Source organism: Microbacterium sp. Y832 (assembly GCF_057669765.1).
On sequence record NZ_JBYHFM010000001.1, the window covers coordinates 518,384 to 632,706 of the forward strand.

110 protein-coding genes (2 of these 110 running past the window's edge) are annotated in these 114,323 nt (G+C 69.2%); 87 read left to right on the forward strand and 23 right to left on the reverse strand.

Annotated elements, in window-relative coordinates:
• Positions 1-441, forward strand: partial view of a 1-deoxy-D-xylulose-5-phosphate reductoisomerase gene (dxr, locus tag AC25YV_RS02115; protein WP_488122164.1) — the 3' end only. 642 nt of this gene lie to the left of the window's left edge; the window shows 441 of its 1,083 coding nt (coding positions 643-1,083); the start codon falls outside the window, past its left edge; its stop codon occupies positions 439-441.
• A 13-nt stretch (positions 442-454) separates the two neighbouring features.
• On the opposite strand, the gene AC25YV_RS02120 is transcribed toward dxr, so the two are convergent.
• From AC25YV_RS02120 to AC25YV_RS02130, 3 genes are all read right to left on the reverse strand, one after another.
• Positions 455-2,113: a Mur ligase family protein gene (locus AC25YV_RS02120; RefSeq protein ID WP_488122165.1), complete on the reverse strand. Its 1,659-nt coding sequence runs from the start codon at positions 2,111-2,113 to the stop codon at positions 455-457.
• Positions 2,114-2,183: 70 nt separating this feature from the next.
• Positions 2,184-2,891, reverse strand: a complete 708-nt coding sequence (locus AC25YV_RS02125; protein WP_488122166.1) for a YcnI family copper-binding membrane protein — start codon at positions 2,889-2,891, stop codon at positions 2,184-2,186.
• A gap of 90 nt (positions 2,892-2,981) precedes the next feature.
• A complete protein-coding gene (locus AC25YV_RS02130; protein ID WP_488122167.1) occupies positions 2,982-3,560 on the reverse strand; it encodes a hypothetical protein in 579 nt (192 codons plus the stop codon).
• 79 nt (positions 3,561-3,639) lie between these two features.
• Between AC25YV_RS02130 and AC25YV_RS02135 the strand changes: the two genes are divergently transcribed.
• Positions 3,640-4,959 carry a M50 family metallopeptidase gene (locus AC25YV_RS02135; protein WP_488122168.1) on the forward strand — a complete coding sequence of 440 codons (1,320 nt, stop codon included), beginning with the start codon at positions 3,640-3,642 and terminating at the stop codon, positions 4,957-4,959.
• Positions 4,960-4,995: 36 nt separating this feature from the next.
• On the opposite strand, the gene AC25YV_RS02140 is transcribed toward AC25YV_RS02135, so the two are convergent.
• The gene (locus tag AC25YV_RS02140; RefSeq protein ID WP_488122169.1) at positions 4,996-6,915 is read right to left on the reverse strand and encodes an anthranilate synthase family protein; all 1,920 of its coding nucleotides are present in this window, start codon (positions 6,913-6,915) and stop codon (positions 4,996-4,998) included.
• Positions 6,916-7,107: 192 nt separating this feature from the next.
• Here AC25YV_RS02140 and ispG point away from each other — a divergent pair, with 192 nt between their 5' ends.
• Positions 7,108-8,259: a flavodoxin-dependent (E)-4-hydroxy-3-methylbut-2-enyl-diphosphate synthase gene (ispG, locus tag AC25YV_RS02145; protein ID WP_488122170.1), complete on the forward strand. Its 1,152-nt coding sequence runs from the start codon at positions 7,108-7,110 to the stop codon at positions 8,257-8,259.
• A gap of 28 nt (positions 8,260-8,287) precedes the next feature.
• On the opposite strand, the gene AC25YV_RS02150 is transcribed toward ispG, so the two are convergent.
• The gene (locus AC25YV_RS02150) at positions 8,288-8,941 is read right to left on the reverse strand and encodes a GntR family transcriptional regulator (protein WP_488122171.1); all 654 of its coding nucleotides are present in this window, start codon (positions 8,939-8,941) and stop codon (positions 8,288-8,290) included.
• 122 nt (positions 8,942-9,063) lie between these two features.
• Between AC25YV_RS02150 and AC25YV_RS02155 the strand changes: the two genes are divergently transcribed.
• Positions 9,064-10,071, forward strand: a complete 1,008-nt coding sequence (locus AC25YV_RS02155) for a 1-aminocyclopropane-1-carboxylate deaminase (RefSeq protein ID WP_488122172.1) — start codon at positions 9,064-9,066, stop codon at positions 10,069-10,071.
• Positions 10,072-10,080: 9 nt separating this feature from the next.
• Positions 10,081-12,444, forward strand: a complete 2,364-nt coding sequence (locus tag AC25YV_RS02160; RefSeq protein ID WP_488122173.1) for a transketolase-like TK C-terminal-containing protein — start codon at positions 10,081-10,083, stop codon at positions 12,442-12,444.
• Between the two features lie 45 nt (positions 12,445-12,489).
• Here AC25YV_RS02160 and AC25YV_RS02165 read toward each other — a convergent pair whose 3' ends face one another.
• On the reverse strand, positions 12,490-13,461 hold the full coding sequence (locus AC25YV_RS02165; protein WP_488122174.1) for a squalene cyclase: 972 nt from the start codon (positions 13,459-13,461) through the stop codon (positions 12,490-12,492).
• 102 nt (positions 13,462-13,563) lie between these two features.
• Here AC25YV_RS02165 and AC25YV_RS02170 point away from each other — a divergent pair, with 102 nt between their 5' ends.
• The gene (locus AC25YV_RS02170) at positions 13,564-13,908 is read left to right on the forward strand and encodes a DUF2200 domain-containing protein (protein WP_488122175.1); all 345 of its coding nucleotides are present in this window, start codon (positions 13,564-13,566) and stop codon (positions 13,906-13,908) included.
• A 65-nt stretch (positions 13,909-13,973) separates the two neighbouring features.
• Positions 13,974-15,728: a proline--tRNA ligase gene (locus AC25YV_RS02175; RefSeq protein ID WP_488122176.1), complete on the forward strand. Its 1,755-nt coding sequence runs from the start codon at positions 13,974-13,976 to the stop codon at positions 15,726-15,728.
• A gap of 15 nt (positions 15,729-15,743) precedes the next feature.
• Here AC25YV_RS02175 and AC25YV_RS02180 read toward each other — a convergent pair whose 3' ends face one another.
• Positions 15,744-16,259: a pyridoxamine 5'-phosphate oxidase family protein gene (locus tag AC25YV_RS02180; RefSeq protein ID WP_488122177.1), complete on the reverse strand. Its 516-nt coding sequence runs from the start codon at positions 16,257-16,259 to the stop codon at positions 15,744-15,746.
• A 62-nt stretch (positions 16,260-16,321) separates the two neighbouring features.
• A complete protein-coding gene (locus AC25YV_RS02185; protein WP_488122178.1) occupies positions 16,322-17,152 on the reverse strand; it encodes a DUF1206 domain-containing protein in 831 nt (276 codons plus the stop codon).
• 63 nt (positions 17,153-17,215) lie between these two features.
• Between AC25YV_RS02185 and AC25YV_RS02190 the strand changes: the two genes are divergently transcribed.
• The 6 genes from AC25YV_RS02190 (at position 17,216) to rbfA (ending at position 24,824) form a co-directional block, all read left to right on the forward strand.
• Positions 17,216-18,250, forward strand: a complete 1,035-nt coding sequence (locus AC25YV_RS02190; protein ID WP_488122179.1) for an LOG family protein — start codon at positions 17,216-17,218, stop codon at positions 18,248-18,250.
• A 41-nt stretch (positions 18,251-18,291) separates the two neighbouring features.
• A complete protein-coding gene (locus AC25YV_RS02195; protein ID WP_488122180.1) occupies positions 18,292-20,127 on the forward strand; it encodes a lipase family protein in 1,836 nt (611 codons plus the stop codon).
• An 88-nt stretch (positions 20,128-20,215) separates the two neighbouring features.
• Positions 20,216-21,205, forward strand: a complete 990-nt coding sequence (nusA, locus tag AC25YV_RS02200) for a transcription termination factor NusA (RefSeq protein WP_488122181.1) — start codon at positions 20,216-20,218, stop codon at positions 21,203-21,205.
• A 32-nt stretch (positions 21,206-21,237) separates the two neighbouring features.
• Positions 21,238-21,510 (forward strand): YlxR family protein, encoded by a 273-nt coding sequence (locus AC25YV_RS02205; protein WP_488122182.1) that lies wholly within the window; start codon positions 21,238-21,240, stop codon positions 21,508-21,510.
• A gap of 56 nt (positions 21,511-21,566) precedes the next feature.
• Entirely contained in the window at positions 21,567-24,344 is a 2,778-nt protein-coding gene (infB, locus tag AC25YV_RS02210) for a translation initiation factor IF-2 (protein WP_488122183.1), read from the forward strand.
• A 54-nt stretch (positions 24,345-24,398) separates the two neighbouring features.
• Positions 24,399-24,824, forward strand: coding sequence for a 30S ribosome-binding factor RbfA (gene rbfA / locus AC25YV_RS02215; protein WP_488122184.1), 426 nt, complete (start codon positions 24,399-24,401; stop codon positions 24,822-24,824).
• Positions 24,825-25,078: 254 nt separating this feature from the next.
• On the opposite strand, the gene AC25YV_RS02220 is transcribed toward rbfA, so the two are convergent.
• Complete coding sequence (locus AC25YV_RS02220) at positions 25,079-25,945, reverse strand: HhH-GPD family protein (protein ID WP_488122185.1); 867 nt, start codon at positions 25,943-25,945, stop codon at positions 25,079-25,081.
• An 85-nt stretch (positions 25,946-26,030) separates the two neighbouring features.
• On the opposite strand from AC25YV_RS02220, the gene truB reads away from it, so the two are divergent.
• The 15 genes from truB to AC25YV_RS02295 all read left to right on the forward strand — a co-directional run bounded on the left by truB (position 26,031) and on the right by AC25YV_RS02295 (position 42,381).
• A complete protein-coding gene (gene truB / locus AC25YV_RS02225) occupies positions 26,031-26,933 on the forward strand; it encodes a tRNA pseudouridine(55) synthase TruB (protein WP_488122186.1) in 903 nt (300 codons plus the stop codon).
• Positions 26,930-27,298: a hypothetical protein gene (locus AC25YV_RS02230; protein WP_488122187.1), complete on the forward strand. Its 369-nt coding sequence runs from the start codon at positions 26,930-26,932 to the stop codon at positions 27,296-27,298. Before truB ends, AC25YV_RS02230 begins: the two co-directional genes overlap by 4 nt.
• A 49-nt stretch (positions 27,299-27,347) precedes the next feature.
• Complete coding sequence (locus AC25YV_RS02235; RefSeq protein WP_488122188.1) at positions 27,348-27,785, forward strand: hypothetical protein; 438 nt, start codon at positions 27,348-27,350, stop codon at positions 27,783-27,785.
• Positions 27,782-28,741: a bifunctional riboflavin kinase/FAD synthetase gene (locus tag AC25YV_RS02240; protein WP_488122189.1), complete on the forward strand. Its 960-nt coding sequence runs from the start codon at positions 27,782-27,784 to the stop codon at positions 28,739-28,741. Before AC25YV_RS02235 ends, AC25YV_RS02240 begins: the two co-directional genes overlap by 4 nt.
• Positions 28,742-29,011: 270 nt before the next feature.
• Positions 29,012-30,229, forward strand: a complete 1,218-nt coding sequence (locus AC25YV_RS02245) for a dihydrolipoamide acetyltransferase family protein (RefSeq protein ID WP_488122190.1) — start codon at positions 29,012-29,014, stop codon at positions 30,227-30,229.
• 27 nt (positions 30,230-30,256) lie between these two features.
• Entirely contained in the window at positions 30,257-32,725 is a 2,469-nt protein-coding gene (locus AC25YV_RS02250) for an alpha-ketoacid dehydrogenase subunit alpha/beta (protein WP_488122191.1), read from the forward strand.
• A 1-nt stretch (position 32,726) separates the two neighbouring features.
• On the forward strand, positions 32,727-33,374 hold the full coding sequence (locus AC25YV_RS02255) for a transaldolase family protein (protein WP_488122192.1): 648 nt from the start codon (positions 32,727-32,729) through the stop codon (positions 33,372-33,374).
• A 93-nt stretch (positions 33,375-33,467) separates the two neighbouring features.
• Entirely contained in the window at positions 33,468-34,397 is a 930-nt protein-coding gene (locus AC25YV_RS02260) for a sugar-binding transcriptional regulator (RefSeq protein WP_488122193.1), read from the forward strand.
• Between the two features lie 84 nt (positions 34,398-34,481).
• Positions 34,482-35,927 carry a xylulokinase gene (locus AC25YV_RS02265; protein ID WP_488122194.1) on the forward strand — a complete coding sequence of 482 codons (1,446 nt, stop codon included), beginning with the start codon at positions 34,482-34,484 and terminating at the stop codon, positions 35,925-35,927.
• Positions 35,924-36,694, forward strand: a complete 771-nt coding sequence (locus tag AC25YV_RS02270; RefSeq protein ID WP_488122195.1) for an ATP-binding cassette domain-containing protein — start codon at positions 35,924-35,926, stop codon at positions 36,692-36,694. The genes AC25YV_RS02265 and AC25YV_RS02270 overlap by 4 nt, the downstream gene beginning before the upstream one ends.
• A complete protein-coding gene (locus AC25YV_RS02275) occupies positions 36,691-37,758 on the forward strand; it encodes an ABC transporter permease (RefSeq protein WP_488122196.1) in 1,068 nt (355 codons plus the stop codon). The genes AC25YV_RS02270 and AC25YV_RS02275 overlap by 4 nt, the downstream gene beginning before the upstream one ends.
• 50 nt (positions 37,759-37,808) lie before the next feature.
• Entirely contained in the window at positions 37,809-38,828 is a 1,020-nt protein-coding gene (locus AC25YV_RS02280) for an ABC transporter substrate-binding protein (RefSeq protein ID WP_488122197.1), read from the forward strand.
• Between the two features lie 177 nt (positions 38,829-39,005).
• Entirely contained in the window at positions 39,006-40,022 is a 1,017-nt protein-coding gene (deoC, locus tag AC25YV_RS02285) for a deoxyribose-phosphate aldolase (RefSeq protein ID WP_488122198.1), read from the forward strand.
• Between the two features lie 56 nt (positions 40,023-40,078).
• The gene (locus tag AC25YV_RS02290; RefSeq protein ID WP_488122302.1) at positions 40,079-41,521 is read left to right on the forward strand and encodes an aldehyde dehydrogenase family protein; all 1,443 of its coding nucleotides are present in this window, start codon (positions 40,079-40,081) and stop codon (positions 41,519-41,521) included.
• Entirely contained in the window at positions 41,518-42,381 is an 864-nt protein-coding gene (locus AC25YV_RS02295) for an aldehyde dehydrogenase family protein (RefSeq protein WP_488122199.1), read from the forward strand. Before AC25YV_RS02290 ends, AC25YV_RS02295 begins: the two co-directional genes overlap by 4 nt.
• A gap of 41 nt (positions 42,382-42,422) precedes the next feature.
• Here AC25YV_RS02295 and AC25YV_RS02300 read toward each other — a convergent pair whose 3' ends face one another.
• Entirely contained in the window at positions 42,423-43,163 is a 741-nt protein-coding gene (locus AC25YV_RS02300; protein ID WP_488122200.1) for an NRDE family protein, read from the reverse strand.
• A gap of 44 nt (positions 43,164-43,207) precedes the next feature.
• Here AC25YV_RS02300 and coaBC point away from each other — a divergent pair, with 44 nt between their 5' ends.
• From coaBC to AC25YV_RS02330, 6 genes are all read left to right on the forward strand, one after another.
• The gene (coaBC, locus tag AC25YV_RS02305; protein ID WP_488122201.1) at positions 43,208-44,428 is read left to right on the forward strand and encodes a bifunctional phosphopantothenoylcysteine decarboxylase/phosphopantothenate--cysteine ligase CoaBC; all 1,221 of its coding nucleotides are present in this window, start codon (positions 43,208-43,210) and stop codon (positions 44,426-44,428) included.
• Between the two features lie 68 nt (positions 44,429-44,496).
• The gene (locus AC25YV_RS02310) at positions 44,497-45,396 is read left to right on the forward strand and encodes a glycerophosphodiester phosphodiesterase (RefSeq protein WP_488122202.1); all 900 of its coding nucleotides are present in this window, start codon (positions 44,497-44,499) and stop codon (positions 45,394-45,396) included.
• Between the two features lie 33 nt (positions 45,397-45,429).
• A complete protein-coding gene (locus tag AC25YV_RS02315) occupies positions 45,430-46,065 on the forward strand; it encodes a hypothetical protein (RefSeq protein ID WP_488122203.1) in 636 nt (211 codons plus the stop codon).
• Between the two features lie 196 nt (positions 46,066-46,261).
• The gene (locus AC25YV_RS02320; protein WP_488122204.1) at positions 46,262-48,427 is read left to right on the forward strand and encodes a DEAD/DEAH box helicase; all 2,166 of its coding nucleotides are present in this window, start codon (positions 46,262-46,264) and stop codon (positions 48,425-48,427) included.
• Between the two features lie 235 nt (positions 48,428-48,662).
• Positions 48,663-49,691 carry an ATP-dependent 6-phosphofructokinase gene (locus AC25YV_RS02325; RefSeq protein WP_488122205.1) on the forward strand — a complete coding sequence of 343 codons (1,029 nt, stop codon included), beginning with the start codon at positions 48,663-48,665 and terminating at the stop codon, positions 49,689-49,691.
• Positions 49,692-49,927: 236 nt separating this feature from the next.
• On the forward strand, positions 49,928-50,869 hold the full coding sequence (locus tag AC25YV_RS02330; protein WP_488122206.1) for a type IV toxin-antitoxin system AbiEi family antitoxin: 942 nt from the start codon (positions 49,928-49,930) through the stop codon (positions 50,867-50,869).
• Between the two features lie 106 nt (positions 50,870-50,975).
• On the opposite strand, the gene AC25YV_RS02335 is transcribed toward AC25YV_RS02330, so the two are convergent.
• On the reverse strand, positions 50,976-53,087 hold the full coding sequence (locus AC25YV_RS02335) for a S9 family peptidase (protein WP_488122207.1): 2,112 nt from the start codon (positions 53,085-53,087) through the stop codon (positions 50,976-50,978).
• Between the two features lie 157 nt (positions 53,088-53,244).
• Here AC25YV_RS02335 and AC25YV_RS02340 point away from each other — a divergent pair, with 157 nt between their 5' ends.
• The 5 genes from AC25YV_RS02340 (at position 53,245) to AC25YV_RS02360 (ending at position 57,939) form a co-directional block, all read left to right on the forward strand.
• Positions 53,245-54,528 (forward strand): anion permease, encoded by a 1,284-nt coding sequence (locus tag AC25YV_RS02340; protein WP_488122208.1) that lies wholly within the window; start codon positions 53,245-53,247, stop codon positions 54,526-54,528.
• Positions 54,525-54,857, forward strand: a complete 333-nt coding sequence (locus tag AC25YV_RS02345) for a peptidase (RefSeq protein ID WP_488122209.1) — start codon at positions 54,525-54,527, stop codon at positions 54,855-54,857. The genes AC25YV_RS02340 and AC25YV_RS02345 overlap by 4 nt, the downstream gene beginning before the upstream one ends.
• A gap of 29 nt (positions 54,858-54,886) precedes the next feature.
• Positions 54,887-55,846 (forward strand): phosphodiesterase, encoded by a 960-nt coding sequence (locus AC25YV_RS02350; protein WP_488122210.1) that lies wholly within the window; start codon positions 54,887-54,889, stop codon positions 55,844-55,846.
• A 117-nt stretch (positions 55,847-55,963) separates the two neighbouring features.
• Entirely contained in the window at positions 55,964-57,436 is a 1,473-nt protein-coding gene (locus AC25YV_RS02355; protein ID WP_488122211.1) for an aspartate ammonia-lyase, read from the forward strand.
• A 74-nt stretch (positions 57,437-57,510) separates the two neighbouring features.
• Entirely contained in the window at positions 57,511-57,939 is a 429-nt protein-coding gene (locus AC25YV_RS02360; protein ID WP_488122212.1) for a DUF4190 domain-containing protein, read from the forward strand.
• A gap of 55 nt (positions 57,940-57,994) precedes the next feature.
• Here AC25YV_RS02360 and AC25YV_RS02365 read toward each other — a convergent pair whose 3' ends face one another.
• Entirely contained in the window at positions 57,995-58,861 is an 867-nt protein-coding gene (locus AC25YV_RS02365; RefSeq protein ID WP_488122213.1) for a fumarylacetoacetate hydrolase family protein, read from the reverse strand.
• 64 nt (positions 58,862-58,925) lie between these two features.
• On the opposite strand from AC25YV_RS02365, the gene AC25YV_RS02370 reads away from it, so the two are divergent.
• From AC25YV_RS02370 to AC25YV_RS02380, 3 genes are all read left to right on the forward strand, one after another.
• The gene (locus tag AC25YV_RS02370) at positions 58,926-60,137 is read left to right on the forward strand and encodes a PrsW family intramembrane metalloprotease (RefSeq protein ID WP_488122214.1); all 1,212 of its coding nucleotides are present in this window, start codon (positions 58,926-58,928) and stop codon (positions 60,135-60,137) included.
• A 173-nt stretch (positions 60,138-60,310) separates the two neighbouring features.
• Positions 60,311-60,679: an FKBP-type peptidyl-prolyl cis-trans isomerase gene (locus tag AC25YV_RS02375; RefSeq protein WP_488122215.1), complete on the forward strand. Its 369-nt coding sequence runs from the start codon at positions 60,311-60,313 to the stop codon at positions 60,677-60,679.
• 150 nt (positions 60,680-60,829) lie between these two features.
• Positions 60,830-61,390, forward strand: a complete 561-nt coding sequence (locus AC25YV_RS02380; protein WP_488122216.1) for a YceI family protein — start codon at positions 60,830-60,832, stop codon at positions 61,388-61,390.
• A 63-nt stretch (positions 61,391-61,453) separates the two neighbouring features.
• Here AC25YV_RS02380 and AC25YV_RS02385 read toward each other — a convergent pair whose 3' ends face one another.
• Positions 61,454-62,395: a DMT family transporter gene (locus tag AC25YV_RS02385; RefSeq protein ID WP_488122217.1), complete on the reverse strand. Its 942-nt coding sequence runs from the start codon at positions 62,393-62,395 to the stop codon at positions 61,454-61,456.
• A gap of 187 nt (positions 62,396-62,582) precedes the next feature.
• Here AC25YV_RS02385 and rpsO point away from each other — a divergent pair, with 187 nt between their 5' ends.
• Positions 62,583-62,852, forward strand: coding sequence for a 30S ribosomal protein S15 (gene rpsO / locus AC25YV_RS02390; RefSeq protein ID WP_488122218.1), 270 nt, complete (start codon positions 62,583-62,585; stop codon positions 62,850-62,852).
• A gap of 121 nt (positions 62,853-62,973) precedes the next feature.
• Here rpsO and AC25YV_RS02395 read toward each other — a convergent pair whose 3' ends face one another.
• The gene (locus AC25YV_RS02395) at positions 62,974-63,990 is read right to left on the reverse strand and encodes an isopenicillin N synthase family dioxygenase (protein WP_488122219.1); all 1,017 of its coding nucleotides are present in this window, start codon (positions 63,988-63,990) and stop codon (positions 62,974-62,976) included.
• Between the two features lie 42 nt (positions 63,991-64,032).
• Positions 64,033-65,214 carry an acyltransferase family protein gene (locus AC25YV_RS02400; protein WP_488122220.1) on the reverse strand — a complete coding sequence of 394 codons (1,182 nt, stop codon included), beginning with the start codon at positions 65,212-65,214 and terminating at the stop codon, positions 64,033-64,035.
• A gap of 183 nt (positions 65,215-65,397) precedes the next feature.
• On the opposite strand from AC25YV_RS02400, the gene AC25YV_RS02405 reads away from it, so the two are divergent.
• Both AC25YV_RS02405 and AC25YV_RS02410 read left to right on the forward strand, forming a co-directional pair.
• The gene (locus AC25YV_RS02405; protein WP_488122303.1) at positions 65,398-66,603 is read left to right on the forward strand and encodes an LLM class flavin-dependent oxidoreductase; all 1,206 of its coding nucleotides are present in this window, start codon (positions 65,398-65,400) and stop codon (positions 66,601-66,603) included.
• Position 66,604: 1 nt separating this feature from the next.
• The gene (locus AC25YV_RS02410) at positions 66,605-67,261 is read left to right on the forward strand and encodes a CE1759 family FMN reductase (RefSeq protein ID WP_488122221.1); all 657 of its coding nucleotides are present in this window, start codon (positions 66,605-66,607) and stop codon (positions 67,259-67,261) included.
• Positions 67,262-67,353: 92 nt separating this feature from the next.
• On the opposite strand, the gene AC25YV_RS02415 is transcribed toward AC25YV_RS02410, so the two are convergent.
• Complete coding sequence (locus AC25YV_RS02415) at positions 67,354-67,530, reverse strand: DUF5302 domain-containing protein (protein ID WP_488122222.1); 177 nt, start codon at positions 67,528-67,530, stop codon at positions 67,354-67,356.
• 332 nt (positions 67,531-67,862) lie between these two features.
• Here AC25YV_RS02415 and AC25YV_RS02420 point away from each other — a divergent pair, with 332 nt between their 5' ends.
• The 3 genes from AC25YV_RS02420 to AC25YV_RS02430 all read left to right on the forward strand — a co-directional run bounded on the left by AC25YV_RS02420 (position 67,863) and on the right by AC25YV_RS02430 (position 72,111).
• A complete protein-coding gene (locus AC25YV_RS02420) occupies positions 67,863-70,136 on the forward strand; it encodes a polyribonucleotide nucleotidyltransferase (RefSeq protein ID WP_488122223.1) in 2,274 nt (757 codons plus the stop codon).
• A gap of 232 nt (positions 70,137-70,368) precedes the next feature.
• A complete protein-coding gene (locus AC25YV_RS02425) occupies positions 70,369-71,421 on the forward strand; it encodes an aldo/keto reductase (protein ID WP_488122224.1) in 1,053 nt (350 codons plus the stop codon).
• A gap of 87 nt (positions 71,422-71,508) precedes the next feature.
• Positions 71,509-72,111 carry a histidine phosphatase family protein gene (locus AC25YV_RS02430; RefSeq protein WP_488122225.1) on the forward strand — a complete coding sequence of 201 codons (603 nt, stop codon included), beginning with the start codon at positions 71,509-71,511 and terminating at the stop codon, positions 72,109-72,111.
• Here AC25YV_RS02430 and AC25YV_RS02435 read toward each other — a convergent pair.
• Positions 72,108-72,593, reverse strand: coding sequence for a GNAT family N-acetyltransferase (locus AC25YV_RS02435; RefSeq protein WP_488122226.1), 486 nt, complete (start codon positions 72,591-72,593; stop codon positions 72,108-72,110). The genes AC25YV_RS02430 and AC25YV_RS02435 overlap by 4 nt on opposite strands.
• Positions 72,594-72,638: 45 nt before the next feature.
• Here AC25YV_RS02435 and dapB point away from each other — a divergent pair, with 45 nt between their 5' ends.
• Both dapB and AC25YV_RS02445 read left to right on the forward strand, forming a co-directional pair.
• Positions 72,639-73,379, forward strand: coding sequence for a 4-hydroxy-tetrahydrodipicolinate reductase (gene dapB / locus AC25YV_RS02440; protein ID WP_488122227.1), 741 nt, complete (start codon positions 72,639-72,641; stop codon positions 73,377-73,379).
• A complete protein-coding gene (locus tag AC25YV_RS02445; RefSeq protein WP_488122228.1) occupies positions 73,376-73,816 on the forward strand; it encodes a hypothetical protein in 441 nt (146 codons plus the stop codon). The genes dapB and AC25YV_RS02445 overlap by 4 nt, the downstream gene beginning before the upstream one ends.
• On the opposite strand, the gene AC25YV_RS02450 is transcribed toward AC25YV_RS02445, so the two are convergent.
• On the reverse strand, positions 73,817-74,737 hold the full coding sequence (locus AC25YV_RS02450; RefSeq protein ID WP_488122229.1) for a TIGR01777 family oxidoreductase: 921 nt from the start codon (positions 74,735-74,737) through the stop codon (positions 73,817-73,819).
• A complete protein-coding gene (locus AC25YV_RS02455; protein WP_488122230.1) occupies positions 74,730-75,155 on the reverse strand; it encodes an OsmC family peroxiredoxin in 426 nt (141 codons plus the stop codon). Before AC25YV_RS02455 ends, AC25YV_RS02450 begins: the two co-directional genes overlap by 8 nt.
• 93 nt (positions 75,156-75,248) lie before the next feature.
• On the opposite strand from AC25YV_RS02455, the gene AC25YV_RS02460 reads away from it, so the two are divergent.
• From AC25YV_RS02460 to dapF, 15 genes are all read left to right on the forward strand, one after another.
• Complete coding sequence (locus tag AC25YV_RS02460) at positions 75,249-76,091, forward strand: thymidylate synthase (RefSeq protein WP_488122231.1); 843 nt, start codon at positions 75,249-75,251, stop codon at positions 76,089-76,091.
• Positions 76,088-76,588 carry a dihydrofolate reductase gene (locus tag AC25YV_RS02465; protein ID WP_488122232.1) on the forward strand — a complete coding sequence of 167 codons (501 nt, stop codon included), beginning with the start codon at positions 76,088-76,090 and terminating at the stop codon, positions 76,586-76,588. The genes AC25YV_RS02460 and AC25YV_RS02465 overlap by 4 nt, the downstream gene beginning before the upstream one ends.
• A 9-nt stretch (positions 76,589-76,597) precedes the next feature.
• Entirely contained in the window at positions 76,598-77,359 is a 762-nt protein-coding gene (locus AC25YV_RS02470; protein WP_488122233.1) for an SDR family NAD(P)-dependent oxidoreductase, read from the forward strand.
• Positions 77,360-77,407: 48 nt separating this feature from the next.
• Positions 77,408-78,385 carry a 4-hydroxy-tetrahydrodipicolinate synthase gene (gene dapA, locus AC25YV_RS02475; RefSeq protein ID WP_488122234.1) on the forward strand — a complete coding sequence of 326 codons (978 nt, stop codon included), beginning with the start codon at positions 77,408-77,410 and terminating at the stop codon, positions 78,383-78,385.
• A gap of 91 nt (positions 78,386-78,476) precedes the next feature.
• Positions 78,477-80,153: a ribonuclease J gene (locus tag AC25YV_RS02480; RefSeq protein WP_488122235.1), complete on the forward strand. Its 1,677-nt coding sequence runs from the start codon at positions 78,477-78,479 to the stop codon at positions 80,151-80,153.
• Between the two features lie 106 nt (positions 80,154-80,259).
• The gene (locus AC25YV_RS02485) at positions 80,260-82,932 is read left to right on the forward strand and encodes a DNA translocase FtsK (RefSeq protein WP_488122236.1); all 2,673 of its coding nucleotides are present in this window, start codon (positions 80,260-80,262) and stop codon (positions 82,930-82,932) included.
• A 29-nt stretch (positions 82,933-82,961) separates the two neighbouring features.
• Positions 82,962-83,528, forward strand: coding sequence for a CDP-diacylglycerol--glycerol-3-phosphate 3-phosphatidyltransferase (gene pgsA, locus AC25YV_RS02490; protein ID WP_488122237.1), 567 nt, complete (start codon positions 82,962-82,964; stop codon positions 83,526-83,528).
• Positions 83,525-83,992 (forward strand): CinA family protein, encoded by a 468-nt coding sequence (locus AC25YV_RS02495; protein ID WP_488122238.1) that lies wholly within the window; start codon positions 83,525-83,527, stop codon positions 83,990-83,992. The genes pgsA and AC25YV_RS02495 overlap by 4 nt, the downstream gene beginning before the upstream one ends.
• Positions 83,993-84,130: 138 nt before the next feature.
• Positions 84,131-84,439 carry a helix-turn-helix domain-containing protein gene (locus AC25YV_RS02500; RefSeq protein ID WP_488122239.1) on the forward strand — a complete coding sequence of 103 codons (309 nt, stop codon included), beginning with the start codon at positions 84,131-84,133 and terminating at the stop codon, positions 84,437-84,439.
• Positions 84,440-84,460: 21 nt separating this feature from the next.
• The gene (locus tag AC25YV_RS02505; RefSeq protein ID WP_488122240.1) at positions 84,461-84,685 is read left to right on the forward strand and encodes a DUF3046 domain-containing protein; all 225 of its coding nucleotides are present in this window, start codon (positions 84,461-84,463) and stop codon (positions 84,683-84,685) included.
• A gap of 239 nt (positions 84,686-84,924) precedes the next feature.
• Positions 84,925-85,977 (forward strand): recombinase RecA, encoded by a 1,053-nt coding sequence (gene recA, locus AC25YV_RS02510; protein ID WP_488122241.1) that lies wholly within the window; start codon positions 84,925-84,927, stop codon positions 85,975-85,977.
• Positions 85,978-86,123: 146 nt separating this feature from the next.
• Positions 86,124-86,696: a regulatory protein RecX gene (locus tag AC25YV_RS02515; RefSeq protein WP_488122242.1), complete on the forward strand. Its 573-nt coding sequence runs from the start codon at positions 86,124-86,126 to the stop codon at positions 86,694-86,696.
• A gap of 54 nt (positions 86,697-86,750) precedes the next feature.
• Positions 86,751-88,295 carry a tRNA (N6-isopentenyl adenosine(37)-C2)-methylthiotransferase MiaB gene (gene miaB / locus AC25YV_RS02520; protein WP_488122243.1) on the forward strand — a complete coding sequence of 515 codons (1,545 nt, stop codon included), beginning with the start codon at positions 86,751-86,753 and terminating at the stop codon, positions 88,293-88,295.
• Between the two features lie 119 nt (positions 88,296-88,414).
• Positions 88,415-89,335 carry a tRNA (adenosine(37)-N6)-dimethylallyltransferase MiaA gene (miaA, locus tag AC25YV_RS02525; RefSeq protein WP_488122244.1) on the forward strand — a complete coding sequence of 307 codons (921 nt, stop codon included), beginning with the start codon at positions 88,415-88,417 and terminating at the stop codon, positions 89,333-89,335.
• A gap of 9 nt (positions 89,336-89,344) precedes the next feature.
• Positions 89,345-90,199, forward strand: coding sequence for a diaminopimelate epimerase (gene dapF / locus AC25YV_RS02530; protein ID WP_488122245.1), 855 nt, complete (start codon positions 89,345-89,347; stop codon positions 90,197-90,199).
• 6 nt (positions 90,200-90,205) lie between these two features.
• Here dapF and AC25YV_RS02535 read toward each other — a convergent pair whose 3' ends face one another.
• Positions 90,206-90,847 (reverse strand): class I SAM-dependent methyltransferase, encoded by a 642-nt coding sequence (locus tag AC25YV_RS02535; protein ID WP_488122246.1) that lies wholly within the window; start codon positions 90,845-90,847, stop codon positions 90,206-90,208.
• Positions 90,848-90,965: 118 nt separating this feature from the next.
• Here AC25YV_RS02535 and hflX point away from each other — a divergent pair, with 118 nt between their 5' ends.
• A complete protein-coding gene (gene hflX, locus AC25YV_RS02540) occupies positions 90,966-92,492 on the forward strand; it encodes a GTPase HflX (protein WP_488122247.1) in 1,527 nt (508 codons plus the stop codon).
• A gap of 6 nt (positions 92,493-92,498) precedes the next feature.
• Here hflX and AC25YV_RS02545 read toward each other — a convergent pair whose 3' ends face one another.
• Both AC25YV_RS02545 and lexA read right to left on the reverse strand, forming a co-directional pair.
• Positions 92,499-94,412: a S9 family peptidase gene (locus AC25YV_RS02545; protein ID WP_488122248.1), complete on the reverse strand. Its 1,914-nt coding sequence runs from the start codon at positions 94,410-94,412 to the stop codon at positions 92,499-92,501.
• Positions 94,413-94,446: 34 nt separating this feature from the next.
• A complete protein-coding gene (lexA, locus tag AC25YV_RS02550) occupies positions 94,447-95,127 on the reverse strand; it encodes a transcriptional repressor LexA (protein WP_488122249.1) in 681 nt (226 codons plus the stop codon).
• A 231-nt stretch (positions 95,128-95,358) separates the two neighbouring features.
• On the opposite strand from lexA, the gene AC25YV_RS02555 reads away from it, so the two are divergent.
• The 6 genes from AC25YV_RS02555 to AC25YV_RS02580 are packed head-to-tail and all read left to right on the forward strand — an operon-like array spanning position 95,359 to position 99,704.
• Positions 95,359-95,733, forward strand: coding sequence for a LysM peptidoglycan-binding domain-containing protein (locus tag AC25YV_RS02555; RefSeq protein ID WP_488122250.1), 375 nt, complete (start codon positions 95,359-95,361; stop codon positions 95,731-95,733).
• Positions 95,734-95,756: 23 nt separating this feature from the next.
• The gene (locus AC25YV_RS02560) at positions 95,757-96,863 is read left to right on the forward strand and encodes a histidinol-phosphate transaminase (protein ID WP_488122251.1); all 1,107 of its coding nucleotides are present in this window, start codon (positions 95,757-95,759) and stop codon (positions 96,861-96,863) included.
• Positions 96,860-97,474, forward strand: a complete 615-nt coding sequence (gene hisB / locus AC25YV_RS02565) for an imidazoleglycerol-phosphate dehydratase HisB (RefSeq protein WP_488122252.1) — start codon at positions 96,860-96,862, stop codon at positions 97,472-97,474. The genes AC25YV_RS02560 and hisB overlap by 4 nt, the downstream gene beginning before the upstream one ends.
• Complete coding sequence (hisH, locus tag AC25YV_RS02570; RefSeq protein ID WP_488122253.1) at positions 97,471-98,115, forward strand: imidazole glycerol phosphate synthase subunit HisH; 645 nt, start codon at positions 97,471-97,473, stop codon at positions 98,113-98,115. Before hisB ends, hisH begins: the two co-directional genes overlap by 4 nt.
• Positions 98,116-98,173: 58 nt before the next feature.
• Entirely contained in the window at positions 98,174-98,920 is a 747-nt protein-coding gene (gene priA, locus AC25YV_RS02575) for a bifunctional 1-(5-phosphoribosyl)-5-((5-phosphoribosylamino)methylideneamino)imidazole-4-carboxamide isomerase/phosphoribosylanthranilate isomerase PriA (RefSeq protein ID WP_488122254.1), read from the forward strand.
• On the forward strand, positions 98,904-99,704 hold the full coding sequence (locus AC25YV_RS02580; protein ID WP_488122255.1) for an SseB family protein: 801 nt from the start codon (positions 98,904-98,906) through the stop codon (positions 99,702-99,704). The genes priA and AC25YV_RS02580 overlap by 17 nt, the downstream gene beginning before the upstream one ends.
• Positions 99,705-99,707: 3 nt before the next feature.
• On the opposite strand, the gene AC25YV_RS02585 is transcribed toward AC25YV_RS02580, so the two are convergent.
• Positions 99,708-100,118, reverse strand: coding sequence for a DUF1844 domain-containing protein (locus AC25YV_RS02585; protein ID WP_488122256.1), 411 nt, complete (start codon positions 100,116-100,118; stop codon positions 99,708-99,710).
• Positions 100,119-100,363: 245 nt separating this feature from the next.
• Between AC25YV_RS02585 and infC the strand changes: the two genes are divergently transcribed.
• The 15 genes from infC to AC25YV_RS02660 all read left to right on the forward strand — a co-directional run.
• The gene (infC, locus tag AC25YV_RS02590; protein ID WP_488122304.1) at positions 100,364-100,996 is read left to right on the forward strand and encodes a translation initiation factor IF-3; all 633 of its coding nucleotides are present in this window, start codon (positions 100,364-100,366) and stop codon (positions 100,994-100,996) included.
• Between the two features lie 68 nt (positions 100,997-101,064).
• A complete protein-coding gene (rpmI, locus tag AC25YV_RS02595; RefSeq protein WP_488122257.1) occupies positions 101,065-101,259 on the forward strand; it encodes a 50S ribosomal protein L35 in 195 nt (64 codons plus the stop codon).
• A gap of 30 nt (positions 101,260-101,289) precedes the next feature.
• Entirely contained in the window at positions 101,290-101,673 is a 384-nt protein-coding gene (gene rplT, locus AC25YV_RS02600; protein ID WP_488122258.1) for a 50S ribosomal protein L20, read from the forward strand.
• A 107-nt stretch (positions 101,674-101,780) separates the two neighbouring features.
• Positions 101,781-102,575, forward strand: coding sequence for a TrmH family RNA methyltransferase (locus AC25YV_RS02605; RefSeq protein ID WP_488122259.1), 795 nt, complete (start codon positions 101,781-101,783; stop codon positions 102,573-102,575).
• A gap of 73 nt (positions 102,576-102,648) precedes the next feature.
• A complete protein-coding gene (locus tag AC25YV_RS02610; protein WP_488122260.1) occupies positions 102,649-103,437 on the forward strand; it encodes an amino acid ABC transporter ATP-binding protein in 789 nt (262 codons plus the stop codon).
• Between the two features lie 61 nt (positions 103,438-103,498).
• Entirely contained in the window at positions 103,499-104,401 is a 903-nt protein-coding gene (locus tag AC25YV_RS02615; protein ID WP_488122261.1) for a glutamate ABC transporter substrate-binding protein, read from the forward strand.
• Positions 104,402-104,467: 66 nt separating this feature from the next.
• A complete protein-coding gene (locus AC25YV_RS02620; RefSeq protein ID WP_488122262.1) occupies positions 104,468-105,124 on the forward strand; it encodes an amino acid ABC transporter permease in 657 nt (218 codons plus the stop codon).
• Entirely contained in the window at positions 105,121-106,044 is a 924-nt protein-coding gene (locus AC25YV_RS02625) for an amino acid ABC transporter permease (RefSeq protein ID WP_488122263.1), read from the forward strand. Before AC25YV_RS02620 ends, AC25YV_RS02625 begins: the two co-directional genes overlap by 4 nt.
• Before the next feature lie 45 nt (positions 106,045-106,089).
• A complete protein-coding gene (gene pheS / locus AC25YV_RS02630) occupies positions 106,090-107,139 on the forward strand; it encodes a phenylalanine--tRNA ligase subunit alpha (protein ID WP_488122264.1) in 1,050 nt (349 codons plus the stop codon).
• Positions 107,139-109,649, forward strand: a complete 2,511-nt coding sequence (gene pheT / locus AC25YV_RS02635; RefSeq protein WP_488122265.1) for a phenylalanine--tRNA ligase subunit beta — start codon at positions 107,139-107,141, stop codon at positions 109,647-109,649. Before pheS ends, pheT begins: the two co-directional genes overlap by 1 nt.
• A gap of 66 nt (positions 109,650-109,715) precedes the next feature.
• A complete protein-coding gene (locus AC25YV_RS02640) occupies positions 109,716-110,153 on the forward strand; it encodes a hypothetical protein (protein ID WP_488122266.1) in 438 nt (145 codons plus the stop codon).
• Between the two features lie 266 nt (positions 110,154-110,419).
• A complete protein-coding gene (gene argC / locus AC25YV_RS02645) occupies positions 110,420-111,496 on the forward strand; it encodes an N-acetyl-gamma-glutamyl-phosphate reductase (RefSeq protein ID WP_488122267.1) in 1,077 nt (358 codons plus the stop codon).
• Positions 111,493-112,650 (forward strand): bifunctional glutamate N-acetyltransferase/amino-acid acetyltransferase ArgJ, encoded by a 1,158-nt coding sequence (gene argJ / locus AC25YV_RS02650; protein WP_488122268.1) that lies wholly within the window; start codon positions 111,493-111,495, stop codon positions 112,648-112,650. The genes argC and argJ overlap by 4 nt, the downstream gene beginning before the upstream one ends.
• Complete coding sequence (argB, locus tag AC25YV_RS02655; protein ID WP_488122269.1) at positions 112,647-113,546, forward strand: acetylglutamate kinase; 900 nt, start codon at positions 112,647-112,649, stop codon at positions 113,544-113,546. Before argJ ends, argB begins: the two co-directional genes overlap by 4 nt.
• Positions 113,543-114,323, forward strand: partial view of an acetylornithine transaminase gene (locus tag AC25YV_RS02660; protein ID WP_488122270.1) — the 5' portion only. Its footprint extends 416 nt past the window's final position; the window shows 781 of its 1,197 coding nt (coding positions 1-781); the start codon lies at positions 113,543-113,545; its stop codon lies off the right edge, out of view. The genes argB and AC25YV_RS02660 overlap by 4 nt, the downstream gene beginning before the upstream one ends.

Consider the following 114,323-nt stretch of genomic DNA (forward strand, 5'->3'; position numbering starts at 1 on the left):
CATCCGCAGTCGATCGTGCACTCGATGGTGGAGTTCACCGACGGGTCTACGATCCTGCAGGCCTCCCCGCCGGACATGCGGCTGCCGATCTCGCTGGGTCTGGACTGGCCGCACCGGATCGCGGGCGTGGGTGCGCCGCTGGACTGGACGGCCGCGACATCCTGGGCCTTCGAGCCGCTCGACGCCGAGGCGTTCCCCGCTGTTTCGCTCGCGAAGCGCGTCGGACGCGCCGGAGGAACCTACCCCGCCGTCTTCAACGCCGCCAACGAGCAGGCCGTCGACGCCTTCCACGAGAAACGACTCTCGTTCCCCGGAATCGTCGAGACCATCGAGCGTGTCGTCGACATGCACGAAGCGCCGACCGAGTTGACGCGCGAAAGCCTCGCCGAGGCCGAGACGTGGGCGCGCGCCACCGCCGACCGCATCATGGCGAGCGCATAGCCGCGTCGCCGCGTCAGAACGCTGGGCGCAGCGGGTCGGACGGCGGCGTCTCGTCGCCGGCGTACGGCACAGGCCAGCGCGAGTCGGGCACCGGCCAGCCGGCGGCGCGCAGCGCGCGACGGGCCAGCTCACGCGCCGAGTAGGGTGCGCGGTTGCCGCGGATGTCCCGGTAATCCTGATGACCCGGCCCAGCCCACAGGATCGCGTCGCCCTCACCCACGAGCGAGATCGCCTCGATGATCGCGCGCTCGGGCGGCGTGTACTCGTGGATCTCGGCGTCGGGCCGAGCACGGCGCGCGCCCTCGATGAGAGTCGCGCGGATGGACTCAGGATCCTCGAACCGCGGGTGGTGGTCGGTGATGACGAGGATGTCGCTGCCTTCGGCCGCCGTGCGCCCCATATCGAGGCGCTTCGTCGCGTCGCGGTCGCCGTCGGCGCCGACGAGCATGACCACCTTGCCGGGGGTCACCCGGCGGACGGCCGCGAGGGTCTTCTCGAAGGCATCCGGAGTGTGTCCGAAGTCGACGTACACGGCGGGTCCGCGGTCGCCTGAGACGAGCTCGGTGCGGCCGGGCAGATAGGCCGTGATGCGTCCCCCGTCGAGGGCGTCGCGCACGCGCTCCCACGCGTATCCGGCCTCGAGGATCATGACGATCGCGAGCGCGGCGTTGGCGGCCATGTGCGTGCCGATGACGGGCACGACGGTCGTGAGGGTGCGGCCTTCTGGCCCCGTGAGGCGGAAGCGGGTGCCGTCCTGTCGCTCATCGAGCACCTCGACGACCCAGTCGGCCGCGCGTGCGGCATCGGGATCGACAGCCACGGCAGGCATGCCGACCGTGAGCGCGGGGATCTCGCTGCGGGCGAGGATCTCGGCGCCGGAGGGGTGGTCGATGCTGATGACGGCACGTCGGGCCCGATCGGGGCGGAACAGCGGCATCTTCGCCTCGAAGTACTCGCGCATGTCGGCGTAATCGTCGAGGTGGTCGTGCGTGAGGTTCGTGAAGCCCGCGACATCGAACACGAGACCGTCGACGCGGCGGCGGCTCAGCGCCTGAGCGCTCACCTCGACGGCTACCGCTTCGACGCCGCGCTCGCGCATGAGGGCGAGCAGTGAGTGCATCTCGTACGCTTCGGGCGTCGTCAGGCGCGACACGATGATCTGACCCGCGATGTGCCGCTCGGCCGTCGATGACAGGCCCGTCACCACCCCGAGCTGGCCCAGGATGCCCTCGAGCAGGTGCGAGACGCTCGTCTTGCCGTTGGTCCCGGTCGTGCCGAACAGAATCGGCAGGTCATCGTCGCGCCCCGTGCCGTAGACCCACGCCGACAGGTCGCCGAGCAGCCCCCGCGGGTCGTCGACGACGAGCACGGGAAGACCGGATGCCTCGGCGAGGTCGGCTCCGGCGGCATCCGTCACGACCGCCACAGCGCCCTTGGCGGCGGCGGTCTGGGCGAACTCGGCGCCGTGGCGCGTGCCGCCCTGCGCGGCGACGAAGAGGTCGCCGGGGCGAAGATCCGCCGTTGCGAGGGTCAATCCGCTCAGCTGGACGCCGGCGGTGGAGCCGCGCACGTCGGCGTTGAAGCGGGCGGCGAGATCATCGAGCGCGTGGACGGGCGGAGCATCCGGCCGGAGAACAGGCGGGAGGTTCGAGAGGGGGGAGTCGCTGGGCATGGCCAGTCCATCTAATCACCCGCGCGGGGTGTCCTGGGAAGGCCGAGGATGCGGCCTTCCCAGGATCGCCTCAGCGCTTGGCTGAACGGCCTCGCACGAGCGCGACGCCGAGGGCCGCGAGCGCCGCGACGAGGGCGCCACCGGCCAGCCAGCGAGCGGTTGTGTCGTCACCCGCGACGGATGCCGATACGGCCTCGCCGTCATGTCCGGACGCCGAGCCCTCTTCGGCCTCCGCAGCATCGCCCGCGTCGCCGTGTCCGTCACCGGCCGCGACCGCTTCGCCGACCTCGACGAGCGGTGCCGGTGCGGCGAGGTCGTGCGGATCCTGGCCGTCCTCGGCGATCTCGCTCCAGTCGTTCGAGCCCTCGGCGCACTCCTGCAGCACGGGGAAGGCGAGGGTCTGGCCTGCGGTTCCCTCTTCGAACATCGCGTCGATCGAGACCGTGGCCTTCAGCCCGTCGTCGATCGCCTTGTCGGCGGTGAACGTCACCGTCTCGGGCACACCGTCGGCGCCGTCTTCGCGCGTGACGGTCCAGCCGCCCTGCACGATGGGTGTCGCGTTGCCGACCCCGTCGGGGATCGTGATGACGATCGCGGTCGTCGGCGAGCCGTCGCAGCCGTGCGAGAACGAGAAGGTCAGCGTCTCGGTCGTGCCCGCCGAGACCGCTCCGGGGTCGACGTGCACGTGCGCCGATGCGGCGACGGGGATCGCCACGGCGAGGGCGACGCCGCCGATGATTCCGGCGGTGAGCAGGCGGGAGAAGCGGGAAGTGGTCATGAGTGTCTCTTTCGTCGTCGGTGGGCGCCGCCCGGATCCGGGCGTGCGCGAGGTTCCCCCGCCGTGGCGCGGCAGGGGCGGGTGCAGCCCTCAGGCTGCGGCGACGACGACGGGAGGACCCCGCCGGGCGAGGTCATCGGCGAGACGCGCCCGCAGGGGCGCGAGGCGAGGGGAGACCGCACGCGTCAGCACGACGGGCCACGGCAGCACGACGACATCCGGCGTGAGTGCGAACAGGCGTGCGATGCCACGGCCGAGCGCCCGCAGCATCCGCTCGCCCCGGTGCAGCAGAGCGACCGTGATGACGGCGGCGGCCATGTGCGCGACGAACATTCCGAGGTCGGGGTGGACGGATGCCGTGCTCGCGCCGCCCGTCAGGAGGGGGCGGCCGTGCACGTGACCGCGCACCGTTCCGCCCGCGCCCGCCGTCGCGGCGAACGCCACGTGGAAGAGCACCTGTGCGCTGAGAACGGTGAGGGCCAGACGCGCGAGCCCGAGTCGCCGGCCCGCGAGGACGACGGCGAAGGGTGCGGCCAGCACGGCGACGACCCCGATCAGCAGGGGAGCGGGCGCCTCGCCCCCTCCGACCGTGTGCGACACAGCGGCTGTCCACGTCGCGACCGCGGCGGCGGCAGCGCCGCGCAGCGTCCGGGTGTGGCGCGTGTGCATGGGATCCTCTCCGATCGTCACAGTAGAGCACGCGCGGGCTCCGAGCCAACGCAAAGCCGCGCGCAGGTACCGTGTGCGTGTGGAGTTTCTCGCATTCGTGATCGGCGTCGTGCTGCTCGTCGTCGGTCTCGCCGTGTCGATCGCCCTCCACGAGATCGGTCACCTCGTTCCTGCCAAGCGATTCGGCGTGCGCGTCGGCCAGTACATGGTCGGGTTCGGGCCCACCCTGTGGTCGCGCCGCGTCGGTGAGACCGAGTACGGCGTCAAGGCGATCCCGGTCGGCGGCTACATCTCGATGGCGGGCATGTATCCGCCCTCGCCCGCAGAGCGCGGCGGTCGCGCCGGAGGCGGCTTCTTCGCGACGATGGTGCAGGATGCCCGCGCCGCGAACGACGAGACGCTCGAGGCGGGCGCCGAGGACGGCGTCTTCTACCGCCTGCCGGTGTGGAAGCGCGTCGTCATCATGCTCGGCGGGCCGCTCATGAACTTCCTCTTCGCGATCGTGCTCTTCGCGATCCTGCTGAGCGGCATCGGCGTGCAGAGCGCGACGACCTCGGTCGCCCGGGTGAGCGAGTGCGCCATCCCCGCATCTGCCGAGCGCACGCAGTGCGAGCCGTCGGATCCGCGCGCGCCGGCCGCTGAGGCCGGGATCCTGCCCGGTGATGTCGTGCTCGCCGTCGACGGAACGCCCGTGACGACCTTCGCCGAGGCATCCGACATCATCCGCGCCTCGGCACGCGACACGATCCCCATCCTCATCGAACGCGACGGTGTCGAGCAGACGCTGCGGGTGACGCCGGTGCCGGTCGAGCAGCCCGTGACCGATGACCGCGGCTATCCGATCCTCGATGCCGACGGCGATGTGCAGTACGCAGACGTCGGGTTCGTCGGCATCGGTCCGACCGTCGCCTACGTGCGCCAGCCCATCTGGTCGGGCCCGCAGGCCGCCGTCGAGAACGTCGCGGCCGTCGCCGGCATCATCTGGCAGCTGCCGGTGAAGATCTGGGAGACCGGCGTCGCGCTCGTGACGGGCGATGAGCGCGATCCGAACGGTCCGCTCAGCATCGTCGGGGCCGGGCGCCTGGCCGGAGAGGTCGCCGCGTCGGAGTCTCCGATCCTCAACCGCACGGCGGGGTTCCTGGGGCTCCTCGCCTCGCTCAACATCGCGCTGTTCGTGTTCAACCTCATTCCGCTGCTGCCCCTCGACGGCGGGCACGTCGTCGTGGCGCTCTGGGACGGCATCAAGCGCGCGTGGGCGAAGCTGTTCCGACGTCCGCCGCCCAAACCCGTCGATGCGACGAGACTCGTGCCCGTTACGCTCGCCGTCTTCATCGCGCTGCTCGTGATGGGTGGCGTGCTCATCCTCGCCGACCTGTTCAACCCGATCTCGCTGTTCTGACGCCGGGCAGCGCCCGCGGTCAGGGCGCGAATCGGGTCAGCGCAGGGCGTGAGCGACGAGTCGTTCCAACGTGGCGATGCCGTCGCGGGACAGGATCGACTCGAGGTGGCCCTGGACCGACGCGAATCCGGGGCCGCGCAGCGCGTACACGTCGCCCGTGGCATCCGCCGAGATCTCCGCTTCGCCCACGTGCGTCGTCCCCGCGGGGACGCGCGCCGTGAACGTGTTGTAGAAGCCGATGGAGGCGGGTTCGCCGAAGATGTCGACCGTCTTCTGCAGTCCCTGATGGGGGGACGCCAGGGGGGCCAGCTCGATGCCGAGCGAGTCGGAGAGGATCTGGTGGCTGAGGCAGACCGCGAGGAGCGGCCGCTCGCTCGCGCGACGTCGGGCGACGACATCGCGCATGCGCGCCATGCGGGGGCTGTTCGCATCGCGTGGGTCGCCGGGACCCGGGCCCGCGACGACGAGCTCGGCCGTCTCGATCTGGGCGTCGGTGACGGCGTGCCACGGCGCGATCTCGACGACGAGGCCGAGTCGGCGCAACTGGTGGGCGAGCATCGTGGTGAAGCGGTCCTCGGCGTCGACGACGAGCGCTGTGCGCCCCGCGAACGGTCCGTCGCCCTCCGGGTCCTGCGGGTTGAGCCAGAACTGCGCGAGACGGGCGTTGCGCGACTGCAGGAGGGCGCTGATCTCGGGGTCGTCGGCCAGGCGGCGCGGCTCGGCGGCGGGCTCGTCTTCGTCGATGGTCGCCACGGGGGCGGCGCTGTCGCGCGGGATCGCGCCGATCGCGCCGAGAACTCCGGCGGCCTTGCCGTGCGTCTCGCCGACCTCGCCGTCGGGGTCGGAGTGGCGCACGAGGGTCGCGCCGACGGGCACCCGCAGGCGGCCGCCTGCGAGGTAAGCAGTGCGGATCAGGATCGGCGCGTCGAGATCGTGCGTCGCCCCTCCCGCAGCGGGTGTCCGACCCCGCCCGCCGATCGGCGTGAACAGTGCGGCCACGCCCGAGTAGTAGCCGCGAGGTGTGGGCTCATGCCGCTCGATGACCGCGCAGGCGTTCTGCATGGGCGATCCGGTGACCGTCGGCGCGAACATCGTCTCGCGCAGGATGTCGCGGGGATCCATCGTGCTGCGCCCGCGCAGGACGTACTCGGTGTGCGTGAGGCGCGACATCTCCTTGAGATGCGGTCCGGTGATCCGCCCACCGTCCGAGCAGACGGCGCTCATCATCTTGAGTTCTTCGTCGACGACCATGAAGAGCTCTTCGGTCTCTTTCGTCGATCGCAGGAACTCGGTCAGCGACTCGGTTGTCGCGCCCCCCTCGGGGTGGCGGAACGTGCCCGAGATCGGGTTCATCGTGACCACTCCGTCGTGCGCGCTCACGTGCGCCTCCGGGCTCGCGCCGACGGCGATGTGGTCGGGGGTGACGACGACGAACGTCCAGTACGCACCGCGTTCGTGCTCGAGCAGCGCACGGAACCACGTCAGCGCTGCGACGGTGGCATCCGTCCCGACATCCGCGGTGAAGTCGCGGCGGATCACGAAGTTCGCGCCCTCGCCCCGACCGATCTCATCTGCGATGACGCGACGCACGATGTCGGCGTAGTCGTCGTCGGAGATGTCGAAGCCGGCATCGTCGAGGGGGACCGGCTGCGACGGGAGAGCTGCGATGACCTCGTCGCGTGCCAGGTGCTCGTGCGTCGTCACGACGAGGCAGCGCAGCGGCGCGTTGTCGTCGTGGCACGTGAAGCCGCGTTCGCGCACTTGGCGGTAGGGCACGAGCGCGAGGACTTCGCGCGGCGTGCCGTCGGCGTCTTCGAGGGGGATGTCCGCGAGCAGATCGACGTCGACGACGTCGCCTCGCAGCAGCTCGACGGTCTCACCGTTGCGCGCGATGAGGGCGAAGGGGATGCCGCGCGCAGCGAGCTCCCCGATGGTGGAGGAATCGGACCCGGTCATCGTCGGTCTTTCGTCGGGCGGGCAGTCGCCTTACACGAAGAAGACCGCCCGAAGGCGGTCTGTCGTCGTGCGAACACCCGCCTAAGAGACGGGCCACCAGGTGAGGTTCGCGGGCATGCGCCGAAACTACCACAGGCGCCTCTCTCGGCGCCCTGCCAGGCCCCCCCTGCCCCCGCGCCGTAGGCTGGGGGCGTGCCAGCAGTGAACCTCGGAATCCCGCGCGTGCCGGAAGTCCTCTCCCCGCGTCGGAAGAGCCGCCAGATCAAGGTCGGCAAGGTGCTCGTCGGCGGCAATGCGCCGGTGAGCGTCCAGTCCATGACGACGACCCCGACGACGAACATCAACGCGACGTTGCAGCAGATCGCCGAGCTCACGGCGTCGGGCTGCGAGATCGTGCGCGTTGCGGTGCCGTCGCAGGACGATGCCGATGTGCTGCACATCATCGCGGCGAAGAGTCAGATCCCCGTCATCGCCGACATTCACTTCCAGCCGAAGTACGTCTTCCAGGCGATCGACGCCGGTTGCGCGGCCGTGCGGGTCAATCCCGGCAACATCCGCCAGTTCGACGACAAGGTGGGCGACATCGCCGCCGCGGCGAAGGCCGCAGGAGTATCGCTGCGCATCGGCGTCAACGCCGGATCGCTCGACAGGCGCCTGCTCGAGAAGTACGGCAAAGCCACTCCCGAAGCCCTCATGGAGAGCGCCGTGTGGGAGGCCTCGCTGTTCGAGGAGCACGACTTCCACGACTTCAAGATCTCGGTCAAGCACAACGACCCGATCGTGATGGTGAAGGCGTACCGCCTGCTCGCCGAGCGCGGCGACTGGCCGTTGCACCTCGGGGTGACCGAGGCCGGTCCCGCCTTCCAAGGCACGATCAAGTCCGCCACGGCGTTCGGCATTCTGCTCGCCGAGGGCATCGGCGACACGATCCGGGTGTCGCTGTCGGCCCCGCCGGCAGAAGAGGTCAAGGTCGGACACCAGATCCTGCAGTCGCTCAACCTGCGCGAGCGCAAGCTCGAGATCGTCTCGTGCCCGTCCTGCGGGCGGGCTCAGGTCGACGTCTATACGCTGGCCGACAACGTCACCGAGGGCCTGAAGGACATGACCGTGCCGCTGCGCGTGGCCGTGATGGGCTGCGTCGTGAACGGCCCGGGTGAGGCACGCGAGGCCGATCTGGGTGTGGCATCCGGAAACGGAAAGGGCCAGATCTTCGTCAAGGGTCAGGTCATCAAGACCGTGCCCGAAGCCGAGATCGTGCAGACGCTCATCGAAGAGGCGAACCGCATCGCGGCCGAAATGGGTCCGGATGCCGCCGTGGGAACGGCCCAGGTCGTCACCAGCTGACGATCACGCTGCTCGCGGGCGCGTCGAGTCACGGCTCCGCGGCGTAGCGCAGCGACAGCCAATTCTCGCGACACAGGCGCGCTGTGCCCTCGGCGTCGCGTGCGCGAGCCGCGGCGATGATCTCGGCGTGCTGATCGACCGAGTCGCGCCCCGAGTGAGAGCCGAATCTCAGTCGTTCGACGCGGCGCAGCAGGGGAGTCGCGATCTCGAGCACCTCGGTGACGAGGGGGTTGCCGCACGCATGCACGAACGCGCCGTGGAAGCGGTCGTCCTCAGCGAGTGCCGCGTCGGTGTCGCCGGCCTCGATCGCCGCTGCGAACGCGTCGTTGGCCGCCGCGAGGTCATCCAGCTCGGCGTCTGTCATGGCGGGGACGGCAAGTCGCGCGGCCAGCTCGTGCATGGATGCCGCGACCTGCTGCGCGCTGCGTGTCGAATCCGCGTCGAGCGGCGCGATGATCGTTGCGCGTCCCGGCTGCGAGACGACGAGTCCGGCCCGCTCGAGGCGCAGCAGCGCTTCGCGGATCGGGGTGCGGCTGACCCCGAGCCATGCTTCGATCTCGGTGTCGCGCAGGCGCTCGCCGGGAGCGAGCGTGCCGTCGACGATGGCGTCCCGCAACGCGGTGTACACGTTGTCGCGCAGGAGTTCGCGTGCCGGCACGGGGCTGGCAGAGGGGACAGGCATGGAGCTCCTCGCGAGGATGGGTCTTCCGGCATTCTACGGCCGAATCTGACATCCGAAATGCGATATCCAAAATATTGCGGTAGGTTTGCGGCACTTCTTCCCCACGACCTGACGAGGACGACATGGCTATCACCGACTTCGAGCGCTACCCCCTCACCTTCGGGCCGAGCCCGATCCAGCATCTGCCGCGCCTGACGCAGCACCTCGGCGGTGCTCAGATCTGGGCCAAGCGGGAAGACGTCAACAGCGGCCTCGCCTTCGGCGGCAACAAGACCCGAAAGCTCGAATACCTCGTGCCCGAGGCGCTCGCGCAGGGTGCCGACACGCTCGTCTCGATCGGCGGCTACCAGTCCAACCACACCCGTCAGGTCGCCGCGGTGGCCGCGAAGCTCGGGCTCAAGGCCCGCCTCGTGCAGGAGAACTGGGTCGAGTGGCCCGACCCGCTGAGCGACCGGGTCGGCAACATCCAGCTGTCGCGCATCATGGGGGCGAAGGTCACACTCGACTCCGCCGGCTTCGACATCGGCATCCGATCGAGCTGGCAGCAGGCGATCGACGAGGTCGTCGCCGAGGGCGGCAAGCCCTACGCGATCCCCGCCGGTGCTTCGGATCACCCGCTCGGCGGCCTCGGCTTCGCGAACTGGGCCTACGAGGTCGAGCAGCAGGAGCGCGAACTGGGCGTCTTCTTCGACACGATCATCGTCTGCACCGTGACGGGCTCGACTCACGCCGGCATGATCGCCGGCTTCGCGGGACAGGACCGCCCCCGCCGCGTCATCGGTATCGACGCGTCGGCGACGATCGACAAGACCCGCGCTCAGGTCGAGCGCATCGCGCGCAACACCGCCGAGCTCATCGGTCTCGGTCGCGACCTGCGCGATGACGAGATCACGATCCTCGAAGGGTGGGCGGGTGACCTTTACGGCATCCCCGTCGAATCCACGCTCGAAGCCATCCGGCTCGGGGGCTCACTCGAGGCGATGATCACCGACACCGTGTACGAGGGCAAGTCGCTCGCGGGACTCATCGATCTCGTGGCATCGAAGGAGATCCCCGCGACGAGCAACGTGCTCTACGCGCACCTGGGCGGCCAGCTGGCGCTCAACGCATACAGCGGACTGTTTCGTTAGTCTTCCGTGGTGACTGACATAGACGAGGCCGTCGCCCCTTCCGTCAACGACCGCCCCCTCTCGGCCGCTGCGTCGCTCGGCGACGACGTGCTTGATCGGATCGCGCAGCGCGTGCTGTGGCTGTCGACCGCCATCGTCGACGGTGCGAACCGCGGACGCCCGAATCCGTCGGGCGTCAAGGTCGGCGGGCACCAGGCATCGAGTGCGTCGATGGTCGGGATCATGACGTCGTTGTGGTTCTCTGAGCTCACCGCCGACGATCGGGTGTCGGTCAAGCCGCACGCGTCGCCCGCACTGCACGCCATCAACTACCTGCTCGGTGGGCTCGATGCGTCGTATCTGCCGCGCCTGCGCGAAAAGGGCGGCCTGCAGAGCTACCCGAGTCGCACGAAGGACCCCGACACCGTCGACTTCTCGACCGGCAGCGTCGGCATCGGTGCGACGGCGCCGATCTGGGCGGCCCTGTCGCACCGCTATCTGCGTGACCAGTTTCCCGAGACGCCGCGATCGGGGCGCTTCATCTCGCTGCTCGGCGACGCCGAGCTCGACGAGGGTGCCGTGTGGGAGGCCATCTGCGACCCGCAGGTGTCGCGCATGGGCGAGCTGCTGTGGATCGTCGACCTCAACCGGCAGTCGCTGGATCGGGTCATCCCCGACATCCAGATCCAACGGCTGCAGGGGATGTTCGCTGCGGCGGGCTGGCAGGTCCTGACGGTCAAATGGGGGCGGCGCATCCGCGCGATCTTCGAGCGTCCCGGCGGCGACGAGCTGCGGAAACGCCTCGAGTCCATGCCGAACGAGGAATATCAGCGCCTGCTGCGTTCGCATCCGTCCGAGCTGGCGGCGCGCGTCGCCGGCCCCGCGCCGTCCGACGGGTTGCGTGCCTGCGTCGATTCCCTTGAGGAGCAGGAGCTGGCCGCCGCCATCCGCGACCTCGGCGGACACGACATCCGGATGCTGCTGGACACGTACGAGCAGATCGATCCGACCCGCCCGTCGGTGCTCTTCGCCTATACCGTGAAGGGCCGCGGTCTCGCGACCGAGGGGCACCCGAACAACCACTCCGCGCAGCTGAACGCCGCACAGCTCGACGAGCTCGCCGTGCTGTCGGGGACGTCGTTGGATGACCCGTGGCGGGCCTTCGACGACGGCACCGACGAGCAGGCGGTCATCGCAGCCGCGGCCGAACGCCTTCGCCGTCCCGACATCCCGCTCGCGGAACCCACCGCCGTGCCGGCGTCGCTGCCGTGGGGGTACCGGGCGGTCATCTCGACACAGGCGGCGCTGGGCCGTTTCCTCTCGGACCTCACCCGCGCGGCTCCCGACGCCGCGCGCCGCGTCGTGACGCTGAGCCCCGACGTCGCCTCGTCGACGAACCTGGGCGGCTGGATCAATAAGACCGGCGTGTGGGCGGTCGGGGAGCGCCGCGACTGGTTCGCCGACGACGCGGACCGGCTGCTGAAGTGGTCGGAGACATCGAGCGGTCAGCACATCGAACTGGGCATCGCCGAGGTCAACCTCGTGAGCCTCGCCGGCGAACTCGGCGCGACGTGGAGCAGGTGGGGGCAGCCGATCATCCCGATCGCGACGATCTACGATCCGTTCGTCACTCGCGCGCTCGAGCCCTGGTCGTACGGCATCTACGCGGGCGGTCAGTCGATCCTCGTCGGCACGCCCTCGGGGGTGACGCTCGCCCCCGAGGGTGGCGCGCACCAGTCGATCACGACTCCGTCGATCGGGCTCGAGCAGCCCGGTTGCATCGCGTGGGAGCCGGCGTTCGCTCAGGACCTCGAGTGGACGATGCTCGAGGCGATGAGCCGGATCGGCACGCCGGACGGCACGTCGGCGTATTTCCGACTGACCACGCGACCGATCGATCAGGCGCTCGCCCGCCTTCCCGAGGATCCGGCGATGCTCGAGCGTCGCCGGCGGCAGGTCGTGGCGGGTGGGTATCGACTCGTCGACGCGGGCGCGGATGAGGAGGTCACCCTCGTCGGCGTCGGCGCGATCATGCCCGAGGTGCTGTCCGCCGCGGAGCGGCTCGAGAGCCTCGGCGTCGCCGCCGGTGTCGTGTGCCTCACGAGCCCCGACCTCGTCTTCCGCTCACTGCAGAGCCGAGATCGACTCGACGAGTCCTCGCGCAGCGCCATCGTCGACCAGCTCTTTCCTGCATCGCGCACCGTGCCGATCGTCACCGTTGCCGACGGGCATCCGCACACGCTGTCGTTCCTCGCCGCGGTTCGGGGAGACCGCCTCCGCAGCCTCGGCGTCTCGCAGTTCGGCCAGTCGTCGAGCCTCGAGGACGCCTACGCGCTGCACGGCATCGACGTGGTCAGCATCGTCGACGCCGCGCTGGATCTGCTCGGACGCTGAGGCGCAGCCACCGTCACGGTGCTGCGCGCGGCGTGAGAAGCGGGCTCACCGCCCGGCGCCGTCCCACCACTCCAGCACGCGCGTGCCGATGAGTGTCAGCCAGCGCGACGGCTCGCCCGGTGGCACGTCGATGTCGAACCACGTGCGTCCGTCCAGCCGACCTTCCTGCAGCCAGGTGCCGTCGGGCCGCCGCGCCGCGCGCACCGTCTCGATCGCGTCGGCGAGGCGAGGATCGGGAGCGGTTCCCTCGAGGAGCGCTGCCGCGCGGAAATGGTCCAGCGCGGCAAGTGTGCTGTAGCGATACCGGTTCGGATAGAGGAACTGCGTCGCGAACTCTCCTACGACCTCACCCGTCGACAGTCGATGCAGCAGTCGACGCTCGAGCAGGTACTCCTGGCCGGCGTGGCGGGCGGCGCGCAGGGCGGGGTCGGGCGTCACCTGCTCGTACGACAGGATGCCGCGGACCGCGTTGAGGGTGGAGTGGAAGGAGGAGCGCACCGAATCGCCCTCTTCCGCTTCGCAGTTCCAGCCTCCGTCTGCGAGGCGATGCTCGGGGAACCATGCAACCAGCCGCGACACATCTGCGCCGAGCCAGACGCCGTTGGCGAGAGTGAAGGAGTTGATGCAGACATCGACCTCGCCGCCCCAGTAGGGGAGATCGTCATACTCCCACCGGCTGTGGGCAGCGAGACGCTCCGCCGTATCGCCCAGTGACTCGGCGTCGAGGCCCCACTCCCGCAGGTCCTTCAGTGCCCAGGTCGTCCCGACCCACGGCTGGCCCGGCTCGTCACGCTCGGCGCTGTCGAAGTAACCGCGCGGGAAGTATGCGCCCCCGGCCCACTGGCCGTCGGCGTCCTGCTGGGCCAGCAGCGCGGCGCCGAACCCCTCGGTCGCGACGCGTCGCCGGGTCGCCTGCCAGACCTCTTCCGGAGCGCCACTCAGATCGCGCTCAACCTGCCAGCGCAGGGCCGGGTCCGAATCCAGAAGCCACGCCGTCACCGGCGCTTCGAGAGCCATGTCAGCACGGTACGCCCGGTCGTCGACACGGTAAAGACCCGGGCGCTCGCTGCGGCGAGGGTGCAGCGAGTGCCGTGCACGGGTCGGGCGTAGGGTGGCGGCGTGCACAAGATCTTCGGAATGAGCTTCGGGCGGATCTATCCGCTCTACGTCGCCAAGGTCGAGCGGAAGGGACGCACGAAGGAGGAGCTCGACGCGGTGCTCCGCTGGCTCACCGGCTTCGACGACGCGGCTCTCGCACGCCACATCGAGGAGGAGACAGACCTGACCTCGTTCTTCGAGGACGCGGCTCTGAACCCCGCGGCCGAGCAGATCACGGGGGTCATCTGCGGCGTGCGGGTCGAGGAGATCGAGGACCCCCTGATGCAGAAGATTCGCTACATGGACAAGCTCGTCGACGAGCTCGCACGAGGCAAGACCATAGAGAAGGTGCTCCGCGCGGGCTGACCGCTGCACACGCTTCCGGGGTTCAGGGAACCCGCGACGCGACCCGCGCCCTAGACTTGTCGCTCGTGGTCACCCGTCTCTCGCACTTCTTCCTCCGCACGCTCCGCGAAGACCCCGCCGATGCCGAGGTCACCAGTCATCGACTGCTCGTGCGCGCGGGCTACATCCGCCGCCAGGCGCCCGGCGTCTTCGCCTGGCTGCCGCTCGGCCTGCGGGTCAAGGGCAAGATCGAGCAGATCGTCCGCGACGAGATGGCGGCGGCGGGTGCCTACGAAGTGCACTTCCCGGCGCTGCTGCCGCGCGATCCGTACGAGCAGACCGGCCGGTGGGAGGAGTACGGCGATGCGCTGTTCCGCCTGCAGGACCGCAAGGGAGCCGACTACCTGCTCGCGCCCACACACGAAGAGGTCTTCACTCTGCTCGTGAAGGACATGTACTCGTCGTACAAGGACCTGCCGCTGACGATCTACCAGATCCAGGACAAGTACCGCGATGAGGCGCGTCCCCGCGCCGGCCTCCTGCGCGGGCGAGAGTTCACGATGAAGGACGCCTACTCGTTCGACGCGAGTGACGCGGGCCTCGAGGCGAGCTACCAGGCGCAGCGCGACGCGTACGAGCGCATCTTCCAGCGTCTGGGCCTCGAGTACGTCATCGTGCAGGCGGATGCGGGCGCCATGGGCGGATCGCGCTCCGAGGAGTTCCTGCACCCGACGCCGGTGGGCGAGGACACCTTCGTGCGCTCGGCCGGCGGCTATGCCGCCAATGTCGAGGCGTTCACGACGGTCGTACCCGAGCCGATCCCGTTCGACGGCCTGCCCGCTCCCGTCATCTTCGACTCGCCGGACACACCGACGATCGACACGCTCGTCGCACACTCGAACGCCGTGCTGGACGGCGAATACACCGCGGCCGACACGCTCAAGAACGTCGTGCTCGCCCTCACGCACCTCGATGGCACGCGCGAGCTCGTCATCATCGGGCTGCCGGGTGATCGCGACGTCGACGACAAGCGGGTCGAGGTCGCCTTCGCCCCGGCCGAGGTCGAACCGGCGACGCCCGAGGACTTCGAGCGCCACCCGCTGCTGGTCAAGGGCTACATCGGCCCCTGGTCCGAGATGGGACCGATCCTCGGCGAAGAGTCGGCGACCGGCATCCGGTATCTGCTGGATCCGCGGGTCGTCGACGGCACGGCGTGGATCACGGGCGCGAACATCGACCAGAAGCACGTGCACTCGCTCGTCGCGGGTCGTGACTTCACCGCCGATGGTTTCATCGAGGTCGCCACGGTGCGCGCGGGAGACCCCGCACCCGACGGCTCGGGCCCCGTCGAACTCGCCCGCGGCATGGAGATCGGCCACGTGTTCCAGCTCGGACGCAAGTACGCCGAGGCGCTCGGGCTCAAGGTGCTCGACGAGAACGGCAAGCTCGTGACCGTCACGATGGGTTCGTACGGCATCGGCATCACCCGCATCCTCGCGATCATCGCCGAGCTCAACAACGACGACAAGGGCCTCGTGTGGCCCGAATCCGTCGCCCCGTTCGACGTGCACGTGGTCGCGACAGGACGCGATGCCGCAGCCTTCGAGCTTGCCGAAGCGGTGTCCGCCGAGCTCGAGGCCGCGGGCTTCGACGTGCTCTACGACGACCGCCCGAAGGTTTCGCCCGGCGTCAAGTTCGGTGACGCCGAGCTCGTCGGCGTCCCGCACATCGTCATCGTCGGACGCGGCGCCGCGGCCGGCGAGGTCGAGCTGTGGGATCGCCGCACCGGCCAGCGCGACGTCGTCCCCGCCGCCGAGGCGGTCAGCCGCCTCCGCCGCTGAGGCGGGCCCGGTCGCTCAGAACCGGACTCGTCCGTGGCGCATCGTGTCATCGGGGGAGTCGCGAGTGACGAGCGCCTTGAGCATGCCCGCCGCCGTGACGAGCCTGCCGCTCTTGGGCTCCCAGAACTCGCACTCCACGGGCGTGACCCGCAGCAGGGTGATGCCGGGGGTCTGGAGCCCGTCTTCGAACCAGATGTCCAGCGACGAGGTGTACAGCTCCTCCATCTTGGAACGGTCGTCGACGACGCTCGCCTTGCCTGCTATCGACACGTAGCGGTGCCCTTTGGGGTCGATGTAGGACAGTCCGACGTCACGCTCGGCCTGGGCCTCGTCGATCTTCTTGGTGTCTTCGAGGGTGAAGAACCAGATCGCCGCGTCGTCGTCCATCTGCCTCGTGCTCATCGGCCGGGCGACGAGGTGACCCTCGGGGTCCTGGGTGGTCAGCATCGTCAGATCGATGTCCTCGACGAGCTCCTTCACCCGGGCGATCGCCTCGGGCCCGGTCACTTCCTGCGCCTCGCTGTCTGTCATGGCTCCAGCCTCGGCGGATGGCATGGCCGCCGCGAGGGGATTGACAGCCGGGGCGGCGACGTCTAACCGTCCAGCTTCGCGTAGCGGGCGCGGAACACGGTGAAGACGCCGTATATGACGAACCCGCCACCGACGAGCCCTGCCAGAAGGTGACCGAGGAAGAGTTCCAGAAGGGCGTCGATGGCGCCGTCGAGCCCACCCGCGGCCGCGGCGTCCTTCTGCACCGCGGCGGCGACCACGAGGACGCCGACGACCCCGAGTGAGATGCCCTTCGCGATGAAGCCGACGCTCCCGGCCACCGTGAGCCCATGACCTCGTTTGCCGTCGGGGAGGTCCATCCGTTTCCGGAAGCTGCGCAGCACGCCCATCACGATGAAGGAGACGCCTCCGATCGCGATCCCCAGCCCCGTCAGGCCGAGAACGAAAGGGCCTCCCGGAAGCTGCAGCACGCCGCGACTCGCGGATTCCGCCGTCTCCTCGGCGTCGGGGCGGGCTCCCAGCGCGACGGCGGCAGTGATGATCCCGAGCGCGAGGAAGACCGCCGCCTGGCCCCATTCCGACGCGCGCCGTCCCCATTTCTTCGCCGCTCCCTTGACATCGTCGCGCGCCGCGCGGGCGATGATGCCCGCGAACGCGTGCCAGAGACCCAGGGCCATGAGTGCGACGGCGAGGACCCACAGCAGCAGGAATCCGAGCGGCGCCGAGGCGACCGCTTTCAGCGCTCCGGCCTGATCGCCCTCGCCAGGCGCTCCGAAGGCGATCGCGAGCACGATGGCACCGATGAGCACGTGCACGATTCCGTTGGCGACATACCCCGCACGGGCGAGCAGGCGCAGCACGGGGTTGGATGCCGCTTCTCGGGCGGCGGACTTCACAGCGGGCGCGGAGGGCACGGGGCCAGCATAGATCGACGTTCAGGCGCACCCTGCGACGGTGGTTCATGCGACGCTGGAGTCATGACCGAGAGCGTTGTCCCTCCCGAAGTCACCCACCGCATCCGCGAGGCGATCGAGGATGCCGGCATCCACGAGAACAAAGATCTCATCGCACGCATCCTCGCGACCGGCGTCGGCATGGGGCTCGACGAGTCCGACCGGCTCAACCTCAAGATCACATCGGCCGCGCTCACCGAGATGCGTGCGGCGTTCCGGCTCTTCGCCCCCTATGAGGACGTCCCCAAAGTGACGATCTTCGGCTCGGCGCGCACCCGCCCAGAGGACGCGCTCTACCGCCAGGCATCCGAGGTCGCTGCGGCGCTCGCTGAGCGCGGCTGGATGATCGTCACGGGCGCCGGCCCCGGAATCATGCAGGCGGGGGCCGAGGGTGCGGGCGCCGAGCGCTCCCTGGGGGTGTCGATCCGTCTGCCTTTCGAAGAGAAGCCGAACGCCGTCATCTCGTCGGCGGCGAACAACGTGACGATGAAGTACTTCTTCACCCGCAAGCTCATGCTCGTGAAAGAGTCCCGCGGGTTCGTCTGCGTGCCGGGCGGGTTCGGCACGCTCGACGAGATGTTCGAGCTGCTGACGCTGCAGCAGACGGGAAAGGCCGACCCGACACCCATCGTGCTGCTGGATGCGCCGGGGGGCACGTTCTGGGCCGGCTTGCGGCACTTCGTCGACGAGCAGCTGGTGGCGTCGGGCGTCATCTCGCCTGACGACTTCGACCGCGTGCTGGTCACCGACTCCGTCGAGGTCGCCGCATCCGAGATCACCGGATTCTGGCGAAATTACGACTCCCTGCGCTGGGTCGGTCGACGGCTCGTGCTGCGGTTGCGCCACGAGCCCACGGATGCCGAGATCGACGAGCTCAACGAACGCTTCGGGTTCCTCGCGGCCGAGGGCCGCATCGAGCGGTCCGAGGCGCTCCGGCCCGAACGTGAAGACGACGACCGCGTCGACCTGCCGCGGCTCGCGGTGGTGTTCGACCAGTTCCAGGTCGGGTCGCTGTACCGGCTGATCCGCGCCGTGAACGGCCTCGGCACCGCGAGCTGACGCATCCTCGCAAGCCCGCGAGCCGATCTACAATCAAAACGGTGAGTCAGGAGCGCAAGGCGGGGGTCGCCCCACGGTGGAGCGCACTGCCGCGCCTCGTCGCGAAAGCCCCGCCGCTCGTGCTGCTGCTCGTCGGTGCCCTCGCCCTGCTGTTGGGGCTGCTCATCATCACGCGGCCGCTCACATCGCTTGTCATCCTGACGATCTACATCGGGCTGAGCGCCGTCGTCTCCGGCGTCGCCGACCTCGCCGGTCGCCGGGCGGCGACCTGGCCACGGCGGATCTTCGCGGGCGCGTGGATCGTTCTCGGGCTCGCCGTGCTCGTCGGCTTCGGACGCACCCTCGAGTTCCTCCCCGTGCTCCTGGCGTACCTGCTCATCCTCGGCGGCCTCGGTTCGCTCTTCGACGCGTTCACACGAGGCAGTGTCAGTCGTCGCGTCCTCGCGTTCGCGTGGGCGGGAGCGCAGATCGCCTTCGGTGTGCTCGCGCTGACCTGGCCCGACGTCACGGTGCTCGTCGTCGCGATCGTGTTCGGTGTGCGCACCACCGTCTTCGGCATCACGACGCTCGTGCGCGCTGTGCGCGGGTTCCGCCACGGAACGTCCGAGCCTGCGCCGGCGGGTGAGACGGGGCAGCGCCGCAGTGCGCGCGTGCGTGCATGGGCGGCCGCCGGCCGATACGCGCTCGCCGCGCTGCTGGTCGTGACGGCATCCGGCGGCTGGTGGCTCAATGACTGGCTGCAGGAGGGCGCCAAGGTCGTCGACGCGTTCTACGACCCGCCCGACCTCGTGCCCTATGAGCACGGTCGCCTGATCCGCTCCGACGACTTCGTGGGGCAGCATCCGCCCGGTGCCGAGGTGACCCGCATCCTGTACACGACGAGCGACGCCCTGGGGCGTGCGGCCGTCGCGAGCGCGCTCGTCATCGTCCCCGATGAGCGCCCGCCCGGTGCGCGCCCGGTCATCGCATGGAACCACGGCACGACAGGCGTGGCGCGCGGCTGCGCACCGAGCCTGCGCGATGCGTCCGCCACGCGCTGGGCGATCCCCGGGCTCGACCGCGCGCTCGCCAACGGATGGATCGTGGTGGCGTCGGACTATTCCGGTCAGGGGGCGCCGGGGGTCTTCCCCTACCTCATCGGCCAGGGCGAGGCCCGTTCGTCGCTTGATGCCGTGCTGGCCGCGCGCGAACTCGAGGGGTCGATCCTGTCGCCGCGCACGGTCGCATGGGGGCACTCGCAGGGTGGGCACGCGGCGCTGTGGATGTCGGAGATCGCCGAGGAGTACGCGCCCGAACTCGACATCCGCGGAACGGCGGTGCTCGCGCCCGTCGCCGAGCCACTCGCGCTCGCCGAAGAGATGCTGCAGAGCGACAGCAACGCGCTGCTGACGATCCTCACGTCGTGGGTGCTCGTGCCGTACGCCGATACGTATGCCGACGTCGACTTGACGCGCTACGTCGCCACGGGGGCCGAGACGATCGTGCGCGAGATGACCCAGCGCTGCCCCGAGGAGCCCGGCGTCATCGTCTCGGTGGCCACCGCCCTGGGCGTCTCCGAGGATCGGCCACTGTACATCGGCGACCTGACCGCCGGCGCCCTCGGCGAACGGCTCGCCGAGAATGCCGCGACGGGGCCGTGGGGCACGCCGATCCTCGTCACGTGGGGTGATCAGGACGAAGTCATCCCCCCGCGGCTGCAGCAGGAGTTCGTGCAGCGACTGTGCGCCGACGGCGAGCAGGTGCGCTGGGCCGTCTACAGCGGCTACGACCATCTGGGCACCCTGCTGCCCCGCTCACGCTTCCTGCCGCTGCTCATCTCGTGGACGGATGCCGTGCTGGGTGGGCGCGACCTGCCGCTGGACGACTGCCTCCGCTGAGAGGTCGGTGACCGCGGCGGCATCCGGTAAAGTCATATGGTTCCGGCGCGCTCGACGCGCCGGTGAGAGCTGAATACGGAGGCCCATCGTGGACATCGATCTCGGACTGCTGAGGACCGTCGAACGCGAGAAGGAGATTCCCTTCGACGAACTCGTTCGCATCATCGAGCAGGCGATCCTGACCGCCTACGCCAAGCACACATCGCCTGACGGCGAACTCCCCGCCGGTGCGCGGGCTGAGCTCAACCGCAAGACGGGCCACGTCTCGGTCTTCATCCCGCTGCGCGATGAGGAAGACGTCGTCATCGGCGAAGAGGAGTCCACGCCCGAGGACTTCGGCCGCATCGCCGCGTTCGCCGCGAAGCAGGTCATCAGCCAGCGTCTGCGTGACATCGCCGACGACGCCGTGCTGGGTGAGTTCCGCGGGCGCGAGGGCGACATCGTCGCCGGTGTCGTGCAGCAGGGTCCGAACCCCCGCATGGTGCACATCGACCTCGGCACGGTCGAGGCGATCCTGCCGCCCGAAGAACAGGTACCGGGCGAGGAGTACACCCACGGCCTGCGCCTGCGCGTCTACGTCACCTCGGTGTCGCGGGGCACGAAGGGGCCGCAGATCACCGTCTCGCGCACTCACCCCGGACTCGTGCGCAAGCTGTTCGCTCTCGAGGTGCCCGAGATCGCGTCGGGCCTGGTCGAGATCGTCTCGCTCGCCCGCGAAGCCGGACACCGCACGAAGCTCGCCGTCAAGGCGAACGACCCCACGATCAACGCCAAGGGCGCCTGCATCGGCGAGCTCGGCCGCCGCGTGCGGGCCGTCACCGAAGAGCTGAGCGGCGAGAAGATCGACATCGTCGACTATGACCCCGAGCTGCCCAAGTTCGTCGCCAATGCGCTCTCGCCCGCCAAGGTCACCTCGAGCTTCGTGCTCGACGCCTCGAGCAAGGCCGTGCGGGCGCTCGTACCCGACTATCAGCTGTCGCTGGCGATCGGAAAAGAAGGGCAGAATGCTCGCCTCGCGGCCAAGCTCACGGGCGCGAAGATCGACATCCAGCCCGACTCCATTCTGGAAGAGGGCTGACGCGCGCCGGGCGTTCAGCGTCGAGGTGTACCATGGACCCCGTACGAACGTGTGTCGGTTGCCGCATGCGCGCGCCACGGTCCGCCCTTCTGAGGGTGGTCTCCATCGAATCGACCCTCGTCCCCGACGAGCGGGCGATTCTGCCGGGGCGGGGCGCGTGGGTCCACGACACACATGAGTGCATGGCCGCCGCCCTTCGGCGCCATGCCTTCGTGCGTGCACTCCGTGTGTCAGGGCAGCCTGACACGCAGACCATCGAGAAACGGCTGAATGGCTATGGAAACAAAGTGAACGGCTCGAAATGAGACCCGTCCGCGACTAATGGTCTGTCCTGTCTGGGCAGACCCCAGACAGGAGAACTGTGGCAAACGCCAAACCCCGCGTCCACGAGATCGCATCGGAACTCGGTGTCGACAGCAAGGTGGCCCTCGCCAAGCTGAAGGAGCTCGGCGAATTCGTCAAGAGCCCCTCGTCGACGATCGAGCCGCCCGTGGCTCGCAAACTTCGCGCCGCCCTCGAGGCAGATGGCGCCAAGAAGCCCGCTGAAGGCGGCGAGAGCAAGCCCGCTCCCGCGCGCCCCGCGGGCCGTCCCGGTCCCGCGCGCCCTGCGGCACCGACCCCCGCACCTGCTCCCGCAGCGCCGAAGCCCGCTCCGGCCGCGCCCGCTCCGGCCGCGCCCGCTCCGGCGGCGCCCGCTCCGGCCACGCCGGCTCCGGCGGCTCCCGCGCCTGCCGCGCCCGCTGCTGAGGCCCCCGCGGCTCCGGTCGCACAGACCGACGCCGGCGCAGGCACCCCCGGTGCAGCGACGCCGCAGCCGCCCCGTCCGGGTGGTACCCCGCGTCCCGGTAACAACCCGTTCGCTTCTGCGCAGGGCATGGGCCAGCGGCCCGCCGGCCCGCGTCCGGGCAACAACCCGTTCGCTTCGGCGCAGGGCATGGGCCAGCGGCCCAACCCCGGCAACATCCCGCGCCCGCAGGCTCCGCGTCCCGGAGCTCCCCGTCCGGGCGCCCCGCGTCAGGGCGCCCGCCCCGGTGGCGGCGGTCGTCCCGGTGCACCGTTCCAGCAGCGTCCCGGCGGTCCCGGCCGTCCCGGCGGTGCCGCTGGTGGCTTCCAGCGTCCCGGTGGTCCGACCGGCGGCTTCGCCGGTCGCCCCGGTGGTGGTGGCGGTCGCGGTCGTGGCCCCGGCGGTGGCACTGCAGGTGCCTTCGGTAAGGGTGGCGGCAAGTCGAAGCAGCGCAAGTCGCGTAGGGCGAAGCGTCAAGAGTTCGAGATGCGGTCGGCGCCGGTCGTCGGCGGCGTCAACGTCTCGAAGGGCAACGGCGAGATCATCCGCCTTCGCCGCGGTGCATCCATCGCCGACTTCGCCGACAAGCTCGAGGCGCTGCGCGGCTACACCGTGCAGCCCGGCACGCTCGTGACGATCCTGTTCAACCTCGGTGAGATGGCCACGGCCACCGAGTCGCTCGATGAGGCGACGTTCGAGGTTCTCGGTGCTGAGCTCGGCTACAAGATTCAGATGGTGTCGCCCGAGGACGAAGACAAGGAGCTCCTCGAGGGCTTCGGTCTCGATCTCGAGGCCGAACTCGAGGCGGAGAGCGAGGACGACCTCGAGATCCGTCCGCCCGTCGTCACCGTCATGGGTCACGTCGACCACGGTAAGACCCGCACGTTGGACGCCATCCGCCAGACCAATGTGGTCGCGGGCGAGGCCGGTGGCATCACGCAGCACATCGGTGCGTACCAGGTCTGGACCGAGCACGATGGCATCGAGCGCGCGCTGACCTTCATCGACACCCCCGGTCACGAGGCGTTCACCGCCATGCGTGCCCGTGGTGCGCAGGTCACCGACATCGCGGTCCTCGTGGTCGCCGCCGACGACGGCATCATGCCGCAGACGGTCGAGGCGCTCAACCACGCACAGGCTGCAGGTGTGCCGGTCGTGGTCGCGGTCAACAAGATCGACAAGCCCGATGCGAACCCCGCGCGCGTGCGTCAGCAGCTCACCGAGTACGGCCTGGTCGCAGAGGAGTATGGCGGCGACGTCATGTTCGTCGACATCTCGGCGCGCAACGGAACCGGCATCCAGGAGCTTCTGGACGCCGTGCTGCTGACCGCCGATGCGGGACTCGACCTCACGGCGAACCCGAACAAGGCGGCGCGCGGCATCGCGATCGAAGCGAAGCTCGACAAGGGCCGCGGTTCGGTTGCCACCGTGCTCATCCAGTCCGGAACGCTGCGCGTCGGCGATGCGATCGTCGCGGGCACGGCCTATGGCCGCGTGCGCGCCATGATCGACGAGAACGGCGACGCCGTCCACGAGGCCTACCCCTCGCGTCCGGTCCAGGTGCAGGGTCTGAACTCCGTGCCCCGCGCCGGTGACGTGTTCATCGTCACCGACGAGGACCGCATGGCACGCCAGATCGCCGAGAAGCGCGAAGCCGCCGAGCGCAACGCGCAGCTTGCGAAGGCTCGCAAGCGCATCTCGCTCGAGGACTTCACGCGTGCTCTCGAAGAGGGCAAGGTCGAGTCGCTCAACCTCATCATCAAGGGCGACGTGTCCGGTGCCGTCGAGGCGCTGGAGGAGTCGCTCCTCAAGATCGAGGTCGACGATTCCGTGCAGCTTCGGATCATCCACCGCGGTGTCGGTGCGATCACCGAGTCGGACATCAACCTCGCGACGATCGACAACGCGATCGTCATCGGGTTCAACGTCCGTCCCGACACGAAGGCGCGCGAGCGCGCTGCCCGTGAGGGTGTGGACGTCCGGTTCTACTCGGTCATCTACAACGCGATCGACGATGTCGAGCAGTCGCTCAAGGGCCTGCTCAAGCCGGAGTTCGAAGAGGTCCGCTCCGGTGTCGCCGAGATCCGCGAGGTGTTCCGCTCCTCGAAGTACGGCAACATCGCCGGTGTCATCGTCCGCTCGGGCACCATCACGCGCAACGCCAAGGCGCGCGTCATCCGCGACGGCGTCGTGATCGCCGATGGCCTGGCCATCGACTCGCTGCGCCGCTTCAAGGACGACGTCACCGAGGTGCGCACCGACTTCGAAGCCGGTATCGGCCTCGGAAAGTACAACGACATCCAGGTGGGCGACGAGATCGAGACCACCGAAATGGTCGAGAAGCCTCGTACGTGATCGTCGACGTGGGGGATGCCGTCGGGCGTCCCCCACGTTTCGAAAGGAGTCATCATGGCATCGGAACGCCAAGCACGTGTCGCCGACCGCATCAAGGTCGTGCTGGCCGAGCGGCTTGAGAAGGGTCTGCGCGACCCCCGTCTCGGGTTCGTCACGATCACCGACGTGCGCGTCACGGGCGACCTGCAGCACGCGTCGGTGTTCTACACCGTCCTCGGCACAGATGAGGAGCGCGCGGCAAGCGCCCAGGCGCTCACGTCCGCGACCGGGTTGCTGCGCAGCGAGGTCGGACGCCAGCTCAACGTGCGGCTCACCCCGACGCTGGAGTTCATCCCCGACGCGATCCCCGAGAACGCGGGCCACATCGAGCACCTGCTGCGCGAGGCACGCGAGCGGGATGCGGCTGTGGCCGGACTCGCGGCATCCGCGGATTACGCGGGCGACGCCGACCCGTACGAAAAGAGTGACGACGCGGAGTGATCCACGTCGATGAAGAGAGCGGGTGCCACGCGGCATCCGCTTTCTTCGTTTCCGGGATTCGGATGTGCGTCGTCCGTCGACGCTCCGGTCGCTCGTTTGCCTGATTCGGCTGACCTCCCCGCCGTCAGTCTGCGACAAGTGAACGGAACGCCCCTCGCTCATGTGCCTCACTGTGCTGTCGAGTGCAGCCGCGCGGCGCACTCGGCGACATATGAACGGAACGCCGTCTGTCGGACGAAGGGCGGGCGCCGTGGTCAGCGGGGGAGTGCGAGGACACCGTCCGTCGCCTCGGCGAGGCCGTCGGCGATGAGGGAGTCGATCGCGCGATCACGCTGGCGGGCATCTGCCCAGTCGGGGATGACCTCGGTCAGCGGCGCGCGGTGGTCGGTGGCATCCCGCAACGTCTTCAGCACCGCACCGCGGGCCTGTCGGTCGCTGCCTTCGTAGCGCGCCTGCCTGCGGCGCTTGTCGCCCGTGTCGGGGTACCCCGCCGCACGCCATGCGCAGCGGTCGGCCAGGGGGCATTCACCGCAGCGGGGAGTCCGGGCCGTGCACACGAGGGCGCCCAACTCCATCGCGGCGGCGTTGACGACGGCGGCATCGGCGTCGTCACCGGGCAGGAGGGCCGCCATCGCCGCGAGGTCGCGCGTGGCGGGCGGGCCGGGCTGGCTGCGCCCGTCGACCGCGCGGGCGAGCACGCGTCGGGTGTTCGTGTCGACGACCGGGTGCCGGTCCCCGTACGCGAAGACGGCGACGGCGCGTGCCGTGTAGTCGCCGATGCCGGTGAGGGCGAGCAGTTCGCCGACGTCGCGCGGCACGGTGTCGTCGTGACGGTCGCGGATCTCGGTCGCGGCGCGGTGCAGCCACAGCGCGCGCCGGGGGTAACCGAGGTTCGCCCACTCGCGCACGGCGTCGGCCGGAGTGGCCGCGGCGAGGGCCGAGGGGGTCGGCCAGCGCTCGAGCCAGGAGGCCAGCAGCGGAATGACGCGGGCCACCGGCGTCTGCTGCAGCATGAACTCACTGACGAGGATGCCCCATGCGCCGTACCCGGCGCGGCGCCACGGCAGGTCGCGCGCGTTCCGCCGATACCACGCGATGAGCGGCGTCGTGAGGTCGGGCACGCCCGCCAGCCTAAGCCTCGATCCGCCCCGCCGCGCGCCCGCGAGGCCGTCTTCCGGCCGGAGGGCGCGCCGTAAGCTGGAGGGTATGCCCGCGCCCTGCATCGTCCTCGTCGACAAGCCCCAGGGCATCACGAGTCACGACGTCGTCGCGCGCGCGCGCCGCGCCTTGGGTACCCGCAAGGTCGGCCACGCCGGCACGCTCGACCCGATGGCGACGGGGCTACTCGTGCTGGGTGTCGAGGGGGCCACGCGCCTGCTCACCTACATCGTCGGCCTCGACAAGACCTACGAGGCGACGATCCGCCTCGGAGTCACGACCGACACAGACGACGCCGAGGGCGAGACCACGGCCACGACGGATGCCGCCGGCCTCGACGATGCCGCCATCGCCCACGAGATCGCCCGGATCACGGGCCGGATCTCGCAGGTGCCGAGCACGTATTCCGCGATCAAGGTCGACGGACGTCGCGCGTACGACCTCGCGCGCTCGGGTGAAGCCGTAGAACTCAAGCCGCGCGAGGTCACCGTGTCGCGGTTCGAGGTGCTGGACATCCGCCGGCCCGAAGCGACCTCGGAGCCGGGCGTCCTCGACCTCGACGTCGCCGTGGACTGCTCGAGCGGCACGTACATCCGCGCTCTCGCGCGAGACCTCGGCTCCGCGCTCGGCGTCGGCGGGCACCTCACGGCGCTGCGGCGCACACGCATCGGGCCGTTCCCCCTCGCCGAGGCGGCATCCATCGACGACCTGGCCGATGCCGACCACCTGAGCCCGGCCGCCGCGGCGGTGGCCGTTCTCGGCCGCCTCGACGTGACCCAGGACGAAGCGCGCGACCTGCGACACGGCAAGCGCCTCATCGATGCCGCATCCCGTCTGCCGCACTCGCCGACCGCCGTCATCGCACCCGACGGCGCCCTCGTCGGCATCGTCGAGCGGCGCGGCGCCGACATCAAGAGCGCCATGAACATGCCTGAGGAGGCACCCCGATGATCCTGTGGTTCACGATCGCCCAGCTGGTGGTCGCCGTTTCGGCAGGAGTGCTGTGCGTCGTCCTGGGGCTCATGGGGCGCCGCCCGAGTGACCTGACGGTGGGCTCCCTCGCGCTCATCGAGCTGCTGCTCATCGCCCAGGTCGTCATCGCGATCGTCTCGCCGCTCGCGGGAAATCCGCCGACGGGCAGCCTTCTCGAACTGTGGGTGTACCTCGTCTCGGCCGTCATCCTGCCTCCCGCCGCGGCGCTGTGGGCTCTGGTCGAACGCAGCCGCTGGAGCACTGTCATCATGGGCATCGCGGCGCTGTCGGTCGCCGTCATGGTGTGGCGCATGCAGGTCATCTGGACCGTGCAGGTCGCATGACCGGGCGCGCGGCGCGGACAAGCGGCATCCGTCCTAGGATTGACAGGTCATGACGTCGCCTGCTCGCCCCCGCATGACCGGCATCGGCCGTGTGCTCGTGATCGTCTACGCGGTCATGGCGCTCGCCGCCACCGGTCGGTCCTTCGTCCAGATCGTCCGCGAATTCGACGAGGCTCCGCTGGCGTACTCGCTGTCGGCCCTCGCCGCCGTCGTCTACATCCTCGCGACGCTCGCGCTCGTCTTCTCGAGCTCTCGTGCGTGGTACCGCATCGCCTGGGCGGCGATCGCCTTCGAACTTGTCGGCGTGCTGGTCGTCGGCACGCTGTCGCTCGTCGTGCCCCAGATCTTCGGCCACCCGACGGTGTGGTCCTGGTTCGGGCTCGATTATGTCTTCGTGCCGCTCGTGCTGCCATTCCTGGGGCTGTGGTGGCTCATCACCCACCGCACGCGTGACGCGACCGCAGCTGCTCCCACGGTGGCCTCGTGATCGTCTTTCGCGACCCCGCCGAGGTGCCCTCGGGCTTCGGCCCGTCGATCGTCGCGATCGGCAAGTTCGACGGCGTGCACTCGGGTCACCGTGCCGTCATCGGCCGGGCGATGGTGGATGCCGCGGCCAGCGGCGCTCGCGTGGTGGCCGTGACGTTCGACCGCAACCCGCTCGCCCTGCTGCGGCCCGACCTCTGCCCGCCCACCCTGGTCGGGGTGAATCAGAAGCTGCAGCTCCTCGCTCAGACGGGCGTCGACGCGACGCTCATGCTGACCTTCGATCAGGCGCTGGCCGACCAGAGCCCGCGCGAGTTCGTTAAGCGCGTGCTCGTCGATGCGCTGGGCGCGAGCGTCGTGCTCGTGGGCGGGGATTTCCGCTTCGGCAGTCGAGGATCCGGCACCGTCGAAGTGCTGCGCGACCTCGGACGCGAGTTCGGTTTCGACGTGCAGGTCGTCGACGATGTCCGAGCCGTCGAGGGAGATCGCCGGGTGTCCTCGACCTGGGTGCGCGAGCTCCTCGCCGAGGGCGAGGTCGCGACCGCGGCGAAGCTGCTGGGTCGCCCCCACGCCGTGTGGGGAGAGGTCGTCCACGGTCTCAAGCGAGGTCGCGAGATGGGCTTTCCCACCGCCAATCTCAGCCCCGATCTCGAAGGCTTCGTGCCTGCCGACGGTGTCTACGCGGGCTGGCTCGTCGATGAGACCTCCGCCGACGGACTGCGTCCCGGCATCCGTCATCCCGCAGCGATCAGCGTCGGCACGAATCCGACGTTCGACGATGTCCCCGTGCGGCAGGTCGAAGCCCACGTGCTCGATGAGACCGAGCTCGACCTGTACGGTCACCGCGTCGAGGTGCAGTTCATCGATCGGGTGCGCGGCATGGTGGCGTTCGAGGGTATCGACGCCCTCATCGAGCAGATGGCCGACGATGTCGAGCGGGTGCGCCGCACCCTGAGCTGACCGTCGAGGCGCGCACGAACCGCGTCGACTCCGTCGGCGCTCGGTCCGCGTCGGCGGCGTCTTCTGCTCGCTGCCGCTGTGGCCGCCGGCTGCGGCATGCCGGTGCTTCCGGCGACTGCCGTCGAGCGCAGCGCACCCCGGTCGTCGTGCGACCCCGCGCGGCCGAATCGGTGTCGTGACGTTCGCGCTGCTTGTTTCCGGCGTCGATGGCGGCTAGCGTAGCGACGGAATGCTCATTCGAGAGCATCGTGCACATACGAGCGGAGCGACGTGGCGACCGAAGTGAGAGTGCCGACGACGGGGAACGCGGGTGAGCCTGCGGTCGTGCAGGAGTGGAGAGTCGCGGTGGGCGACGCCGTGGCCGAAGGCGACATCGTCGCGACGCTGGAGACCGCGAAGGCGGCCGTCGACATCGACGCGCCGACGTCGGGCATCGTGCTCGACATCCGCTTCGCGGAGGGAGACGAGGCGACCGAGCACGAGGTTCTGCTCGTTCTCGGCCAGCCCGGTGAGTCGGCGCCGCCCGCATCCGCTGCGCCGGCCGCGGCCGAGGATGAGGAGCCAGAGGCCGCGCCCGTCCCCGAGATGTCGCCGACACCGGCCCCGCGCGCGCGCATCAGCATCTCGCCGCGCGCGCGCAGAGTCGCCGAGGCTTCCGGCGTGGACATCGCCGCCGTCACAGGCACCGGGCCGTTCGGGCGCATCCTCGTCTCGGACATCGAAGAGGCCGGGCGGAGCGCCGCGCCCGTCACAGCTCCCGCCCCCGTCTCAGTCCCCGCACCCGGCGTCGCCGAGCCGCCTGCAGGGGAGCGCGTCGTCCGCCGTCTGGCCGTCCGCGGCGCGCGAAAGATCACGGCGCAGCGCATGCACGCCTCCCTCCAAGGATCCGCGCAGGTCACGCTCACGAGGTACGCCCCTGCGGATGCGATGCTCGCCTATCTCGAGCGGCTGCGTCTCGCATCGGACGCCCAGGGCGCCCAGCGCATCGGTGTCAACGATCTGCTCCTGTTCGCGACGGCGCGGACGGTGCTGAAGCATCCGGCAGCGAACGCGTGGTTCGACTGGGACACCATCACCGAGTTCGATCACGTCGACCTCGGCTTCGCGGTCGACACGGGGCGTGCGCTGCTCGTGCCGGTCATCCGCAATGCCCAGGACCTGTCGCTCGCGGAACTCGCGCGAGAGGCTCAGTCCGCGATCGGCCGCGCGCGCGAAGGGCGCACGGCCCCGCCCGAGCTGGAGGGCGGGACGTTCACGGTGTCCAACCTCGGCGGTGCGGGAATCCACTGGTTCACGCCCGTCATCAACCCGCCGCAGGCCTGCATCCTCGGCATCGGCGCGGTCCATCGCGCGGTGCCCGACGCGCCCGCGCAGGTACCCCTCTCGCTGACCTTCGACCACCGAGCGCTCGACGGCAGGGCCGCCGCGGCGCTGCTGGCCGATCTCGCCCTCGCGATCGAGCACGTCGACACGCTCGCCGCTTTCTGACATCTCCCATCCCACGGAAAGACGACCATGGCCAAAGAGCTCCTCATCGATCCCGCCGAGACACGGCGCCCCGGCAGCATCGCCATCGCCCCGATCGAGGTCAACGCCTATGTTCCCGACGTGCGGCGGGAGGAGGCGATCCACGGAGCCGGGGCCCTGCGCCGCATCGGTCGCGACATGATCCTCGTGCGTGAGTTCGAACTCATGCTCAACGCGATCAAGCGCGAGGGCGCCTACTCCGGTGTGTCGTACACGCACGCCGGTCCTGCCCATCTGTCGATCGGGCAGGAGGCCGCGGCCGTCGGCCAGGCGTTCACCCTCGGCGCCGTCGACAAGGTGTTCGGCAGCCACCGCAGCCACGGCGAGGTGATAGCGAAGGGCCTCTCGGCGATCTCGAAGGCCGAGCCGAGAGAGCTCGACGACGCTCTGCGCTCGTGGTCGGACGGCGCGATCTGGGACGCCGTTGAGAAGGCGATGCCCTCATCGGACGACGAGCAGCGGGCGATCAACTACCTCATGTACGGGATGGCCGCGGAGACCTTCGGTCGTCGGACGGGGTTCAACCGGGGTCTGGGCGGCAGCATGCACGCCTTCTTCCCGCCCCTGGGCATCTATCCCAATAACGCGATCGTCGGAGGTTCCGCGCCCCTGGCCACGGGGGCCGCGCTGTACAACCGACTGCGCGTCCAGGAAGGCATCGTCGTCGCGAGCATCGGTGACGCGTCGACGGGCACGGGACCCGTCTGGGAGTCGTTCAACTTCGCAGGCATGGCGCAGTTCACGGGGCTCATGGACGACGCGCACCGAGGCGGCCTGCCCGTCGTCTTCTTCATCGTCAACAACTTCTACGGCATGGGCGGACAGACGATCGGCGAGACGATGGCCTTCGACCGACTCGCGCGGATCGGCGCGGGGGTCAACCGGCACAGCATGCACGCGCGCACGATCGATGGGAACGACCCGCTCGCCGTGATCGATGCCATGACTTACGCGCGAGAGATCCTCGACAGCGGCGAGGGGCCCGTCCTCATCGACTGCCAGACGTACCGGCAGTCCGGTCACTCGCCCAGCGACGCCTCGTCGTATCGGACGAAGGACGAAGTCGACAAGTGGTCGGCGATCGACCCTATTCGCACCTACTTCGACAGGATGGTCGACGGTGGCGTCTTTTCGGCAGCCCTGCATGACGACTACAAGGACTGGGCTGAGCAGGTCGTCCGATCCTCGCTCGAAGCGGCCATCGATCCGGAGCTGTCACCCCGCCTGCGCCTGCGAGACGACCCCGCGGTCATGGCGGGCATCACGTTCAACAGCACCACCGTGAACGGAACGGATCTGCCACCCGGTGAGATCCTGGTGGACCTGGACGGCCTTCCCCAGCGGAAGGCGATCAGTCGCAAGGCCCGTTCGGGGCGATCCGAGGGACGCGTGCTCAGCGGCGCGAAGGCTGTCACTTTCCGCGACGCGCTGTTCGAGTCGATCTCGTCTGCCGTTGCGGCGGATGACCGGATCACACTGTGGGGTGAGGAGAATCGCGACTGGGGCGGCTCGTTCGGTGTCTACCGCGGTCTGACCGAACTCCTCCCGCGTCACCGCCTCTTCAACTCGCCGATCTCCGAGGCTGTGATCGTCGGTGCAGGCGTCGGTTACGCGCTGAGTGGCGGGCGGCCCCTTGTCGAGCTCATGTACGCAGACTTCATCGGGCGCGCGGGCGACGAGCTGTTCAACCAGATGGCCAAATGGCAGGCGATGTCCGGCGGACTCGTCCAGATACCCATGGTTCTGCGGGTCTCGGTCGGCGCCAAGTACGGTGCGCAGCATTCGCAGGACTGGAGCTCGATGGTTGCGGGCGTGCCGGGGCTCAAGGTCGTCTTCCCCGCCACGGCACAGGATGCGAAGGGACTGCTCACGAGCGCGTTGCGCGGCAACGACCCCGTCGTTTTCTTCGAGAGCCAGCGACTGTACGACCTTCCGGAGACGGTCTATGCCGAGGGCGTCCCTGCAGGCGACTACGAAACGCCGATCGGGGTGCCCCGCGTGGCGCGAAAGGGTTCCGACCTCACGGTGCTGACCGTCGGTGCGGCTCTCTACCGCGCGCTCGAGGCTGCCGACATGCTCGAGGAGCAGCACGGCATGAGCGTCGAAGTGATCGACGCGCGCTCGCTCGTGCCGTTCGAGTACGAGCTGCTGCTCGAGTCGGTGGCCAAGACGGGCCGGCTCGTCTGCGTGTCCGACGCGAGTCTTCGGGGGAGCTGGTGCAACACCGTCGCCGCCAAGGTCTCGGAAGAGGCATTCGACGACCTCGATGCCCCCGTCGTGGTGCTGGGTGCGCGCAACTGGATCGCGCCGCCGGCAGAGCTCGAGTGGGAGTACTTCGTGACGGCGGCGGACATCCTCGATGCGGTGCACGAGCGCATCGTGCCGCTCGCGGGGCACGTCGTGCAGCCCGGGCCCGGAGCGGACGGCACGCTCGACGAGTCGGCCCGGGGCATCTGACGTGCGGTTCTTCATCGACAGCGCGGATCGCGGGGCTGTGGGCGAACTGCTCGCAACGGGCCTGTTCGCCGGCGTCACGACGAATCCGGCGATTCTGGCCCGTGCGGGTCTTGGCGCTCGCGATGTGCCGGACTTCGTCGCATGGGCGCTCGATCAGGGTGCGCTCAGCGTCTTCGCCCAGGCCTGGGGCGACTCGGCCGCCGCGCTGGAGGACCGCGGTGAAAGCCTGCGTGCGCTGTCTGACAGGGTCGTGGTCAAGGTCCCGTACTCGCTGCATGGACTCGTCGCGGCACGACGACTCTCGTGCGGCGGGGATGTGCTCGTCACGGCGCTCCACAGCGGGGCGCAGGCGACTGCGGTGGCCACGACGGATGCCGCATACCTGGCGCTGTTCGTGGCGCGCATCGATGCCGTGGGCCGCGACGGGATCGACGAGACGATCGCGGCGCACCGTGCGCTGCGCGCCGTCGGGGCGCCCACGCGGGTCATGGCGGGCAGTCTTCGCACGCCGGACCAGGTGCTCAGCCTGGCCGCCGCGGGGGTTGGCGATGTCACGATGGGGCCCGCCGTATGGGCAGCGTTCTTCGACGACCCGCACACGAACAAGGCCGTGCACGATTTCGAGCGGCTCGCGGCAGAAGCGGCCTGACTCGCGGCAGAGCGCGGCGAACGCATCGATACACTCGACCAGACAGCGCTGTACCCAGTTCGCTCGGAGGACGTCTTGGCATCGAATCGCCCGATGGGTCCTGGTTCGTCGTCCCTGCTCGAGGCGGCGTTGATCGCCCGACGCTACTACCTCGACGGCAAGCAGAAGAACGAGATCGCGCAAGAACTGGGCATCTCGCGGTTCAAGGTCGCGCGCCTGCTCGATGATGCGAGGGATGCGGGGATCGTCGACATCCGCATCACGGTTCCCACCGACGTCGACCTCGAGCTCGGCGAGCAGCTGGCGTCCGAGTATGGCCTGCGCCGTGCAATCGTCGTGCGCACGGCGCCCGACGACGCGGCGATGGCTGCGGGAATAGGCCAAGCCGGCGCCGATCACCTCTCGGGCCTGCTCACCGCCGACGACATCCTCGGTCTCGCGTGGGGGCGCAGCCTCACCGCGATGGCCGAGTCTCTGCAGGCCCGGTCCGGAGCAGACGTCGTGCAGATGGTCGGCGGCCTGCGGGCGGGCGGGCGGGCGATCAGCGGCGTCGAGCTTGCCCGGCGGGTGGCGGAGCGCACCGGTGGTGTCGCCTATCCGCTGAACGCGCCGCTCGTCGTGGGCTCGGCTGAGATGTCGCGCGAGCTGCTCGCCGACAGTGCGCTCGCCGAGACGCGCGAACGCTTCTCTCGCCTGACGGTATGCGCATTCGGCGTCGGCTCGTGGGACCCGCCGCACTCTGCACTCCTCGACGAGCTTCCGAGCGACGCACGCGCCGAGCTGAGACGCGCGGGCGCGGTCGCCGACATGTGCGGCATCCCGATCGACGCGGAAGGACATCCCGTCGACGTGGATGCCGCGCGTCGCGTCGTCGGCGTGCAGCTCGATGAGCTGCGGCGCGTGCCCGAGGTCGTGGTCCTCGCCGGCGGCGAGTCGCGCGCTGCCGCGATCGCGGCGGCCCTGCGCACGGGTGTCGTGACGACGCTCGTGACGGATACGGGAGCGGCGTCCTTGCTCATCTGAGCGTCTACTTGACATTTGAGCACGCGGTCGAAAGTATTGGCCAACGCGCGGGCAACGGTTGCTCGATGCGCGACGGGAGTGCTGATGTCTAGCGCGTGGCTTGGAATCGATCTCGGTACATCGAGCACCAAGTGCGTCATCATCGACGAGCGAGGCGACCTTCTCGCGTCGTCGCAGCGCAGCTATCCGATTCAGCGCCCGCACGCCGGGTGGGCGGAGCAGGACCCGCAGTCGTGGTGGGCGGCGGTCGTCGCCGCGGTCATCGCGGTCCTGCGCGAGACCCCTCAGGGCGTCCGACTGCAGGGCATCGGGCTGGCGGGGCAGATGCACGGCCTCGTGCTCGTCGACGCGGCGGGGCGCCCCGTGCGGCCCGCCATCATCTGGTCCGACGGACGATCGGGCGACGACGTCGACCGGTGGCGTGACGAGATCGGCGACGACGAGGTGGAGCGGCTCTCGGGATTCCGCAGTGCCACAGGCATGGCCGGACTCAGCCTGTCCTGGCTGTCGCGCCACGATCCGCGCGCGATCGAGTCCGCCCGGTACGCGATGCAGCCCAAGGACTACATCAGGCTCCGCCTCACGGGTGAAGCCGGCGTCGAGCTCTCGGATGCGGGAGCCTCCCTGCTTTTCGATCTCGATGCCGCCCGCCCCTCCCGCACTCTTCTCGAGGCCGCGGGGCTTCCCCTTGCGAAGGTGCCGCCGCTGCGGTCGACGCTGGGCCCTGCCGGCGCCGTGACGGCCGCCGCAGCGGCCGAGACGGGTCTCCCCGAGGGAACCGTCGTCGCCGGTGGCGGCGGCGACCAGGCCATGGCGGCGCTCGCGCTGGGAATCGACTCTCCGGGTCGGGCGGCGGTGACGCTCAGTTCGGGGGGCACGGTTCTCGTGCCGACGACGGGGCCCGTGCCGCGGGGCTACCACCGGCTGGCCGCCGCTGACGGAACGCTCGCGATGGGCGTGGTGCTCGCGGCGGGGCTCAGCACTGCCTGGCTCGCCGAGACGACGGGCCGCGATCAGCAGACGCTGCTCGAGGCGGCGGCGACTGCCCGCATGGACCGTCTGCGCGCCGTCGCAGACTTGGGCGGCACCCGCACACCACGAGCGGATGCCGCGCCGCAGGGCCGCTTCGAAGGACTCGGATTCCACCACACTCCGGAGCACCTCATGCGTGCTGTCGTCGAAGGCGTCGCGACGTCTCTCGCGGACTCCCTCGCGCAGTTGAGCGGGGGCGGCCGCGTTCCCGCCGACACCACGGTCGTCCTCTCCGGCGGCGGGTCCCGCTACGCAGTGTGGCGTCAGGCCGTCGCTGATGCTGCGGGCGTTCCCGTCGTGGTCAGCTCTGATCTCGAGCACCCCGCCATCGGCGCGGCCCTCGCGGGCGCGGCAGCGAGCGACGGCGAGATCTCCTTCGACGCGCGCCATCGAGTGCAGTCGATCGTGGAACCCGATTCGGAGGCGGTCGAGCGACTCGCATCCGGCGGGCAAACAGAGCATCCGGCATCGGCCGGCGAGAGGGGGAACCCGGCGTGAGCAGTTCCGATCATGTTGTGCTGAAAGTCGCAGGCGTCACGAAGCACTATGGACACGTCCAGGCGCTTCGCGGCGTCGATTTCGAGATTCGAAGCGGAGAAGTCGTCGGACTCGTCGGCGACAACGGCGCCGGCAAATCCACGCTCGTCGGCGTTCTTTCGGGGGCTTCGGCACCCACCTCCGGCACCGTCGAGTTCGAGGGCGAGAGCATCGCGGTCGCAGGTCCGTCACACGCCCGCGACCTCGGCATCGAGACCGTGTATCAGGACCTCGCGCTCGCTCTCGACGTTCCGATCTGGGCCAACCTGTTCCTGGGTCGTGAGCGCCGTGCGCGCGGGCTGCTCGGATGGCTCGGATGGCTCGACCGGCGCGGCATGATCGCCGAGGCGGAACAAGAGCTCCTCGAGACACGCATCCGCATCGGATCGGTGCGAGCGCGTACGTCGGCGCTTTCGGGCGGGCAGCGGCAGGCCATCGCGGTCGCGCGCGCCGTCTCGCAGGGCTCGCGGCTGGTGCTCATGGACGAGCCCACTGCGGCGCTGGGCGTCGAGCAGCAGCACCGCGTCGGCGAGCTCGTCCGCTCGGTGGCGGATCGAGGCGTACCGGTGCTCCTGATCAGCCACAACCTGCCGCAGGTGCAGCAGCTGTGCGATCGAGTCCTGGTCATGTATCGGGGCCGGATCGTCGCTGATCTCGACCCGAAGTCGACATCCATCGAGACGATGATCGCCTGGATCACGGGAGCGGCATTGGAGAGGCAGCAATGAGCAAGACTTCGTCGTACGCGGGGGAGACCACCACGATCGACACGCCGGTCTCCGCATCCGAACGTGCCCGTACGCCGCTCGCGCGAATCGGTGCGTTCCTGGGCAAGGGCGACGGCGACGTCGCGCGTGTCCTGATCCTGGTGTTGATCGTCGTGATCATCGGGGTCGTTGCTCCGAGCTTCATCACGCAGGCGAGCTGGCTGGCCCTGTCGCAGACGACCACTCTGGTGGCCCTGCTCGCGATCGGTCAGACGTTCGTCATCATCACGGGAGGCATCGACCTCTCGGTGGGGGCGGTCATGGCCTGCTCCGCTGTCATCGGGTCGACCGTCATGCGCGGGATGTACGCGGACGGAGCGGACATCACGCTCACGGTCCTCACGGGGCTCGGCACGATGCTCGCCGTCGGCATCGTCGCCGGCCTGATCAACGGCCTCGTGATCACGAAACTCAAGATCACCCCGTTCATCGTGACTCTCGGGATGCTGAGTGTCGCGACCGGGACGATGAACCTCATCAGCGGTGGGGCAGAGGTCATCGGGCTTCCCCCCGTGCTCGGAACCATCGGCAACAAGGCGATCGGCGGCTGGGTCACGATCCCGGTCATCGTGACGATCGTCGCGGCGGTGATCGCGGTGCTCGTGCTCAACCGGACGCGCTTTGGCCTGCGGTCCTTCGTCATCGGAAGCAACCCGGGTGCCGCACGCCGTTCCGGCATCAACGTCGACGGTCACCTCATTCGGATCTACATCGTGTCCGGCGTGTTCGCGGCCATCGCGGGGTTCCTGCTCACGAGCCGATTCGTGAGCGCCAGCCCGATGGCGGCCCAGGGGATGGAGCTGCTCTCGATCGCGGCGGCCGTCATCGGTGGTGCGAGCCTCGTCGGCGGACGCGGCTCGGTCATCGGGACCATCGTCGGCGCGCTCATCATGTCCTCGCTCCAGATCGGCTTGATCATCGCCGGCGTGCAGTCGTTCTGGCAGACCATCGCGATCGGCATCATCACGGTTGCGGCCGTCTTCGGTGACCAACTGCGCATCAAGTACTCGGGCGAACGCTCGTGACTCACTCCGGTACCAGGAGAAGGAGCGATGAGGCTCCGGAAAGGAAGAAGATGCACACACAGCTCTCGACATTCAGGAAGGCCGGCATCGCCGTCACGGCGGTGGCACTGCTGGCGATCACCGGATGCGCCTCCGGGGGAGACCCGGATCCAGGCGCCGACGGAGACACCGGCACGAGCGAGTCCTATCGCATCGCGCTCGTCCCCGGCATGACGACGCACTCCGCGTATCAGACGATGCACTGCGGAGCGCTGGAGGCCGCCGAGGAGCTCGGTGTCGAGGTCGACTTCCAGGGCGCCAACGCCTGGGATCCGGCTCAGCAGCTCCCCGTTGTGCAGGCCATGCTCGCGACGTCACCGGACGCACTGCTCATCGTTCCCGCCGACTCGTCGGCGCTGCGGCCCGCAGTCGACCAGTTCCTTGCGGCGGACATCCCGGTCATCTCGATCGACACGGGCTTCGAGGATACGTCGGGCCTGTCGGCCGTCATCACCTCGGACAACCTCCAGGGCGGCGGCGCTGCGGCTGAGGCCCTCGGTGAAGCGATCGGCGGGCAGGGCACCGTGGCGATCATCTCCGGTGTGCCCGGAGCCACGACCGACGTCGATCGCGTCGACGGCTTCCGCGCCGTGATGGAGGAGAAGTTCCCGGACGTCACGGTCCTGGAGCCGGAGTTCTCGCGGTCGGTCGTTGCGACGGCAGAGAGCCAGGTCCAGGCGCTCATGCTCGCTCACCCCGACCTCACCGGAGTGTTCGGCGTCAACGGCAACTCGGCGACGGGCGCGGCGAACGCCGTGGTCAACGCGGGCCGTCAGGGTGAGATCGTCGTGGCCGGCTACGACGCCGAGCCCGGGACCGTGGAGCAGCTCCGCGCCGGCAACATCAACATCCTCGTCGTCCAGGACTTCATCCAGGAGGGACGCCTCGGTGTCGAGTACGCCTACGCGCAGCTGACCGGCGACACGGCATCGATCGAGTCGCCGAAGGTGCTCGAGAACATCATCGCGACGACGGAGAACGCTGACGACCCGGAGATCTCGAAGTACTTCTACATCGAGAGCTGCCTCTGATCGTCTGCCGTGGGGCGGGCGCACGCTCGCCCCACGGCAAACCCTCGACTCGACCGTCGAGGTCGTCCGGGCCCCGATCACCGACGCGTCCCACGCAGCGGCGCGGAGAACATAGCATCGGAGGCGAACGGCTTCACGAGGCCATCGCGGATGCACGACCAGACAGGACCACCAGACATGACTTCACACGAACTCGCGGCTGCGAGAGACCGTGGTCAGATCACTCGCAGCGTCCTCGGCGGCGAACCGGACGACACGACGCTGCGACGGTATCTGCACGGCCTCCCGGGGGTCGACGCGGTGGGCCTCGAGCAGCGCGCCGCAGCGCTCGGCACCCGCTCGATCAAGACGTCCTCGAAGGCGTGGGCGCTCGACAAGATCATCCAGCTCATCGACCTCACGACGCTCGAGGGTGCCGACACCCCGGGCAAAGTGCGCTCGCTGGTCGCGAAGGCCCTGAATCCGGATGCCTCGGATCCCACCTGCCCGCGCGTCGCCGCGGTCTGCGTCTACGGCGACATGGTGCCCGACGCCGTCGCAGCCCTCGGCGCGGCTCACGGTGACCCCGACGACGGCGGCGTGAGCGTCGCGGCCGTCGCGACGGCGTTCCCGTCGGGACGGGCGTCGTTGGCGATCAAGCTCGCGGACACCGCCGAGGCAGTCGCGAACGGCGCCGACGAGATCGACATGGTCATCGACCGCGGTGCGTTCCTCTCGGGGCGGTACGGCCTCGTCTTCGACCAGATCGCGCAGGTCAAGCAGGCATGCCGCCGCGAGGACGGCACCTACGCCTCGCTGAAGGTCATCCTCGAGACGGGTGAGCTCAACACCTACGACAACATCAAACGCGCGTCGTGGCTCGCGATCCTCGCGGGCGGAGACTTCATCAAGACCTCGACGGGCAAGGTGCAGCCTGCGGCGACGCTGCCGACGACGCTCCTCATGCTCGAGGTCGTCCGAGACTGGCACCGGGCGACGGGCGAGAAGATCGGCGTGAAGCCTGCCGGGGGCATCCGCACCTCGAAGGACGCCATCAAGTACCTCGTGACGGTCGCCGAGACGGTGGGCGAGGAGTGGCTGCAGCCGCACCTGTTCCGCTACGGGGCCTCCAGCCTGCTCAATGATGTGCTGCTGCAGCGTCAGAAGCTCCGGACCGGTCACTACTCCGGCGCCGACTACGTGACGATCGACTGATGGGTGCCGCACGGGCGGTCCCTGAGCCTGCCGAAGGGCAGCAGCTGGGAGAGAAGATGACATTCCTCGATTACGCACCCGCGCCGGAGTCTCGCGCGGTGCTGAACCTGCGCGACAGCTACGGGCTCTTCATCGACGGAGATTTCCGGGACGGCTCGGGGGAGTCGTTCGCGACGATCTCACCCGCCGACGAATCGCACATCGCGACGATCGCCTCGGCGTCGGAAGCCGACGTGGATGCCGCGGTCGCGGCCGCCCGCCGCGCGTATGACAAGACGTGGTCGAAGATGAGCGGACGCGACCGCGGCAAGTACCTCTTCCGCATCGCCCGCCTCGTGCAGGAGCGCGCGCGCGAGCTCGCCGTGGCCGAGAGCCTCGACAACGGCAAGCCCATCAAAGAGAGTCGCGACGTCGACGTGCCGCTGGTCGCCGCCTGGTTCTTCTACTACGCGGGCTGGGCCGACAAGCTCGATCACACGGGACTCGGCGCCAAGCCCCAGGCACTCGGGGTCGCCGGTCAGGTCGTGCCGTGGAACTTTCCGCTGCTCATGCTGGCGTGGAAGATCGCGCCCGCCCTCGCGGCGGGCAACACCGTCGTCATCAAGCCCGCAGAGACGACCCCCCTCTCGGCGCTGATCTTCGCCGAGATCCTGCAGCAGGCGGATCTGCCGCCCGGTGTGGTCAATATCGTGACGGGGGCCGGAGCGACCGGTGCGGCACTGGTGCGGCATCCCGATGTCAACAAAGTCGCGTTCACGGGCTCGACGGCCGTCGGGCGCGAGATCGCGAAGGCCGTCGCCGGCACCGACAAGAAGCTCACGCTCGAACTCGGCGGCAAAGCGGCGAACATCGTGTTCGACGACGCCCCCGTCGATCAGGCGATCGAGGGCATCGTCAACGGCATCTTCTTCAATCAGGGCCACGTCTGCTGCGCCGGCAGCCGCCTGCTCGTCCAGGAGTCGATCCATGACGAGGTGGTCGACCGTCTCAAGGCGCGCGTGTCGACGCTTCGCCTCGGCGACCCCCTCGACAAGAACACCGACATCGGAGCGATCAACTCGCGCGCGCAGCTCGACCGCATCCACGAGCTCAGCCGGATCGGCGAAGACGAGGGCGCCGTCCGCTGGAGCCCCGACTGCGACATCCCCGACAGCGGGTTCTGGTTCGCCCCGACGATCTTCACCAATGTGCAGGCCTCGCACCGCATCGCCCGTGACGAGATCTTCGGGCCGGTGCTGTCGGTGCTCACTTTCCGCACGCCCGCCGAGGCGATCGAGAAGGCGAACAACACCCCTTACGGCCTGTCTGCCGGCATCTGGAGCGACAAGGGGTCGCGCATCCTCGCCGTCGCCGACCGGCTGCGCGCGGGGGTGGTGTGGGCGAACACGTTCAACCGATTCGACCCATCCTCGCCGTTCGGCGGATACAAGGAATCCGGCTACGGCCGCGAGGGCGGCCGACACGGCCTCCTCGCCTACCTGAAGGGGGGCGTCAAGTGAGCAAGCGACTGACCGTGCCGAAGACGTACAAGCTCTACATCGGCGGAAAGTTCCCGCGCAGCGAATCCGGACGCACCTACGAAGTGGCATCCCCCAAGGGGGCCTTCCTCGCGAACGCGTCGCTCGCTTCGCGCAAGGATGCCCGCGACGCCGTCACCGCCGCGCGTGGCGCGGTGAAGGGCTGGTCCGGGGCGACGCCCTACAACCGGGGACAGGTGCTGTACCGCGTCGCGGAGATCCTCGAGGGGCGCCGCGGGCAGTTCGCCGACGAGATCGTCGCCCAGACGGGCGCGTCGACGAACGCCGCGCTCGCCGAGGTCGATGAGGCGATCGACCGCTGGGTCTGGTACGCCGGGTGGTGCGACAAGTTCGCTCAGGTCGCCGGCAACGGCAACCCCGTCGCGGGGCCGTACTTCAACATCTCGGTGCCCGAGCCGACGGGCGTGGTCGGGGTCATCGCGCCACAGGACACCGCCCTTCTCGGCCTCGTCTCGGCGATCGCGCCGGCACTCGTGACGGGCAACGCCGTCGTCGTGGTCGCTTCGGAGCGCTTCCCGCTGTCGGCGATCTCGCTCGCCGAGGTGCTCGCGACCTCGGACGTGCCCGCGGGCGTCGTCAACGTGCTGACCGGCTCCCCGGCCGAGATCGCACCGTGGCTCGCGTCGCACCCCGACGTGCACGGCCTCGACCTCGTGGGCGCGGGCGACATCGACTGGGTCGACCTGCAGATAGCGGCCGCCGAGACGCTGACGCGCGTGCTCCCTCCCGAGAACGGGCCGGATGCCGCGGGGCCTTCGCTCGCCCGCATGTCGGCCTTCACCGAGATCAAGACGGTCTGGCACACGAAGTCGCTGGTCTGACCGCCGGCGGCTCACGTCGCTCGGCGACGCTCCGGCTCAGGTCAGGAGCCGCCGTTCGTCGGCCGTCCGTCGATGTCGAGGCCGCCCCAGTGCCCCGGCACGTCGAGTTCGCCGTAGCGTACATCGATGCCGCCGGCGCCGGCCGACGCGATGCAGGCGAGCAGCGAGAGGGTCGGGTAGCCGAGCGGGCGATTGTCGCGGATGATCGCGCGGTCGTCGGTGCTCTCGAGCCGCGTCGACTCTTCGAGGACGGCGAGCCACGGATGCCACCACGCGGCGTCGTCGTCGGGTTCGGCGGCGCGGAAAGCGTCGAGCCAGTGGGCGATGCGCGGTGTCGTCGGGTCGTCGACGTCATCGTGCGCGATCATGTGCGTGCCCGGGGCGAGTGTCGTCGTGCGCAGCCGATCGCCGTCCCACGATGACACCCGGGCGCTCTGCGCGTCGACCTCGACGAGGTTGAATCCGTGCGTCGCGGGCGACCCCGCGGGGGAGCGCCCCGCGACCGAGTCCAACACGATGCCGCCGCGCGAGACGAGCTCGGACTCCGGCCGGGTGGACACATCGACGCGGTTGAGCAGCACGGCGAGCCGTCGCGTGTCGGAGTCGGCGGCGAGCCACGCGCCGCCCGCGCGGACGTCGCGCACGCCGATGACGCCCTCGTGCGGCTCGGGCCACCAGCGCCCGAGCGGGTTCCACGGGCGCGCGGGGTCCTCGTCGCGGATCGCGAGCAGCCGGATGGCCTCACTCGCCGTCTCGGGAACGCGGATGACGACGGTGCACATGCGGTCTCCTGTCTCGTCGGGCGCGGTCGTGCCAAGATCGGATGATGTTCGTCGTGGTCGGAGTCACCGGTGGGATCGCCGCCTACAAGTCGGTGCACCTCGTGCGCCTCCTGGTTCTGGAGGGACACGACGTGCACGTCGTGCCGACGGCCGATGCCGTGCGGTTCGTCGGCTTGCCGACCTGGGAGTCGATCAGCCGCAACCCCGTGACGACCTCTGTCCACGACGATGTCGCCCGCGTGCGTCACGTGTCGCTCGGCCAGTCGGCCGATCTCGTCATCGTGGCGCCTGCGACGGCGAACAGCCTCGCGAAGATGGCCACGGGACTCGCGGACGATCTCCTCGGGACGACCCTACTCGCCACGACGGCACCCGTCGTCGTCGCGCCCGCCATGCACACCGAGATGTGGCGGCATCCCGCAACGGCCGCCAACATCGAGACGCTGCTCAGCCGGGGCGTCACGATCGTGGGTCCCGACGACGGCGCGCTCACGGGCGGCGACAGCGGCCCGGGGCGGATGTCGGATCCCGAAGTCATCGTCGCCGCGGCGCTCGCCGCAGTGGCGCCGAGCACGCGCGACCTCGCCGGCTGGCGCGTCGCCGTGAGCACGGGCGGCACGCGTGAGCCGATCGATCCCGTGCGTTTCCTCGGCAATCGCTCGAGCGGCCGGCAGGGCGCCGCGGTCGCCCTGGCCGCCGCCGACCGCGGCGCCGACGTCGATCTCGTCGCAGCCCACGTCGATGACGGCGTACTGGCGGCGGCATCCGCTCATCCGCGCGTGCGGATCGTGCGCGTCGGAACGGCGGGCGAGTTGCACGAAGCCATGGAATCCGCCGCTGAGATCGCGGACGTCGTCGTCATGGCGGCCGCCGTCTCGGATTACCGCGTCGCCCACGTCTCAGCGCGGAAGCTCGCGAAGGAAGACGCCGCCGGAGGGCTGACCCTCGAGCTCGTCGAGAACGCCGACATCCTCGCGGGGCTCGTCCGCGCTCGCCGCCTCGGTCAGACCATCGTCGGCTTCGCCGCCGAGACACCTGCCGAGGGCGAGTCGCTCGTCGACCGGGGACGCCGCAAGGCTGCGCGCAAGGGCGTGGACCTGCTCGTCGTCAACGAAGTGGGCTGGGCGAAGGGCTTCGAGGCCGAAAGCAACGAGGTCGTGGTGCTGGATGCCGCAGGGCGCATCGCCGCCCGCGCAGACGGGACGAAACGGGCTGTCGCCGACGCCCTGTGGGACGCCGTCCGCGACGCTCGCGAAAAACAATAACGAAAGGGTAACGGAGGGGTTAGGGTTGGTCCCACGGCGTCGACGACGACGCCGTGGAAGGACACCCGATGCCCGTCGACACCGTCACCGCCCGTCAGGGCGACCGGATGCAGGCGCTCGCGGTGGTCGGTGTCCTCACGGTCGTGAGCATCCTGATCGCACTCGTCGGGGCGACGCCCGCGCGGGTGGGGACGAGCGAACTGCTCGGCGACCCGCGCACCCCCGGTGAGGCCGCGTTCATCGCGAGTCACCGCGGCGGTGGGGCGACGGCCCCCGAGAACACGCTTCCCGCGATCTCGGCGGCCCTCGCCGCCGGCTTCGACTACGTCGAGGTCGACGTCGCCCTGACGCTCGACGGCCACGCCGTGCTGATGCACGATGCCACGGTCGATCGCACGACCGACGGGCAGGGCCGGGTCGACGCCCTGACGCTCGCGCAGATTCGCGCACTCGACGCCGGGGCGTGGTTCCATCCGGACTACGCCGGCACGCGAGTGCCGACCGTCGCGGAGTTCCTCGACGTGCTCGCCGGGACCGAGCAGCGGGCGCTCGTCGAGTTGAAGGGGGAGTGGGATGCGGCATCCCTCGCGCGTGTCGTCGACGAACTGGAAGCGCGCGACCTCGAACGCCGGGTGGCGCTGTCGAGCTTCGACGCCCGCACGCTCGCGCTCGCCGCGGACGCCTCCGATCTGGCGCCGCGGATGCTCATCCTGCGCCATCTTCCGCCCGATGCCGTGCGGGCGGCCGCCGATGCCGGAGCGCGCGGCATCGTCGTGAGCCGCAGTGCCGTGCTGGAGCGACCCGGCATCGTCGACGAGGCGCACGCCGCGGGCCTTCGCGTCGTCGTCTACACGCTCAATTCCGACAGGCACTGGGGTGAAGTCACGGCGCTGGGGGTCGACGGCATCGTGACCGATGATCCCGGCACGCTATCCGAGTGGCAGCAGGCGGTCGCGCGCGGGAGGTAGGGTCGGGGCGTCGCATCCGCTCCGGGAGGTCCCATGTCATCGCGTCGTCATCCGCTCACGCGCGCCGGGGCCGTCGCCTCGGCGCTCGCTCTTGCGATCCTGACGACGGGGTGCCAGCCCGAGCCCGTTCCGACGGCCACCCCGACGACCTCGCCGTCGCCCTCGGTCAGTGCGACGCCCTCGGCCGCGCCGTCGGCGACGGGCGACCCCGTCGATGACCTGGTGCTCCCGACCGCGTGCGAGCAGATCTACTCGCCCGAGATGCTCGTGGTGCTTCAGGCCGAGGTGCCGCCGCTCAACGATCCCGGCGTCACGATGCTCTCGTCGCAGAACGTCGAGGCGATCGAGATGCTGTCCGCGGCGACCGAGACCCTGCGCTGCACGTGGGGACCGCCATCCGAACGCGGCATCGCGACGAACGTGACGATCGTGACGCCCGAGCAGCGCGATGCGCTCTTCCGGGCGTTCGAGCAGGAGGGCTTCCTCTCCGAGGACTACCACGAGGGCTCGATCCACCGCATCGAGCAGGAGATGATCACGCAGGACGATGAGCTCGTCACGCTCGGCGAGACGCACTACCTCGGTGGCTCAGGGTGGGTCTCGACGCGGTGGGTCAACGTCTCGCCCGAGGGCTACACCGAAGACATCGTCGAGACTCTGTGGGGCTGAGCTTGCCGACGCGCTAGGATGGTCGCTGGGCAAGCCCGCCCCCGATGTCGCAGCTCGCAGAAGCGAGTGCCCGCGGCCGGAGGCGGCGAGATCCCATCCGTGTCAGTGACGGCTGCCAAGCCGCCCGCGGGACCACCAGCATCGCCGGTTTCGACCGGTTCCGCCGGAGTATCCGGCGCATATCCTCAGGAGGAGCATGCCGACCACGGCATCGACCACCGGCAAGTCGCCGTCGCAGCGGCGGCGCAAGCCCGTTTCGTCAGCCCGTCGCGATGACGAAGCCCCAATCATCCCGATCCTCGCGCGCAAGGTGCGTGAGGTCGAGGCCAAGTCGCAGCGTGGCAAGCTCGGCCCGACGAACCGCGTGAAGTTCCAGGTCATCGCGTTCCTCGTGCGCGAAGAGCGTGCGCGCGTCAAGGCCGACACGACGCTCGGCGACGGACCGCGCGCCGAGCTGCTCAAGCGCCTCGACGGCGTCGCGACGATCCTCGCCAAGACCGCGGCCCGCGACACATCGCTCATTCAGCTGCTCGAGGTCGACCAGGCAACGTCGCCGGTCGCCAAGCGCATGCGCCGTGACTGGCTGCTCGAATCGGGTGCTGAACTCGCCCCCGACGAACTCATCATCACCGACGCCGCACCCGCCGCAGCCCCCGTGGTCTCGGCCGCTCTGGCCGAGCGCCAGGTGTTCCCGCCGCAGGTCGAGGCCCGCCGCGAGGCGAACCCCTTCCTCGAGCCCGACCTGGCTCTGCGGGCTCCGAAAGAGACGCCGCGCCGTCGACTCGACGGCTGGGAGCTCATGGGGCCCCTGTACAAGGCCTTCGAGACCGGCGCCGGCGGAGGATCAGCCTCGATGCCGCTACCGCCCGTGCCCGAGTTCGACCGGATCTCGCCCAAGGGGCTCGAGGTCATGGTGCACCAGTCTCGGTTCCTCGAGTCCGTGCGCCACGGGCACCGCACTTTCCTCCTCGCCGACGAGCCGGGCCTGGGCAAGACGGCGGAGTCGGTGCTCGCCGCATCCGTCGCCGGTGCCTATCCGCTGCTGGTCGTGGTGCCGAACGTCGTGAAGATGAACTGGGCCCGCGAAGTCGAGCGGTGGACGCCGCAGCGCCGGGCGACGGTCATCTCGGGCGACGGCGAAGACATCGACGCGTTCGCCGACGTCTTCATCGTCAACTACGAGATCCTCGACAGGCACCTGTCGTGGCTCTCGTCGATCGGGCTCAAGGGCATGGTCGTCGACGAGGCGCACTTCATCAAGAACCTGTCGTCGCAGCGCTCGCGCAACGTGCTCGCCCTCGCGGCGCTCATCCGCGAGCAGGTGCGCGACCCGCTGCTGATGGCACTCACCGGTACGCCGCTCATCAACGACGTCGAGGACTTCGACGCGATCTGGCGGTTCCTCGGGTGGACGAACGGCGAGAAGCCGGGCCCGCTCCTGATGGAGCGGCTCGATGACACGGGACTCACGCCGGCAGACAAAGCCTTCTACCCCGAAGCGCGCGACGCCGTCATCTCGATGGGGATCGTGCGCCGCCGCAAGAAGGACGTCGCGGCGGATCTGCCCGACAAGCTCGTCGCCGACCTTCCGGTCGAGCTCGACGACGACTTCGGCCGCTCGATCCGCGCCGCCGAGCGCGAGCTGGGCGAGCGCCTCGCGGCGAAGTACCGCCGCATCATCGAGGCTCGCGGCGACCGGGGCCTGATGCCGGGCGAGATCGACGACGACATCGTGCGTCTCGTCGCCCACAGCGAGCTCGAAGAGTCCAAGGCTGCGGGCTCCGGCTCGGAGAACGTCTTCACGATGGTGCGTCGGATCGGCCAGGCCAAGGCTGTCCTCGCAGCGGACTACGCCGTGCAGCTGCAGCGCTCGGTCGGCAAGGTCGTCTTCTTCGCGAAGCACATCGATGTGATGGATGCCGCCGAGGCGCACTTCGCCGCGGCGGGGCTGAAGACCGTGTCGCTGCGCGGAGACCAGACGACGACGGCGCGCCAGCAGGCGATCGACGACTTCAACAACGACCCCGAGGTCGGGATCGCGGTGTGCTCGCTCACGGCCGCCGGCGTCGGCGTGAACATGCAGGCGTCGTCGAACGTCGTGCTCGCCGAGCTGTCGTGGACGGCTGCCGAGCAGACACAGGCGATCGACCGGGTGCACCGGATCGGACAGGACGAGCCCGTCACGGCGTGGCGGATCATCGCGGCGCACACCATCGACACGAAGATCGCCGAGCTCATCGATTCGAAGCAGGGTCTCGCCGCGCGTGCCCTCGACGGTGAGGCGCTGGATCCGCAGTCGAGCGACTCCGTTCAGCTGTCGGCGCTCATGCACCTGCTGCGTCAGGCGCTCGGCGGGGAGTGACCTCGGGCCACTGAGGTGGCTGTCACGCATCTCGACGCGGTCCCGCTTCCGGCGGGCCGCGCGGGCGCGCGCCTGTACGAGTTCCTGCGAGCCGGTTCATCTGCCGAGTGGCGACGGATGGCATCGCGTGTGCGGGCGTGTCGGTGCCGTGCGTCTGGCAGGGGCGCGGCCCGCGGCGATAGTGTCGGAGCGGCACCGTCGCCGTACCCTCCGTACCGACAGCAAGGACCACAGCATGAAGATCGGCATCCTGACCAGCGGCGGAGACTGCCCCGGGCTCAATGCGGTCATCCGCGGCATCGTGCTCAAGGGCACGACGGCGCACGATCTCGAGTTCGTCGGCATCCGCGACGGATGGCGCGGGGTGGTCGACGCCGACTTCTTCCCGCTTACGCGTCACGAGGTCAAGGGCCTGTCGAAGGTCGGCGGCACGATCCTCGGCACGTCGCGGACGAACCCGTACGAGGGCCCGCGCGGCGGCGCCGAGAACATCGCCAAGACGCTCTACGGCCACCGCATCGACGGCATCATCGCGATCGGCGGCGAAGGCACGCTCGCCGGGGCGGACCAGCTCTCGAAGGACGGCATCAACGTCATGGGGGTGCCGAAGACGATCGACAACGACCTGCGTGCGACCGACTACTCCTTCGGCTTCGACACCGCCGTCAACATCGCCACCGATGCCATGGACCGGCTGCGTACGACGGGCGATTCGCATCAGCGCTGCATGGTCGCCGAGGTCATGGGTCGCCACGTCGGCTGGATCGCGCTGCACGCCGGCATCGCCGCGGGTGCGCACGTCATCTGCATCCCCGAGGTGCCGCTGTCGCTCGAAGAGATCTCGGCCCAGGTGATGCGCGCCCACGCCCGCGGTCGTGCGCCGCTCGTCGTCGTGTCGGAAGGGTTCACGCTCAAGGGCATGGACCGGGCCTACAGCGACAAGGGCCTCGACGCCTTCAACCGCCCCCGGCTCGGCGGGATCGGCGAGATCCTGGCGCCCGAGATCGAGCGGATCACCGGCATCGAGACCCGCTCGACGGTGCTCGGCCACATCCAGCGCGGCGGTTCGCCGTCGGGCTTCGACCGCGTCCTCGCGACGCGGCTGGGCCTGCACAGCGCCGACGCCATCGTCGACGAGGCGTGGGGCCAGATGGTGGCCCTGCGCGGCACCGACATCGTGCGCGTCCCGTTCGCCGAGGCCCTCGGCGAACTCAACACCGTGCCGCTCTACCGCTACGAAGAGGCCGCCGCCCTGTTCGGTTGACCCCCCGCGCATCCGCTCGCCCCGCTCGCCCGCTCGCCCCGCCCCGCCCCACCCCACCCCACCCGCCGAACCGGACGATTCCCGTCGAAACCGACGTCGCCGAGGTGCGGTTCGACGCGGATGGTCCGGTTCGGTGGCGTTGCGAGGGTTCCTCCCCAGGGGGCGTGTGCGGAGCGGGCGAGCAACAACCGGGGGAGCGGGCGGAGGAGCGCAGCGAGGCGAGGGATGCTGGCGGGATGCTGCTTCCGGCACCGGCGACGCTGATCCTCGCGAGAGAGCACCCCGCGCTTGTCCGGCGGGGCGCGCTTCGCCGGGTGAGACCGGGCGTCTACGTCGCGCCCGACGTGTGGCAGGCGCTCAAACCGTGGGATCGGTATCTGCTGCGTGTGCACGCCGTGCTGATGACCTGGACCGAGCCGGTCCTCTGCCTCGAGTCCGCCGCCGCGCTTCAGGGGCTGCCGATCTTCGGTGAGCCGCGCCACATCCACCTGCTCAGTCCGGATGCCGCAACCTGGCGCCGTGGCGATGTCATCGTCCACGGGGCTCGGGACGGGCGGCGGATCGATGTCGTCGAGGGCGTGCGCACGACCGCGCCGGCGGACACCGCGGTCGACCTCGCCCGGGTGCTTCCTCCCGCGTTCGCACTCGCCGTCGCCGATGCCGTACTGCGCAGGTTGGGGTCGCACGGCGCCACCGACTTCAGCGCCCGGGGCCGTGCCCAGGAGAATCGCCGGGGCGTTCTCCAACTCGACTGGGTTCAGGAGCGCGCCACCGGCGCGGCCGAGTCAGCCGGCGAGTCGGTCAGCCGCGCCGTCATCGAGTGGCTGGGGTACGAGCCGCCCGAGCTGCAAGTCGAATTCGACCACGAGCACGGCACGGATCGGGTGGACTTCTTCTTCCGGAGAGCCCGTGTCATCGGCGAGTCTGACGGATACGGCAAGTACGACGCGTCCAACCACGACGTGATGAAGGCGACCTTCGTGCGCGAGAAGAGGCGCGAGGACCGGCTGCGGGCGCGCGTGCGGGGTTTCGCTCGCTGGGATTGGGCGGATGCGATCCGCGGCGGCCCGCTCGACGCCGCGCTGCGCAGGTCTGGTCTGACGCCCGTCCGTCCGCCGCAGCGGGCTCAGCTCTCCACGCTGGGTGCGACCTCCCGATCACTGCCCACCGAGCGCTGAACCACACCGATCCCGCCGAACCAGACGGCGTCGTCGTCCGGTTTGGCGGGATCGGTCCGGTTCGGCGGCAATCGCGCGGCCCGCGCGCGCGCAGCGGGCGGCGGTGTCAGGCAGCGTCGACCACGTCGAGGAGCCAGGCGAGCTCGAATGCACGCTCGCGCCAGGCGTTGTAGCGACCGCTCACGCCGCCGTGGCCCGCGACCATCTCGCACTTCAGCAGCGCGTCGGCGCCGACCTCGCGCAGGCGTGCGACCCACTTCGCCGGCTCGACGTACATGACGCGCGTGTCGTTGAGCGACGTGACCGCGAGGATGCGGGGATACGCGACGCCGTCTCGCACGTTCTCGTACGGCGAGTACGTCTTCATGTACGCGTACACATCGGGATCGTGCAGGGGATCGCCCCACTCGTCCCACTCGATGACCGTGAGGGGGAGCGACGGGTCGAGGATCGTCGTGAGCGCGTCCACGAACGGGACGTCGGCGAGGATGCCCGCGAAGAGCTCGGGTGCGAGGTTGGCGACCGCGCCCATCAGCAGTCCGCCGGCGGAGCCGCCCTCGCCGACCAACTGCGCCGGCGTCGTGTAGCCCTCGTCGATGAGGTGGCGCGCGCAGTCCACGAAGTCGGTGAACGAGTTGCGCTTTTTCAGCAGCTTGCCGTCCTCGTACCACTGACGGCCCATCTCGCCGCCCCCGCGCACGTGGGCGACGGCGAACACGACGCCGCGGTCGAGCTCGGACAGGCGAGCCACGGAGAAGCCGGGCTCGATCGAGTGCTCGTACGAGCCGTACCCGTAGAGGTGCAGGGGGCGCGGCGCGGCGCCGGCTTCGCCGAACGAACGCTTCCACACGAGCGAGACGGGGATGCGGGTGCCGTCAGCCGCCGGAGCCCACACGCGTGCCTGCGCGTAGTCTGCGGGCTCGTAGCCGCCGAGCACCGGCTGCCGCTTGCGCAGGTGCATCCGCTTCGACACGACGTCGTAGTCGTAGACCGTGCCGGGCGTGACGAACGACGCGAAGCCGATGCGCACGAGCGGCGGCGCCCACTCCGGGTTGCCCGAGGCCCCCACAGCGTAGAGCGGCTCGTCGAACGTGATCTCATCGACGTCGCCGGTCGCGTAGTCGAGCAGCCCGAGCCGCGCGAGCCCGCCGCGGCGATAGCCGAGCACACCCCAGTCGCGGAACGTCGACAGGCCCAGCAGGCGCTCACCCGGGCGGTGGGGCACGACGACCGTGCGCTCACCGGCGGGGTCGGATGCCGCGACGCGGACGAGCTCGAAATCGAGGGCGCCGGCGTTGTGCAGGATGAACAGCACATCCTCGCCGTCGATCACGGCGTGGTCGGAGTCGTACTCGACCCCTTCGGTGCGAGGCCAGACGACGCGGGGTTCGCCGCGCAGGTCGTCGGCGTCCAGCAGCCATTCCTCGCTCGTGATCGAGGACCCGAGCCCGATGACGAGGTAGCGGTCGCTGCGCGTGAAGCCCGCCCCGACCCAGTACCGCTCGTCGGGCTCGTGGAAGAGCTTCTGGTCGGAGGAGATGTCCGTGCCGAGCTCGTGCAGCCACACCGTGTCCGGTCGCCACGCGTCGTCGATCGTCGTGTAGACGATGAAGCGGCCGTCGGGCGAGAACGTCGCGCCGGCGAACGTGTCGGGGATCTCGTCGGGCAGCTGCTCGCCCGTCTCGAGGTCGCGCACGCGGAGGGTGTAGCGTTCGTCGCCGGCCAGGTCGATGCCGTACAGCAGGCGCGTGCCGTCGCCGGTGACCTCGAAGCTGCCGAGTGAGAAGAACTCGTGGCCCTCGGCCTCGGCGTTGCCGTCGAGCACGATCTGCTCGCCCGGAACCTCGACGTCGGGGGCGAGCGAAGGGGGAGTCCAGTCGTCGACGGAGGCAAGGGGGGCGCGGCACTGGATGCCGTACTGCTTGCCCTCGACGGTGCGGCCGTAGTACCACCACTGTCCGCGGCGCACGGGCACGGAGAGGTCGGTCTCGAGGGTGCGGCTCTTGATCTCGTCGAAGATCCGCCCGCGCAGATCCGCGAGGTGGGCGGTGCGTGCGTCGGTGTAGGCGTTCTCGGCCTCGAGATGGGCGATGACGTCGGCGTCTTCCTTGTCGCGGAGCCATTCGTAGCGGTCCTCGACGTCGTCTCCGTGGTGCGAGCGCACCGAGACACGGGGTGAGGCGACGGGGGCAGGAGGAGCGGAATCGTGAGCGGTCACGGCACAACGTTAGCCGCCGCGAGGTGGCCGGAGTTGACCGCGGGCTGGCCCGGTGTAAGGATTCTCTCTGGCCGGTTGCCGGTTGCTGAACTCTGGGTGAACTGTTCGTTCGTCACGCCGACATCGTCGGCCCCGCATCCTCATTACGAAAGCGAACGTGGAAGCCGCAACCCTCATCATTGTGCTGGTCATCGCACTGGCGCTCTTCTTCGACTTCACCAACGGGTTTCACGACACCGCGAACGCGATGGCGACGCCCATTGCGACGGGCGCACTCAAGCCCCGCACCGCCGTGCTGCTCGCCGCCATCCTGAACCTCGTCGGCGCGTTCTTGTCGACCGAGGTCGCGCGGACCATCTCGGGCGGCATGATCCGCGAAGACGAGATATCGGCGACCGTCTTTCCCTCGATCATCTTCGCGGGACTCATCGGCGCCATCACGTGGAACATGCTGACGTGGCTGCTCGGGCTTCCGTCGTCGTCGTCGCACGCGCTGTTCGGCGGACTCATCGGAGCCACGCTCGTCGGCGCGAGCGCCATGGCGATCGACTTCGGTGTCGTCATGAGCAAGGTGATCCTGCCCGCGCTCATCGCACCGCTGACGGCCGGCGTCATCGCGTTCACGGTGACGAAGATCGCGTACGCCATCACCCGCCGGTACGACACCAAGCCCGACGGACGCGACGGCTTCCGGTGGGGGCAGATCTTCACATCGTCGCTCGTGGCCCTCGCGCACGGCACCAATGACGCACAGAAGACGATGGGAGTCATCACGCTCGCCCTCATCACCGTCGGCTGGCAGTCAACGGCCAACCCCGATCCGCAGTTCTGGGTGATCGTCGCGTGCGCCGTCACGATCGCGCTCGGCACCTACATGGGCGGATGGCGCATCATCCGCACCCTGGGCAAGGGGCTCACCGATGTGAAACCCGCGCAGGGCTTCGCCGCCGAGACGTCGACGGCGGCGACGATCCTCGCTTCGAGCGCCCTCGGCTTCGCCCTGTCGACGACGCAGGTCGCGTCGGGCTCGGTCATCGGCTCGGGACTCGGCAGGCGCGGATCCAAGGTGCGCTGGGGCACCGTCGGCCGCATCATGGTCGGCTGGCTGCTGACGCTCCCCGCCTCCGGAGCAGTGGGCGCGCTCGCGGCTCTCGTCGTGGTGTGGCTGGGCACGTGGGGCGTCCTGATCGACGCCGTGATCGCGCTCGCCATCATCCTCGGCCTGTTCTGGCGCTCGCGCCGCAACGTGGTCGACTCGGCCAACGCGATGAGCGACGTGGCCGAGTCCGGTCGCGCGGTCAAGGTCAAGCGCAACCCGCCGCCCACCCGCCGCCAGCGTGCGGCCGCGCGCGAAGAGGCCCGCCGCGTCGCCGCCGTCGAGCACGCCGAGCGCAGGGCGCAGCGCGCGGCGGCGAAGAAGCAGAAGGAGCAGAACCGGTGATCACCATCGACTGGATCGCGTTCCTGCAGGTCTTCGCCGCGAGCCTCGTCGCAGGGGTGTTCGTCGTGACGTCGTACGCCGTCGGGCTCCGCCTTCTCGTGCGCGCCGGCAAGGCACCGGTCGTCGCCCCGGCCGAGTTCACCGACGCGATCACGGTGATCACCGAGAAAGAGGCACGCCGGGCAGAGAAGGCCGCGCTGAAGGCCGCCCGGAAGAGCCCGCTCACCGAGGGGCAGAAGCGCCTCGCGCTCGTGGGCGCCTACGGATGTTTCGGGCTCTGCGCGCTGGCTGTGCTCGGCGGCATCCTGCTCATCGTCTTCAACCACTGAGCGTCGCAGGGTCGCCGTACGCTGTCGTCATGGTCACCACGCGCTCTCCCACATCGCCCCCGGACAGCGGGCAGGCGGATGCCGCAGGGCCCGAGCAGTTCGGCCAGTACCCGCCCGCGCGGCGGACGATCCTGCACCTGAGCGATACGCACCTGCTCGCCGGCAACGCGCCGCTCGCGGGGCGGATCGACACCGAGGCCAATCTCGTGCGCACACTCGAAGCGGTAGAGCGCATGCAGCTGCGTCCGGACGCGATCGTGTTCACGGGCGATCTCACCGACCTCGGCGAACCCGAGGCCTACCGCGCGCTGCGCACCGCGGTCGAGCCTGTCGCCGAGCGACTCGGCGCACCCGTGATCTGGGTAGCCGGCAACCACGATGAGCGTCCCGCGCTTCGCGAGGGGCTCCTCGATCTCGAACCGACTCAAGCCGCCGTCACGAGCGTGTCCGACCTCGGCGGCCTGCGTCTGATCGGGCTGGACACGAGTGTGCCCGGGTGGCACCACGGCGAACTCGACGACGCGCAGCTCACGTGGCTGGGCGACGTCCTCGCCGAGCCGGCGCCCCTCGGCACGATCCTCGCGCTGCATCATCCACCGCTGCCCTCGCACGTGCGGCTGTTCGACATCCTCGAACTGCGCGATCAGCACCGCCTTGCCGAGGTCATCGCGGGAACCGACGTGCGGGCGATCCTCGGAGGCCACCTGCACTATTCGACGAGCGGCACCTTCGCCGGCGTTCCCGTCAGCGTTGCGGCGGCCACGTGCTACACGATGAACCTCACAAGGCCCGCGGCCGAGGTCAACGGCACCGACGCGGGGCAGTCCTTCCACCTCGTGCACGTGTACGACGAGACGATCACGCATGCCGTGGTTCCCGTGCTCGATTCCCCGACGGCCGACGGCTTCTCTCAGGAGTGGCTCGACAAGATGGCGGCGCTGTCCCCGGCCGAACGGCTCGAAGCGTTCTCCCGAAAGCCCGCACGGTAGGCCTCGGCGTACAGCAGAGGCCGACGACCCGCCGCGGGGGACAAGGTGCCGATCCGTGCGCGCGGGTAGGCTCGGGGCATCCCCTCCCACAGAGTCGTGACCTCCAAGGACGCCCGAATGACTGCCGACGCGACGTCGCTCACCCGCACAGAAACCGATTCGCTGGGATCCCTCGAGATCCCCGCCGACGCGTACTGGGGGGTGCACACGGCGCGGGCGCTGGCGAACTTCCCGATCTCGAAGCGCCCCATCTCGGTGTACCGCGACCTCGTGGTCGCGCTCGCGATGGTCAAGCAGGCGTCGGCGCGGGCGAACCGCGAGATCGGCGTGCTCGACCTCGAACGGGCCGACCTCATCGACAGGGCCGCGCAACTCGTCATCGACGGGAAGTACCACGACCAGTTCGTCGTGGGCGTCATCCAGGGTGGCGCGGGCACCTCGACCAACATGAACGCGAACGAGGTCATCACCAACGTCGCGCTCGAGCTCGCCGGCCGCGAGAAGGGCGACTACGCGTTCCTGTCGCCGATCGACCACACCAACCGCAGCCAGTCGACCAACGACGTCTACCCGACCGCCATCAAGGTCGGGCTCAGCCTCGACCTCAAGACGCTTCTCGAAGAGCTCGACCTGCTGCGCGGGGCGTTCCTGTCCAAGGCCGTCGAGTTCCACGACATCCTCAAGGTCGGGCGCACGCAGCTGCAGGATGCCGTCCCGATGACGCTCGGGCAGGAGTTCCACGGCTTCGCCACGACCCTCGCCGAGGACCACAGCCGGCTCACCGAGAACGCCAAGCTGCTGCACGAGATCAACCTCGGTGCGACCGCCATCGGCACCGGCATCACGACGCACCCCGACTACAGCCAGACGGTGCTACGCCACCTGCGCGAGATCAGCGGACTCGACATCGAGCTCGCGACCGACCTCGTGGAGTCCACCAGCGACACCGGCGCCTTCATGTCGTTCTCGTCGTCGCTCAAGCGCAACGCGATCAAGCTGTCGAAGATCTGCAACGACCTGCGGCTGCTGTCGTCGGGTCCGCAGGCCGGTTTCGGCGAGATCAACCTGCCCGCCCAGCAGGCCGGCTCGAGCATCATGCCGGGCAAGGTGAACCCGGTCATCCCCGAGGTCGTCAACCAGGTCGCCTTCGCGGTCGCCGGCGCCGACCTCACCGTCACGATGGCGGCCGAGGGCGGCCAGCTTCAGCTCAACGCCTTCGAGCCCGTCATGGCGCACTCGATCTTCCAGTCGATCACCTGGATGCGCCGCGCGATGTGGACGCTGCGCGTCAACTGCGTCGACGGCATCACGGCGAACCGTGCGCGCCTGGGCGCGATGGTGGGCTCGTCGGTCGGCGTCGTGACGGCACTCACTCCGTTCATCGGCTACGCCGCGTCGGCGGCGCTCGCCAAGACCGCGCTGCTCACGGGTCGCAACGTCGGCGACCTCGTCGTCGAAGCCGGTCTGATGTCGGCCGAAGAAGTCGCCAAGCAGCTTTCGCCCGCGCGGCTGTCGGGCCTGGAGACGATCACGGCGGCGATCCCGATCGTGCAGAGCGCCGAGGACATCGTCGCGTCCGAAGACTCCTGAACCGGCCGCATCCCACACAGCGTGGGTCGCGCTCGGTACGCTGGGACGACGTCAGATACGACCAGGGGGACCGCATGACTGATCCGAACACACCTGAAACCACACCGCCGCCGGCAAGCGGAGCACCGCAGTACGCGTCCGCTCCTCCGCCGGCGAGCGGAGCGCCGCAGTACGCTCCCGCTCCTCCGCCCGGGGCCGCTCCGCCCGCGCAGCCGACCGTCCCGGGAAAGACCCTCGGCATCGTCGCCTTCGCCGTGTCGTTCTTCGTGCAGATCGTCGGAATCATCCTCGGCATCATCGCCCTCGTGCAGAGCAAGAAGGCCGGCTACAAGAACGGGTGGGCTCTGGCGGCGATCATCGTCGGGGCGGTGCTGCTGGTGGTCTCGGTCATCATCATCGTCGCGCTGATCATGTTCTCGCTGGATGCCGTCGCTGATCTGTGCGACGGCATGGCGCCCGGCGTCTACGAGCTCTCGACGGGTGGCACGATCACCTGCGAGTGATTCGCATTCCAGAAAGGGCGATCCGCGTGCGGGTCGCCCTTTCTCGTTCTCGCCGTCAGTCGAGGATGCGGCAGTGCGTCGTCAGCTCGCCGATGCCGTCGATGCCGACCGTGACGGTCGAGCGGTCCCGCAGGAACACCTGCGGGTCGCGGCTGTACCCCGCGCCGCCGGGGCTTCCCGTCGAGATGAGCGTGCCCGGCAGCAGCGTCGCCGACTTCGACAGGTGCGCGACGAGAGCAGACACGGGCCGAACCATCTGACCCGTCGTGGCGTCCTGCATCGTGTGGCCGTCGAGCACCGTCCAGATCCGCAGGTCCTGCGGGTCGGGGATTTCGTCCGCCGTCACGACGAACGGGCCCGTCGGGGTGAATCCGTCGAAGGACTTGCAGCGGGACCACTGGGCTTCGGAGTACTGGATGTCTCGCGCCGTGATGTCGTTGACGACGGTGTATCCCCACACGTGGTCGAGCGCGTCCTCGGGCGAGACGTCCTTCGCCGGACGGCCGATGATGACACCGAGCTCTGCCTCGTAGTCGACGGATTCGCTGAGCGAACGGGGCCACGCCGCGGTGTCGTCGTGCCCCGCGAGCGAGTTCGGCCAGAGCACGAACACGGTCGGCGTCGAGTCGGTCTTCAGCCCCAGCTCGCTCGAGTGCGCCGCGTAGTTGAGACCCACCGCCAGCACGACGGGCGGGGTGAGCACCGCCGAGGCGAAGCCGACGTCGGCGAGCGGATGCCGTGCCGCCGCGTCGCGATCGGTCTCCCGCACGCGGGCGAGCAGTTCGTCACCGCCGGCGATGAGCTCTTCGAGCACGCGAGGGGCTCCGGGGAAGAGGTTCTCGACGATGACGGCTTGCGCGTCTTCCACGATGGCGAGCTGGGGTGAAGTGGCGCCGGGAGCGACCACGTGGGCAAAACGCATCCTTCTAAACTACCTGTCGCTCTGGCGCAGCGGCCGCGCGCGACGGGCCCATAGGCTGGTGCGCATGACGATGGACTCCGCCCGTCCGCGCCCCTCACTGACGCCGCCCGAGTTCGCGTCGCCCTTCGCTCAGCCGCCCCACGCGGCGCCCGCCGCGATCCCTCCGGTCGGTGCGGTCCCCGCCGTGCTGCCGGTGCGGCCGCGCAAGGGAAGGTCAGCGCCCATCTGGGCGATCGGTCTGCTGGTCCTCGTGTTCGTCGTACTCGTCGCGTACTTCCTCAACGCCCTCGGGCCGGGTGCATCGATCGTCGGCATGGTGCTCGCGGTCATCCCGCTCGCGGGCGTGCTCGTCGCGATACGCCTCATCGACCGCTGGGAGCCCGAGCCGATGGGCCTCGTCGTCTTCGCGATCGCGTGGGGGGCGATCGCCGCCGTCGGCATCGCCCTCGGTGTCGACCTGCTGCTCGTGATGGGGTTCGGTGCGGGACGCGGCTTCGACTCGGACTTCATCTCCGGGGTCATCCAGGCGCCTATCGTCGAGGAGGTCGCGAAGGGGCTCGGCGTGTTCCTCATCTTCGCCTCGGCGCGCCGTGCGTTCGACGGCCCCGTCGACGGTGTCGTCTACGGCGCGCTCGTGGGAGCGGGCTTCGCCTTCACCGAGAACATCCAGTACTTCGCCGTCAGCGTGATCGAGGGCGGAGCCGCCGACACCTCCGTCACGTTCTTCGTGCGCGGCATCCTCTCCCCGTTCGCCCACGTCATGTTCACGGCCGTGACAGGCTTCGCGCTCGGCCTCGCCGCGCGCCGCGGAGTACCGCCGCGCGCCGCCCTCGGAGCGCTGCTGCTGGGCCTCGCGGGTGCGATCGTGCTGCACGCGCTGTGGAACGGCTCGGCCATGCTCGGAGACTTCTTCGCGCTCTACTGGACGCTGCAGGTGCCGTTGTTCGTCGTGTTCATCCTCGGAATCGTCGCACTGCGGCGAGAGGAGGCACGGCTGACCCGCGCGCGTCTGGGGGACTACGCGGCCGCGGGATGGTTCACACCGCAAGAGGCTGACATGCTCGCGACGTCGGCCGGCCGTAGAGCAGCGCTCGCGTGGGCGAGCACGCTACGGGGCGACCGGCGCCCCCTCATGCGCGAGTTCATCGCCGATGCGACGGCTCTCGCGGCAGCCCGACAGCGGGCGATCTCGGGTCGGGACGCGCACGCCCGCGGCGACGAGCACGTACTGCTCGCGCGCACGAGCGCCGCGCGCGCCGCGCTCTTCGCTCCCTGACCTCGCTCGGCGAGCCCGCGGCGGGGTATTGACACGGCGCGGATGCCTGGGCATGCTGAGGGCAGATCAAGCTCAGCGCTCGGTTGGCTCGTAGGCATTGCCGCGACCCCGGGCGCTGAGTTTTGCCCGCGGCCCACATTGACCGCCGCGTGCTCGCAGGGTTGGATGGATGCATGACTGACGACCGCACCAAGCCCGAGATCGACGCACCCGAGGGACCGGCGCCCACCGACCTCGTCATCCGCGACATCATCGTGGGTGACGGCGCCGAGGCGAAGCCCGGCGACACCGTGACCGTCCACTACGCCGGAGTCGAGTACGAATCCGGTGAGGAGTTCGACTCCTCCTGGGGGCGTGGCGAGAGCATCCAGTTCCCGCTGCGCGGCCTCATCCAGGGGTGGCAGGACGGCATTCCCGGCATGAAGGTCGGGGGCCGCCGCGAACTCATCGTGCCGCCGCACCTGGCCTATGGCCCCGCGGGCGGACACTTCCTCGGTGGAAAGACCCTCATCTTCGTCATCGACCTCATCGACGTCGCCTGACGAACACCATCAGACGAAGGCGGGTGCCCCTGGGGTATCCGCCTTCGTCGTCTTCAGAGAAGAAAAATTCCATGCAGTGGAATAGATCGGCTCTGGCCGCGTGTTGAACCCCACATGCCGCACCGTCGGCCGAATCCCTGGAGGAGAAGTATGACCGTCACGATCGCCGACATCCCCGGTTACAAGGCCGGAACCTGGGTGCTTGACCCCTCGCACAGCGAGGTGGCGTTCAGCGTCCGCCACATGATGATCTCGAAGGTGCGTGGCGCGTTCGGTGTGAAGAGCGCCACGATCGTCGCGGGTGAGAACCCGCTGGAGACGACCGTCACCGCCCAGGTCGACGCGGCGTCGCTGTCGACGAAGGATGACGGGCGTGACCAGCACTTGCGCTCCGCCGACTTCTTCGACGTCGAGAACCACCCGACGATCGACTTCGTCTCGACGGGTGTCCGCGTGGAAGACGGCGACTTCCTCGTTGATGGCGACCTCACGATCCGCGGCACGACCAAGCCCGTCACGTTCGCGTTCGAGTTCGGCGGCTTCGGATCCGACCCGTGGGGCAACTACAAGGCCGGTGCGACGGCGAAGACCGTCATCAACCGCGAAGACTTCGGCCTCACCTGGAACGCCGCGCTCGAGACCGGTGGCGTGCTCGTGGGCAAGGACATCACGGTCACCCTCGACCTGCAGGGCGCGCTCGAGACCGAGTGACCCGATCGAAGGGCGGATGCCGCACCGTGCCGCACGGCACTCGGGTGCGGCATCCGCCCTTCGTCATGCCCGGGCGCGCGGGGCGAGCGTCAGGCGATTCTGCGCCAGCAGGATGCCCGCGAAGACGATGACGGCGCCGATCGGCTCGTTCCAGCTGAGGGATTCGCCCAGCACGATGATGCCGAGGATGACCCCGACGACGGGGGACATGTAGGTCACGGTCGACGCGCGCGTTGGCCCCCACGCGCGCAGGGTGTTCTGGTTCCACACGTAGGCCACGCCCGTGCCGACGCAGCCGAGGATCAGGACGCTCGCGACGATCCAGGCATCGAGTGCGACGGGGGTGAGCACGAGGGCAGGCGTGAGCAGCGCCATGATCGCGGCGGCGATGCCGATGTTGAGGAAAGAGAACACGAGCGGGCTCATGCCGGTGTTCGAGACGAACCGGCGCATGTAGGCGAGGCTGAAGCCGTAGCACGCCGTCGCGCCGAGGATCGCAAGCTGCGCGATGACGCTCTGCGACAGGTCGAGACCTTGCCACGGGGCGATGATCACCATGATTCCGAGCATGCCCAGAACGATGCCGGCGATCTGCCCCGGTCGCAGCTTCTCGACGCGGAAGACGAGCCAGGCCATGATCGCCGTCATGAGCGGCGTCGTGGCGTTGAAGATGCTCGCGATACCGCTGGTGACGTGCTGCTGGGCCCACGAGAAGAGCATGAACGGCACGACGCAGAACGACACGGCGAGCACCGTCATGTGCAGCCAGACATGGATGCGCCGGGGGAGCCGGTCGCGCCGCACGAGCACGATCAGCCCGAGCGTCAGACCGCCGAGGATGAGGCGCGACCACACCACCTGCGCGGGGGACATCCCCTCGAGGGCGACCTTCATGAACAGGAAGCTCGATCCCCAGACGACGCCGCACAGCACGAACTGCACGGCGATCCACGCGTTCGAGCTCGTCGTCGGCGCGTCGGGGAGGGGCGAGAGGGTGGTGGTCACGAAGTGACTCTAGGCCCACGGGGGACACTCCGGACGACCGCCGGATGCGTCGACTGAGATCCGCCGGCATCCGCTCGTCGTCAACGCTGGTAGACTCTGGAGGTTGCCGTTTGATCGGCCGCGGATAAAGAGAGCTCGCACATCAGGTGCCGGGCGCCGCGCAGTGAACAGAAAGGGGATCCCATCTATGGCACTCGAAGCAGACGTCAAGAAGGCGATCATCGAACAGTACGCGACGCACCCCGGTGACACCGGATCCCCCGAGGTGCAGGTCGCGATGCTGACGCAGCGCATCAAGGACCTCACCGAGCACCTGAAGCAGCACAAGCACGACCACCACTCGCGTCGTGGGCTGTTCCTGCTCGTCGGTCAGCGCCGCCGTCTCCTGGGCTACCTCCAGGACATCGACATCAACCGTTACCGCTCGCTCATCGAGCGTCTCGGTCTTCGTCGCTAAGACGACACACGTCGAGAGCACGCGACCAGCGTTCAATCGCGCAGAACATTCTTGGAAGGCCTCCCCACGGTGTGGGGAGGCCTTCGTTCGTTTCTGACGCCCGGGATGCCCCGGGCCGGGGTCAGGACGAGGCCCGGGCGGCGACGAGGTCGGCGTGGTGGATGGCCGCGACGTCGGGGTGGGCGCGCAGGCGCCACTTGAGGGCGTTCTCGCCGTAGAGGTCGTGGATCGGGTTGCTCGGGTCCTGCGAGACCCCACGGGCATCGGCGGCGAGCTCAGCCGGCAGCTGGATGATCGGCAACTGCGCGTCCAGGCCCGGGTTGAAGAAGAACGGCACCGAGATGCGGTGGTCGGGTGCCTGCGGCGAGACGACCCGATGGTTCGTCGCCGTCAAGTAGCCCTGCGTCGCATACTCGAGCATCTCGCCGATGTTCACGACGAACGCACCGGGCACGGGCGGCGCATCGACCCACTCGCCGTCGCGCTCGACCTGAAGTCCGCCCTTGCCGGGCTCGACCCACAGCAGCGTCAGCACGCCGGCGTCCTTGTGTGCGCCGACTCCCTGCTGCGGCGTCGGGTCATCCTTGCCGGGGTAGCGGACGATCTTCATGAGGGTCGCGGGGTCGCCGAAATGCTGGTCGAAGTGCCCCTCGTCCGCGCCGAGAGCGAGCGACCACGCGCGAAGCAGCTTGCGGGCGACGCCGCTCAGGTGCTCCTGCCACTCCTCGACGACGGTGCGCAGCTCGGGCTGCGCCTCCGGCCAGAGGTTCGGTCCGATGAGGCGGGCGAAGTCGGGCGCCTCGGGGTCGGTGACCGCTTCGCGCTCGGGGCCGATGTCGATCTGCTCGCGCCAGTCGATCCGGCCCTGCGTCAGCTCGCCGCCGACGCGCGTGTACCCGCGGAAGTGCGGGCTCTTGAGGTTCTCGATCGCGAGCTTGTCCTCGTCATCCAGTGCGAAGAAGTCGATCGCCGCCTGGTGCAGGCGAGCTTCGAGATCGGCCGGGATGCCCGTGCCGACCAGGTAGAAGAACCCGACCTCGTGCGCCGCAGCCCTCAAGTCGTCGCGGAAGCAGGCGGCGGCTTCGGGCCCCTTGTCGAGCTCGGAGAGGTCGAGTACGGGCAGGTTCAGGTCGCTCATACGACGAGCGTAAAGGGATTCCGCACCGTGTGGGCGAATGTTTCATCGATCAGAATGCGGCGCGGGCTGCGTCCCCCGGGGTCGGCGCGCGCCGGTCGGGTCGGCATTGCGGCCTTCGCGCAGCGCGAGCGACCGATCGGCGAAGAGCCACGCGGGCCGCGGTTCGATGAGCGGGCGGAAGACAAGGCGCACGGGCTTGGTCGCCAGGCCCAGCGCGATGAGCACCGACGCGACGATCACGATCGGCAGCCACAGCCACGTGGGCTCGAGGTCGCGGAGCACGCCCGACTCGCGGAAGGGATAGAGCACGAACGAGTGCAGCAGGTAGACGTACATCGTGTACTGGCCGAACTGCGTCCAGAAGTGGGCGCCGCGGGGGAGCAGTGCGAAGAACGCCGTGCACAGCACGAGCGCCACGGCGATCAGCGCGAGGCGCACGCCGCCGGCCCACCACTCGGTGCTGCCGAGGGTGGCGTAGTCGGCGTTGTAGAAGAGCCATCCGCGCAGGTTCATGTCGCGCCATGTGTCGATCAGCAGCCACGCGGTCAGCCCTGCGCCGAGGAACACGGCGATCGAGGCGGCGATCGTCCACCACGGGCGCCGGCGCAGCAGCCCGAGCCGCTCGACGATGCCGCGCTCGCGCAGCCACCAGCCCAGCGCGAAGAACGGCAGCAGGCCCAGCGTGCGCGACAGTGAGAAGGTCGAATCGACGTTGGGCAGGTATCCCGCGCCGATCGAGATCGCGACGGTCCACGCGAGCGGCCACCGCAGCAGTGCCAGGTAGGGCAGCACGAGCCGGAAGATGCCGAGCGCCAGCAAGAACCACAGAGTCCATGAGGGCTGGGTCGGGTTGGGGTTCGCCTGCCCCTCGACGAGCCACTTGGTCAGAGTCCACAGCGTCTCGAAGATGACGTACGGCACCAGGATGTCGGTGATGACTCGCGCCATCTGCCGAGAGCCCGGCGAGTCGGACTTCGAGAAGTAGCCCGAGATGATCGCGAACGCCGGCATGTGGAAGGCGTACACGACGAGGTAGAGTCCCAGCGCGATGTCGGATTCGTATGTCAGCTGCTGGACCGCGTGGCCGAGCACGACGAGAACGATGCACGCGAAGCGGGCGTTGTCCCAGAACGGGGTGCGCTGCTTCGGGCGCGGAGAGTCGGTCGTCCCCGTCGCGGGGGAGCGCGATTGCGCGGCGTCGGCCGCTCTCGAAGGATCCGTCATGAGGCGTCGTCAGTTTATCCTCGGGTCCCGGCGTCTCGCGGATGCGGGAGATCGCGGTATCGGCCGGGAATAACCTTCGCCCCACGGTGTTTTTTAACTTACATTCACGTGCATAGATAATGAGTGTCGAGGGCACTCGGAGACGGAAGAAGGATCGTGAGCGACAACATCACCCGGTCGGGCATCCAGTTCGGCATCTTCTCGGTCAGCGACATCACGCAGGACCCGACGACGGGAAAGACCCCGAGCGAGGCGGAGAAGATCCGCGACGCCGTCACGATCGCGCGTCACGCGGAAGCCGTCGGACTCGATGTCTTTGCGCTCGGCGAGCACCACAATCCGCCGTTCTGGTCGTCGAGCCCCACGACGACGCTGGCATACATCGCGGCGCAGACCGAGCGGCTCGTCCTGTCCACGGCCACGACCCTCATCACGACGAACGACCCCGTGAAGATCGCCGAAGACTACGCGATGCTGCAGCACCTCTCGGGCGGGCGCATGGACCTCATGCTCGGGCGTGGCAACACCGGCCCCGTCTACCCGTGGTTCGGCAAGGACATCCGACAGGGCCTTCCACTCGCGATCGAGAGCTACAACCTGCTGCACCGGCTGTGGCACGAAGACGTCGTCGATTGGGAAGGTAAGTTCCGCACGCCGTTGCAGGGGTTCACGGCGACCCCGCGGCCGCTGGACGGCATCGCGCCGTTCGTCTGGCACGGCTCGATCCGCACGCCCGAGATCGCCGAGCAGGCGGCCTATTACGGCGACGGCTTCTTCGCGAACAACATCTTCTGGCCCGCTGAGCACTACCAGCGCCTCATCGCGCTCTATCGCCAGCGCTACGCGCACTACGGCCACGGCACGCCCGAGCAGGCGATCGTGGGTCTGGGCGGTCAGGTGTTCATGGCGAAGAACTCCCAGGATGCCGTGCGCGCATTCCGCCCCTACTTCGACAACGCGCCCGTGTATGGACACGGCCCGAGCCTCGAAGACTTCAGCGAGATGACCCCGCTCACCGTCGGCTCGCCTCAGCAGGTCATCGACCGGTACGCCGGCATGCGCGACCTGTACGGCGACTTCCAGCGGCAGCTGTTCCTCATGGACCACGCGGGCCTGCCTCTCAAGACGGTGCTCGAGCAGCTCGACCTGCTCGGCGGAGAAGTCGTGCCGGTGCTGCGTCGCGAGCTGCAGAAGGACCGCCCGGCCGATGTTCCGGACGCACCCACCCACGCGGCGCGCGTCCGCGCGGCGTACGGCGACGAACCGGCGCGCGAGGCGCGGCCCGCCGCGAACCGCGGGGACAACCTGACAGCCGGGTCGCCGTACCAGGACGTCGCGGCACAGGTCGGTTCGGCATTCGGTGCGGCCGCGACTCGACAGGGGACCTGACATGACCAGCAGCACACCCCGACGCGTGGCCGTCGTTTCGGCAGGACTGTCCAATCCCTCATCGACGCGAATGCTCGCCGACCGGCTCGTCGCTGCTACGGCGACGGCGCTGCGTGACGAGCAGCAGATCGAGGCGACGTTCGACACGTTCGAGCTTCGCGATCATGCGCACGACGTCACGAACAACCTGCTCACCGGGTTCGCGCCGGCCGCGCTCGAATCGATGATCAACACCGTCGTCTCGGCCGACGCGCTCATCGTCGTGACGCCGATCTTCTCGACGAGCTACTCGGGCCTGTTCAAGTCGTTCATCGACGTGCTCGACCCCGATGCTCTGACCGGCAAGCCCGTGCTCATCGGGGCGAACGCGGGCACGGCCCGGCATTCGCTCGCGATCGACTACGCGATCCGGCCCCTGTTCACCTATCTGCACGCCGAACCTGTCTCGACGGGCGTGTTCGCCGCCTCGAGCGACTGGGGTGCAGGCGCAGACGATGTCGCGCCGCTGGCCGCCCGCATCGAGCGCGGTGCCCGCGAGCTCGCCGAAGCGATCGCACGGAAGGCCCCCGCCACATCGAACGACCCGTTCGACCCGGCGAATTACCTCGGAGAAGGCCGCTCGTTCGGGCACCTGCTGGGCGGTCTCGCGGGGGAGTGACCTCGCCTGCGGCAGAGCGAGGCCCCCGCGGAACTCCGCCGCGGGGGCCTCGCGCCGTCGGCTCTACGTTGCGAGCCGGTGGAGGTGAGTGCTCAGCCGCTCTTGCGCCGGAACTCGCGCTTGGTCTTGGCGGAGTGCGTGCCGTGGACCGCGGAGTCGCCGTCGAGATGCGCTTCGCCTTCGCGGTGATGCGCATTCTTCTTCTCGAGCGCGTCCTTGAACTTGCGCTTCATCTCCTCGGAGGGCGTGGTCGCGTCATCGGTGCTCATGCTCCCAGCTTCCCATGGCCCGCATCCCGACGCCACAATGCGCCCGCTCCCAGCCTTCGCAGGCACGTGTCCATGCGGCACTGATAGGCTCAGCAAGGTTGCCTATGCGGCATCCGCTCAATTCAACATGAGCTCATGGAGCAGGCCGGCAGCAAGCTGGTCCCCTGTGGTGGCTTCCTCGTCGCGTCTCGTGCCGGGTGATCTTCTACTGGTGGCCAGTGCAGGCGGTCCCGCGGATTCCCGCGCGCGCCGATAATCTGCCTGTTCCTGCTCCTTCGCGAAGCTCGCGTGTCATACGGACACGCGAGCCTAAACAAAGAAGGAGTGACCTCTTGGAAGGTCCTGAAATCACCGCTTCCGAAGCCGTCCTCGACAACGGACGCTTCGGCACCCGCACGATCCGATTCGAGGCCGGTCGCCTCGCACAGCAGGCACAGGGCGCGGTTGCCGCGTACCTCGATGAGGAGACGATGCTCCTCTCGGCCACGAGCGCCGGAAAGCACCCGCGCGAGGGCTTCGATTTCTTCCCGCTGACCGTCGACGTCGAAGAACGCTCGTACGCCGCCGGAAAGATCCCCGGCTCGTTCTTCCGCCGCGAAGGACGCCCGTCCACCGAGGCGATCCTCGTCTGCCGTCTGATCGACCGGCCGCTGCGCCCGTCGTTCGTCGATGGTCTTCGCAACGAGGTCCAGATCGTCATCACGGTGCTCTCGATCGCACCGGGCGAGTACTACGACGCCCTCGCGATCAACGCCGCGTCGATGTCGACACAGATCTCGGGTCTGCCGTTCTCGGGCCCCATCGCCGGTGTGCGCCTCGCGCTCATCCCGGGTCAGGGCGAGCACGCCGACCAGTGGGTCGCATTCCCCAACGCCGCTCAGGTCGAGCAGGCCGTCTTCGACCTCATGGTCGCGGGCCGTGTCCGCCCCGATGGCGAGGTCGCGATCATGATGGTCGAGGCCGAAGCGACCGAGAACAGCTGGAACCTCATCCAGGGCGGCGCCACCAAGCCGAGCGAAGAGGTTGTTGCCCAGGGCCTCGAGGCAGCGAAGCCGTTCATCACCGAGCTCGTCGCGGCGCAGAACGCGCTCGCCAGCTCGACGGCCAAGGAGATCCAGCCTTACCCCGTCTTCCCGCCGTACAGCTCCGAGGTCTACGACTTCGTCGAGAGCCGTGCGCACGACGAGCTGGCCGGCATCTACCAGATCGCCGATAAGACCGAGCGCACCTCGGCTGACGACGCGCTCAAGGACCGCGTCAAGGCCGAGCTGATCGCGGCGACCGAAGCCGGCGAGCTTCCCGCAGGGGCTCCGCTGGAGTTCTCGGCGGCGTACAAGTCCGTCACGAAGAAGATCGTGCGCGGCCGCATCCTCACCGAGGGTGCCCGCATCGATGGTCGCGGTCTCGCGGACATCCGCGCGCTCGACGCCGAGGTGCAGGTCATCCCTCGCGTTCACGGCTCGGCGATCTTCCAGCGCGGCGAGACGCAGATCCTCGGCGTCACGACGCTCAACATGCTCAAGATGGAGCAGCAGATCGACTCGCTGTCGCCCACGACGAGCAAGCGTTACATGCACCACTACAACTTCCCGCCCTACTCGACCGGTGAGACCGGCCGGGTCGGCAGCCCCAAGCGTCGCGAGATCGGGCACGGCTTCCTCGCCGAGCGCGCCCTCATGCCGGTGCTGCCGTCGCGCGAGGAGTTCCCCTACGCGATCCGTCAGGTCTCCGAGGCGCTGAGCTCGAACGGCTCCACCTCGATGGGTGCTGTCTGCGCCTCGACCCTGTCGCTGCTCAACGCGGGTGTTCCGCTGCGCGCTGCCGTCGCCGGTATCGCCATGGGCCTCGTCTCGGATGAGGTCGACGGTCAGACGCGCTATGCGGCCCTGACCGACATCCTCGGCGCCGAAGATGCCCTCGGCGACATGGACTTCAAGGTCGCCGGCACGAGCGAGTTCGTCACGGCGATCCAGCTCGACACGAAGCTGGACGGTATCCCCTCGTCGGTGCTCTCGGCGGCGCTCACGCAGGCCAAGGAAGCGCGTCTGACGATCCTCGGTGTGCTCAACGCGGCGATCGACGGACCCGACGAGATGGCTCCGACGGCTCCGCGCGTCATCAGCGTGCAGATCCCCGTCGACAAGATCGGTGAGCTCATCGGGCCCAAGGGCAAGACGATCAACGCGATCCAGGACGAGACCGGCGCGCAGATCTCGATCGAGGAGGACGGCACCGTCTACATCGGTGCGACCGACGGTCCCGCCGCCGAGGCCGCCCGTGCGCAGATCAACGCGATCGCGAACCCGACGAACCCCGAGATCGGCGAGCAGTTCCTCGGAACCGTCGTCAAGATCGCGACGTTCGGCGCGTTCATCTCGCTGCTCCCGGGCAAGGACGGACTGCTGCACGTCAGCGAGGTCCGCAAGCTCGCCGGCGGCAAGCGGGTCGAGAACGTCGATGACGTGCTCTCGGTCGGCCAGAAGGTGCTCGTGCGCATCACCAAGATCGATGACCGCGGCAAGCTCTCCCTCGAGCCTGTCGTCGAAGAGTCGGTCGAGGAGATCGTCGTCGTCGAGGCACCCGTCGAGGTGCCCGCCGAGGACTGAGTTCTTCCGCTGTTCGACCGGATGCCCGCTCCCCACATCGGGGGCGGGCATCCGTCGTCCCAGGGCGGGCGTCGAGACGACGGCACGAACGTTATGAAATGTTTACCGACCGCCTGCCCGTCTTGGCGGTCGTGTCCGTGGTCTGGCTTACCCTCTAAGTACGCGCCGGGGGGTGCAGCGGGGCGAACGCCACGCCGGTTCCTCGACGGTACAGCGGGTGCGGGGGTAGAAGATGAGTACGTTCAGCAGCGGCGCGGACGTCTCGTCGCCGAGCGCCAGCGCCAGCACTGAGACCACGGCCTCGGGATCACCGTTCGTGCATCCCTCCGCTCCGATTCCCGTGCAAGGCCCGCCCGTCGGGCGCGGCGTGCGGGTACCGCTCGGCGAGTCGGGGATCGATGTCTTCCCGCTGATCCTCGGCGGCGCCGAGTTCGGTTGGAACGTCGATCTCGAGTCGAGCCACGAGATCCTCGACGCGTACATCGATCGGGGCGGCAACGTCGTGCACACCGCCGACACGTTCTCGGCGGGGCGCAGCGAGCACATCATCGGCCAGTGGACCCACTCGCGGGGTCTGCGCGACGACATCGTTCTCGCCGTGCGCGTCGGCGGACATCCCGACAACCCGGGTCTGGGCGCCGTGAGTCTCGTGCGCTCGGTCGAAGCCTCGCTCACGCGGCTGCGGACGGATCGCATCGACGTGCTCTACCTCGACTCCACGACCGATTCGACCGCGGCGCTCGACGACACGCTCGCGACGGCGGAGTGGCTGATCGGCACGGGCAAGGTCCGCGCGATCGGCGCCGTCGGCTACACGGCCGCGCAGCTCGTCGAAGCGCGTATCTTCGCCTCCGCCGGGTTCCCCCGCGTCACGGTGCTCGACGTGCCGTTCAACATCGTGCGCCGGCATGAGTTCGATCACGACCTACGGCTCGTCGCCGGCGCGCAGAACATCGCCGTGACTCCGTCGCACGCGCTCGAGCACGGTTTTCTCGCGGGGCGGCAGCGCACGCGCAGCCGCGGCGATCTGTCGGTGCGCGGCGCGCAGATCGCGGCGAACCTGAACAGGCGAGGCAACCGCACCCTGCGCGCGCTCGACGTCGTCGGCGCCGAGCTGGGTGTGCCCGACGCGGCCGTCGCCGTCGCGTGGCTGCTCGCGCAGAAGCTCGTCACGGCGCCGATCGTCAATGCCTACGCGCCCCACCATGTCGAAGAGCTCGTGCACGGTGTGGGTGTGCACCTGACCCGCGCGCAGCTGGCGTACATCGCCCGGGCGTCCGAGTAGCGCACGAACGGCCGAGGCCGGCAAACGGGTGACGTAGGGTGGAAAGAGCGCCCTGCAGGGGCCCCAAACCCTCAACGGAGTGATCAGGTGACGCACTACATCTATCTTGTGCGGCATGGCGAGCACCAGGACGCGGAGCACGGCCTCACCGACGGGCCGCTGTCGCCGCGCGGTCGCCGTCAGGCGGCTCTGCTCGCGGACCGTCTATCGGGCGTCCCGTTCGACGCCGTGTGGCATTCCCCGCTGATGCGGGCGGCCGAGACGGCGAGCGTCGTCGCCGAACGCATGCCGGCGCTCTCGCCTGCGCCGTCGGCACTGCTGTTCGACTGTGTCCCGACGGGTATGACCGAAGACACACCCGCGGGGTACGAGCCGTTCTTCGGTGCCGTCACCGAGGCTGAGATCGAGGCAGGGCGCGCGCAGATGGGCGACGCCGTTGCAGAGTTCCTCGTGCGCAAGAGCGGCGAGGTGCACGAGTTGCTCATCACCCACAACTTCGTCATCGCCTGGTTCGTGCGCGAAGTGCTGCAGGCGCCCGAATGGCGCTGGATGACGCTGAATCAGGCCAACTGCGGCGTCACTGTGCTCGCACAGAAGCAGGGCCGCCCGTGGACGATGCTCTCGCACAACGACCTCGAGCACCTGCCCTTCGAACTTCGCACGGGCCTGCCCGAGACCCCGCCGATCTAGTCTGCGGGCTCGAGTACGCGGCCGTACCAGCGGGTCGCGTTGGGGTTGTCGTTGTAGGGCTCGATCGCGGTGAAGCCGGTGCTCGCGTAGAGCGCAGCGGCCGCCGTGAGGGAGTGGTGCGTGTCGAGCACGAGCTCGCGCGCTCCGAGGTCGCGGGCCCGCCGCTCCAGGTCGTCCATGAGAAGCCGTCCCCAGCCTCGGCCGCGCGTCTGGGGGCGCAGGTAAAGGTGCTTGACCTCGTACCGCCGACCGTGTGGACCGTCGGGAATGCGTCGGATGCCGCCGCACCCGACCGGTGCGCCGTCGTCGTCTTCGACGATGACGAAGACGCCGGCGGGCGGGACGAAGACTGCCGGATCAGGGAACGTCGTCGCATAGACGACGTCCTGCTCGGCGAACCCGCTCGTGCGGGCCACGAAATACTCCGCGAGAAGCTCGTGCGCAGCGGGGGAGTCGACGGGTTCGGGGCGCAGGCGGACCATGGCGCTCAGCCTAGACCGTGCTGCCCGAAGCCTAGGATGGGACGCATGACGACGCGTGTGGCCATTGTGGGAGGAACCGGCAAGCTCGGTGCCATCATTCGCGAGGTGGTCGACTCCGAAGACGAGTTCGAGGTCACCGCCGTGCTGTCGTCGACGTCGTCGCTCGACGAGATCGACAATGCCGACCTCGTGATCGATGCCTCGATCCCGGCCGTCTCGATCGAGGTGGTGCGCGCGGCGATCGACCGGGGCCTCAACGTCCTCGTGGGCACGTCGGGCTGGTCGGCAGAGCGCATCGCGCTCGTGCGGCCCCTCGTCGACGCCGCCGGAACGGGCGCGGTCTTCATTCCGAACTTCTCCATCGGCTCCGTGCTGGGTTCGGCGCTCGCCGCCGCCGCGGCGCCGTTCTTCCCGTCCGCCGAAATCGTCGAGGCGCACCGCGACACCAAGATCGATTCGCCGAGCGGCACGGCTGTGCGCACGGCCGAACTCATCGCCGCAGCGCGCTCCGAGGTCGGCCCCGTCGAAGCGCCCCACGTCGATCAACGGGCCCGCGGCCAGCAGGTGGCCAGCATCCCGGTGCACTCGCTGCGACGCCCCGGCGTGATCGCCCGGCAAGAGACCATCCTGTCGGGACCGGGTGAGACGCTCACGATCACGCACGACACGATCGACTCCGCCCAGGCCTATGCCCCCGGCATCCGGATCGCTCTGGCCGCCGCCCGCGACGTGACCGGAGTGGTCGTGGGTCTGGACTCGTTCCTGAACCTTCAGGTCGGCGGATGAGCGTGCGCCTGGGCGTCGCCGTCATGGCGGTGCTCCTCGCGCTGTACATCGTCATCGCGGGATACCGCGGAGTGCAGCTGATGTTCAGCGGCAACCCCCTCGGGATCGCGATGGGCGTCGCCCTCGTCGTCGTCCCACTCGTGGCGATGTGGGCACTGGGCCGCGAACTGTGGTTCGGCGTCCGTGCGCAACAGCTCGGTTCCCGCCTCGAGCAGGAAGACGCATTACCCACCGAGCAGGTCGCCGTGCGCCCGAGCGGGCGCGTGCTGCGCGATGAAGCGGATGCACTCTTCCCGGCCTACCGGGCCGACGTCGAGGCGCACCCCGAAGACTGGCGGGCGTGGTACCGCCTCGGGCTCGCCTACGACGCCTCGGGCGATCGCCGGCGCGCGCGCGAAGCTGTGCGCAGCGCGATCCGGCTCGAACGCCGAGCCTGATCAGCTCGCGGCCGGCACCGCCGCCGCGACGGCCTCTTCGACGGTCGTATGCCCGAAACGGAATCCGCTGCGCAGCAATGCCTCGGGGACGACGTTCATGTCGGAGGTGAGGAGCGCCTCGGTGGCATCCGCACCGAGGACGAGTTTGAGGGCAGGCACGGGCGCGCGCAGCAGATAGGGACGGTTCATCCGCATCGCCAGGGAGAAGCCGAGATCGTTCGCGGTCGCCCGGGTTGGACCGGAGAGGTTGACGGGCCCCGTCAAGCCCGTGTCGATGATGTGCCGGATCGCGCGGACCTCGTCATCGAGAGAGATCCACGGCCACGCCTGTGTGCCACGCCCCATGGGCCCGCTGATCCCGAGCTTCGTCAGCACCAGCAGGGGGGCGAGCACGCCGCGGGCGTGGACGATCGGCGCCGTCCGCAGCGTCGTGACGGGCGCGTGCGCGCCCGCGGCGTGTGCCGCGGCCTCCCATTCCCCGCACAGATCGGCCAGGAAGGACTCGCCGCGCGGGGCATCCTCGGTGAGGGCGACCCCGGGGGCGGAGCCGTACCAACCGACAGCCGACGCTGAGACGAACGCGGGGGCGTCGGTGCCCAGCTCGCGTATGGCTCTGGCCAGCGCGCGAGTCGGCGTGATGCGCGACCACAGCAGCGTGCTCTTGTACCGGTTCGTCCACGGAAAGCGGCCGATGCTCGCTCCGTTGAGCCCGACGACGGCCGCAGCGCCCTCGAGCACTGCGGGGTCGAGGGGTGCGGCCTCTGTGAGCCATTCGACCTCGTCGGCGGCGGTGGGCGGGCGACGCACGAGACGCGTGACCTCTACGCCGTCATCGCGCAGACTCTCGACGAGTGCCGCGCCGATGAGCCCGGACGAACCCGCGACGACGACGCGCCCCGGCTTCGTCGGGGAATCAGGCAAGCGTCGCCTCAAGGGTGATCTCGATGCCCGCGAGAGCCTGCGACACGGGGCAGCCGGTCTTCGCCTCCTGGGCGAGGCGCTCGAAGTCCTCGGCCGAGAGCCCGGGGACGACGGCGTTGACGTTGAGGTGGCTTCCCGTGATGCCCGTGCCCGGCTTGAACGTGACGGATGCCGTCGTGGAGACCGAGTCGGGAGGGGTGCCGTTGCCGGCCAGTGCGTGCGAGAGCGCCATGCTGAAGCACGACGCGTGAGCGGCGGCGATGAGCTCTTCCGGCGTCGTGACCGACGATGATCCCTCGCTGCGGGCCTTCCAATCGAGGTCGAAGGTGCCCAGACCCGACGAGACGAAGGTGACCTGGCCCGATCCGTCGGTCAGGCCGCCCTTCCATTCGGTGGTCGCTTCGCTCGTGACGGTCATCAGAACCTCCGTAATCGGGGCCTCCGCGCTCCGGACGCCGCATCGCCAGCCTAACCATCCGTGTGCGGCCGCGCGACGGCGTTCGGTAGACCCATGTGCTGCCGCGGCGCAGGTATCGTGGCAGCCGTGACAACGGCGATCCCCACTGCTTACGAAGACCTGCTCCGCGACGTGCTCGAGAACGGCACGCACAAGGACGACCGCACGGGAACGGGCACGACGAGCGTCTTCGGGCGTCAGCTGCGCTACGACCTTTCGCAGGGGTTCCCCCTCATCACGACGAAGCGCGTGCATTTCAAGTCGATCGCTTATGAGCTGCTGTGGTTCTTGCGCGGCGAGTCGAATGTCGGATGGCTGCAGCGCAACGGCGTCACCATCTGGGACGAGTGGGCCGATGCCGCGGGTGAACTCGGGCCGGTGTACGGCGTGCAGTGGCGGTCCTGGCCCACACCGGACGGCGGGCAGATCGACCAGATCTCCGAGGTCATCGACCAGATCCGCACGAACCCCGACTCGCGTCGCCTCATCGTCTCGGCGTGGAACCCCGCCGACATCCCCGACATGGCCCTGGCGCCGTGCCACGCCCTCTTCCAGTTCTACGTCGCCGACGGGCGGCTGTCGTGCCAGCTGTATCAGCGCAGCGCCGACATGTTCCTCGGGGTGCCGTTCAACATCGCCTCGTACGCCCTGCTGACGATCATGATCGCGCAGCAGACGGGCCTCGAGCCGGGCGATTTCGTCTGGACGGGCGGTGACTGCCACATCTACGACAACCACGTCGCGCAGGTGCGCGAGCAGCTCAGCCGTGAGCCGTACCCGCTTCCGAGGCTGCGCCTCACGCGCACGCCCGCGTCGATCTTCGACTACACGTATGAAGACTTCGCCGTCGAGGACTACCAGCACCACCCGGCCATCCGTGCCGCGGTGGCGGTATGACCGCGCGCATCGGACTCGTCTGGGCCGAGGCGGCCGAACGGGTGATCGGCGCCGACGGCGGCATGCCGTGGCACGTGCCCGAGGATCTCGCCCACTTCAAGGCGGTCACGATGGGGGCGCCCGTCATCATGGGCCGGCGCACATGGGAATCCTTCCCCGACCGGTTCCGGCCGCTGCCGGGGCGCCGGAACATCGTCGTCACCCGCAACGGCCGATGGCACGCCGACGGCGCCGAGCGTGCGGCATCCCTCGATGAGGCGCTCGCGCTCGCCGGGTCTGAACGGGTGTGGGTCATCGGAGGAGGAGCGCTCTTTCACGAAGCGATGCCGCGGGCGGATCTGCTCGAGGTCACCGAACTCGATCTCGAAGTCGACGGTGACACGTGCGCGCCCGACCGTGAAGGGTGGCGGATCGCCGAGGTCGAGCCGGTCGAAGGCTGGCACACGTCGCGCACTGGCATCCGCTATCGCTTCCTCACACTGCACCCCGGCTCTTAGGCTGTCGGCATGACGACTGCCCTCATCACCGGTGCGAGCTCGGGGCTCGGCGCCGAATACGCCCGTCAGCTGGCTGCGCGCGGGGCTGACCTCGTGCTCGTGGCCCGCGACCGCGAGGCACTCGAGTTCCTCGCCGCCGAGCAGCGCCGCGTCAACCGCGTCGCCGTCGAGGTGATCGTCGCCGATCTGCTGAAGCCGCGCCAGCGGGAGAAGGTCGAGGCGAGGCTGCTCGATGCGACACGACCGGTCAAGCTGCTCGTCAACAACGCGGGATTCGGGCTGCCGCTGGCGTTCGAGCGCAACGACATCGAAGACGAAGTCCGGCACCTGCGGCTGCACACCGAGGTGACGATGCGGCTGACGCACGCCGCGCTCAAGCCGATGCTCGCGCGCGGCAACGGGCGCATCATCAACATCGCGTCGGTCGCGGCGTTCATCCCGCGCTCGACGTACGGCGCCGCGAAGGCGTGGGTCGTGAGCTTCAGCCGCTGGGCGAACGCCGCGTACGCGCCGCGCGGCGTGACCGTGACGGCGGTCTGCCCGGGCTTCACGCACACCAATTTCCACGAGCGCGCGGGCCTGCCGCCCGGGCGGGAGGGCGTGCCGGAGTGGATGTGGCTCGACGCCCCGCGGGTCGTCTCGGAGTCGCTGCGCGACGCGGCACGAGGCAAGGCCGTGTCGGTGCCGTCCCTGAGGTACAAGCTCTTGGCCGGACTGGCGAGGTTCGTCCCCGCCGATCTCGCCGCGAGAGCCGGCAGCGCGGGACGCTGAGGCCGCGACGCGTCGCCGCGCGGCGCGCGCTCCCGCTAGCCTGAATACATGACGCAATCCGCCAACCCGTTCGGTCAGGTGCTCGTCGCGCTCGTCACTCCCATGACGGCCGACGGTGAAGTCGATTGGCCTGCCGTTGAGAAGCACATGGACGACGTCATCACCGCCGGCGCAGACGGCATCGTCGTCACCGGCACGACCGGCGAGACCAGCACTCTCACGGATGCCGAGAAGATCCGCCTCGTCGAGGTCGGCAAAGACGTCTCGGCGGGACGAGCCAAGGTCATCACGGGCGGCGGCTCGAACGAGACCGCGCACGCGATCGAGCTGTACAAGGCGAGCGAGCGCGCCGGAGCCGACGGCATCATGATCGTCACGCCGTACTACAACAAGCCGACGCAGGCGGGTATCCTGACGCACTTCCGCCTCGTCGCGGACGCGACCGACCTGCCGGTCATCCTCTACGACATCCCCGGCCGCACGGGTGTGCCGATCAAGTACGAGACGATCCTGCGCCTCGCGAAGCACCCCAACATCATCGCGATCAAAGACGCCAAGGGTGACTTCAGCGAGGTGAGTCGTGTGCTCAACCAGACCGACCTGATGTACTTCTCGGGCGACGACGCCAACGTGCTGCCGCACCTCGCGATCGGCGCGACCGGCCTCATCGGCGTGACGGCCAACGTCGCAGCCGCGCCGTATCGTGTGATCGTCGACGCGGTCAACGCGGGTGACCTGCACAAGGCGACGGCGGCGCACAAGCAGCTCGAGCCGCTCGTGCGTGCGGTCATGACGCACGTGCCGGGCACCGTCTCGGCGAAGTACATCCTGCACGGACTCGGCCGCATCTCGAGTCCGCGTGTCCGGCTCCCGCTCGTGGGGCCCGAGGAGTGGGAGGCGGCCAAGATCGAAGACGAGCTCGCACTCGTGTCCGATGTGCCCGGCATCGACTTCTCCAACTTCCGACCCGACCGCAACGCCGCCGCCGGCGGCGCACTGCCCAAGGTGTCCGGAACGACCAGATGATTCAACCGCGTCGGCGGTGACAGACATTCCCGGATGCCGCGGCATCCGGCTCGTCGGCCTGAAGAGGTCGTCGACAACCGAGGAGGTACACATGCCCAACAGTCCGTTCGACCCGCCCGCTCTCGAGAAGGGCACCCTGCGGATCACCCCGATCGGCGGCCTCGGCGAAGTGGGTCGCAACATGACGGTCTTCGAGTACGAGGGCAAGCTCCTCATCGTCGACTGCGGAGTGCTGTTTCCCGAAGAGCACCAGCCGGGCGTCGACCTGATCCTGCCCGACTTCGAGCCGATCAAGGATCGACTCGACGACGTCGTGGGGATCGTGCTCACGCACGGCCACGAGGACCACATCGGCGCCGTCCCGTACCTGCTGCGACTCAAGCGCGACATTCCCGTGATCGGGTCGGGGCTCACGCTCGCCCTCACTGAGGCAAAGCTCAAAGAGCACCGGATCAAGCCGTTCACCCTCACGGTGAAAGAGGGCGACCGCGAGCAGCTCGGGCCGTTCGACCTCGAGTTCATCGCCGTGAACCACTCGATCCCCGATGCGCTCGCCGTCGCGATCCGCACTCCCGCGGGCATGGCGCTGGCCACCGGTGACTTCAAGATGGACCAGCTGCCGCTCGACGGCCGGCTGACAGACCTGCGGGCGTTCTCGCGGCTCGGCGAAGAAGGCATCGACCTCTTCCTCGTCGACTCGACGAACGCCGACGTGCCGGGCTTCACTCCGCTCGAGCGTGAGATCGGCCCCGTTCTGGACCAGGTCATCGGCCGAGCCCCGCGACGCGTCGTCGTCGCGAGCTTCTCGAGCCACATCCACCGCGTGCAGCAGGTTCTGGATGCCGCCGCGGCGCACGGTCGCCGCGTGGCGCTTCTGGGCCGCAGCATGGTGCGCAACATGACGATCGCCGAGGACCTCGGCTACCTCAAGGTGCCCGAGGGTGTGCTGATCGACTACAAGAAGGCGCGCAACCTGCCCGACAACGAGATCGTCTACATGTCGACGGGCTCACAGGGCGAGCCGATGGCCGTGCTCAGCCGCATGGCGAACCTCGACCATGAGATCGAGCCGGGCGAGGGAGACACCGTCATCCTCGCGTCGAGCCTCATCCCCGGCAACGAGAACGCGATCTACCGCGTCATCGACGGACTGACCAAGCTCGGCGCCAACGTCGTGCACAAGGGCAACGCCAAGGTGCACGTGTCCGGTCACGCCGCTGCCGGTGAGCTGCTGTACTGCTACAACATCCTCCAGCCCCGCAACGTCCTGCCCGTGCACGGCGAGTACCGCCACCTGATGGCCAACGCCCGCCTGGCGCAAGAGACGGGTATCGCCCCCGAGCGCACGATCATCGCCGAGAACGGCACCGTGATGGATCTGCGCGACGGCGACGTCAAGGTCGTCGGCCAGCTCGACCTCGGGTTCGTCTACGTCGACGGCTCGAGCGTCGGCGAGATCACCGACGCCGATCTCAAGGACCGCCGCATCCTGGGCGAAGAGGGCTTCATCTCGGTCATCGTCGTCGTCGATGCCTCGACGGGCAAGGTGATCTCGGGACCCGACATCCACGCGCGCGGCTTCGCCGAGGACGACGCCGTGTTCGACAGTGTCAAGCCCAAGATCGCAGCGGCGCTCGCCGAGGCCGCGCAGTCGGGCGTCCGCGACCAGCACGCGCTCGCGCAGATCGTGCGCCGCACGATCGGGCGCTGGGTGAACCAGTCGCTGCGCCGGCGCCCCATGATCGTTCCTCTCGTCATCGAGGCGTGAGGATGCCGCGCGGTCGGTGCACCGGCACCTGATCCGCCGGCTCCCGACCGCCCCGAAGGGTCGCGTCGCTCCCGGAATTGTCCGGGGCGGCGCGTACCGTGGGGGAATGGCCAGGAGCTCAAGCCCGACCAAGAATGGTCGCGCGCCCGCACGCGGGTCGTCGTCGCGCGCACGCAAACCCGAGCCGGCGCCCAAGAAGTACGTCGGCGACGACGAACGACCGTCCGGATTCGTTCGCGCCTGGCTCGCAGTCGCGCATGCGACGGGCGGGCTGTTCCGCGCATTCGGCCCCGAGACGCTCGAGAAAGACCAGCGGCGCGACGGCTTCCCGTTCCTGCTGGTGCTGCTGGCCATCGCCGGTGCCGTCAACGAGTGGTTCTTCATCGGCAACGATGTCGCCGCCACGATCAGCGCGTACACCGTGGGCGGACTGCTCGGCCGCGAGGCGTTCGTGCTGCCCGTTCTGCTGCTCGTGCTCGCCGGCTGGCTCTTCCGTCATCCATCGTCCGTCCACGACAACGGCCGCATCGGCATCGGCTTCGGGCTGCTCGTGTGGACCGTGGCCGGCTTCTGTCACGTGGCGGGCAATCGTCCGCAGCCGAATTCGGGACTGCCCGCCCTCAGTGAGGCGGGTGGCCTGTTCGGCTGGATGATCGGCGAGCCTCTCGCACTGCTGCTGACCGGCATCGGGGCGTACATCGTGCTGTCGCTGCTGGCCGCGCTCAGCATCCTGATCATCACGAAGACTCCGCCGAACCGGATCGGTCACCGCCTCGGCGAGCTCTACGCCTGGATGTTCGGCACCGAACCGCGTGCCCCCAAGTCGGCCGTCGAGTTCAGCGAGACTCCCGAGAGCGACGACGAAGACACGTCGCTGCCGTGGTGGCGTCGCAACAAGACGGGCCGCGAGAAAGACCCCGAAGACGGTCTCGGGTCGCAGGACCTCACTGAACTCCTTCCGGTCGGATCGCCTCAGGGCGGGTTCGAGCAGGCCATCGCGCCGCCCACCCCGCCGCCGCCGGTCCCGACGACCGGTGCCCTCACCGAGGTCATCGACCCGGCCGTGCTGTCTGCAGCCAAGGCCGCCAAGCGGTCGGGCACGGGCCTGCGCGACAACGAGACCCATGACCAGGTCGATGACGGCCTGCTGCCGGGCCTCGACGGTGTCGGCACCGACGGTCCGCAGTCTTCGGCCGATTATCGGCTTCCCTCGGTCGACGCACTCGCCGCCGGCACGCCGCACAAGGCGCGTTCCGAGGCCAACGACACGGTCGTCCGCGCCATCACGGACGTCTTCGAGCAGTTCTCCGTCGACGCGCGGGTGACGGGCTTCTCACGCGGCCCGACGGTGACGCAGTACGAGATCGAGGTCGGCCCCGGCGTCAAGGTCGAGCGCATCACGGCGCTCACGAACAACATCGCCTATGCCGTCGCATCGAACGAGGTCCGCATTCTCGCGCCGATTCCCGGCAAGAGCGCGATCGGCGTCGAGATCCCCAACGCCGACCGCGAGATCGTGACGCTGGGCGACGTGCTGCGTTCGCAGAACGCCAAGCGCTCGACGCACCCCATGACGATCGGCGTCGGAAAGGACGTCGGGGGCGGCTACGTCGTGGCCAACCTCGCCAAGATGCCTCACCTGCTCGTCGCGGGATCGACCGGATCGGGCAAGTCGAGCTTCGTGAACTCGATGATCACGAGCCTGCTCATGTGCGCCAAGCCGACCGATGTGCGGATGGTCCTGATCGACCCGAAGCGGGTCGAGCTGACGTCGTACGCGGGCGTGCCGCACCTCATCACCCCCATCATCACGAACCCCAAGAAGGCCGCCGAGGCGCTGCAGTGGGTCGTGAAAGAGATGGACATGCGCTACGACGACCTCGCGTCGTTCGGCTTCCGGCACATCGACGACTTCAACAGGGCCGTCGTCGCCGACGAGATCCAGCTTCCCGTCGGCAGTGAGCGCGTGCTCAAGCCCTACCCCTACCTGCTCGTCGTCGTCGACGAGCTCGCCGACCTCATGATGGTCGCCCCGCGCGATGTCGAAGACTCGATCGTGCGCATCACGCAGCTCGCTCGCGCGAGCGGCATCCATCTCGTGCTCGCGACGCAGCGCCCTTCCGTCGACGTCGTCACGGGGCTCATCAAGGCCAACGTGCCCTCGCGCCTCGCCTTCGCCGTCACGAGCGTCACCGACTCCCGCGTCATCCTCGATCAGCCCGGTGCCGACCGGCTCATCGGGCAGGGCGACGGGCTGTTCCTGCCGATGGGCACCTCCAAGGCGCTGCGCGTGCAGGGCGCCTGGGTCAGCGAAGCCGAGATCGAGAAGGTCGTCAAACACGTCACGAACCAGGCCCGGCCCGAGTATCGCTCCGATGTCGCCGCCGTCGTCGAGAAGAAAGAGGTCGACGCCGACATCGGTGATGATCTCGAACTGCTGTTGGCGGCGGCCGAGCTCATCGTCTCGACGCAGTTCGGGTCGACATCGATGCTGCAGCGCAAGCTGCGCGTCGGCTTCGCGAAGGCCGGGCGCCTCATGGACCTGCTCGAGTCGCGCGAGATCGTCGGCCCGTCCGAGGGCTCCAAGGCCCGCGACGTGCTCGTGACGAACGAGCAGCTGCCGGGCGTGCTGGCGAAGCTCCGCGGTGAGGATGTGCCCGAGCAGGCGGCATCCGACCCCTACGGGCCCGACGCCGCCGAGGCTCAGTTCGACGGGTACGAGGTCGTCGAGAACGACGAGGGCTCCGAAGACGCGTGGGGACTCACGGGACGCGACTGACCGTGCACCGCGGCCGGTAGGCTCAGCGCATGGCGATCCCGAGGCAACTGCCCAATGCGATCACGATCGTTCGGATCCTGTGCGCTCCGGTCTTCCTGTGGATGCTGCTGGCCGATGGTGGAGCAGACGGCGCTCTGCGCTGGTGGGCGGCGGCGCTGTTCATCGTTGCGATCGCGACCGACGGCATCGACGGGTACCTCGCGCGCAAGCACGACATCGTCTCGGATCTCGGCAAGCTGCTCGATCCCATCGCCGACAAGGTCCTCACGGGGCTGGCATTCGTCGGGCTGTCGATCCTGGGCGAGCTGCCGTGGTGGGTCACGATCGTCGTGCTCGCGCGCGAGATCGGCATCACGGTGTACCGCTTCGCCGTCGTGAGTGATCACGTGCTCGCCGCGGCGTGGATGGGCAAGCTCAAGACCGTCGCGCAGGCGGTCGCGCTGTCGCTCGCACTGCTGCCCCTGTGGACGCTCGTGGGGGAGTGGATCTTCTGGGTCAACGGCATCACGATGGCGATCGCCGTCGTGCTCACGATCGCGAGCGGGATCGACTACATCGCGTCCGAAGCGCGCGGCGCGCGCGCCCGACGACGATGACGGATGCCCCTGCAGCCGAGCTCCTACGGCGTCTGGCCGCGCATGGGTGGACCATCGCGGTGGCTGAATCCCTGACCGGCGGCCTCGTCGCCTCGGCGCTCGTCGACGTGCCCGGCGCCTCGGCGGCGATGCGCGGCGGCGTCGTCGCGTATGCCACCGACATCAAGCGCGATGTGCTGGGGGTCGACGGCGCGCTCCTGGCGGAACAGGGCGCCGTGCACGCCGAGGTCGCCCGGCAGATGGCCGGGGGAGTGCGACGGCTCCTCGAAGCCGATGTCGGCATCGCGACGACGGGCGTCGCCGGACCCGCGCCGCAGGACGGACGGCCCGTCGGCACCGTGTGCATCGCGGTCATCACACCGGAGGGCGCTGCGTCGCTTGAGACGCACGTAACCGGGGACCGTGCGGCGATCCGCAGCGCTGCCGTCGCTGCGGCGCTGGCAGCCTGTCTGCAGCACCTGTGACGGCGTCCGGATCGGCTCCGTCATGTTCGGCGATTCCCACCCATTCCACAGCACCCGGGATTAGATTGGGATCTGCCGATGTTGTACCGTTATCCATCCGGAGATCGAGCGACAAACGGGAAAGGGAGGGGGCCTGAGATGATCCTGGTTCGCCAAGAGATCGGCGAAGTCCTGCGTGACTTCCGCCAGCAGAAGGGCCGCACCCTCCGTCAGGTTGCGAGTCGTGCCAGTGTTGCGCTCGGTTACCTCAGCGAAGTCGAGCGCGGCCAGAAGGAAGCATCGAGCGAGATCCTCGCCTCGGTCGCCGAGGCCCTCGATGTGCCCATCTCGGCTGTCATGCGCGAGGTCGGCGATCGCATCTCGGTGCTCGAAGGCCTGCACGGCTTCCCCGACGTCGTTCCTGCAGACCTCGTCGCCGAAGTCGGTCCCGAGCTCTCGTTGCGCTGACGTACGGAATCGACGGCGCACGTGCGACGCAGTGAGTTCTTGCGCGCCGTCGCCGACGAGTTCGGCCCGCGCGGCGAGTCGCTACTCTCCGACCTGTCGCTCAGCGGGGCCGGAGGGCGTACCGCCATCGATGCACTCGCCGCGGGCGTGCCGCCGCGGGAGATCTGGCTGGCGCTATGCGCCGAGATGGACGTGCCCGTCGCGAGGCGGCACGGCGTAGGTCGACTCGAACCGAAGCGCGACTGATCAGCGGCGTGTCGTCGAAGATTCGTTCGATGGCGACATAGGCTCCTGCACAGCGGGTGTCGAGGACGTGTCTTCCACGGGATGCCCGGAGCATCGACCGATGTCGGAGCCCCTGCCTACCGTGGAACACGTCAGACGACACCACACGCCTTGCCGCAGTTCTCGGGCCACCCGGCCCGAGACGCGGCAGCCTACAGGCGACGGACCTCCGGAGACGGACAAAGTGCAAGGAGCACGCCATGCCATCACCCGCTGACCGCGAGAAGGCCCTCGACTCGGCCCTCGCCCAGATCGACCGCCAGTTCGGAAAGGGCTCGGTCATGCGCCTCGGCAGCGACGAGCGCGCTCCCGTCGAGGTCGTCCCCACCGGGTCCATCGCGCTCGATGTCGCGCTCGGCATCGGCGGTCTGCCCCGCGGCCGCATCGTCGAGATCTACGGGCCGGAATCGTCGGGTAAGACGACGCTGACGTTGCACGCGATCGCCAACGCGCAGCGCGCCGGCGGCATCGCGGCGTTCATCGACGCCGAGCACGCGCTCGACCCCGATTACGCACAGAAGCTCGGCGTCGACATCGATGCTCTCCTCGTTTCGCAGCCCGACACGGGCGAGCAGGCCCTTGAGATCGCCGACATGCTGGTGCGTTCCGGAGCCATCGACCTCGTCGTCATCGACTCGGTCGCCGCACTCGTGCCCAAGGCCGAGATCGAGGGCGACATGGGCGACTCGCACGTCGGACTGCAGGCACGACTCATGTCTCAGGCCCTGCGCAAGCTGACCGGTGGCCTCAGCCAGACCAACACGACCATGATCTTCATCAACCAGCTGCGCGAGAAGATCGGCGTCTTCTTCGGTTCGCCCGAGACCACCGCGGGTGGAAAGGCCCTGAAGTTCTATGCATCGGTGCGTCTGGACATCCGTCGCATCGAGACTCTGAAAGACGGCACCGATGCGGTCGGTAACCGCACGCGCGTCAAGGTCGTCAAGAACAAGATGGCCCCGCCGTTCAAGCAGGCCGAGTTCGACATCCTGTACGGGGTCGGCATCTCGCGCGAAGGCAGCCTCATCGACTTCGGCGTCGAGCACGCCATCGTCAAGAAGTCGGGCGCGTGGTACACCTATGACGGTGAACAGCTGGGGCAGGGCAAAGAGAACGCCCGCAACTTCCTGCTGAAGAACCCCGACATGGCCGCCGACATCGAGTCGAAGATCAAGGTCAAGCTCGGCATCGGCCAGCCGAAGAACGTCGACGCGTCGGCCGCAGACGAACTGGCCGCGCGCCGCCCGGCCTGATGACGCGACACCCTCGGAACGACGGGGGCGAGCAGGAAACGCTCGCCCCCGTCATCCCGCTCTTCGGCCGCGATATGCCGGTCACGGCGGCGCGGGCGGCTGCCCCGCAGAGTACGGCGCCGACCTCCGAGCGGTCACCTGAGCCGGTGGCTGACGAGCCCGGGTGGCATGCGACGTGGGTCGCCCCGGATGCGCCCGACATCGCGCTCGCCGACGAGCAGAACGACGACGAGGAAGCTGCGTTCGAAGCCGCAGAGAAGCTGCTGCTGAAGAAGCTACGCGGCCGCTCACTCTCGGTGCGCGAAGCACGTGCGCTCGTCGCCCTCGACCTCGAGGCGGCGGCGGTCGACCGGCTGCTCGACACATTCGTGCGGCGCGGCTATCTCAACGACGCCGCGCTGGCGGATCAGCTCGTGTACGCCGCGGTCGAGCGCAAGGGGCAGGGGCGTCACGTCATCGCGCAGACGCTCGCCAAGCGCGGGATCGATCGCGCCGTGGCCGATGTCATAATCGCCTCGCTGCCCGACGACGATGAAGAGCGCGCACTCGAGTTCGCCCGTGGCAAGGCCAGGAGCCTCGCCTCGCTCGATCGTGACACCGCCGTGCGACGGCTCATGGGTCAGCTCGCACGCAGGGGGTATTCCGGCGGCACCGCGCTGAGCGCGGCGAAGCAGGCTCTCGACGAGCACGGCTCCTCCTCAGGCGTCCGGTTTCGCTGACGGTGGGCGGTCGCGCGGCGCTGGGTCAGTGTCGGCTCGTACAATAGGCGGATCATGACGACCCCCTCCACCACGCCGACGTTCATTGCGCCGTCTGACGCCGCACGCACGGCTGACGGCAGCGCCCGCACCTACGAGGTGCGCACCTTCGGCTGCCAGATGAACGTGCACGACTCCGAGCGGCTCTCGGGCTCGCTCGAGAGCGCCGGTTACGTCCGTGCTGAACCGGATGTCGAGGCGGACGTCATCGTCATCAACACGTGCGCTGTGCGCGACAACGCCGCGGGCAAGCTCTACGGCACGCTCGGTCATCTGAAGTCCCGCAAAGACAAGCACGCGGGCATGCAGATCGCCGTCGGCGGGTGCCTCGCCCAGATGGACAAAGATGCCGTGCTGCACAAGGCTCCGTGGGTCGACGTCGTCTTCGGCACCCACAACATGGGGTCGTTGCCGGGCATGCTCGAGCGCGCGCGACACAACGACGAAGCCGAGCTCGAGATCCTCGAGGCGCTCGAGGTGTTCCCCTCGACACTGCCCACCAAGCGTGACAGCATCCACAGCGGGTGGGTGTCGATCTCGGTCGGCTGCAACAACACGTGCACGTTCTGCATCGTGCCGAGCCTGCGCGGCAAAGAGAAAGACCGCCGCCCGGGTGACATCCTGAGCGAGATCCGGCTGCTCGTCGAAGACGGCGCGATGGAGGTCACCCTCCTCGGCCAGAACGTCAACTCCTACGGCGTCGAGTTCGGCGACCGTCAGGCGTTCGGCAAGCTCCTGCGCGCGGCGGGCGAGATCCCCGGCCTCGAGCGCATCCGCTTCACGAGCCCGCACCCGGCGGCGTTCACCGACGACGTCATCGACGCGATGGCCGAGACCCCCTCCGTCATGCCGCAGCTGCACATGCCGCTGCAGTCGGGCAGCGACCGGATCCTCAAGGCGATGCGGCGCTCGTACCGCAGCGAGCGGTTCCTCGGCATCCTGGACCGCGTGCGCGCGAAGATGCCGGATGCCGCGATCTCGACCGACATCATCGTCGGCTTCCCCGGTGAGACCGACGAGGATTTCGAAGAGACGATGCGTGTCGTCGAGCAGGCGCGCTTCGCCAGCGCCTTCACCTTTCAGTACTCGATCCGCGAGGGCACACCCGCGGCGACCATGCCCGACCAGGTGCCCAAAGCCGTCGTGCAGGAGCGCTACGAGAGGCTCGCCGCGCTGCAGGACCGTATCTCCCGCGAAGAGAACGAGAAGCAGCTCGGTCGTGAGCTGCAGGTGCTCGTCGCGAGGGGAGAAGGCAAGAAAGACGCCGCGACGCACCGGCTCACCGGCCGCGCCGAAGACAACCGGCTTGTGCACTTCGAGGTCCCGGAAGGCTCGGACGTCCCCCGCCCCGGCGATATCGTCTCGGTCGTCGTGACCCACGCTGCGCCTTTCCACCTGCTGGCAGACTCACCCGACGGCGCTGCGCTGCGCATCCGGCGTACGCGGTCAGGCGACGCGTGGGACCGCGCGCAGGCCGACTCGTGCGGCGTCCCCGCCCCGACGTCCGGAGGAGACCGGCGCTCCGTCTCGCTCGGGCTGCCCGCGATGCGACCCGCCTGAGGCCGTGGACCCGTACCCTTCGGCGCGGCATACCCGTGCCCGGCTCCCGCATGCCCCGCGTGGCGGGCTCGGCTCGCGCGCGCGTTTCGGACTCGCGCGCAGAGCGGGAGCGTGCGCCGGTGCCTGACACGAGTGCACGACTGTGGGCTGTCGTAGGGGCGACCGGTACGGGAAAGACCGCTCTCTCGCTCGATCTAGCCGAAGCCCTCGCCGAGCGGGGGCGCCCCGCCGAGATCGTCAACGCCGACGCGATGCAGCTCTACCGCGGCATGGACATCGGCACCGCCAAGCTTCCGGTGAGCGATCGCCGCGGCATCCGGCACCACTTGTTCGACGCGCTCGAGGTGACCGACGAGGCGGCGGTGGCGTGGTATCAGGACGCCGCGCGCGCAGCGATCACGTCGATCCACGCGCGCGACGCCGACGCGATCCTGGTGGGCGGATCCGGTCTCTACGTCTCGAGCGTGCTGTACGACTTCCGTTTTCCGCCGCGCGATGCCGCCGTTCGGGCGCGCCTCGAGGCCGAGCTTGCCGAGCACGGGCCCGGTGCGCTGTTCGCGCAGCTGCGCGAGGCCGACCCCGTGACCGCAGCCAAGGTCGACCCACGAAACGGGCGCCGGGTCGTGCGGGCCCTCGAAGTGCTCGCGCAGGGGGAGCGCACACACGGGGCCGCTCTGCCGGACGCGCCTGTGCTGTGGCATCCCCCCACCCGCGTGATCGGTGTCGGAATGCCGCGCGAGCAGCTGGTCGAACGGCTCGATGCGCGCGTTCGGGGCATGTGGGAGGACGGGTTGCTCGACGAAGTGCAGGCGTTGCGCGAGCAGGGTCTCGAGCGGGGCGTGACGGCGCGTCGAGCGATCGGTTATGCCCAGGCCCTCTCCGAGCTCGCCGGCGAGCTGACGCGCGAGGAGGCGATCGCGCAGACGCAGGCGCTCACGCGCCGCTATGCGCGGCGCCAGGTGTCATGGTTCCGGCGCTACGACGACACCCTGTGGGTCGCGCCAGGTGCGTCCGCGGGCGAGCTCGTCGCGCGCGGTTAGGCTGAACAGATGCCTCAGACCATCGCGTTCACGAAGGGCCACGGCACGGGGAACGACTTCGTCGTGATCCCCGATCCGGACGGAGCCCTCGACCTCTCGAACGACCAGGTGGCCGTCCTGTGCGACCGCCGCTTCGGGATCGGCGCCGACGGTGTTCTGCGAGTCGTCCGCGCCGACGCGATCGACGAGGGCGCCGAGGCAGCCGCTGCCGGGGTGACCTGGTTCATGGACTACCGCAACGCCGACGGTTCGAAGGCCGAGATGTGCGGCAACGGCGTGCGCGTCTTCGCCCGCTACCTGACCGAGGTGGGCTGGGCGGACGCCTCCGAAGGGCTCCCCGTCGCGACGCGCGCCGGCACCAAGACGGTCACCCGCAGCGACAGGGGCTTCGAGGTCGATCTCGGGGCATGGCGCGTCGAACCCGACGTTCTCGTACGTGCCCGCGGCGTTGGTGCGCCCCGGCCCGGCATGGGCATCGATGTCGGAAACCCACACATCGTCGTCGCTCTGCCTGACACCGACGAACTCGAAGCGCTCGACCTGACGGCGCGTCCGCAGCTGAACCCCGAGCCCCCTGCCGGCGCGAACATCGAGTTCGTCGTGCCGAGCGACCCGCTCGTGCAAGACGGCGTCGGCTCGATCCGCATGCGGGTCTTCGAGCGGGGCGTCGGTGAGACGCTCAGCTGCGGCACAGGAGTCGCGGCGGCAGCGCTTGCGGTGCGCGAATGGGCCGGATCCAACGCACCGGACCAGTGGACGGTGGATGTGCCCGGCGGACGCCTGGGTGTGCGTATGAGCGACGGGCGGGTCTACCTGTCGGGGCCTGCGACGCTCGTCTACTCGGGCGAGGTCACGCTCGCCTGATCCGGCTCAGGGCAGCGTGATGGGCCCGCTCGGCGGCGTTCCGTGCCGGCGCACCCGGATGACGCGAAACCCGCGCCCCGTCGCCGCACGATGCACGCTGTACCCCGTCGCGAACGTCGACGCCAGCCAGCGCTGCAAAGAGTCCGAGCCGAGGTTGCGCTGCACGACGAGCCACGCGTCGGCGCGCTGGTCGAGCCGGGGGATCCAGTGCTCGAGCAGACCGTGGAGTTCGCTCTTGCCGACCCGGATCGGCGGGTTGGATCGGATGGTGCGGAAGACGACGTCGCCGGGAACATCCTCGGGGCGTACGGCGTTGACGTTCTCAAGCCCGAGCGACTGCGCATTCCGGCGCACGAGATCGAGGGCCCGTTCATTGACATCAACCGCCCACACGGTCGCGTGCGGCGATTCGAGCGCGAGACTCAACGCGATCGGCCCCCACCCGCACCCGAGATCCAGCAGCTGGCCGCCCGGGGGCGCGGCAGGACTGTTCGCCAGAAGAACGTCCGTCCCCGCATCGACGTGCGCGGGGCTGAACACCCCACCGGCCGTCGTGACCTCGACCTCGCGGCCCGCGAGGGTGGCGCGGATGCGGCGCAGATTCTCGGGGCTAGCGGGGGTCGCGCTGAAGTAATGCTCGCTCCCCATGAGTCACGAGCGTAGCGGAGGACGCCCCACAGGGTGGAGGCTAGAATCCTCGGACGCTTTCCCACACCGACACCACGTCCCCATGCCGCCCTCCCGGGAGGCACCCCGAAAGGAACACATGACGGATACGACGACACCCGGCACCACCGACGAGACGCCGCTCGACGAGATCGATGCGGTGGATCGCGTGTTGGCGCGCGCCGATGCGCGCTCGGGGGTTCGCGTGTTCGGCTCCGCGCAGGCGCTCCAGGATGACACCACCGTCGCTCGGTCTGACGCCGACGGCGAGCAGTGGGACCGAGAGGAGCGCGCAGCGCTGCGCCGCGTGCCCGGCCTCTCGACCGAGCTCGAAGACGTCACCGAGGTCGAGTACCGTCAGCTGCGCCTCGAGAACGTCGTGCTCGTGGGCGTGCACCCGCAGGGCGAGCAGACGGATGCCGAGAACTCGCTGCGCGAGCTCGCTGCGCTCGCCGAGACCGCCGGTGCCGTCGTCCTCGACGCCGTGATGCAGCGCCGCCCGCACCCCGACCCTGCGACCTACGTCGGCCGGGGCAAGGCCGAAGAGCTGCGCGGCATCGTCGCCGCCGTCGGCGCCGACACGGTCATCGCCGACACCGAGCTCGCGCCCAGCCAGCGACGGGCGCTCGAAGACGTCGTCAAAGTGAAGGTGATCGACCGCACCACGGTGATCCTCGACATCTTCAGCCAGCACGCCAAGAGCCGCGAGGGCAAGGCCCAGGTCGAACTGGCGCAGCTCGAGTACCTGCTGCCGCGCCTGCGCGGCTGGGGTGACTCGATGAGCCGCCAGGCCGGTGGACAGGTCGGTGCCGGCGGCGCCGGAATGGGCTCGCGCGGTCCCGGTGAGACCAAGATCGAGCTTGACCGTCGTCGCATCCGCACCCGTATGGCACTGCTGCGCCGCCAGATCCGCGACTTCGCGCCCTCGCGGGAAGCCAAGCGCGCCGAGCGCAAGCGCAACACGATCCCCGCCGTGGCGATCGCCGGCTACACGAACGCGGGCAAGTCGAGCCTGCTCAACCGGCTGACAAGCGCGGGCGTGCTCGTCGAGAACGCGCTGTTCGCGACGCTGGACACGTCAGTACGGCGGTCGCAGACCTCGGATGGGCGTGTCTACACGCTCACCGACACCGTCGGCTTCGTGCGCAACCTGCCGCACCAGCTCGTCGAGGCGTTCCGCTCGACGCTCGAAGAGGTGGGCGAGGCGGATGTGCTCTTGCACGTCGTCGATGCCTCGCACCCGGACCCTGCAGCGCAGCTCGCGACCGTCCGTGACGTGATCGGCGACGTGGGCGCGCGTGAGACGCGCGAAATCGTCGTGTTCAACAAGGCCGACCTCGTCGACGACGACACGCGCCTCGTGCTGCGCGGCCTCGAATCGGACGCGCACTTCGTATCGTCACGCACGGGCGAAGGCATCGAGGAACTGCGCGCGGCGATCGATGAGGCCTTGCCACTGCCCGCCGTCGAAGTGCACGCCATCGTGCCGTACGACCGCGGCGACCTCATCTCGGCGGCGCATGAGACGGGCATCATCGTCGACCAGGAGCACCGCGGCGAAGGCACCTATCTGCACGCACACGTCAACGAGCGACTCGCCGCCGAGCTCGCGGACTTCCCGGCCTGAGAACCGTCAGTCGCCCGTCGCGAGGGTGACGGGCGGCACACCCGGCGGGGTGAAGTCGAAGACGGCGCCGAGGAATGCCAGCTCGGTCTCGAGCGCGTGCACGACGGTTTCGGACTTGCGGAAGCCGTGACCCTCGCCCTCGTAGAGCACGTACGCGTGCGGCACGCCGTGGGCCTTGAGCGCGTCGCGCACGGCCTCGGACTGCGCGGGCGGCACGACGGTGTCGTCGGCGCCCTGCAGCAGAAGCAGCGGCACCCGGAACAGTGCCGGACGGCTGAGAGGCGACCGTTCGATGTAGACGTCTTCGGCGTCGGGCAGCGGCCCGATGAGGCCGTCGAGGTAGCGCGCCTCGAAGTCGTGCGTATCGGCGGCGAGTGCGCGCGCATCGCCCACGCCGTAACGTGAGATCCCCGCGGCGAAGGCCTCGGTGCGGGTCACGGCCGCGAGCACGGTCCACCCCCCGGCAGAGCCGCCCGCGATCGCGATGCGCGCGGGGTCGGCGACTCCGGACGCCGCGAGACCGGCCGCCGCCGCGGCGACGTCATCGACATCGACCACGCCCCACTGACCGCGGAGGCGTTCGCGGTATGCGCGCCCGTATCCCGTCGAGCCGCCATAGTTCACATCGAGAACGCCGATGCCGCGGCTCGTGAGATAGGCGACCTTGCCGGATGCAGCGGGACCCGAGTGCGCCGTCGGTCCGCCGTGCACGAACACGACGTACGGCGGAAGCTCGCCCTCAGGGGCGGTCGCCTGCGGATTGGTGGGTGGGTAGTCGAACGCGTGCACCGGCCCGTGCGGGCCTTCGAACGTGACGGCGCGGGGCTGCGGCATCCACTCGTGTCCCCAGTCCGCTGTGCCGCCGCGGATCGGTGCTGCCGATCCGGGGTCGTCGATGTCGACGAGCCAGAGCGTCGAGCCCGACGTCGTGTCGGCTCCGCTCACGAGCACCCGCGCTCCCGAGACGTCTTCGATGGATGCGCCTGCCGAGACGGGCAGACCGAGCGACCTCGCCGTGCCGTCGGCGAGGTCGACGACGACGAGTTCGTCGTCGCCGTTCGTGCGAACGGCGACGACTCGGTCGCCGCCTACGGGTGCGAACCATCGGGTGCCGAGAACCCAGATGCCGCCGCCCGTGTCGGCGTCGACGGGGGCCACGGCGTGCGCCGCGCGGTCGATCCCGCGGCGGTAGAGGTTCCACCGCCCCGTCGGGTCGTCGGCGTAGAGCAGGTCGTCTTCGCCCAGCCACACGGGCTGCAGCGGCGACGTGCCTTCGTCGAACACGGTCACGGCGCCGTCGTCGAGGGTGCAGACACGCAGCTGTGCGCGGTCCCAGGGCATGTCGGGGTGGTTCCACGCGACCCAAGCGAGGCGGGCCCGGTCGGGGCTGAGCGCCGGATGCGCGACGAAGTCGGTGCCGCCGGCGAGCGAGCGGATCGCATCGGGGTCGTCGCCGGCTGATCCATCGAGGGGGATCTCGACGATGTCGCGCGTGGGTACCGGGGTCTGCCCGTGGGCTTCGCGCACTGCGAGCAGCCGACCGCCCTGCACCGTCAAACCGCCGAAGCGCACATCGCCGCCGGCGGGCGTGAGTGCGACCAGCTCGGCGCCGGGTCGCAGCAGCCGAACTCGCTGGTCGGTCTTCTCGACGAACACGAGCGCGCCGTCGTCGGTCGCCGCCCACGAGCCGCCGCCGTACTCATGCACGCGCGAGCGCGCACTCCACGGCGCGGGGAGCACGTCTTCCACCGCACCGGCGGGGGTGCGCCGGCGCACCGTGCTGCGGCCACCCTCTTCGGGGACCCCCTCACCCCACCACACGTCGTCGCCGACGAAAGACGCGCCCTCGATGCGGGGCGAGGCGGCGGAGACCGCCGCGGCGGTCAGGGGAGAGGGCCAGGAACCGTAGGGAGTCGTCACCCCTCCACGCTATGCGGTGTCGCCGACACAGGCCTCACACAGCGCGAAGGACAGCGACGACCTTGCCGAGCACGACCGCGTCATCGCCGAGGATCGGCTCGAATGCGGAGTTGCGGGGGAGCAGCCACGTGTGCCCGTCGCGCTGGCGGAAGGTCTTCACGGTGGCCTCATCGTCGAGCATCGCCGCGACGATCTCGCCGTTGTCGGCCGTCGCCTGCGAACGCACGACGACCCAGTCGCCGTCGCAGATCGCGGCGTCGATCATCGAGTCGCCCGAGACGCGCAGCATGAACAGGTCGCCCTTGCCGACGAGCTGGCGGGGGAGCGGGAAGATCTCGTCGATGTGCTGATCCGCGGTGATCGGCACGCCTGCGGCGATGCGCCCGACGAGCGGAACGAGGGCGGCATCGCCGACGGACGGCGCGGTATCGGCCGGGTTCTCGGCAGCGCTGCCGGGCAGATCGATGAGCACCTCCATCGCGCGGGTCTTGCCGGCATCGCGGCGCAGGTAGCCGCTCAACTCGAGCTGGTTGAGCTGGTGCGTGACGCTCGAGAGCGACTTGAGTCCGACGGCGTCGCCGATCTCGCGCATGCTCGGCGGGTAGCCGTGTCGAGCGATCGAGCGCTGGATGACCTCGAGGATCGCCAATTGCTTGTCGCTCAGGCTCTTCCGCCGCCGCGTCTGGGGCTTTTCGCGCCCGGCTGCGTCGCTCATATCGGCTCCTGTCTTCGAATGTCGGAGGTCCGTGGTGTGGTGGCCCCATCGAAACCGTATCCGGTTGTGCGGGGTTCACGCGGCGCCCGTTCAGCGTGTCGCATTCGAACATCCCCATCCCCGGAATCGCGTTGACAGCATCGAACATCGAAGATAGCTTCGGAACAGGAGTTCGCATCCGGCTTTCCCGGCCGAAAGTCGGATGCGAACCTTCCCACCAGGAGGAACAGCATGACCGCCATCGCCGCATCCGCATCCGCACCCGTTCTCGCTTCCGCGCCCCGCACCCGCCTGCGCACGACGACGCGCGGCCGCCGCGTGCTCGCGACCGCAGCGGCGATGCCGCTCGCCGCGTTGCTGGCTCTCGGGGTTCTCAGTGGGGGCTCCGCGCTGGCATCGCGCGACACCGGCGCGGCCTCGACGTCGTTCACAACGGTCGCGGTGGGGTACGGAGACACCCTGTGGTCGATCGCGCAGGCGGTCGCACCGCAGCACGACCCGCGCGATGTCGTCGATGCGATCGCCCGCCTCAACGCGCTGCCGGGCGGCGCGATCGAACTCGGCCAGTCACTCGCGATCCCCGCCCAGTACGCACCGGCGGGCTGACGGATCAGGCGCCCGGGCTCGCGATGCGGCCTACGATTGCCTTCGTGACCTCCCGCTTCGCCGCCCTGCCCATCCGCGACGACCTGCGAGGGATGACGCCATACGGCGCACCGCAGGCGGCGCTTCCCGTCGCGCTGAACGTCAACGAGAACACGCACCCTGTCCCGCAGGACGTCGCCGACGACATCCTCGACTCCATCGCGATCGCGCTGCGCGACGTCAACCGGTACCCCGACCGCGAGTTCCGCGCGCTGCGCGAGGGTTTCGCCGAGTATCTGGGGCACGGTCTCACCTCTGATCAGATCTGGGCTGCGAACGGCTCGAATGAAGTGCTCCAACACGTGTTGCAGGCCTTCGGGGGACCGGGCCGCACGGCGTTCGGCTTCACGCCCACGTACTCCATGTATCCGCTCCTGGCGCGCGCCACCGGCGCATCCTGGGTCGCCGGCATTCGCGAGCCCGACTTCACGATCACCGCCGAGAGCGCGGCATCCCAGATCGCCGAGGCCCAGCCCGACGTGGTGTTCCTGTGCGCGCCGAACAACCCGACCGGCACCCCGCTGCCCCTCGACATCGTCGAGGCGGTCTACGACGTCGCGCCAGGCATCGTCGTCGTTGATGAGGCCTATCAGGAGTTCGCGCCGCACGGCTCGCCTTCGGCGCTCACCCTGTTGCCGGGGCGTGAGCGCCTCGTCGTCTCGCGCACCATGAGCAAGGCGTTCGCGTTCGCCGGAGCGAGAGTGGGCTACCTCGCCGCGGACGACGCCGTCATCGATGCGCTGCGTCTGGTGCGTCTGCCCTATCACCTGAGTGCTCTCACGCAGGCAGCTGCCTCGGCGGCGCTGCGTCACGCTTCCGTCATGCTGGGAATGGTCGATGAGATCGTGGTGCAGCGCGACCGCATCTCGGCGACGGTCGAAGCGCTCGGGTACCTGCCGCACGAGTCGTGGACGAACTTCGTTCTGTTCGGCGGGGTCGACGATCCCGCCGCCGTATGGCAGGCGCTGTACGACCAGGGGGTCCTCATCCGCGACGTCGGAATCCCGAATCACCTGCGGGTGACGGCGGGCACCGAGGGCGAGACGACGGCATTCCTCGACGCCCTCGCCTCGATAGAATCGATCTCATGACCCGTCCTGCCGGCCACCGTGTCGCCTCCGTGCGGCGCGCCACGAGCGAGTCCACCGTTGAGCTCGAGATCGACCTCGACGGCACGGGCCGCAGCCACATCGACACGACGGTCCCGTTCTTCGACCACATGCTGACGGCGTTTGCGAAGCACTCCCTCACCAACCTCACGGTGCGCGCCTCGGGTGACACGCACATCGACGCGCACCACACCGTCGAGGACGTCGCGATCGTGCTCGGACAGGCGATCGGCGAGGCGCTTGGCGACAAGGCGGGCATCTCGCGGTACGGCGATGCGCTCGTGCCGCTCGACGAGGCACTCGCGCAGGCGGTCGTCGACATCAGCGGGCGGCCCTTCCTCGTGCACACGGGCGAGCCCGACGGATTCGAGTTGCACCTCATCGGCGGTCACTTCACGGGCTCCCTCGTGCGTCACACGTTCGAGGCGATCTCGTTCCACGGCGGGCTCACGACCCACGTCCGGGTCCTCGCCGGCCGTGACCCCCACCACATCGCCGAGGCCGAGTACAAGGCCTTCGCCCGCGCCTTCCGCCAGGCGAAAGCCCTCGACCCGCTCGTCGAGGGCATCCCGAGCACGAAGGGTGCTCTGTGAGCACTCGTCCGCTCGTCGCGGTGCTCGACTACGGCTCGGGAAATGTCCACTCCGCCGTCAAAGCACTGGCTCTCGCGGGAGCCGACGCGCGTCTGACGTCCGACCGGGGGCTCGCGCTCGACGCCGACGGACTCCTCGTGCCCGGCGTCGGAGCCTTCGGCGCCGTCATGCAGGCGCTGCGCGCCATCCGCGGTGACGACATCATCGACCGTCGACTGGCCGGCGGCCGACACGTGCTCGGCATCTGCGTCGGAATGCAGGTGCTCTTCGACCGGGGGGTCGAGCGCGGGGTCGACACCGAAGGGCTGGGGGAATGGCCCGGCGCCGTCACTGAACTCGACGCGCCCGTGCTGCCGCACATCGGCTGGAACACGGTCGACGCCGGCTCCGGTTCGCGGCTGTTCGCCGGCATCGAGCAGGAGCGCTTCTACTTCGTGCACTCCTTCGCCGCGCAGCACTGGGAGCTCGAGCCGCAGGAGCCGTTCACTGCGCCGACCCTGACGTGGGCCACGCACGGCAGGCCCTTCCTGGCTGCGGTCGAGAACGGTCCGCTCTCAGCGACGCAGTTCCACCCCGAGAAGTCCGGCCAGGCCGGCATCCGTCTGCTGGCGAATTGGGTCGGCGGCCTCAGCAGGGACTAGCCTCTGAAGTCGTGTCGTCCGCGCCGCCCGGCCGCGTGAGAGTCCCACACGAGGAGCCATGAACGATTTCGCGTCCACGCCAGAACTGATCCTGCTTCCCGCCGTCGATGTAGCCGGCGGCAAAGCCGTCCGGCTCACGCAGGGTGCGGCGGGCACCGAGACGAGCTATGGCGACCCCATCGACGCTGCGCACGACTGGGCCCGGCAGGGCGCCCAGTGGATCCACCTCGTCGACCTCGATGCCGCCTTCGGTCGCGGTGACAACGCCGGTGTGCTGCGCAGGGTCATCAAGCACGTCAAGGGAGTACAGGTCGAGGTGTCCGGCGGTATCCGTGACGACCGTTCCCTGGAGTCGGCGCTGGAGTCCGGCGCATCTCGTGTCAACCTCGGAACAGCCGCGCTCGAGAACCCCGAGTGGGCGGCGTCGGTCATCAGCAGGTACGGCGACTTCGTCGCTGTGGGCCTCGACGTGCGCGGTACGACGCTCGCCGCGCGCGGCTGGACCCGGGAGGGCGGTGACCTGTGGCACGTGCTCGAACGTCTCGAGGACGCCGGCTGCAGCCGTTACGTCGTCACCGATGTCACGAAGGACGGCATGCTGAACGGGCCGAATCTCGATCTGCTGCGCGAAATCACCTCGCGCACCCCCAAGCCCGTCATCGCCTCGGGAGGCGTCTCGAGCCTCGACGACATCGCGGCCCTGCGCGAGCTCGTCTCGTTGGGCGTCGAGGGTGCGATCGTCGGCAAAGCTCTCTACGCGGGTGCGTTCACGCTCGCCGAGGCACTGGATGTCGCAGGACACTGACGGCTGCCGCGACGCGCACCTTGCGGATTCCGCCGGTGTGCCGTGGGAGGGGCGCAGCTTCCAGTCCAATCCGCATTCCCAGGATGACGGCTCCGCAGATCCTGCTCTCCTCGCGGCGCTGCGCGCGTTCCACGACGGTGGCGGCGATCAGTCGGCGGTGGTCGAGGCCTACCGCCGCGCCCGGCTGCTGATCCCGCTGCTCGCCGAGAAGGGCGACCTTCGCGACGCGGAGGAGCCGACGATCGGCCCGCACGGCCTGGTCGTCGACAAGACGCAGGAGCTGTCGATCGTGACGGTGGCCGCTCCCGACGGGCGTCGCGTGCTGCCGGTGTTCACCTCGGTCGAGACGATGGCTCGGTGGGATGCCGCGGCACGGCCCGTTCCCGCAGACGGCATCCGCACGGCGGTCGCCGCGGCCGAAGACGAGACCGATCTCATCGTGATCGACCCGACTTCGCCGACCGAGTTCGTGCTGCGTCGGCCCGCCGTGTGGGCGATCGCCCAGGGGCACGCGTGGGAGCCGAGCTTCGCGTCGCCCGAGGTGTTCGCCGGACTCACCGAGAGCATCGGCGGAGAGCTCGCCGTGCTCGACCTCGCCGTCGAGCCCGGCGACCCGACGGCGCGCCTGCGTGGACCTGAACTCGTCGTGCGGCTGCAGCTCATCGACGGCCTCGATGCGAGTGCGCTCGACGCCGTGCTGGCGCGACTGGCTTCGCGCTGGGCAGCCGATGACCGGATCGCGGTGCTCGTGGACTCGCTGACGGTCAAGCTCGTCCGCGGCTGAGGGTCAGGTGACCGGGCCGGTCCACTTCTCGCCGGGCCCCTTGCCGATCGGGTCCTGGATGACCGAGGCTTCACGGAACGCGAGCTGAAGCGAGCGCAGGCCGTCGCGCAGCGAACGCGCGTGCATGTCGCTGATCTCGGGAGCGCCGGCCGTGATGAGGCCCGCGAGCGCGTTGATGAGCTTGCGGCCCTCGTCGAGGTCGGTCTGGGTCTCGGGGTCGTCCGCGAGGCCGACTTTGACCGCTGCCGCACTCATGAGGTGCACGGCCGCCGTCGTGATGATCTCGACGGCGGGGACGTCGGCGATGTCGCGCGTCGCAGAGGAGGCTGCGCGCTCCTGCTCCTCCCAGCGGCGGTGCCGCTCGTCGTCGCCGCGTGCGGCATCCTGTGCTTCATCATCCCGAATCGTGTTCACGCCGCTCTTTCTGCTAAACTGTGGCGGTCTCCGGAGCGTAATGCCTCGGAGTGGAAAGTGGATCACATCCCACCCGCGCTTGCCGTTCCAGGCTACCGGGTCTTGTACTCCGCCCCGTGCGCAGAGCGTGCGGGGTAGTCAGGGTGCAGCAAGCCGGCGTTCGCGCCGTCTGGGTGGAGTGCTCCTCTTCCGCCCGTGTCACACCCGTGCCACGGTGTGACACCGCACGATAAGAGGAGCTCCGCATCAGCGATCCCCGTACCAATGACCGCATCCGCGTCCCCGAAGTCCGTCTCGTGGGTCCCGCCGGAGAGCAGGTCGGCGTCGTCCGCATCGAAGTGGCGCTGCGTTTGGCGCAGGAGGCTGACCTCGATCTCGTAGAGGTGGCCCCCAACTCGAAGCCTCCTGTGGTCAAGATCATGGACTACGGGAAGTTCAAGTACGAGGCTGCGCAGAAGGCCAAGGAAGCACGTCGCAACCAGGCGAACACGGTCCTCAAAGAGGTCCGCTTCCGTCTGAAGATCGACGCGCACGACTACCAGACCAAGCGCAAGCGCGCCGAGGGCTTCCTGAAGACCGGTGACAAGGTCAAAGCGATGATCCTCTTCCGTGGCCGCGAGCAGTCGCGTCCCGAGCAGGGTGTGCGTCTCCTGCGCAAGTTCGCCGAGGATGTCGCCGAGTTCGGCACGGTCGAGTCGAGCCCCACGATCGACGGGCGAAACATGGTGATGGTGATCGCACCGCACAAGAACAAGTCCGAAGTGAAGACCGAGCAGAACGCTCAGCGCGCCGCCAACAAAGAGGCAGCACGTTCTTCTCGCTCCGGCTCGTCGAACGAAGACAACGGCTCGTCGAACGAAGACACCGACGCCGCATAGGCCCACAGATTCCCGCTCCGGCGGGTTACGACTCCCGCTCCGGCGGGAAACTCAACGAAGGAAGAGAAATGCCGAAGCAGAAGACCCACTCGGGTGCCAAGAAGCGTTTCAAGGTCACCGGCAGCGGCAAGATCATGAGGCAGCAGGCGAACCTTCGCCACAACTTCGAGGGCAAGCCGACCAAGCGCACGCGCCGCCTGTCGGCCGACAAGATCCTGGCTCCCGGCGACGCCAAGATCGCCAAGAAGCTCCTCGGTCTCTGAGCGCCCGCGCACGAATAGGAACGAAACGAAATGGCTAGAGTCAAACGGGCCGTCAACGCCCAGAAGAAGCGTCGCGTCATCCTCGAACGCGCCTCCGGTTACCGGGGTCAGCGTTCGCGTCTGTACCGCAAGGCGAAGGAGCAGGTCACCCACTCCCTCGTCTACTCGTACCGCGACCGTCGCAAGCGCAAGGGCGACTTCCGCCGCCTGTGGATCCAGCGCATCAACGCCGCTGCCCGCCAGAACGGCATCACCTACAACCGCTTCATCCAGGGCCTCGGCCTCGCGGGTGTGCAGGTCGACCGCCGCATGCTCGCAGAGCTCGCGGTGAACGAGCCGGCAACGTTCGCGTCGCTCGTCGAGACCGCGCGCACGGCACTGCCCGAGAACGTCAACGCTCCCAAGAGCGCCTGACCGAACCCGGTCGAACAGCGCCGCAGGCGCATCGATGTGCAAGGGCGCCTTCCCTCGGGAGGGCGCCCTCCGTCGTTCCCGGCCATCGTGGGATCTATGCTGGGAGCGTGCTCGAGAACCCACGGTCGCCCCGAGTCCGCGCGGTGGCAAAGCTCACCAGACGTAGCGCACGGCAGGAGACCGGGCTCTTCCTGCTCGAGGGCCCGCAGGCCGCGCGCGAAGCGCTCGCCCACCGCCCCGACACGCTCCTCGAGATGTTCGTGACGCCGTCGGCGCTCGAGAAGCACGCCGACATCCGCGACGCCGCCGACGACGCCGGGATCGATGTGGTCTTCACGACCGAAGCGGTGCTCGACGCGATGGCCGACACGGTCACGCCTCAGGGGATCGTCGCCGTCGCACGGCAGACGCCGACCTCGGTGCGCGACGTGTTCGCGGCATCCCCGCGCCTCGTCGTCATCTGCGAAGAGGTGCGCGATCCGGGCAACCTCGGCACGATCATCCGAGCCGCGGATGCCGCCGGAGCCGACGCCGTCGTGCTCACCGGTCGCACCGTCGATCCCTACAACCCGAAGGTCGTCCGCGCCACGACAGGCTCGCTCTTCCATTTGCCCATCGCTGTCGGCGTCGACCTCAGCACGGCGGTCGAGCGGGCGCGGTCGGCCGACGTGCGCGTCATTGCGGCCGATGTCGGGGGAGAGGATTTCCTCGCGGCCCGCGCGCTGCTGGCAGCGCCGACGGCGTGGCTGTTCGGCAACGAAGCGCGCGGCCTCGACGACGAGTCGCTCGCTCTGGCCGATCTGTCTCTTCGGCTGCCTATCTTCGGCGCCGCCGAATCGCTCAACCTCGCGACCGCTGCGAGTGTCTGCCTGTACGAGACGGCCTTCGCGCAGCGGGCGTGAGTCCGGTCACGGATCGGTAAAGCTCGGCGGCGTCGCGTGTGACGGGTAGGCGCGCACCCCTAGGGTATTTGCTATGACGACCTCTGATTCTGCGCCGAAGACGTCGAACATCAACGTCAGGAGGGGTGACCCGCTTGTCGAGATCACCGACGTGCAGAAGCACTACGGCGACTTCCAGGCGCTCACCGACATCAACCTCACCGTGAACCGCGGTGAGGTCGTCGTCGTGATCGGGCCCTCCGGCTCGGGCAAGTCGACGCTGTGCCGCACGATCAACCGGCTCGAGACCATCACGAGCGGCACCATCAAGATCGACGGCAAAGAGCTGCCCAAGGAGGGCAAGGGGCTCGCCGCACTGCGCGCCGACGTCGGCATGGTGTTCCAGTCGTTCAATCTGTTCTCGCACCTCACGGTCCTCGAGAACGTCACGCTCGGTCCGATCAAGGTCAAGGGCATGAAGAAGGCGGATGCCGACAAGCTCGCCACGCAGCTGCTCGACCGCGTCGGTGTCGGCCACCAGTCATCCAAGCTCCCGGCACAGCTCTCGGGCGGACAGCAGCAGCGCGTCGCTATCGCGCGCGCCCTCGCGATGCAGCCGAAGGTCATGCTCTTCGACGAGCCGACGAGTGCGCTCGACCCCGAGATGATCAACGAAGTGCTCGATGTCATGATCGGCCTCGCGCACGACGGCATGACCATGATCGTCGTGACGCACGAGATGGGCTTCGCCCGCAAGGCGGCCGACCGCGTCGTGTTCATGGCCGACGGGTTGATCGTCGAAGAGGGCACGCCTGAGGAGTTCTTCACCAAGCCGCGCAGCGACCGGGCGAAGGACTTCCTCTCGAAGCTGCTGACCCACTAGACCCCACGCCCCCAGCACCGGGCGCGGCGCATAAAACGCATAAGAAACCCAGGAGGATCACATGCGCAGAACACGTATCGGCGGCGCATTCGCCGGACTCGCCATCGCGGCACTCGCCCTGACGGCCTGCAACAGCGGTACGCCCGGCGACACGACCGGTGGCGACACGAGCAGCGACGGAGACAGCGGTGCGCTCTGGGAGGTCGCGACCGAGGTCGATCTGACCGACAGCCCCACCTACGACCGCATGGTCGCACGTGACGGCGTCATCGTCGGCGTCAAGAACGACCAGCCCGGCCTCGGCTACGAAGACGCCACGACGGGTGAGCGTACCGGATTCGACGTCGACATCGCGCGCTGGATCGCTGCGTCGCTGGGCTTCAGCGAGGACCAGATCGAGTACGTCACGATCCCCTCGGCGAACCGCGAGCAGGCGATCGTGAACGGTGACATCGACTATTACGTCGGCACGTACTCGATCACCGACGCCCGCAAGGAGCAGATCGACTTCGCTGGCCCGTACTTCATCACGGGTCAGGGCCTTCTGGTCGCCGCGGACAACGACGACATCAACGGCCCCGAGGACCTCGAGGGCAAGATCGTCTGCTCCGTCACAGGCTCGACGCCTCTGCAGCGCATCCGTGACGAGTACAGCCCCGGCGACACCGTCGAGTACGACACCTACTCGCAGTGCGTCGAGCAGCTCAAGGCCGGTTCGGTCGACGCGATCACGACCGACGAGGCTATCCTCGCCGGCTACGTCGCGCTCGAGCCCGACACGCTGAAGATCGCCGGCGAGCCGTTCAGCGAGGAGCGCTACGGCGTCGGCCTCGAGAAGGGCGACACGGCTCTCCTCGACTGGATCAACACGCTCCTGACCGACGGCGGCGACGTCTGGACCGGACTGTTCGACATTCACCTGGCACCGGCAGGCATCTCGGGCACCCAGCCCGAGGTCGACTAATCCGGCCTGGCGGGGCGGCGCACGGCGCCGCCCCGCCTTCCCCTGATCACATCTGAGAGGATCCCCGTGGGCGTCATCACCGACAACCTCGACCTGTGGTGGGAGTTCCTGCTGGGCACCCTCCTGCTGTTCTTCGCAGGAGGAACTGTCGCTCTGCTCCTGGGCCTGGTCGTCGGGGCCATGCGCGTCTCACCGATCCCGGTCGCACGCGCCGTCGGCACGATCTACGTCAACACGATCCGCAACACCCCTCTGACTCTCGTCTTCTTCGCCTTCTGCTTTGCGCTGCCCCCTCTGCTGGGCCTGCGCCTGACGGGCGCGACGAACGTCACCCTCGCGGTGTGCGCGCTCGGCGTGTACACCGCCACCTACGTCGCCGAGACGATCCGTTCCGGCATCAACACGGTTCCGGTCGGGCAGGCCGAAGCCGCGCGCGCTCTGGGCCTGCCATTCGGGCAGGTCATGACGCTCGTCGTGCTGCCGCAGGCCTTCCGCTCGGTCATTCCGCCCATGATGAGCGTCTTCATCGCGCTGTTGAAGAACACGACCGTTGCGGCGGGCTTCTCCGTCGTCAACCTCGGCTCGATCCGCAGCTATCTGAGTGAGCGCGGCGCCAACCAGTTCGAGGTCATCCTCTGGGTCATGGTCATCTTCGTCGCCCTCGTGCTTCTCCTCTCCTGGGCTCAACGATCACTCGAGAACCGTTGGAGGGTGAACCGATGAGCAGCGTCCTCTATGACGTCCCGGGGCCTCGTGCCATCGCGCGCAACCGCGTGCTCGGAGTCATCACCGTCCTCGTCGTGGCCGCCGTCCTCGGCCTGCTGCTGTGGCGACTGTTCGACACCGGCCAGTTCACGGCGCAGAAGTGGCAGGCCTTCACCTACTCCAACGTCTGGGTGCAGATCGGGCTCGCGACGCTGCGCACGCTCAGTGCGTTCGCCGTCGCCGGCGTCGGAGCCCTCATCCTCGGGTTCGTGCTCGCCATCGGCCGAATGTCGGACCACGCCTGGGTGCGCTGGCCTTTCACCGCGATCGTCGAGGTGCTGCGGGCGATCCCCGTCCTGGTATTCATGTTCCTGCTGTACTACGGACTGCCGGTGCTCGGCATCCGCATGGAGCCGTACTGGGCCGTCGTCATCGCCCTCATCGCCTACAACGGCTCGGTGCTCGCCGAGGTCATCCGTGCCGGCGTCGAGTCGCTGCCGCGCGGTCAGCAGGAGGCGGGCTATGCGCTCGGCCTCCGCAAGGCCGGCGTCATGCGTCTCGTGCTGCTGCCGCAGGCCATCCGCGCCATGATGCCCGTCATTATCGCGCAGCTCGTCGTGACGCTGAAGGACACCGCCCTCGGGTTCATCATCACCTACCCCGAACTGCTCTTCTACGCGAAGTACCTGGGCTCGCAGGCCAGCGTCGGCTCGCCGATCGTGCCCGCGACCATCGTCGTCGGCATCATCTACATCGGCCTGTGTCTGGTCCTGTCGGCCGTCGCGACGGCCGTCGAGAAGCGCATGCGACGCTCCCCGAAGGTCGTCGCCCTCGATCCCGGTGCGGGTCAGGAACCCACGACGGCCACCGAGACGATCGCCGCTGCGCGGGGCCTCGGAAAGTTCGATGGCACGGCTGGAGGAGCAGGCGGGCGGTAGCGGCTGCGCGGAACCCTGCCCCGCGCGTCGGTAGACTCGGTTCTCGTGTCCGACGCACCCGAGAACCCCACGATCACGCCCGAGGCGGTGGATGCCGCGGTGCACAGCGCCCTCGAGGCCATCACCGCGGCGAGCAGCACCGCCGAGCTGAAGTCCGCCCGTGCGGCGCACTCCGCCGAAGGCTCGCCCCTCGCCAGACTCAACGCCCAGTTGCGCAACGTCCCGAACGAGCGCAAGGCCGAGTTCGGCAAGCTCGTCGGGCAGGCTCGCGGACGAGTGACGCAGGCGCTCGCTGCTCGCGAAGAGGAGCTCGTTGCGGCCGAGACCGCAGCCCAGCTCGAAGCCGAGCGGGTCGACATCACCGCGCTCGCCGCGCGCAGCCGCACGGGTGCGCGGCATCCGATCTCGCTGCTGCAGGAGCAGATCGCCGACATCTTCGTCGGGATGGGGTGGGAGATCGCCGAGGGCCCCGAGCTCGAGCACGAGTGGTACAACTTCGACGCCCTGAACTTCGACGTCGACCACCCGGCGCGTCAGATGCAGGACACGTTCTTCGTCGATCCCGTCGCCCGACACCTCGTCATGCGCACGCACACGAGCCCCGTCCAGGTGCGCTCGATGCTCGAGCGCGACCTGCCGATCTACGTGCTGTGCCCCGGACGGGTGTACCGCACCGACGAGTTCGACGCGACGCATCTTCCTGTGTTCACACAGTTCGAGGGTCTCGTCATCGACAAGGGCATCACGATGGCCCACCTCAAGGGCACGCTCGACCACGCCGCGAAGGTGCTCTTCGGCCCCGAGGCCAAGACGCGCTTCCGCGCCAACTACTTCCCCTTCACCGAGCCGTCGGCAGAGCTCGACCTGTGGCACCCGACCTTCACCGGCGGCGCCCGCTGGATCGAGTGGGGCGGATGCGGCATGGTCAACCCCAACGTGCTGCGCGCTGCGGGGATCGATCCGGAGGAGTACTCGGGCTTCGCGTTCGGTATGGGCATTGAGCGCACGCTCATGTTCCGCAGCGATGTCCAGGACATGCGCGACATGGCCGAGGGCGATGTCCGCTTCAGTGAGCAGTTCGGAATGGTGGTCTGATGCGCGTCCCGCTTTCGTGGTTGCGTGAGTACGTCGATGTCGCGGCGGACGCCTCGCCCGAGGACATCCTGGCGGCTCTGGTTTCGGTCGGCTTCGAAGAGGAGGGCATGCACGGGTTCGAGCTGTCCGGCCCGATCGTCGTCGGCGAGGTCGTCGAGTTCGTCGAAGAACCGCAGTCCAACGGCAAGACCATCCGCTGGTGCCAGGTCGACGTCGGACCCGAGCACGGAGGAGTGCGCGGCATCGTGTGCGGCGCACACAACTTCTTCGCCGGTGACAAGGTCGTCGTGACCCTGCCGGGCTCGGTCCTGCCCGGACCCTTCCCGATCGCCGCGCGCAAGACGTACGGCCATGTGTCGGACGGCATGATCGCCTCGGCGAAAGAACTCGGCCTCGGGGACGAGCATGCCGGCATCCTTCGCCTGGTCGAGCTCGGCCTCGACGCGCCGGTCGGCACCGACGCGATCGCGCTGCTCGGACTCGATGACGTCGCCGTCGAGGTCAACGTCACCCCCGACCGCGGCTACGCCCTTTCGCTGCGCGGCATCGCGCGGGAGTATTCGCACGCCACGGGCGGAGCGTTCCGTGATCCGGGCTTGCGCGAGTGGGGCGACCTGCAGCAGCCCGTCGAGGGCTTCCCGGTCGCCGTTCGCGACGATGCGCCCATCCGTGGACGCATTGGAGCGTCGGAGTTCGCCGTGCGCATCGTGCGCGACGTCGACCCGACCAAGCCGACGCCGGCGTGGATGGTCGCGCGGCTCACGCTCGCCGGCATCCGCTCGCTCGGCGTGCTCATCGACATCACGAACTACGTCATGCTCGAACTGGGGCAGCCGATCCACGGCTATGACCTCGATCGCCTCACGGGCGGAATCACGGTTCGCCGGGCCACCGAGGGCGAGACCCTCGAGACGCTCGACGGCAAGGTGCGCACGCTCAGTGCCGAGGACCTGCTCATCACGGACGAGTCCGGGCCCATCGGTCTCGCCGGCGTCATGGGCGGCGGCACGACCGAGATGTCGGATGCCACGCGCAACGTGCTCATCGAAGCGGCGATCTTCGACACCGTGTCGATCGCGCGCACGGCCCGCCGCCACAAGCTGCCCAGCGAGGCGTCGCGGCGCTTCGAGCGCGGCGTTGACCCGCTCGTGCCCTTCGTGGCGGCACGTCGCGTCGCCGACCTGATGGTCGAGTACGCCGGTGGCACGCTGGACACCGCCGTCGGGGGAGCGCTCTTCGCAGAGGTCCAGATCCCGGGGGTCACGCTTCCGGCAGGGTTCGTCGAGAGCCTGATCGGCGTCGACTACACCCGGGACGAGATCGTCACGGCTCTCGAGATGATCGGATGCGAGGTCACCGAGCGCGACGGCGAGTGGATCGTCTTCCCCCCGTCGTGGCGCCCGGACCTCACCGACAAGTGGACGCTCGCCGAAGAGGTCGCCCGCATCGAGGGGTATGACCGCATCCCGTCGGTGCTGCCGACGCCGCCCTCGGGTCGCGGGCTCACGCTCGCGCAGCAGGGCCGCCGCCGTGTCGCGAACGCGCTTGCCGCGGCCGGCTACGTCGAGACCCCGTCCTTCCCCTTCACGACCGAGGCCGACAACGACCTGCATGGGTCGGCGTCCGGCGAACACCTACCTTCGATCAAGCTCGCGAACCCGCTCGACGGGCAGCACCCGTTCCTGCGCCGCTCTCTCGTGCCCGCCCTGCTGCAGGTTGCGCACCGCAACCACTCGCGCGGTTTCACCGACCTCGCCCTGTTCGAGACCGGTGCGGTGTTCCTGCCCGAGCCGGGCCGCGATTACGGCACGACGACCGTGCCGCCGTTGGCCGTGCGACCCGATGCGGCCACGCTCGCCGACCTCGACGCCTCGATCCCCCCGCAGCCCCGCCATGTCGCGGTGCTCCTCACGGGTGCCGTCGTCTCCAAGCAGCCCGGCCAGCCCGCAGTGATGGCGGATGTCGCCGACGCCCTCGACGCCGTCCGCACGATCGCGAGCGCGGCCGGCGTCGAGATCGAGGTCGCCCAGGGCCGACGCGCAGCGCTTCATCCCGGTCGGACCGGCATCCTGTCGGTCGGAGGCACCGAGGTCGGCTACGTCGGCGAAGTGCTGCCCGCCGTCGCGGATGCTGTCGATCTGCACGGGCGCGTCGTCGTGGCCGAGCTCGACCTCGACCTCGTGCTGCAGCTCGCGGGCGACCGTGTCGTAGCGGCATCACTCTCGGGCTACCCGGCGGCGACGCAGGACGTCTCGCTCGTCGTCGCGGACGACGTCGCCGCCGCCGACCTGCGCGCTGCGCTCGTCGAGGGGGCGGGGGAGCTGCTCGAAACGCTGCGCCTCGTCGACGACTACCGCGGTCCCGGCGTGCCCGAAGGGAGCAAGAGCCTGACGTTCGCGCTTCGTTTCCGGGCACCGGACCGCACGCTCACGGCCGCCGAGGCGACCGACGCGAAGCTCGCGGGCGTGGCGGTCGCAGCCGAGCGGTTCGGAGCGACGCTGCGCGAGTAGCCCCGTGACCGTTGTGCTCCGAGCGGGCGCGCCGCTATTCTGCGGCGAAGACCTCGTCCGATCGGAGTGCGCTTCTGGCTCGGCTCGAGCTTTCGCGTGCCGGACTGGCGCTTCTTCGCACCCGAGCCCGGACAGACCGACGGCCACGTTCTCGTGCGAGTCGTGCGCGCAGACGGCACCGCCGATCACTGGCAGGTGACCCATGAGCATCGCAAGCGGGCCTTGTGGCACGCCCTGTATTTTCCGGCGCACCGGCTCGACAAGGGGTTCTTCGACGTGGTGAGCGGGCTCGCCATGCGCATGCAGTCGCTCGAGGGGCCGTTCGAAGAGCTCACCGAGTACCGGGCTCTCGTCGAGCATGCGGGGGGATACCTGGCGAAACAGCGCCTGCCCAGCGACGCCGTCGGCTTTCAGCTGATGGTCGTCGAAGATGCCGGTTACGACACCGACGAAGATCTGCAGATCAAGCTGTTCTCGCGCCGCGAGAGCCTCACGGCCGCGTGATGAGCCGGTCGGGCATCCGCGGAAAGTTGCGGATGCCGCGGCGCGAGGGTTATCGTCGGCGCATGCCTTCGGCCACGCTCCCGCTCTGCACGCGGTCCTCGAGCGCGCCGACGGGCGTTGCGATCGGCGCAGCTGGGCGCCGACGTCTGGGCGGACGCCGACTCTAGGCGACCCCGTCATCCGCCGTGCGGCGGACCCCCGACGATGTCGTGGGACGCGGGAGTCGCCGCCACAGGCACCCGACCCCAGACTCTAAGGTGGAATCCATGACATATTCGGTCGCCGTCTCCGGCGCATCCGGCTATGCGGGCGGTGAGATCCTTCGGATCCTCGCCGCGCATCCCGACGTCGAGATCCGCACCGTGACCGCGCATTCGAACGCGGGACAGCCACTCATCCAGCATCAGCCGCACCTGCGCTCGCTCGCGCACCTGACCTTGCGCGAGACGACGCCCGAGGTTCTTGCGGGGCACGACATCGTCTTCCTCGCGCTGCCCCACGGCCAATCCGGCCAGTACACCGACGCTCTCGGCGACACCGCGCTCGTGATCGACGCCGGTGCGGACCACCGCCTCGAATCGGTGTCGGACTGGGACCGCTTCTACGGGGGCGACTTCCATGACCCGTGGGTGTACGGCGTACCGGAACTGCCGGTCGCCGGCATGAAGCAGCGCGACCGGCTGGTCGGTGCGACGCGGATCGCCGCGCCGGGCTGCAACGCCTCGACTGTCAGCCTGAGCCTGGCGCCGGGCATGGCCGCGGGGGTCATCGACCCCTCCGACATCGTCACGGTGCTCGCGGTCGGCCCCAGCGGAGCGGGCAAGAGCCTCAAGACGAACTTGCTCGCCAGCGAAATCCTCGGCTCCGCCAATCCCTATGCGGTCGGCGGCACGCACCGGCATATCCCCGAGATCCGGCAGGCGCTCGCCGCCGCAAGACATCGCGGGGATGCCGCGGAACCCGTGGCCGCCGATGAGGGCATTCGCATCTCATTCACCCCGGTCATCGTGCCGATGGCCCGGGGGATCCTCGCGACCTCGACGGCGCCGATCACCGGCGGTGCTTCCGATGCCGCGATCCGCGACGCCTGGCTGGCCGCGTACGACGGTGAGACGTTCGTGCAGGTTCTGCCCGAGGGGCAATTCCCGCGCACGGCCGACGTCCTGGGCGCGAACACGGCGCTCATGGGTCTCGCGGTCGATCGTGCCGCGAACCGTGTCGTCGTGGTCACCGCCCTCGACAACCTCACCAAGGGCACGGCAGGCGCCGCTGTCCAGTCCATGAACATCGCGCTCGGTCTCGCCGAAGGCACGGCGCTGAGCGTGAACGGAGTTGCGCCGTGAGCGTCACGACACCCCGAGGTTTCGAAGCGGCCGGAGTCGCCGCAGGACTCAAGTCGACCGGTAAGCCCGATGTCGCCGTCGTCGTCAATCGCGGCCCGCTGAAGGTCGGTGCGGCCGTGTTCACCTCGAACCGCGCGAAGGCGAATCCCATCCTGTGGTCGCAGCGCGCGATCCAGGACGGCGTGGTCGAGGCCATCGTGCTCAATTCCGGTGGCGCGAACTGCTTCACGGGCGCGTTCGGGTTCCAGACGACGCACGCGACCGCAGAGAAGGCGGCGGCGCTCCTCGACGTGAGCGCGGGCGACATCCAGGTGTGCTCGACGGGGCTCATCGGCACGGGCGACGAGGTCTTCCGCGCCAAAGTGCTGGCCGGCACCGAGCAGGCGATAGCCGAGCTCTCGGACGACGGCGGCACCGCGGCATCCGAAGCCATCATGACGACCGATTCGCGGCCCAAGACGAGCGCGGTCACCTCAGACGGATGGGCCATCGGCGGGATCGCGAAGGGTGCCGGGATGCTGGCGCCCGGCCTCGCGACGATGCTCGTGGTCCTCACGACCGACGCCGTCCTGACCGCTGCCGAGGCCGACGCGCACCTCCGGGCGGCGACGCGCGTGAGCTTCGACCGACTCGACTCCGACGGCTGCATGTCCACGAACGACCAGGTCACCCTGATGGTGAGCGGTGCGTCGGGTACGACGCCGGACCCCGACGATTTCCGCCGGACGCTCATCGACGTGTGCACGGACCTCGCCGTGCAGCTGCAGGGCGACGCCGAGGGAGCAAGCCACGACATCACGATCCAGGTCGTCGGCGCGGCATCCGAAGACGACGCCGTCGAGGTGGGCCGATCCGTCGCCCGCAACAACCTCTTCAAGGCCGCGATCTTCGGCAACGACGCCAACTGGGGGCGCGTGCTCGCCGCGATCGGCACGACCGAGGCGGCCTTCGACCCGTACGACGTCGATGTCTGGATGAACGGCGTGCGCGTGTGCACGCAGGGCGGACCCGACCGACCCCGCGAGGACGTCGACCTCACGCCGCGCGCGACGGCCCTGCTGATCGACCTCAAGACGGGTCCTGCGGCGGCGACGATCTATACGAACGACCTCACGCACGATTACGTCCACGAGAACAGCGCCTACTCCTCATGACAGACATCCAGGACACCGATCCCGCCGAAGCGAGCCGCAGAGCGATCACGCTCATCGAGTCCCTGCCGTGGCTGCGCCGCTTCAGCGACCAGATCATCGTCATCAAGTACGGCGGCAACGCGATGGTCTCCGAAGAGCTGCAGGACGCCTTCGCCGCCGACATCGCGTATCTGCGCTACGTCGGCATCAAGCCCGTCGTCGTGCACGGCGGGGGACCGCAGATCTCGTCGATGCTCGACCGGCTCGAGATCCCGAGCGAGTTCAAGGGCGGCTACCGCGTCACCTCGACCGAAGCCATCTCGGTCGTGCGCATGGTGCTGACCGGACAGATCAACCCGCAGCTCGTCGGCAAGATCAACGCCCACGGCCCCGTCGCCACGGGGCTGAGCGGCGAGGACGCGGGGCTGTTCGGCGGTCGCCGTCGCGGCGTCGTGATCGAGGGCGTCGAGCACGATCTCGGCCGCGTGGGCGACGTCGTGAACGTCGACCCGCAGCCCGTGCTCGATCAGATCGCCGCGGGGCGCATCCCCGTCGTCTCGTCGATCGCCCCCGATCTCGACCAGGCAGGCCATTCGCTCAACGTGAACGCGGATGCCGCGGCGTCAGCCCTCGCCGTTGCGCTGGGTGCCGCCAAGCTCGTCATCCTGACCGATGTCGCGGGTCTCTACGCCGATTGGCCGAACCGCGACTCGCTCGTCTCGCACATCACCTCGAGCGCGCTGCGCGACATGCTTCCGCACCTCGAGTCGGGCATGATCCCGAAGATGAACGCATGCCTGGAAGCGGTCGAGGGCGGCGTCGAGACGGCCGCGATCATCGACGGCCGCGTGCCGCACTCGGTGCTCGTCGAGATCTTCACCAGCAAGGGAATCGGAACAGAAGTGGTGAGCGCATGACCTGGCAGGACGACGAAGGACGAGACCTCGTTCGCAGCTTCGCACCGCGGATGGCAATGCTCGTCCGCGGCGAGGGATCCCACGTGTGGGATGCCGACGGACGCCGCTACCTGGACTTTCTCGCAGGCATCGCCGTCACCTCGATCGGCCACGCCCACCCCGTGTTCGTCGACGCCGTCGCATCGCAGGCGGCGATCCTGGCACACGTGTCGAACTTCTTCGCGACGCCGCCGCAGCTCGAGCTCGCGGCACGCCTCAAGCGCCTCGCCGGCACGGGCGATGCGGGTCGGGTGTACTTCGGCAACTCCGGCGCCGAGGCCAACGAGGCCGCCTTCAAGCTCGCCCGCCTGCACGGGGGCACGGAGCGTCCGCGCATCCTGGCTCTTACGGACGCCTTCCACGGCCGCACGATGGGCACGCTCGCCCTGACCGGCAAGCCCGCGATGCAGGAACCGTTTCTGCCCATGACGCCGGGGGTCGAGTTCATCGACTCGACCATCGAGGCGCTCGAAGCGGCGCTCGATGACCGGGTCGCTGCGCTGTTCCTCGAACCAGTCAAGGGCGAAGCGGGCGTCGTGGAGCTGCCGGCGGGATACCTCGAAGCGGCCCGTGAGCTCACGGCTCGGCACGGCGCACTGCTCATCATCGACGAGATCCAGACCGGCGCAGGCCGCACGGGGGAGTGGTTCGCCTTCCAGCGCGCGGGAATCGTGCCCGACGCGATCACGGTCGCCAAGGGCATCGGGGGCGGGTTCCCCATCGGTGCCCTCATCACGT

Excerpts from the sequence above, each read along its gene's own strand:
- AC25YV_RS02120 (WP_488122165.1), bottom strand. The coding sequence starts at position 2,113 with ATGCCCAGCGACTCCCCCCTCTCGAACCTCCCGCCTGTTCTCCGGCCG.
- AC25YV_RS02125 (WP_488122166.1), bottom strand. The coding sequence starts at position 2,891 with ATGACCACTTCCCGCTTCTCCCGCCTGCTCACCGCCGGAATCATCGGC.
- AC25YV_RS02130 (WP_488122167.1), bottom strand. The coding sequence starts at position 3,560 with ATGCACACGCGCCACACCCGGACGCTGCGCGGCGCTGCCGCCGCCGCG.
- AC25YV_RS02140 (WP_488122169.1), bottom strand. The coding sequence starts at position 6,915 with ATGACCGGGTCCGATTCCTCCACCATCGGGGAGCTCGCTGCGCGCGGC.
- AC25YV_RS02150 (WP_488122171.1), bottom strand. The coding sequence starts at position 8,941 with ATGCCTGTCCCCTCTGCCAGCCCCGTGCCGGCACGCGAACTCCTGCGC.
- AC25YV_RS02155 (WP_488122172.1), top strand. The coding sequence starts at position 9,064 with ATGGCTATCACCGACTTCGAGCGCTACCCCCTCACCTTCGGGCCGAGC.
- AC25YV_RS02165 (WP_488122174.1), bottom strand. The coding sequence starts at position 13,461 with ATGGCTCTCGAAGCGCCGGTGACGGCGTGGCTTCTGGATTCGGACCCG.
- AC25YV_RS02180 (WP_488122177.1), bottom strand. The coding sequence starts at position 16,259 with ATGACAGACAGCGAGGCGCAGGAAGTGACCGGGCCCGAGGCGATCGCC.
- AC25YV_RS02190 (WP_488122179.1), top strand. The coding sequence starts at position 17,216 with ATGACCGAGAGCGTTGTCCCTCCCGAAGTCACCCACCGCATCCGCGAG.
- AC25YV_RS02205 (WP_488122182.1), top strand. The coding sequence starts at position 21,238 with ATGGACCCCGTACGAACGTGTGTCGGTTGCCGCATGCGCGCGCCACGG.
- rbfA (WP_488122184.1), top strand. The coding sequence starts at position 24,399 with ATGGCATCGGAACGCCAAGCACGTGTCGCCGACCGCATCAAGGTCGTG.
- truB (WP_488122186.1), top strand. The coding sequence starts at position 26,031 with ATGCCCGCGCCCTGCATCGTCCTCGTCGACAAGCCCCAGGGCATCACG.
- AC25YV_RS02230 (WP_488122187.1), top strand. The coding sequence starts at position 26,930 with ATGATCCTGTGGTTCACGATCGCCCAGCTGGTGGTCGCCGTTTCGGCA.
- AC25YV_RS02235 (WP_488122188.1), top strand. The coding sequence starts at position 27,348 with ATGACGTCGCCTGCTCGCCCCCGCATGACCGGCATCGGCCGTGTGCTC.
- AC25YV_RS02250 (WP_488122191.1), top strand. The coding sequence starts at position 30,257 with ATGGCCAAAGAGCTCCTCATCGATCCCGCCGAGACACGGCGCCCCGGC.
- AC25YV_RS02260 (WP_488122193.1), top strand. The coding sequence starts at position 33,468 with ATGGGTCCTGGTTCGTCGTCCCTGCTCGAGGCGGCGTTGATCGCCCGA.
- AC25YV_RS02265 (WP_488122194.1), top strand. The coding sequence starts at position 34,482 with ATGTCTAGCGCGTGGCTTGGAATCGATCTCGGTACATCGAGCACCAAG.
- AC25YV_RS02275 (WP_488122196.1), top strand. The coding sequence starts at position 36,691 with ATGAGCAAGACTTCGTCGTACGCGGGGGAGACCACCACGATCGACACG.
- AC25YV_RS02280 (WP_488122197.1), top strand. The coding sequence starts at position 37,809 with ATGCACACACAGCTCTCGACATTCAGGAAGGCCGGCATCGCCGTCACG.
- deoC (WP_488122198.1), top strand. The coding sequence starts at position 39,006 with ATGACTTCACACGAACTCGCGGCTGCGAGAGACCGTGGTCAGATCACT.
- AC25YV_RS02290 (WP_488122302.1), top strand. The coding sequence starts at position 40,079 with ATGACATTCCTCGATTACGCACCCGCGCCGGAGTCTCGCGCGGTGCTG.
- AC25YV_RS02300 (WP_488122200.1), bottom strand. The coding sequence starts at position 43,163 with ATGTGCACCGTCGTCATCCGCGTTCCCGAGACGGCGAGTGAGGCCATC.
- coaBC (WP_488122201.1), top strand. The coding sequence starts at position 43,208 with ATGTTCGTCGTGGTCGGAGTCACCGGTGGGATCGCCGCCTACAAGTCG.
- AC25YV_RS02310 (WP_488122202.1), top strand. The coding sequence starts at position 44,497 with ATGCCCGTCGACACCGTCACCGCCCGTCAGGGCGACCGGATGCAGGCG.
- AC25YV_RS02315 (WP_488122203.1), top strand. The coding sequence starts at position 45,430 with ATGTCATCGCGTCGTCATCCGCTCACGCGCGCCGGGGCCGTCGCCTCG.
- AC25YV_RS02320 (WP_488122204.1), top strand. The coding sequence starts at position 46,262 with ATGCCGACCACGGCATCGACCACCGGCAAGTCGCCGTCGCAGCGGCGG.
- AC25YV_RS02325 (WP_488122205.1), top strand. The coding sequence starts at position 48,663 with ATGAAGATCGGCATCCTGACCAGCGGCGGAGACTGCCCCGGGCTCAAT.
- AC25YV_RS02330 (WP_488122206.1), top strand. The coding sequence starts at position 49,928 with ATGCTGCTTCCGGCACCGGCGACGCTGATCCTCGCGAGAGAGCACCCC.
- AC25YV_RS02350 (WP_488122210.1), top strand. The coding sequence starts at position 54,887 with ATGGTCACCACGCGCTCTCCCACATCGCCCCCGGACAGCGGGCAGGCG.
- AC25YV_RS02355 (WP_488122211.1), top strand. The coding sequence starts at position 55,964 with ATGACTGCCGACGCGACGTCGCTCACCCGCACAGAAACCGATTCGCTG.
- AC25YV_RS02360 (WP_488122212.1), top strand. The coding sequence starts at position 57,511 with ATGACTGATCCGAACACACCTGAAACCACACCGCCGCCGGCAAGCGGA.
- AC25YV_RS02365 (WP_488122213.1), bottom strand. The coding sequence starts at position 58,861 with ATGCGTTTTGCCCACGTGGTCGCTCCCGGCGCCACTTCACCCCAGCTC.
- AC25YV_RS02370 (WP_488122214.1), top strand. The coding sequence starts at position 58,926 with ATGACGATGGACTCCGCCCGTCCGCGCCCCTCACTGACGCCGCCCGAG.
- AC25YV_RS02375 (WP_488122215.1), top strand. The coding sequence starts at position 60,311 with ATGACTGACGACCGCACCAAGCCCGAGATCGACGCACCCGAGGGACCG.
- AC25YV_RS02380 (WP_488122216.1), top strand. The coding sequence starts at position 60,830 with ATGACCGTCACGATCGCCGACATCCCCGGTTACAAGGCCGGAACCTGG.
- rpsO (WP_488122218.1), top strand. The coding sequence starts at position 62,583 with ATGGCACTCGAAGCAGACGTCAAGAAGGCGATCATCGAACAGTACGCG.
- AC25YV_RS02395 (WP_488122219.1), bottom strand. The coding sequence starts at position 63,990 with ATGAGCGACCTGAACCTGCCCGTACTCGACCTCTCCGAGCTCGACAAG.
- AC25YV_RS02400 (WP_488122220.1), bottom strand. The coding sequence starts at position 65,214 with ATGACGGATCCTTCGAGAGCGGCCGACGCCGCGCAATCGCGCTCCCCC.
- AC25YV_RS02410 (WP_488122221.1), top strand. The coding sequence starts at position 66,605 with ATGACCAGCAGCACACCCCGACGCGTGGCCGTCGTTTCGGCAGGACTG.
- AC25YV_RS02415 (WP_488122222.1), bottom strand. The coding sequence starts at position 67,530 with ATGAGCACCGATGACGCGACCACGCCCTCCGAGGAGATGAAGCGCAAG.
- AC25YV_RS02425 (WP_488122224.1), top strand. The coding sequence starts at position 70,369 with ATGAGTACGTTCAGCAGCGGCGCGGACGTCTCGTCGCCGAGCGCCAGC.
- AC25YV_RS02435 (WP_488122226.1), bottom strand. The coding sequence starts at position 72,593 with ATGGTCCGCCTGCGCCCCGAACCCGTCGACTCCCCCGCTGCGCACGAG.
- dapB (WP_488122227.1), top strand. The coding sequence starts at position 72,639 with ATGACGACGCGTGTGGCCATTGTGGGAGGAACCGGCAAGCTCGGTGCC.
- AC25YV_RS02445 (WP_488122228.1), top strand. The coding sequence starts at position 73,376 with ATGAGCGTGCGCCTGGGCGTCGCCGTCATGGCGGTGCTCCTCGCGCTG.
- AC25YV_RS02455 (WP_488122230.1), bottom strand. The coding sequence starts at position 75,155 with ATGACCGTCACGAGCGAAGCGACCACCGAATGGAAGGGCGGCCTGACC.
- AC25YV_RS02460 (WP_488122231.1), top strand. The coding sequence starts at position 75,249 with ATGTGCTGCCGCGGCGCAGGTATCGTGGCAGCCGTGACAACGGCGATC.
- AC25YV_RS02465 (WP_488122232.1), top strand. The coding sequence starts at position 76,088 with ATGACCGCGCGCATCGGACTCGTCTGGGCCGAGGCGGCCGAACGGGTG.
- AC25YV_RS02470 (WP_488122233.1), top strand. The coding sequence starts at position 76,598 with ATGACGACTGCCCTCATCACCGGTGCGAGCTCGGGGCTCGGCGCCGAA.
- dapA (WP_488122234.1), top strand. The coding sequence starts at position 77,408 with ATGACGCAATCCGCCAACCCGTTCGGTCAGGTGCTCGTCGCGCTCGTC.
- AC25YV_RS02480 (WP_488122235.1), top strand. The coding sequence starts at position 78,477 with ATGCCCAACAGTCCGTTCGACCCGCCCGCTCTCGAGAAGGGCACCCTG.
- AC25YV_RS02485 (WP_488122236.1), top strand. The coding sequence starts at position 80,260 with ATGGCCAGGAGCTCAAGCCCGACCAAGAATGGTCGCGCGCCCGCACGC.
- pgsA (WP_488122237.1), top strand. The coding sequence starts at position 82,962 with ATGGCGATCCCGAGGCAACTGCCCAATGCGATCACGATCGTTCGGATC.
- AC25YV_RS02495 (WP_488122238.1), top strand. The coding sequence starts at position 83,525 with ATGACGGATGCCCCTGCAGCCGAGCTCCTACGGCGTCTGGCCGCGCAT.
- AC25YV_RS02500 (WP_488122239.1), top strand. The coding sequence starts at position 84,131 with ATGATCCTGGTTCGCCAAGAGATCGGCGAAGTCCTGCGTGACTTCCGC.
- recA (WP_488122241.1), top strand. The coding sequence starts at position 84,925 with ATGCCATCACCCGCTGACCGCGAGAAGGCCCTCGACTCGGCCCTCGCC.
- miaB (WP_488122243.1), top strand. The coding sequence starts at position 86,751 with ATGACGACCCCCTCCACCACGCCGACGTTCATTGCGCCGTCTGACGCC.
- dapF (WP_488122245.1), top strand. The coding sequence starts at position 89,345 with ATGCCTCAGACCATCGCGTTCACGAAGGGCCACGGCACGGGGAACGAC.
- AC25YV_RS02535 (WP_488122246.1), bottom strand. The coding sequence starts at position 90,847 with ATGGGGAGCGAGCATTACTTCAGCGCGACCCCCGCTAGCCCCGAGAAT.
- hflX (WP_488122247.1), top strand. The coding sequence starts at position 90,966 with ATGACGGATACGACGACACCCGGCACCACCGACGAGACGCCGCTCGAC.
- lexA (WP_488122249.1), bottom strand. The coding sequence starts at position 95,127 with ATGAGCGACGCAGCCGGGCGCGAAAAGCCCCAGACGCGGCGGCGGAAG.
- AC25YV_RS02555 (WP_488122250.1), top strand. The coding sequence starts at position 95,359 with ATGACCGCCATCGCCGCATCCGCATCCGCACCCGTTCTCGCTTCCGCG.
- AC25YV_RS02560 (WP_488122251.1), top strand. The coding sequence starts at position 95,757 with ATGCGGCCTACGATTGCCTTCGTGACCTCCCGCTTCGCCGCCCTGCCC.
- hisB (WP_488122252.1), top strand. The coding sequence starts at position 96,860 with ATGACCCGTCCTGCCGGCCACCGTGTCGCCTCCGTGCGGCGCGCCACG.
- priA (WP_488122254.1), top strand. The coding sequence starts at position 98,174 with ATGAACGATTTCGCGTCCACGCCAGAACTGATCCTGCTTCCCGCCGTC.
- AC25YV_RS02580 (WP_488122255.1), top strand. The coding sequence starts at position 98,904 with ATGTCGCAGGACACTGACGGCTGCCGCGACGCGCACCTTGCGGATTCC.
- rpmI (WP_488122257.1), top strand. The coding sequence starts at position 101,065 with ATGCCGAAGCAGAAGACCCACTCGGGTGCCAAGAAGCGTTTCAAGGTC.
- rplT (WP_488122258.1), top strand. The coding sequence starts at position 101,290 with ATGGCTAGAGTCAAACGGGCCGTCAACGCCCAGAAGAAGCGTCGCGTC.
- AC25YV_RS02610 (WP_488122260.1), top strand. The coding sequence starts at position 102,649 with ATGACGACCTCTGATTCTGCGCCGAAGACGTCGAACATCAACGTCAGG.
- AC25YV_RS02615 (WP_488122261.1), top strand. The coding sequence starts at position 103,499 with ATGCGCAGAACACGTATCGGCGGCGCATTCGCCGGACTCGCCATCGCG.
- AC25YV_RS02625 (WP_488122263.1), top strand. The coding sequence starts at position 105,121 with ATGAGCAGCGTCCTCTATGACGTCCCGGGGCCTCGTGCCATCGCGCGC.
- pheT (WP_488122265.1), top strand. The coding sequence starts at position 107,139 with ATGCGCGTCCCGCTTTCGTGGTTGCGTGAGTACGTCGATGTCGCGGCG.
- argC (WP_488122267.1), top strand. The coding sequence starts at position 110,420 with ATGACATATTCGGTCGCCGTCTCCGGCGCATCCGGCTATGCGGGCGGT.
- argB (WP_488122269.1), top strand. The coding sequence starts at position 112,647 with ATGACAGACATCCAGGACACCGATCCCGCCGAAGCGAGCCGCAGAGCG.